The 115,343-nt window shown below is 42.6% G+C and carries 82 protein-coding genes (2 of these 82 cut by a window edge); 28 read left to right on the top strand and 54 right to left on the bottom strand.

Features of this window, described 5'->3' with window-relative positions:
* On the top strand, positions 1 to 390 hold the 3' end of the coding sequence (locus tag DSM08_RS01630; protein WP_149524513.1) for a TlpA family protein disulfide reductase. Its footprint begins 1,977 nt before the window's first position; 390 of the gene's 2,367 nt are visible here — the last part of the coding sequence; the start codon falls outside the window, past its left edge; its stop codon occupies positions 388 to 390.
* 2,209 nt (positions 391 to 2,599) lie between these two features.
* Here DSM08_RS01630 and DSM08_RS01625 read toward each other — a convergent pair.
* A complete protein-coding gene (locus tag DSM08_RS01625; protein WP_223110852.1) occupies positions 2,600 to 2,803 on the bottom strand; it encodes a hypothetical protein in 204 nt (67 codons plus the stop codon).
* A 283-nt stretch (positions 2,804 to 3,086) separates the two neighbouring features.
* On the opposite strand from DSM08_RS01625, the gene DSM08_RS01620 reads away from it, so the two are divergent.
* From DSM08_RS01620 to DSM08_RS01605, 4 genes are all read left to right on the top strand, one after another.
* Positions 3,087 to 3,938, top strand: a complete 852-nt coding sequence (locus DSM08_RS01620) for an OmpA family protein (protein WP_149524511.1) — start codon at positions 3,087 to 3,089, stop codon at positions 3,936 to 3,938.
* A 22-nt stretch (positions 3,939 to 3,960) separates the two neighbouring features.
* On the top strand, positions 3,961 to 4,650 hold the full coding sequence (locus DSM08_RS01615; RefSeq protein ID WP_149524510.1) for a hypothetical protein: 690 nt from the start codon (positions 3,961 to 3,963) through the stop codon (positions 4,648 to 4,650).
* Positions 4,651 to 5,746: 1,096 nt separating this feature from the next.
* Positions 5,747 to 5,929, top strand: a complete 183-nt coding sequence (locus DSM08_RS01610; RefSeq protein WP_149524509.1) for a hypothetical protein — start codon at positions 5,747 to 5,749, stop codon at positions 5,927 to 5,929.
* Between the two features lie 47 nt (positions 5,930 to 5,976).
* Complete coding sequence (locus DSM08_RS01605; protein WP_149524508.1) at positions 5,977 to 7,671, top strand: glycoside hydrolase family protein; 1,695 nt, start codon at positions 5,977 to 5,979, stop codon at positions 7,669 to 7,671.
* Positions 7,672 to 8,188: 517 nt separating this feature from the next.
* Here the strand turns inward: DSM08_RS01605 and DSM08_RS01600 are convergent.
* The 7 genes from DSM08_RS01600 to DSM08_RS01570 all read right to left on the bottom strand — a co-directional run bounded on the left by DSM08_RS01600 (position 8,189) and on the right by DSM08_RS01570 (position 18,124).
* A complete protein-coding gene (locus DSM08_RS01600) occupies positions 8,189 to 8,863 on the bottom strand; it encodes a DUF2490 domain-containing protein (protein ID WP_149524507.1) in 675 nt (224 codons plus the stop codon).
* A gap of 175 nt (positions 8,864 to 9,038) precedes the next feature.
* Entirely contained in the window at positions 9,039 to 10,562 is a 1,524-nt protein-coding gene (locus DSM08_RS01595) for a sulfatase family protein (RefSeq protein WP_149524506.1), read from the bottom strand.
* Between the two features lie 6 nt (positions 10,563 to 10,568).
* A complete protein-coding gene (locus DSM08_RS01590; protein WP_149524505.1) occupies positions 10,569 to 10,955 on the bottom strand; it encodes a BACON domain-containing protein in 387 nt (128 codons plus the stop codon).
* A 3-nt stretch (positions 10,956 to 10,958) separates the two neighbouring features.
* Positions 10,959 to 12,776: a RagB/SusD family nutrient uptake outer membrane protein gene (locus DSM08_RS01585; protein ID WP_149524504.1), complete on the bottom strand. Its 1,818-nt coding sequence runs from the start codon at positions 12,774 to 12,776 to the stop codon at positions 10,959 to 10,961.
* A gap of 11 nt (positions 12,777 to 12,787) precedes the next feature.
* The gene (locus DSM08_RS01580; protein ID WP_187773948.1) at positions 12,788 to 16,282 is read right to left on the bottom strand and encodes a SusC/RagA family TonB-linked outer membrane protein; all 3,495 of its coding nucleotides are present in this window, start codon (positions 16,280 to 16,282) and stop codon (positions 12,788 to 12,790) included.
* A gap of 126 nt (positions 16,283 to 16,408) precedes the next feature.
* Positions 16,409 to 17,470, bottom strand: a complete 1,062-nt coding sequence (locus tag DSM08_RS01575) for a FecR family protein (RefSeq protein ID WP_187773947.1) — start codon at positions 17,468 to 17,470, stop codon at positions 16,409 to 16,411.
* A gap of 108 nt (positions 17,471 to 17,578) precedes the next feature.
* Complete coding sequence (locus DSM08_RS01570; protein ID WP_187773946.1) at positions 17,579 to 18,124, bottom strand: RNA polymerase sigma factor; 546 nt, start codon at positions 18,122 to 18,124, stop codon at positions 17,579 to 17,581.
* 483 nt (positions 18,125 to 18,607) lie between these two features.
* On the opposite strand from DSM08_RS01570, the gene DSM08_RS01565 reads away from it, so the two are divergent.
* Positions 18,608 to 19,999, top strand: coding sequence for a Gfo/Idh/MocA family oxidoreductase (locus tag DSM08_RS01565; RefSeq protein ID WP_149524500.1), 1,392 nt, complete (start codon positions 18,608 to 18,610; stop codon positions 19,997 to 19,999).
* Positions 20,000 to 20,151: 152 nt separating this feature from the next.
* Here the strand turns inward: DSM08_RS01565 and DSM08_RS01560 are convergent, their stop codons facing one another.
* From DSM08_RS01560 to ruvX, 13 genes are all read right to left on the bottom strand, one after another.
* Positions 20,152 to 20,793, bottom strand: a complete 642-nt coding sequence (locus DSM08_RS01560) for a gluconate 2-dehydrogenase subunit 3 family protein (RefSeq protein ID WP_149524499.1) — start codon at positions 20,791 to 20,793, stop codon at positions 20,152 to 20,154.
* Positions 20,794 to 20,800: 7 nt separating this feature from the next.
* Positions 20,801 to 22,537, bottom strand: coding sequence for a GMC oxidoreductase (locus DSM08_RS01555; protein ID WP_149524498.1), 1,737 nt, complete (start codon positions 22,535 to 22,537; stop codon positions 20,801 to 20,803).
* A 61-nt stretch (positions 22,538 to 22,598) separates the two neighbouring features.
* The gene (locus DSM08_RS01550) at positions 22,599 to 25,400 is read right to left on the bottom strand and encodes an MGH1-like glycoside hydrolase domain-containing protein (protein ID WP_149524497.1); all 2,802 of its coding nucleotides are present in this window, start codon (positions 25,398 to 25,400) and stop codon (positions 22,599 to 22,601) included.
* A gap of 57 nt (positions 25,401 to 25,457) precedes the next feature.
* On the bottom strand, positions 25,458 to 26,696 hold the full coding sequence (locus tag DSM08_RS01545; protein ID WP_149524496.1) for a ComEC/Rec2 family competence protein: 1,239 nt from the start codon (positions 26,694 to 26,696) through the stop codon (positions 25,458 to 25,460).
* Positions 26,683 to 27,891 (bottom strand): ComEC/Rec2 family competence protein, encoded by a 1,209-nt coding sequence (locus DSM08_RS01540; protein ID WP_187773945.1) that lies wholly within the window; start codon positions 27,889 to 27,891, stop codon positions 26,683 to 26,685. The genes DSM08_RS01545 and DSM08_RS01540 overlap by 14 nt, the downstream gene beginning before the upstream one ends.
* A gap of 26 nt (positions 27,892 to 27,917) precedes the next feature.
* Positions 27,918 to 29,732, bottom strand: a complete 1,815-nt coding sequence (locus DSM08_RS01535; protein WP_187773944.1) for a metallophosphoesterase — start codon at positions 29,730 to 29,732, stop codon at positions 27,918 to 27,920.
* A gap of 266 nt (positions 29,733 to 29,998) precedes the next feature.
* Positions 29,999 to 31,519, bottom strand: a complete 1,521-nt coding sequence (locus DSM08_RS01530) for a RagB/SusD family nutrient uptake outer membrane protein (protein WP_149524493.1) — start codon at positions 31,517 to 31,519, stop codon at positions 29,999 to 30,001.
* Between the two features lie 4 nt (positions 31,520 to 31,523).
* Positions 31,524 to 34,988 (bottom strand): TonB-dependent receptor, encoded by a 3,465-nt coding sequence (locus DSM08_RS01525; RefSeq protein ID WP_149524492.1) that lies wholly within the window; start codon positions 34,986 to 34,988, stop codon positions 31,524 to 31,526.
* A 114-nt stretch (positions 34,989 to 35,102) separates the two neighbouring features.
* Complete coding sequence (locus tag DSM08_RS01520) at positions 35,103 to 36,278, bottom strand: FecR family protein (protein WP_149524491.1); 1,176 nt, start codon at positions 36,276 to 36,278, stop codon at positions 35,103 to 35,105.
* Positions 36,279 to 36,485: 207 nt separating this feature from the next.
* Positions 36,486 to 37,076: an RNA polymerase sigma factor gene (locus tag DSM08_RS01515; RefSeq protein WP_149524490.1), complete on the bottom strand. Its 591-nt coding sequence runs from the start codon at positions 37,074 to 37,076 to the stop codon at positions 36,486 to 36,488.
* 579 nt (positions 37,077 to 37,655) lie between these two features.
* Positions 37,656 to 38,099 carry a S24 family peptidase gene (locus tag DSM08_RS01510; RefSeq protein ID WP_149524489.1) on the bottom strand — a complete coding sequence of 148 codons (444 nt, stop codon included), beginning with the start codon at positions 38,097 to 38,099 and terminating at the stop codon, positions 37,656 to 37,658.
* Positions 38,100 to 38,137: 38 nt separating this feature from the next.
* Positions 38,138 to 38,572 carry an rRNA maturation RNase YbeY gene (gene ybeY / locus DSM08_RS01505; RefSeq protein WP_149524488.1) on the bottom strand — a complete coding sequence of 145 codons (435 nt, stop codon included), beginning with the start codon at positions 38,570 to 38,572 and terminating at the stop codon, positions 38,138 to 38,140.
* A 2-nt stretch (positions 38,573 to 38,574) separates the two neighbouring features.
* Positions 38,575 to 38,988 carry a Holliday junction resolvase RuvX gene (gene ruvX / locus DSM08_RS01500; RefSeq protein WP_149524487.1) on the bottom strand — a complete coding sequence of 138 codons (414 nt, stop codon included), beginning with the start codon at positions 38,986 to 38,988 and terminating at the stop codon, positions 38,575 to 38,577.
* Between the two features lie 98 nt (positions 38,989 to 39,086).
* Here ruvX and def point away from each other — a divergent pair, with 98 nt between their 5' ends.
* On the top strand, positions 39,087 to 40,307 hold the full coding sequence (gene def / locus DSM08_RS01495) for a peptide deformylase (protein ID WP_149524486.1): 1,221 nt from the start codon (positions 39,087 to 39,089) through the stop codon (positions 40,305 to 40,307).
* Between the two features lie 753 nt (positions 40,308 to 41,060).
* On the opposite strand, the gene DSM08_RS19405 is transcribed toward def, so the two are convergent.
* From DSM08_RS19405 to DSM08_RS01475, 5 genes are all read right to left on the bottom strand, one after another.
* Positions 41,061 to 41,207 (bottom strand): fibronectin type III-like domain-contianing protein, encoded by a 147-nt coding sequence (locus DSM08_RS19405; protein WP_149524485.1) that lies wholly within the window; start codon positions 41,205 to 41,207, stop codon positions 41,061 to 41,063.
* A 446-nt stretch (positions 41,208 to 41,653) separates the two neighbouring features.
* Entirely contained in the window at positions 41,654 to 41,815 is a 162-nt protein-coding gene (locus DSM08_RS18990) for a hypothetical protein (RefSeq protein ID WP_187773943.1), read from the bottom strand.
* A gap of 588 nt (positions 41,816 to 42,403) precedes the next feature.
* Entirely contained in the window at positions 42,404 to 43,495 is a 1,092-nt protein-coding gene (locus tag DSM08_RS01485; RefSeq protein WP_223110851.1) for a DEAD/DEAH box helicase, read from the bottom strand.
* Positions 43,496 to 43,727: 232 nt separating this feature from the next.
* The gene (locus DSM08_RS01480) at positions 43,728 to 44,813 is read right to left on the bottom strand and encodes a fatty acid desaturase family protein (protein WP_149524483.1); all 1,086 of its coding nucleotides are present in this window, start codon (positions 44,811 to 44,813) and stop codon (positions 43,728 to 43,730) included.
* Positions 44,814 to 45,168: 355 nt separating this feature from the next.
* The gene (locus tag DSM08_RS01475; RefSeq protein WP_149524482.1) at positions 45,169 to 45,360 is read right to left on the bottom strand and encodes a cold-shock protein; all 192 of its coding nucleotides are present in this window, start codon (positions 45,358 to 45,360) and stop codon (positions 45,169 to 45,171) included.
* 948 nt (positions 45,361 to 46,308) lie between these two features.
* Here DSM08_RS01475 and DSM08_RS01470 point away from each other — a divergent pair.
* From DSM08_RS01470 to DSM08_RS01450, 5 genes are read left to right on the top strand one after another with little or no spacing between them, the layout of a single operon-like run.
* On the top strand, positions 46,309 to 49,533 hold the full coding sequence (locus tag DSM08_RS01470) for a SusC/RagA family TonB-linked outer membrane protein (protein WP_149524481.1): 3,225 nt from the start codon (positions 46,309 to 46,311) through the stop codon (positions 49,531 to 49,533).
* A gap of 18 nt (positions 49,534 to 49,551) precedes the next feature.
* On the top strand, positions 49,552 to 51,435 hold the full coding sequence (locus tag DSM08_RS01465; RefSeq protein ID WP_149524480.1) for a RagB/SusD family nutrient uptake outer membrane protein: 1,884 nt from the start codon (positions 49,552 to 49,554) through the stop codon (positions 51,433 to 51,435).
* A gap of 12 nt (positions 51,436 to 51,447) precedes the next feature.
* A complete protein-coding gene (locus tag DSM08_RS01460; protein ID WP_149524479.1) occupies positions 51,448 to 52,644 on the top strand; it encodes a DUF5000 domain-containing lipoprotein in 1,197 nt (398 codons plus the stop codon).
* Positions 52,645 to 52,667: 23 nt separating this feature from the next.
* Positions 52,668 to 53,366: a DUF4998 domain-containing protein gene (locus tag DSM08_RS01455; protein WP_187773942.1), complete on the top strand. Its 699-nt coding sequence runs from the start codon at positions 52,668 to 52,670 to the stop codon at positions 53,364 to 53,366.
* Positions 53,367 to 53,389: 23 nt separating this feature from the next.
* Positions 53,390 to 56,128: a hypothetical protein gene (locus tag DSM08_RS01450; protein WP_149524477.1), complete on the top strand. Its 2,739-nt coding sequence runs from the start codon at positions 53,390 to 53,392 to the stop codon at positions 56,126 to 56,128.
* A 54-nt stretch (positions 56,129 to 56,182) separates the two neighbouring features.
* On the opposite strand, the gene DSM08_RS01445 is transcribed toward DSM08_RS01450, so the two are convergent.
* Together DSM08_RS01445 and DSM08_RS19345 are read right to left on the bottom strand one after the other, a co-directional pair.
* Positions 56,183 to 56,389 (bottom strand): hypothetical protein, encoded by a 207-nt coding sequence (locus tag DSM08_RS01445; protein ID WP_149524476.1) that lies wholly within the window; start codon positions 56,387 to 56,389, stop codon positions 56,183 to 56,185.
* Positions 56,390 to 58,021: 1,632 nt separating this feature from the next.
* Positions 58,022 to 58,150 carry a hypothetical protein gene (locus DSM08_RS19345; protein ID WP_262713912.1) on the bottom strand — a complete coding sequence of 43 codons (129 nt, stop codon included), beginning with the start codon at positions 58,148 to 58,150 and terminating at the stop codon, positions 58,022 to 58,024.
* Positions 58,151 to 58,208: 58 nt separating this feature from the next.
* Here DSM08_RS19345 and DSM08_RS01440 point away from each other — a divergent pair, with 58 nt between their 5' ends.
* Complete coding sequence (locus DSM08_RS01440) at positions 58,209 to 58,796, top strand: RNA polymerase sigma factor (protein ID WP_149524475.1); 588 nt, start codon at positions 58,209 to 58,211, stop codon at positions 58,794 to 58,796.
* A 281-nt stretch (positions 58,797 to 59,077) separates the two neighbouring features.
* Here the strand turns inward: DSM08_RS01440 and DSM08_RS01435 are convergent, their stop codons facing one another.
* The 9 genes from DSM08_RS01435 to DSM08_RS01395 form a co-directional block, all read right to left on the bottom strand.
* Positions 59,078 to 59,992, bottom strand: coding sequence for a helix-turn-helix domain-containing protein (locus DSM08_RS01435; RefSeq protein ID WP_149524474.1), 915 nt, complete (start codon positions 59,990 to 59,992; stop codon positions 59,078 to 59,080).
* Positions 59,993 to 60,002: 10 nt separating this feature from the next.
* On the bottom strand, positions 60,003 to 60,260 hold the full coding sequence (locus DSM08_RS01430; RefSeq protein WP_149524473.1) for an Atu4866 domain-containing protein: 258 nt from the start codon (positions 60,258 to 60,260) through the stop codon (positions 60,003 to 60,005).
* A 306-nt stretch (positions 60,261 to 60,566) separates the two neighbouring features.
* A complete protein-coding gene (locus DSM08_RS01425) occupies positions 60,567 to 61,412 on the bottom strand; it encodes an SDR family oxidoreductase (RefSeq protein WP_149524472.1) in 846 nt (281 codons plus the stop codon).
* Positions 61,413 to 62,406: 994 nt separating this feature from the next.
* Positions 62,407 to 64,080 carry a PepSY-associated TM helix domain-containing protein gene (locus tag DSM08_RS01420; protein WP_149524471.1) on the bottom strand — a complete coding sequence of 558 codons (1,674 nt, stop codon included), beginning with the start codon at positions 64,078 to 64,080 and terminating at the stop codon, positions 62,407 to 62,409.
* A 9-nt stretch (positions 64,081 to 64,089) separates the two neighbouring features.
* A complete protein-coding gene (locus DSM08_RS01415) occupies positions 64,090 to 64,365 on the bottom strand; it encodes a hypothetical protein (RefSeq protein ID WP_149524470.1) in 276 nt (91 codons plus the stop codon).
* Between the two features lie 4 nt (positions 64,366 to 64,369).
* On the bottom strand, positions 64,370 to 64,717 hold the full coding sequence (locus DSM08_RS01410; RefSeq protein ID WP_149524469.1) for a hypothetical protein: 348 nt from the start codon (positions 64,715 to 64,717) through the stop codon (positions 64,370 to 64,372).
* 77 nt (positions 64,718 to 64,794) lie between these two features.
* Positions 64,795 to 66,015, bottom strand: coding sequence for a DUF4374 domain-containing protein (locus DSM08_RS01405; RefSeq protein ID WP_149524468.1), 1,221 nt, complete (start codon positions 66,013 to 66,015; stop codon positions 64,795 to 64,797).
* A gap of 24 nt (positions 66,016 to 66,039) precedes the next feature.
* Positions 66,040 to 68,430 carry a TonB-dependent receptor gene (locus DSM08_RS01400; RefSeq protein WP_149524467.1) on the bottom strand — a complete coding sequence of 797 codons (2,391 nt, stop codon included), beginning with the start codon at positions 68,428 to 68,430 and terminating at the stop codon, positions 66,040 to 66,042.
* Between the two features lie 32 nt (positions 68,431 to 68,462).
* Entirely contained in the window at positions 68,463 to 69,164 is a 702-nt protein-coding gene (locus DSM08_RS01395; RefSeq protein ID WP_149524466.1) for a DUF4198 domain-containing protein, read from the bottom strand.
* 983 nt (positions 69,165 to 70,147) lie between these two features.
* On the opposite strand from DSM08_RS01395, the gene DSM08_RS01390 reads away from it, so the two are divergent.
* Genes DSM08_RS01390 through DSM08_RS01360 form a run of 7 tightly spaced genes read left to right on the top strand, consistent with a single transcriptional unit; the run spans position 70,148 to position 82,761 of the window.
* Complete coding sequence (locus tag DSM08_RS01390) at positions 70,148 to 71,374, top strand: FecR family protein (protein WP_149524465.1); 1,227 nt, start codon at positions 70,148 to 70,150, stop codon at positions 71,372 to 71,374.
* A 10-nt stretch (positions 71,375 to 71,384) separates the two neighbouring features.
* The gene (locus DSM08_RS01385) at positions 71,385 to 74,654 is read left to right on the top strand and encodes a SusC/RagA family TonB-linked outer membrane protein (RefSeq protein WP_149524464.1); all 3,270 of its coding nucleotides are present in this window, start codon (positions 71,385 to 71,387) and stop codon (positions 74,652 to 74,654) included.
* Positions 74,655 to 74,675: 21 nt separating this feature from the next.
* Positions 74,676 to 76,145: a RagB/SusD family nutrient uptake outer membrane protein gene (locus tag DSM08_RS01380; protein WP_149524463.1), complete on the top strand. Its 1,470-nt coding sequence runs from the start codon at positions 74,676 to 74,678 to the stop codon at positions 76,143 to 76,145.
* A gap of 23 nt (positions 76,146 to 76,168) precedes the next feature.
* A complete protein-coding gene (locus DSM08_RS01375) occupies positions 76,169 to 77,041 on the top strand; it encodes a DUF4843 domain-containing protein (RefSeq protein WP_149524462.1) in 873 nt (290 codons plus the stop codon).
* A 27-nt stretch (positions 77,042 to 77,068) separates the two neighbouring features.
* Positions 77,069 to 78,622, top strand: coding sequence for a PKD-like family lipoprotein (locus tag DSM08_RS01370; protein ID WP_149524461.1), 1,554 nt, complete (start codon positions 77,069 to 77,071; stop codon positions 78,620 to 78,622).
* A gap of 36 nt (positions 78,623 to 78,658) precedes the next feature.
* On the top strand, positions 78,659 to 79,873 hold the full coding sequence (locus tag DSM08_RS01365; RefSeq protein ID WP_149524460.1) for a TlpA family protein disulfide reductase: 1,215 nt from the start codon (positions 78,659 to 78,661) through the stop codon (positions 79,871 to 79,873).
* 14 nt (positions 79,874 to 79,887) lie between these two features.
* Positions 79,888 to 82,761, top strand: coding sequence for a M16 family metallopeptidase (locus DSM08_RS01360; protein ID WP_149524459.1), 2,874 nt, complete (start codon positions 79,888 to 79,890; stop codon positions 82,759 to 82,761).
* A 1,467-nt stretch (positions 82,762 to 84,228) separates the two neighbouring features.
* Here DSM08_RS01360 and DSM08_RS01355 read toward each other — a convergent pair.
* Complete coding sequence (locus DSM08_RS01355) at positions 84,229 to 85,752, bottom strand: RagB/SusD family nutrient uptake outer membrane protein (protein ID WP_149524458.1); 1,524 nt, start codon at positions 85,750 to 85,752, stop codon at positions 84,229 to 84,231.
* A 5-nt stretch (positions 85,753 to 85,757) separates the two neighbouring features.
* Complete coding sequence (locus DSM08_RS01350) at positions 85,758 to 89,048, bottom strand: SusC/RagA family TonB-linked outer membrane protein (RefSeq protein ID WP_149524457.1); 3,291 nt, start codon at positions 89,046 to 89,048, stop codon at positions 85,758 to 85,760.
* Positions 89,049 to 89,563: 515 nt separating this feature from the next.
* Between DSM08_RS01350 and DSM08_RS01345 the strand changes: the two genes are divergently transcribed.
* Positions 89,564 to 89,800 (top strand): hypothetical protein, encoded by a 237-nt coding sequence (locus tag DSM08_RS01345; RefSeq protein WP_149524456.1) that lies wholly within the window; start codon positions 89,564 to 89,566, stop codon positions 89,798 to 89,800.
* Between the two features lie 364 nt (positions 89,801 to 90,164).
* On the opposite strand, the gene DSM08_RS01340 is transcribed toward DSM08_RS01345, so the two are convergent.
* From DSM08_RS01340 to DSM08_RS01320, 5 genes are read right to left on the bottom strand one after another with little or no spacing between them, the layout of a single operon-like run.
* A complete protein-coding gene (locus DSM08_RS01340) occupies positions 90,165 to 90,548 on the bottom strand; it encodes a response regulator (RefSeq protein WP_149524455.1) in 384 nt (127 codons plus the stop codon).
* 47 nt (positions 90,549 to 90,595) lie between these two features.
* Positions 90,596 to 91,405 carry a CheR family methyltransferase gene (locus DSM08_RS01335; RefSeq protein ID WP_149524454.1) on the bottom strand — a complete coding sequence of 270 codons (810 nt, stop codon included), beginning with the start codon at positions 91,403 to 91,405 and terminating at the stop codon, positions 90,596 to 90,598.
* A 1-nt stretch (position 91,406) separates the two neighbouring features.
* The gene (locus DSM08_RS01330; RefSeq protein WP_187773939.1) at positions 91,407 to 91,775 is read right to left on the bottom strand and encodes a response regulator; all 369 of its coding nucleotides are present in this window, start codon (positions 91,773 to 91,775) and stop codon (positions 91,407 to 91,409) included.
* 15 nt (positions 91,776 to 91,790) lie between these two features.
* A complete protein-coding gene (locus DSM08_RS01325; protein WP_149524452.1) occupies positions 91,791 to 95,372 on the bottom strand; it encodes a response regulator in 3,582 nt (1,193 codons plus the stop codon).
* Positions 95,353 to 96,846 carry an ATP-binding response regulator gene (locus DSM08_RS01320; RefSeq protein WP_149524451.1) on the bottom strand — a complete coding sequence of 498 codons (1,494 nt, stop codon included), beginning with the start codon at positions 96,844 to 96,846 and terminating at the stop codon, positions 95,353 to 95,355. Before DSM08_RS01320 ends, DSM08_RS01325 begins: the two co-directional genes overlap by 20 nt.
* Before the next feature lie 889 nt (positions 96,847 to 97,735).
* Here DSM08_RS01320 and DSM08_RS18985 point away from each other — a divergent pair.
* Positions 97,736 to 97,912: a hypothetical protein gene (locus DSM08_RS18985; RefSeq protein ID WP_187773938.1), complete on the top strand. Its 177-nt coding sequence runs from the start codon at positions 97,736 to 97,738 to the stop codon at positions 97,910 to 97,912.
* A gap of 200 nt (positions 97,913 to 98,112) precedes the next feature.
* Positions 98,113 to 98,568, top strand: coding sequence for a hypothetical protein (locus tag DSM08_RS01315; RefSeq protein ID WP_149524450.1), 456 nt, complete (start codon positions 98,113 to 98,115; stop codon positions 98,566 to 98,568).
* 598 nt (positions 98,569 to 99,166) lie between these two features.
* Here the strand turns inward: DSM08_RS01315 and DSM08_RS01310 are convergent.
* From DSM08_RS01310 to DSM08_RS01300, 3 genes are all read right to left on the bottom strand, one after another.
* Positions 99,167 to 99,751 (bottom strand): DUF4142 domain-containing protein, encoded by a 585-nt coding sequence (locus DSM08_RS01310; protein ID WP_149524449.1) that lies wholly within the window; start codon positions 99,749 to 99,751, stop codon positions 99,167 to 99,169.
* Between the two features lie 693 nt (positions 99,752 to 100,444).
* The gene (locus tag DSM08_RS01305) at positions 100,445 to 100,636 is read right to left on the bottom strand and encodes a hypothetical protein (RefSeq protein WP_149524448.1); all 192 of its coding nucleotides are present in this window, start codon (positions 100,634 to 100,636) and stop codon (positions 100,445 to 100,447) included.
* 876 nt (positions 100,637 to 101,512) lie between these two features.
* Positions 101,513 to 101,866 carry a TFIIB-type zinc ribbon-containing protein gene (locus DSM08_RS01300; protein ID WP_246172388.1) on the bottom strand — a complete coding sequence of 118 codons (354 nt, stop codon included), beginning with the start codon at positions 101,864 to 101,866 and terminating at the stop codon, positions 101,513 to 101,515.
* 663 nt (positions 101,867 to 102,529) lie between these two features.
* On the opposite strand from DSM08_RS01300, the gene DSM08_RS01295 reads away from it, so the two are divergent.
* Entirely contained in the window at positions 102,530 to 102,799 is a 270-nt protein-coding gene (locus tag DSM08_RS01295) for a hypothetical protein (protein WP_149524447.1), read from the top strand.
* Between the two features lie 97 nt (positions 102,800 to 102,896).
* Here the strand turns inward: DSM08_RS01295 and DSM08_RS01290 are convergent, their stop codons facing one another.
* The 4 genes from DSM08_RS01290 to DSM08_RS18980 all read right to left on the bottom strand — a co-directional run bounded on the left by DSM08_RS01290 (position 102,897) and on the right by DSM08_RS18980 (position 107,345).
* Positions 102,897 to 104,561, bottom strand: a complete 1,665-nt coding sequence (locus DSM08_RS01290) for an AsmA family protein (protein WP_149524446.1) — start codon at positions 104,559 to 104,561, stop codon at positions 102,897 to 102,899.
* Positions 104,562 to 104,713: 152 nt separating this feature from the next.
* A complete protein-coding gene (locus tag DSM08_RS01285) occupies positions 104,714 to 105,796 on the bottom strand; it encodes a sensor histidine kinase (protein WP_149524445.1) in 1,083 nt (360 codons plus the stop codon).
* A 403-nt stretch (positions 105,797 to 106,199) separates the two neighbouring features.
* A complete protein-coding gene (locus tag DSM08_RS01280; protein WP_149524444.1) occupies positions 106,200 to 106,571 on the bottom strand; it encodes a SpoIIAA family protein in 372 nt (123 codons plus the stop codon).
* Positions 106,572 to 107,204: 633 nt separating this feature from the next.
* On the bottom strand, positions 107,205 to 107,345 hold the full coding sequence (locus tag DSM08_RS18980; RefSeq protein ID WP_187773937.1) for a hypothetical protein: 141 nt from the start codon (positions 107,343 to 107,345) through the stop codon (positions 107,205 to 107,207).
* A gap of 117 nt (positions 107,346 to 107,462) precedes the next feature.
* On the opposite strand from DSM08_RS18980, the gene DSM08_RS01275 reads away from it, so the two are divergent.
* The 4 genes from DSM08_RS01275 to DSM08_RS01260 all read left to right on the top strand — a co-directional run bounded on the left by DSM08_RS01275 (position 107,463) and on the right by DSM08_RS01260 (position 111,723).
* Entirely contained in the window at positions 107,463 to 108,428 is a 966-nt protein-coding gene (locus DSM08_RS01275; RefSeq protein ID WP_149524443.1) for an L-histidine N(alpha)-methyltransferase, read from the top strand.
* A 10-nt stretch (positions 108,429 to 108,438) separates the two neighbouring features.
* A complete protein-coding gene (gene egtB / locus DSM08_RS01270; RefSeq protein WP_149524442.1) occupies positions 108,439 to 109,623 on the top strand; it encodes an ergothioneine biosynthesis protein EgtB in 1,185 nt (394 codons plus the stop codon).
* 986 nt (positions 109,624 to 110,609) lie between these two features.
* The gene (locus DSM08_RS01265) at positions 110,610 to 111,020 is read left to right on the top strand and encodes an Rrf2 family transcriptional regulator (RefSeq protein ID WP_149524441.1); all 411 of its coding nucleotides are present in this window, start codon (positions 110,610 to 110,612) and stop codon (positions 111,018 to 111,020) included.
* Between the two features lie 55 nt (positions 111,021 to 111,075).
* Positions 111,076 to 111,723: an NAD(P)-dependent oxidoreductase gene (locus DSM08_RS01260; RefSeq protein ID WP_149524440.1), complete on the top strand. Its 648-nt coding sequence runs from the start codon at positions 111,076 to 111,078 to the stop codon at positions 111,721 to 111,723.
* An 814-nt stretch (positions 111,724 to 112,537) separates the two neighbouring features.
* Here the strand turns inward: DSM08_RS01260 and DSM08_RS01255 are convergent.
* The 3 genes from DSM08_RS01255 to DSM08_RS01245 form a co-directional block, all read right to left on the bottom strand.
* Positions 112,538 to 113,806 carry a chloride channel protein gene (locus DSM08_RS01255; protein ID WP_149524439.1) on the bottom strand — a complete coding sequence of 423 codons (1,269 nt, stop codon included), beginning with the start codon at positions 113,804 to 113,806 and terminating at the stop codon, positions 112,538 to 112,540.
* A gap of 414 nt (positions 113,807 to 114,220) precedes the next feature.
* Positions 114,221 to 114,985 carry a cation transporter gene (locus DSM08_RS01250; RefSeq protein ID WP_456242925.1) on the bottom strand — a complete coding sequence of 255 codons (765 nt, stop codon included), beginning with the start codon at positions 114,983 to 114,985 and terminating at the stop codon, positions 114,221 to 114,223.
* Positions 114,986 to 115,019: 34 nt separating this feature from the next.
* On the bottom strand, positions 115,020 to 115,343 hold the end of the coding sequence (locus DSM08_RS01245; protein WP_149524437.1) for a TonB-dependent receptor. The gene runs 1,848 nt beyond the window's last position; the window shows 324 of its 2,172 coding nt (coding positions 1,849-2,172); its start codon lies off the right edge, out of view; its stop codon occupies positions 115,020 to 115,022.

The raw sequence follows: 115,343 nt of genomic DNA, 5'->3' as shown, positions 1-115,343 counted from the left end.
CCGAGATCAACAATAGATAAGAAATATGTCCTTTTAGATTTTTGGGGTAGTTGGTGCGCCCCATGCCGTGCCGGTCACCCCCATTTAAAGCAACTATACGAAAAATACAAGGGGAAGGAATTTGAAATAGTAGCCGTCGCTTACGAAGGTCGTGGTGACTTGGATGTCCTTATCGCTAACTGGAACACGGCAGTTTCAGCCGACGGATTGCCATGGATAAACCTCCTTTCCCATGATAGAGAACATTCTGGATTCGATCCGATTAAAGACTTTGGGATTACCGCCTTCCCGACCAAAATCCTAATAGATCCCCAGGGGAAAGTAATTGGAACTTATGGGAGCGATAGTTCTGCGCTGGATGCGGAATTAGAAAAGATCTTTGGAAAGTAAATGTACTATGGCATTACGGAACTGCGCTGAATTATACAATTAGTACAGAATTAGTTCTTAAACAAACGTTTCTTATAGAACGAGTCAAATATTTTTTCAGCATTTTTAAATGCATTTTTTTATTAAGTGTAAATATAGGGGGCTCCATGCCCCTTATATTTTTTAGGGGGGGGGAGGGCGACAAAGGATCCATTGAGTAAAATATCGTTGTCGTTTAAGTTATTTCTTGCCCTAAGCTTATTTTAGATTTCTTCTGGCTAGCATAGAACAAAGACAATGTTTCATAGCAGAAAGGCCGCATGACGGCTTTCGCTGTTGATATTAGCTCGATTTGTTGAAATCTTGGGATATATTATCTTTAAAGCGTCCTGGGATTCGTGTCCATCGGTTGCACAACGGGGATAAACTTTTCAACGGTTTTACACATCTGTTTTAATCTTCATATAAGCGGTTCTGATCTGATCTTCTGCTCTTAACGCTTTGTCATAAATTCATTGGATCCTTTGCCGCTCTGGCATCCTGGTCTACTCTTGTTTATAGTGATAGGGGAAAAGAGATTCGTTTTCAATAGATGACTAAAACATAATTGCGTTATCAAATTGCGCTGTTCCTGGGCTGGCATTCGCCTCTACCTTTGCCAGAGTTAAGCCAACTCTACGCAGGTAAGGGTGGAATTATGACTTTATAACGCTGATATACTTCCCGAGTGTTTTCGTACGATTGGGAAATCCGGTTTATTTTGCAACCTGAATGAACTCATTTGGAATTGAACGAAGCCCATGTTCGTCACTACGATATTTTGTTAGCGTTGCCAACTGTGGAGCCGTATTTTGACACTTGCCTGCGGGAGGTATTGCCAATGCTGAGCAGAATAAAGAAAGTATCCAGTGGGCACTTTTCCCTGCTAACTATCGACCATTCCCTATACATGGAGCAAAGTCCAAATTCTTACTTATCTATTGACTTTCAATTTTTATTGATCAATTCCTGAATCAGTAGGTAAACACTCATTAAAATTAACATTCAGCAAAAGTCTACCCTCTATCGCGCTTTTCTCTAGACTAAGTTAGTATTCCTAGTTGTCCAAAATGAGCCCATCCCATATGTTGACTCTCAATTCGGCAGTTCGCTTACGTTATAAAGATTTGATGGAATTGTATCAACATGTTTCGCTGAGGTTCTAGAAGGTCAACCACTAAATTGGACAGGTATCGATTCTGCTAACCTTGTTATCTCTCCTAGGCAATTAAAGAACTTCATGGTTTTAGACAGCAGTTGTCATCTTGACAAGAATTTAATTTCGACGCATTAGTCACCAGCGTATAAATACGCATTTGTAGATCAAGATAAGCCTTTTCCTCCCAGCATAGTCCAACCATAAACAATCGGACAATGAAAAAATTAAGAAAACAACGTTACTCCTTCGATATAGCAAAGTTCATAGAAAGACATGCTCTGTTTATAAAGAGAACGCAGTCGCTAGGCCATGCAATGAAGTATATTGATAATACCCTCAAGGATTACCCTAGGTTAAAAAGTCAAGTAAAGATTGCCATCGAAAGTTTTTCAGAACGTCGGTGATAAATAGTTTTAAGCTCCATACCATCAGTTAGTGGTTTAAGGCCTAGATTTCTCCTAATGCCCTAACAATCTATTGGTCTTGGCATCGTTGGCAGTCAGTTCATAAATTGCGCATTTTGACGCTTTCAGCGAACAGACAACTAATAGATTCCTCTACCTGCCATTTTCTTGGCGAAAGCATGTAAACGCGAACCTCATGCATAAGGTGATAGTAAAGGATGACTGTTAAATCTTATGGAACTCAAACTACGAGAGCCATTTGGACGACAAACAGTACTACTGACCCAAAACTTCATTTACTATGTCGTATGAACACGATTACGCTATATCGTGTTGCAAATGATTGTTGACTTTTTTTATTAAGTGCAGCGTTAGTTCGAATCATTCTATTGAAGTAGAAGCATTATGGTCCAACAGCAACAAAAGATTTTTCCCTTTACGGCCGAAGATCATCGAAGAAAGAGCTCCTAACCACGTAAACGACAGAATTCAGAAATTATAAGCTCGAGTTAAGGTGATAACCCTACCGCAAAGACCATTAACAGGCCTATTCCTTGTCTAATAAATTCAAGCGTATCGTTGGAGAACAACAAGCGGAAAAGAACGAGCATATTACGGTCGCTTGTTATCAGATAGCATTCAGAACAACCGCAACACGCGTTTGGAAAAAGTTTACACGTGAATTACCTGCGAATATTCCGTGTTGGCTAGCTCCCGAGAAAATCCCCCAGAAGAATCGCGGGCAAGCCGAATCATAAACCTCCGCCGCGTTTCCTAAGTAAAAATCACGGTAAACCAGTAGAAAAAAATCACGGATTTCCATGATTGCCACACCTCTTTCTTTTGTCGATCTTTGCGATTCAACGGAAAAAAGTGGGGACCGCCCCGGTTGGGTCCGCTCAAAAAAACGTCGGGAGAACATTTGATTTCAAATTCAACCATTGCAAAAATGATCCTTATGATAAAGCGACTTCTATTGATGACAGCCTTAGCAGCAACGATGCAGGCCTGTCATCCATCCGGTTCAAAGAACCAAACTGCGACAGCAGAGCAGCAGATCCAGGAACACTGCGGTCTGGCAGCAGCCCCGTCCGAGACGAAAAACAACACTCGACATGGCTCACATTGCTACGTCTAGCGCCGACATTGGCATTTTTCCTTTTATCAATTTACCTAAGGGCCTCAAGGAAATGAATAAACCCCTTCTTAGTGAATACGAGGTTTGTTTCTTCCCCTTGGCAGGCGTAATGACGCCGGTAGAAGGACGCCTTTACAAAACCTACATCTCCGCTGAGCGCGGCCAAAATTTTTCACAGCATTATTTCGAAAAGAGTATGGCGGAGTATTTAAGCGCTATCGGCGCAATAAAAGTTTTCGACGGCGAGATCAGCAAGACAGAGTATGAGCGGTTTCACAGACAAGACCCTAACAAAGGATCGGAAGGCGACATCGGATACGCAGGACAAAATATCAAATTCTGGATATTGCGCAGTCCAGCTCAAGGAAACATCTACATCCAATACCACGCAGACAACGCCTCAGCAGCACTCAACGTCATGCAGGTGCTGGATTTCGAACAAACAATCCGCAAAGTGACCGCAGCACAAATCTCCGAAGAGTTAAATGATGCCGGTAAGGCTATTGTGTACATCAATTTTAAGCCTGATGAGTCCGAGATTACAGCTGATGGGCAACTCATTGTACAACCAATCGTCGAGGCGCTCAAACAACAAGACTCGCTCCATATTGCCATCGAGGGCCATACGGATCGCACGGGCGATCCCGAACACAACAAAAGGTTATCGGATGAACGGGCTCGCGCGGTGATGTCTGCCCTCAGCGCGCACGGCATTAATCAATCTCGCCTATCGGCGCGTGGTTTCGGGTCTGACTCCCTTCTTGTCAGGGGCACATCAGTGTCAGATCACGAGAAAAATAGACGAGTAGAATTACGTCGAATCAATTAATCATCATTATCAAAATACAACTATGAAAAACATCCTTCAATACCTTTTAGCGCTCTTCCTCATGGTCTGCAGTGCTTGCAGTAAATCAGATGATACCGGCAACCCAACAATTCCGGGAGGGGGGGCATCAAGTAGTTCATATTGGCCGCTCGCCGTTGGTAACACTTGGAACCTAGTGAACTTGAATGACCCTGAAGATAAATCGGTATACTTGCTCCATAAAACGGTCGAACACTCCGGAAAGACCTACTTCCAAATTAAACCCGTTGGAACCAATGCAAAAGTAGAATTGACCAATGGTATTCGCGAAGAAGACGGCATCTTTTACGAGCTCCATGGCGCTACTTCAGCTATGGGCGTGAACACTTCAGCTGGCGTTATTACTTCAATCAATACCAAATTGCCGGTGGGTGCCACCTGGAAAGAGGATCTGACAATCACTGTTTCAGGCATGGCCTCCGGCACCATTAAGCACAGTAATGAGGGTAAAATATTAGCCAAATCATCATCTGAATCCATTCAGGGAAAGACCTATAAAGATGTGATCAAAGTAGAAACGAAGAAAACCGTTCGCAACAGTATTTCGGGTCAAAGTTTAACCTTGGTGTACGAAACATGGTTATGCAAAAGCGTGGGCATCATTTACGAAAAAACCACCTATAACGGCACCCATGCTGATCAATACCAACTCGTTAACTATGTACTTAAATAAGTATTATTAGAGGAATTAGAGGTTAGAGACAGGCCTGTTCCTTAGATAAGAGGAGCAGGCTTTTTTTGATATTTCCCCAAAAAGAGCTAACATAACTACCTCGGTTGGATGCAAAAACGCGCTTGATTACTTTGGGAAATCCCGCCAAAGGTGACGATAATAAAACGTGCCAGTCCCGAAGAACTTCTAGTCGGCTCCGGCGCCCAGAAATTGCGCACCTAGTTTTCAAAGCACAATAATTAAGCCCGCAGGCCGACTTGCGTATGCGCTCAGTCGGCATCAGATTTCCATCAGGGGCGAGATACAAGTTCCCACGCCTTTTATTAAGTACACGCTGCAAAATTCAGTTTACGCTTCAGCTGGCGATTACCACATCCGCTATTCAGGTGTCTTCAAATCCTCACTAAGGACAACCAAGGAAGCATTTGGAAGAAAACCTCCATGCTAGTTTTTTATTGTCCTATTAGCCGCACAAGGGCAAAGCATCGTGAATACACTTTCAATACAACTCTTGGTGTACCTCAGACCAAATTTCGCAGCCTTCTAGCATATCGATCCAAGCGAAATAGAAGTAACGCCGGCTATAGCCACTTCTGATCTTGAAGAATCGAAAGGCACCCTATGGGAATACCTATCGTGATTTAAGTCCCGCTTGTTGATCTTTTGTAAATACGCCTCCGAGTAGAGGCAAAAATTTCTTTTCATGCCCACAAGAAGCCTTCGTCTTGAAACTCCAATTAAAGTACGGTACCATCCCCAACAACAGATCATCGCTGGTGCATTTGACGCTAGAATGTAGTTCAACATTGACAAGCTCAAACATAACTTTTCATTAATTAGATAATTTCTAATGAAATAGTTCACGTTCTGAGAAATTATAATTCTTATAACGCTTTTTATGTAGAGATTTCTTTACACATTAATAATTATCTTCTTACACCCGTGAAAATCCACGTGATGACATAAATTTTATTAAATCGAAATAGCCCGTATTTTTGTGCTTCAATCCACTCCATTGGATGGATGATACGCTGCTTTTGGTCATTCATTCAATATTGAAATCCAAATGGAGACGCACACTAAAAACTATAATAAAATGAAACGTAACATTAAAAACTATGTACCGCCTACCATATGTTGCAGAACGGTGATCATGGAAGATGGTATTGCAGCAGGATCCGCTACGCTAAAGCCAGGTAAATCGACCTCTCCCTATGTTCCAGAGGTTGAAGATTGGACGGATGGCGGGAATCAAAGCAACGATTTCGATGTCCTTTAAACGGGGCCAGCAAATTAACTCAACAAACAACAATTAATACAACCAACATGAAATTAGCATCAGGAAACGTGCATTCTTATGCAATAAAACTTTTGTCGACAGCCTTCGTTTTTTTTCTGATTACCAGCTGTGACAAGTCAAACGTTGAGCAGGAAACAGCGCAAGATGGCACCACCTTAAAAATTTACGTCGGTGGCATTGAAGATGAATCGATGGTGACGCAGATGAGCAGCAATGCGCGTAATCAACTCACAGCAAAAGCCACTTCAGCTAGGCAGGAGACTATGATGACATCGGGTGTTGTCGACGCCCTAGTTAGCGTAGAGGAAAACGTGGCAAACGCTGGTCTAGAAAAACTCAGATTAAGTTCTACAGATATTCAACGTGGTGGAGCCGGGACAAAAGCTGCGAATTCGCCGATGGGAAGTGAGGTCAAATACCGCATCTTAATCTATGATCAAAACAACAACCTGATTTACAACAAAGTTGGTAACACGGGAGCGGATCCACTGATCGATGTATACAAGGGCTGGACATACAAATGGTATGCCTTTTCAATTAACGAAACAGCTGGAGTCCCAGATGTGGGGCCCTACGGGAAGGTTGCCAAAGCCAGTTTAACAAACAAAGATGTACTATACGCCTCCGGGACGATAACGACGGCAGCAGGAGCCAATTTCTTAAACATTGTTTTTAAACGCAAAACCGCTAATATCCAAGCGAAAATTAATGTGCGTGGAATGTTTGGCACCATCATCGATGGAACAGCAGTATCGCTGGCGGATGGATCCTCGACCGGGAATGCACTGATGACTATGGGGGACTTCGATCCGTTGACGGGTAATTTCTCAAACATCACCGCAGTTACTGCCTCTGTTTCGGGAGCAAATATGAAAATTGACAATAGCACGGAAGGTACCGCAGTTAAAATTGCGAATTTTTACACGCTTAATACCGCAACTATCGCTGCTAATTCGATGAAAGTGCGATTAAGCCCTTTAAAAATACGATTAGACGATAATCGTGAAAGAAGTTTTACCTCACTCTCTTACACCGTATCAAAAGCCGTCACACCGGCCATTGGTGCCAGACATGCAGCAACATTACGACTAATTGAATCCCCTATTTTGGTAAAGGGTATTTACTGGGCTAGAACCAATTTGATTTACAACGCGAGCAAATTAGACAAATACCGCTTAAAATCTATGCCGGGGGGAACGAACGTCGATACGAAAGATCAGGACTTTTGGAACTGGATGTCTGAAACGCCGACAAGTCCTTCCTCCAATGTCGATGCCTGTGCACGTTTATATCCCGAAGGTACTTGGAAGATGCCGGACTTAGCCACTTGGCAGTCGATTGGACAACCCGATGGAAAAGAAGAGCGCATGGGGTTATTTGTTGGTGCCGATTACGGCTTTTACTGGAATAAAACAGCGAGCTACCCGTCCAATACCGCCTATGATGATAACCGCCTTTACATCTCTTTTGGTGGATATAGAACTACCTCTGGTAGCATCTCAAATAGTCCTGCAGGAGTGCTCTTAGGTGCCCTAGCCTCGGGGCAATGCCACTATTGGACATCCACAGCACCGAATTCAACCCAAGGCAGTTCAGTACACTCTTCGATGTCGAAGATTGCCTGGATCTTTTCTTGGGGTAGTGTAACATACCCTAACGCCAATAAAAACGAAGGAAGAAACGTACGCTGTATACGAGCCAAAAACAACCCTACGTCTTAGCCAGCGCTTACATTTGTCATAAAACAACACTTTAACAACAAAAGTCTATCCACTGCGATAGACTTTTGTTCTTTCGGTCATTTTGCCTCCTACTGTACCCATAACACAGGGGGCAAGACATTACAAATCAATGGTATCTTATCGTTCCCGGCTTTAAGCGATCAGATGGCTTGCTTTACCCCATAAATCTTGCTTCTTGCCTTTAATGTCAGCATTAGCTTACACCAATTCGTTTACACCATAATCACTGCAACACATCGCTGTACGGCTATTTCATGTGATGTATCAGCTTGAGAAATTGCGAACAGAATTTACTTCTCACGATTGGCGGTTTTTGGTATTATGGCGTTCCAGAGAAGGGCACTACTTTTTTAGCGCCAATCATGCGCTCTGATCAATATATTGCTGCATGTCAGAAGTAAAACGTACTGGGACATTGAGAGTTTCTCTTGAATTGAATGTAATTATTCGATATTTTTTCAGGGAAAAGAATGACTTTATCCTCAATTGAGATTCCTTAATTCACGTTTACCACGTGGTGAAAAGAAAGTTGCATCTGAAAGGTTCCTTTATTCGAGCCCACATGCTGCAACATACTTCCCAGCTGAATTCCTAAATTATCCTTCACTTTATAACCTACTCCGGCGTAAATACGATTCCTATCAAACGTTTTTTGAGTTGAGGGCTGCAAGACGTTGATAAATGCCTCCTCGTATAAAGCAAGATAAGTACCGCCTGCGTTGAAATTCTTCTCGCTGAGCGGGATGTCCGCAAATAGACAATAACGGGCTCGCCCATAAACATCTCGATCTTCTATAAAACGTTCTTCTAAGCGCAGGCGATGGCGGATTCGAGTGGATTTCAAAACATGCGTTAGGACAAAATCTTGAAAGATGCGATGTTCGTTGAAAGGGGCATTCGGATCACCTTTCAATTCTGAATAAATAAAGCCATAACCAAATATTGCGGTTAGAAAGGGTTTAATTTGGTATCGTCCTCCTACCCTGATTAAAGTTTGATTATGATCTCCACCGAATTGAAAATCTCGAAGTTGTGCCTCATGATAAATTCCAAATCGGCTATTGTCGAACTTTGTTTGACCGTAATATAAGAGGGCGGATTCTAACTGTTGCGCATAAGAAAAGCCTATGCCGGTGATAGCAAGTACTAAAAAAAGGAAGGTAGATTTCATTTCAGCAAGATAAATAATACCATTAAAAGCTGAAATATTACGGTAAGTAAAAATCTTGATAGACTTCTTGAAAAAATTAAACAAAGGCAAAATAAAAATCCCCCCATTGCGCTCCCGTTTGACGGTTGCGCAATGGGGGATTGCTAGCTTTAAGCTTTCCGAAAACTTCTCTGCCCTATTTCAGTTTCTGGTGAAAGATCTCTTCTGCTTGAGCATCATCAAATGCTTTTATTTGCTTCAATAGCCTTTTCTTCATTTTCTTAAAAGTGCTTTGATAGGAAGGATCTGATACCAGATTCTTTAGCTCCTTCGGATCTTTTTCTAAATCGAAAAGTTCCCATGCCTCTACACGCTTATAGAATCGAATCAGTTTATACCGTCCTGATTTCACACCGAAGTGCGGCGACACCGCATGTTCTCCATTTTCAAAATAATGGTAGAAGACATCCTCACGATGTTGTTTATCCGACCTTGGGAGCACCCCAGCGAATGATTTCCCCTGCATATCTGCAGGTTTGGCAACACCCGCTAGTTCTAAAAGGGTCGGTGCAATATCGGCATTCACTACGTTAGCTTCAATCTTTGAAGTTGCGGGAATAAGCCCCGGCATACGCATAATCATTGGCGTTTTGAAAGACTCTTCATACATGAAACGCTTATCGAACCATCCATGTTCACCCATATAAAATCCTTGATCGGAAAGATAGATGACGACCGTATTCTCTTCTAATTTGTTCGTCTTCAGATAATCTAAAACACGACCAATATTGCGATCCATAGACTGCGCTGTGTTCAGATAATCGATCATATAGCGTTTATATTTCCACTCTGCGAGCTCCTTACCCTGCAAATTACGGTTTTTGTAATCCTCAAAGATAGGACGATAATACTTGATGTAGGCCTCTCGCTGTGCAGCATTCATCCTTTTGAAATTACCATCAGCCATCATCTCCTCCACCGAGTTGAACATCTTGAGGTCGTATCCCATGCGCATATCCTTGTCAATCGACATTTCCTGAACAGCCGCAGCTTTTCGGCTCTCATAGTTATCATAGAAGGTTGAAGGAATCGGGATATTTTGATTGTCATAAGTCCCGAAATCTTTCGGATCCGGCATCCAGGTTCTATGTGTCGCTTTATGGCCAATGATCAAACAGAACGGATTTTGTTGATCGATCGTGTCTAACCAATTCAACGCTTTATCAGTTACTAGATCAGACACATAGCCTACCTCCCGTTTTTTACCCTGTTTTGAAACAAAGTCAGGATTGAAATAATGTCCTTGACCGATAAGTACATCATAATAATCAAAACCTTGAAGCTCCTCACCTAGATGGATCTTCCCAATCCAGGAAGTATGATAGCCAACCTGTTGCAGTTCCTTCACAAAAAGGTTTTGTGAGAAATCAAATACCGAGGTTTCATTATCCTTAAAACCATTTTTATGGCTGTATTTTCCGGTCAATAATGTGGCCCTAGAAGGACCACATATCGAATTATTGACATATGCGTTCGTAAATACCGCACCATCTTTCGCTAGCCTGTCGATTTGAGGCGTTTTCGCGTGCTGTGAACCGTAGGCTCCGATGGTTTGATAGGAATGGTCATCAGAAATGATAATGACTATATTGGGCTTCTTTTGCTGTCCTAAAGCAGCTATTGCACAAGCCATACACATGATAAAGAACACTATCCTCATATCGACTTATTTTTGTTGTTTAAAAACTAAATTAACGGTTCCTCCGTTGGTTGATTTGATAAGCACCGTTGCTTCGCGCGCAGCGGAAGTCGTATTGCTAGCAACCACTACTTGCTGCGTTACTTTTGCAGAACCATATTTGCGATTGATACTGACCCAGGAAGCATCTGCTCCTGCTTCAATCCACCATCCATTTGTTGTTGCATCGATGGTAAGCGTATAAGAGCCGCCATTTGCGGGAATACTTGCCGGAATTTCATGAGTAACATCAAATGGTCCGGGTTGAGGTTTCACATGCTGATCCTTCTCACAAGAAGAGAAGATGGTGGCAAAAAGCAATACCATCAGAAAATAAGATGTATGTCGAATAAATTGCATTATATTATTTTTCATCGTTTACCAATTAGGGTTCTGTTTCCACTTTCCATTTGTCAACTCCAACATTCTTTGTTGAATTGGCAATAGATAATCTCTATTCACTTTAAATCCGTAGCCATTCGGCATCACTTGCTTATACGGGTCTATATATCGCTTAGCGTCATTAGGCTGCCCATTCAGGAAGAAGTTTACGCTTTTACCGGCAGGAGCCGTATCAAAGTAAAGCAAGGCATCATTGTAGAAACCGGCTGCTGTGTTTTGTGAAGCCAGGTCGCTACCTACGAAAAGCGCCCCTAATGGTCTTTTTCCAACTAGTAGCACATCTGCAGCAGCCCAGCGCATTATATCATCTAAACGCGTACCTTCAGCGACCATCTCTACTCGGCGTTCGCGACGTACAGCCTGCAACGCTTTCGACAAGGTGCGGAATGCATATTCAGCTTGCGCGTTATACTCTAGTTCGATGTCCATTGCCGGCATACCGACACGTGTTCTCAAAGGAGTCAATGCCTGGGTCGCTAAACTAACATCACCATCTAACTCTACCACCGCTTCTGCATAATTTAGAAGCACCTCGGCGTAGCGGAAATAAATAACGGGTGCAGCACTCATACCATCATCAGTAGTTGCAGCGATATTATCGTATTCGATATACTTATACATCGGATATCCTGTGGTATTTCTGTTGAAGCCACTTTGATTGATAGGAGGGAAAGGTGGCACCACGCCGCCCGGGCGCAAAGGCTGTCCAGCGACACCTGCTGTCTGAAATAACCGCGGATCGCGGATCGTAGGTTGCAATTCTTGCCCGTAATTCTTTTGGGCTTGCTCGCGAACAGCACCAACAAAAGGTTTACCATCGCGTGTTAGATAATCATCGACTAAGCTTAATGTTAAGCCAATATCGCCACCTCCGGAGGATAAATATTTAGAAACTCCGTGACCGATATTCTCTGCCGGATTGTACCGGCGAAATAACAACACTTCTTTGTTTCCTCGCAGATCTGTATTGTTGAACATGTTCTTGTAATCTGCCAGCGGGTTTCCTGTCGATGAAATCTGCCAACGCCCAGCATCTATTACTTTTTTTGCAGCATCGCGTGCTTGCGTTAGATAGGCATTAATTTTCTGTGCGGTGACCGCGCTTGAAGCGAAACCAGTCCCTTTTGCTTGATGATATTTTTGCCATGTTCCTTCGTACAAAGCAACACGAGAAGTCATTGCGAAGGCCACATCGCGGTGAACGCGCATGCTATTGTTATTGGTTTGAATAGCAAGGAGTTCGCTTGCGCGATCAAGATCTTGCAAAATAGAGTCCACGACCACTAAACGGCTATCGCGCTGTAAAAAGGTCGATTCATCTTCGGAATTTAATAAGGTATTGACCCAGCTTACATCACCATATTTTTTAACTAAAGAAAAATAAAACCAGGCTCTAAAAAAGTAGGCTTCCCCCAAATATTGGTTGATTTCTGTCTGATTCCCCTTAGCGTCTTTGGCTTGATTCAAAAAGAAGTTCAATCCGCGGATCTGATTATACTCGGTTAATGCTATTGCGTTAGAAATGGTCAGCTGTCCGTTTAATCGTGGGTTCACGGTGGTAAAGATCATGTTGTCCGTACGCGCATCGTCAAAAGCAATCCCCTCACCTCCCGTAAAATTGGGATGATTTGGAAGTTGCTCATAAAACTGATTCATATACAGTCTCAATTCATTGACTGTTGCCAAGCTTCCGCTCGTTGAAAGTTGATCTTGTGGCAGTCGATTTAAGAAATCTTTACCACAACTAGTCGTAAAGAATACTAATAAAATATATAAATAATGATGTTTTTTCATAAGAAATAGTCTTAAAATGTGATATTTACACCGAAAGAATAGACCTTGCTCAACGGATATAGTTTTCCTGTTCCTTGTCCGCCAACTAATGTTTCAGGATCGAACATTCCAGCGAGCTTGGTGAAGGTCAGCAAGTTGTCGCCTGTGCCGAACACAGTTAATCGATTGATCTTCATACGCTGTGTCCATTCTCTGTTGAACGTATATTGCAGCGTCAAGTTCTTCAGACGGATGTAAGAAGCATTTTGGATATATCGGCTAGCAGGGGATTGTGTTTTATTGGTATAAGAAGCTATAGCACCGACAGGGGAAGCATAAGGGTTCGGATAGTATGCGTCCGGATTGCTTTCGCTGAAGTAATCTAAATGCGCTTTAAATACAGTAACCTGTGCCAAGGAACCAGCCCCCCAGAAGTAAGCATCTAAGGCAGCAGGCAGGAAGTCTTGTTTTCCAACACCTTGCCATAACATGTTCAGGCTCCAATTCTTCCAATTAACTCCTCCAGAAAGACTAAAGTTATATCGTGCGCTGCTGTTTCCGATAATGCTGTAATCACCCGAGTCTCCTACTCTATTTGCACCGATATCGATCTTGCCGTCACCGTTGATGTCTTCATATTTTACATCACCAGCCACCCAATCACGTGCTGAAAGATAAGATCTATTCAATGTTGCGTTGTAGTTAGCGGCTTCTTCCGCGGTTTTCAACAAGCTATTTGCTGTAAATCCCCATATTTCGCCTACATTCTTACCCTCATACCAAGCTCCCGCAGGATTAAATCGCGTCGGATTTTGGTAGCGTGTTACAACTGAACGGTAGTCGGTCAACATGACACCGAGATCATAGCTTAAGTCTTCCGATATATTGTCTTTCCATTTGATGGAGAGTTCCCATCCGCGGGTTCTTAAGTCTGCATTATTCGACTGTGGAGGTGTAGCACCATACATATCTGCTACATCGCGAGATGGCCCTAACATATCTTTGGTATTGCGTTGATACCATTCTAATGTTCCCGAGAGACGGTTTTCTAACATGGCGTAATCTATTCCGACATTCGTGCTTTGAACCTTCTCCCAAGTGATAAGCGGATTAAAAGCACCTGGCGCTTGAATATAGCTTTCGCGCTCGTCGCCAAAATAGTAGCGACCGCCAGTTCCCAATCCAGGAACAACGATATTCATATTCTCCAGGTACGCGTACATATTTGCGCCCGCTTGATTTCCTAGATTACCATAGGATCCGCGTAGCTTTAACTGATTCAGCCAAGGCAAGCTGTTCTTCACAAATTGTTCCTCGCTGATGTTATACGCCGCAGAAACAGATGGGAAAAATCCCCATCGCTGGTCGCTCGCAAAGCGAGAAGACCCGTCGTAACGTCCGTTAAGTTCTAAAAGGAACTTGCTGTTGAAATTATAGTTGATACGCGCGAAGAAACCTCTTGTTGCCCAGTGGTTCCTTACTTCGGAAGAGGCTTTGGTGCCTGTCGCCAGGTCTGTTCCCGGACGGTCGAAACTGATCAACTCCGTCGCTGAAGCGCCAAGCTCTTTGTATTGATTGTATTCTTGTTGGAAACCTGCCGTTAAATCAAATTGATGTTTGTCTACAGCGACTTTATAATTGGTATAGATATTCGGTGTGATGTAGGTTTGCTCATACATGGTACGAGCAAAGCTACCCGCTAGCGGAATATTAAATTCCGAACGGTTCATGGTAATCGGCGTACCATCAATGCCATAAATTGTACCAGGAACTTTAAGGGTCGAGCCTTCAAAATTTCGCTTGCTGAAGTTCAAATCCGCGAATATTTTCCAGTCCTTTGCAGGTGTTATCTCTAAGCCACCAAGGATAACAAGGGCCGCATTATTGCTTTTATCTTGTGAACCTGATTGCAGATAAGGGACGAACGATTGCTCTGTAAAATTACCATAGAAATCATAGGGTGATACATTCGGACGCATACGGGCAAGGTTGTGAAAGAATAAGCCTTCATAGCCTGCTAACGGCGATTGATTCTGATTGTGCGTGTACTTCACATTGCTTTTTAGCTTGATAAAATCGGCTAATTGTGAATTTACAGACACATTTACGTTATAGCGTTTGTAGTCTATATCCGCATAACGCAATGCACCATCCTCTTGGTAAACACCTCCGGAAACGTAGAATTGTGTTCCATCATTTCCACCACTTAGGTTCATGGTATAGTTCTGGCGAAGCGCATAGGGTTTATAATGAAAATTAAACCAATCTGTATTCGCTACCCCATTTGCACTGTTCTCCCAGCTGCCGTAATTGTTGGAATTTACTTCCGGGAATATGGAAACCGAGCCAGGGTTATCGATATATTGCTGCAAAAGGGCAATCTTCTCTTCGGAATATTGCTTCGTGCCCAATGCGTTGAAAGTTGCTGCGTTAAAATAATTTGCAAAGTCTACAGAATTGACCATATCCGGTAGATTTACCGGGGAAGTGAAGCCTGTATTCGAGCTGAAGTTAATTTGTTTTCTACCTGATGCTCCTTTTTTTGTTGTTACTAAGATAACACCATATGCCGCGCGAGAACCATAGATTGCTGAAGCAGATGCATCTTTGAGTACGGAAATATTTTCAATATCGTTAGGATTGACATCAGCAAGTGACATCTCCATCCCATCTACCAAAACATAAGGTTGATCGGAACCACTTAAGTTACCTGTACCACGAACGTTCAGTTTAAAAGATTGTCCGGGCTTTGTTGCACCATTAACACTTACATTTAGGCCAGGCATGGTTCCCTGCAAACTTTGTGTCGCATTGACCACTGGTCGATTTGCAATCTGGTCGCCAGATATCGTCGCCACCGAACCGGTTAAATTAACTCGCTTTTGCGTACCATAACCTACCACAACAACCTCTTCTAACTGCGCAAGGTCCTCAGCGAGGGTGACCTGCATCGGTTGTCCGGTAAATGGTATTTCTTGGCTCAGAAAACTAACGTAGCTAAAGATCAAGACCGGGTTATTCCCTTCTGTTTCTAACGAGAACTGACCATCGCTATTTGTACTCGTGGAACGTTCTTTTCCTTTTTGTTTTACGGATACTGCCGCAAGTGGGTTTCCATGTTGATCTTTAACAGTCCCTGAAGCTATATTGGATTGTTCATTATTTTTTTCAATCAAGACGCGGTTCGTTCCTAACAGCGTCATTTGGAAGTTCTGCGCTTTCAATATTGGAAGCAAAAGTTCGCGCCAATCTTTATTTTCAACTCGTATATCTGCGATGCGGATATCACGAATCGCATTGTCGTTGTAGATGAATGATACAGCGGTCTGCTCTTCGATTGAATTGAGCAGATTTTTGAGTTTCACATCTTTAAATTGCATGGAAACTTTGTTTTGTGCTTTGGATTCGCTAGCCATGCTGTGGGCAGCAAAAGCCAACGTAAAAATCAGGATAAATTTGACCATCAAGAGCCACTTTACGTAATTAGGAATGGGCACACGATTTAGTTCATGTGATTTTTTTTTCATAAATTTAGTTTTTAAATAATCAGATGTGAGCATCCAACTTTCCTAGGGCGAGATGCTCATGGTTTAAATCATTTGGGTATTCCTTTTCCAAAGGGATACCCTTTTTTTGTGTTTGTCTTCTATCTTTTATTTGATAATTATGGTCTCTCCTTTCATCGTATAATTAAGGTTTTTATTAGTTTTTTGAAGTATTGACAAGACTTGCTGACAGGTTGGTTCCTCAAAAACTCCTGTGAAGGCTTGTTCTTTTAATTGATCATTTTCTACGATAATGGTCACGTCGTACCAGCGTTCAAGCCTCTTTACAACTTCCACCAAGCGGTCTGCTTTGAACACCAATTTATTCTCAGTCCAAAGCGCATCTAAGGCTTTGTTGTCTTTTTTCTCGACGTTCCGAAAAGCGACGGTATGTTGAATAGCGGTTGTATCTGCCAGAGCCAAACTCACCTTTCCATTGACTTCCTTACGAGCAATCTCTATCCTATCGCCGGGTTTCATTACGAAGTCCTTGCTGCCTTTGCTTTCGTTCAAGGTTAGTTTTACTTTTCCTTCTATCAAGGAAGTCACAACTTGTCCTTGATCCGGATAGGCCTGTAGGTTGAAAATAGTTCCTACGACATTCACATCGACTTCGCCCACTTTTACTCTCATCGGCAGCGCCGTATTCTTCGCCACCGAGAAGTAACCCTCACCCAACAGCTGTAAGTTGCGATGTTCTTTCCCATAGCCCTGCTTCAACATCAACTTACTATCGCTATTGAGCCAAACCTCTGTTCCGTCGACTAACTTAAAGTATTTACGTTCGCCTTTTTGAGTCGTCAGTTCCATCCAATCGCCTTCGACTGCTGGAGTTTCTTTTGTCTTATATAGATAGAACAGTGAAAAAATCAGCAATACCGCAGCTGCCGCCTGAAAGAACTTCTTCCAAGGGAAAATTTGCGCTGTAGGCTTTGTTGGATTTGACGTTACGCTATCGGGAATATCATTAGGTCGGGACTTCTCATAAAGCACTTCTAACTCCAATCTGTCCTGCTCTGTCTCTTCTTCCGATAGTAGGTACTCGTACAGTGTCACGCGGTCCGGATCTTGCAATAGCAACTCTTGCAACCTGATCTCCTGATCGGCTGACAGTTCGTTAGCAAGTGCTAAATTCAATAAGCTAAGAAATTCTTCGTCCGTGTGATTCATACTTTTGGTCTTCATTCACATAGACACGTGTGGTTGAGAAAATCACCAATCGATTATTGGAAATCCTGAAAAATGGAGCGTAAAATACTGATAATGAGTAATAAAAAATTATCTATTTTTCAGCGAATGCCAGATTTTTGCGAGTGCGATCTGAATATGTCGATCAACCGTATTCTTGGAGATGTTCATTATTTCCGCTGCTTCTTGGTAGCTACGGGACTCTTCTTTAACGAGAAGAAAAGCTTGCTTTGTTTTCTGAGGCAGTGCGTCAATGGCCTGTTGTATTTCTTTAACCCCTTCACTTTCCATCATTAGGCGCTCGGGATCCGGGAACTCTATGTTCATTTCCGCGAAATCGTCGGGAACAAGATAAACAGGTTGATTTAATCGTAATAAATTGAGGCATCTGTTTTTTACCATCCGTAGGAGATAGCCTTCCACGGAAGAGACATGCATGAGGTCACTTCCTAAATGCCACATCTTCCACATCACTTCCGAACAGACGTCTTGAGCGAGTGCGTAGTCTTTTAGAAAACCAAAGGCATACCGCTCAAGAACTTTGTAGTTCCTAAGGAAATAAGATTTAAAAACCATCTCATCTCTATATTGCGCAATGCGTTCCTTTTCCAGGGAAGTTAGTGGTTTAAACGGCATTTTTTTCACAGTGACTTGGCAAGATAAGAATTTTAATACAAACAGCATTGTAAAAGCAATGAAGCGGAATCCTTCGCTAGCAGATTGGAAATTGGCTTAATCAGGTTAGTTTTTTACCAGCACAGGCTTTCATAGTTTTGAATATCCAGATTGCAACAACTCGCGATTTAAAATCGAATTACATGGATTTATTCCAACATTCCTTGAAAAAATACCGGCATCGTTTGCGTAGATTTTTAATCTTAGTAACCCTTGATTTTCGTAGATTGTTATAAAAGAGCGAGGCTTATCCTTGCTCGTATAAAATTATAAACTTGTCAATTTTTTCTTGGTCGAACATGGGCTATGATTTGTATCTGTAGCTCCGTAGGAATTTTAATTTCGATAGATTCCGTCGATTGTTTTGCCTTCGAAAAACCAACTAAACCAACGTAAAATCGCTTCTGTGTTTTTACAGCATTTACTAATGAAAAACAATTTATTATGGATAGTATTTCAAGAAAGACATTTTTAAAGACCTTATCGCTATTGAGCATAGGGACGATGGTCAACCTTCCTACTGATGCTTTTGGATTAAATCGTAAGCTTCGCGTCGTACTCGTTGGTACCGGGATTCGAGGAATTACATTCTGGGGACGTCGATTGGTTGAGCAGTTTCCTGACACACTCGAATTTGTCGGTTTAAGCGACATCAATCCAGGGCGCCTAAAGTATGCGAAGGAGTATATTGGGGTATCTTGTCCGACCTTCGTAAATTATGACGAGATGCTACGTAAAACAAAGCCAGATTTAATCATGGTCTGTACGACCGATGCTTCTCATCATGAACTTATTATCAAAGGTTTGGCTTATTGTGATGTTTTAACGGAAAAACCATTAACTATCGATGAAGTAAAGGCACAAGCAATCATTGATGCGGAGAAAAAATATGGGAAGAATGTGATTGTTGGTTTCAATTACCGTTGGAGCCCTTACATGACTAAGATTAAACAGCTTATTTCAGAAGGCGCGATTGGCGAGGTTACTTCTGTGGATTTTAACTGGTACTTGAATACTCATCATGGCGCTTCTTATTTCCGTCGCTGGCACGGATTGATGAATAAAGGTGGCTCCTTATGGATTCACAAAGCAACACACCACTTTGATTTGCTGAACTGGTGGTTATCGGCAGAACCGGAAGAGGTTTTTGCATATGGTGCCTTAGAGCATTATGGTAAAAATGGTCCATTCCGCGGAAAGAACTGTCGCTCGTGTGATCATAAGAAAGATTGCGCTTATTACTGGGACATTACGAAGGATAAACAAGCAATGAATCTATATGTAGCGAACGAAAACTATGATGGCTATCTTCGAGATGGCTGCGTTTATCGAAATGAAATCGACATTTACGATAAGATGTCCGCACAGATCAAATACAAAAATGGCGTAATCGCTAATTACTCTTTAACCACCTATTCTCCATATGAAGGTTGGCGAATTGCATTCAACGGGCAAAAAGGTAGAATTGATGCTTGGCTAGATATTCCTTTTATCAATGGAGAAAATTTAAGCCAAGAGGAATTGCACGCTGCAGAGATGCAACAAGCGAAAAGTGATACTACGGAATCACAGCTTATTTTGTTCAGAAACTGGGAAAAATATGAGGTCGTTACGGTTTCTAGCGAGCGTAGTGGCCATGGTGGTGGCGATCGCCGCTTGCAGGAAGATTTGTTTTTAAAGAAGTCGGCTGAAGATCCTTACGACCACAGAGCCAATCTGAGGGATGGCGTTTTGTCGGTGCTGATCGGTGTGGCTGCTAGAAAAAGTATAGAAGCAGGAAAACCGATTCAAATTGGGTCGCTGACAGACTTGAAGCCGGAGATAAAGAAGAGTTAGGGTTTGAAGGGGGGGATCCCCATATTCAGCTTTAAATTATGATTTACCCAAAGTTGAGTGTTGACTATTTTGTATTCGGAGCTGTTGAATTATATCAGCTCCGAATACAAATTTGGATATTACATATTTTGCAAAATTACCGAATGTCTGTTCTAACTTTGTTTTAAGTTGTCGGACTCAAAACCGTGAGCACGAAGCACATCAGGCGGCACGCCTTGCCAAATGCCTGGAATATTCCCCACGTATCCCAAATCATTGATTCCCATTTTCGTCGTAAAAAAACCAGAAGTTGTAAAATTCCGTAGGATTGAGAAAAAAGCAACGCCCTGCATCATCTCTGGTTTTGCTTTTTCAGGATAAGCAATATCGTCGACGAAGGCCAGTTGTTCTTCTTTTTTGCATTTGATAAATGGGTTGGAAAAACGCTTCTGCGACTGTATATCCAACCAGCGTAATCCGCCACGCATCGGTACCTGATTGCTTGGAATATCTTTTACCATAAATTCGATGAAAGCCGGTACGCCCGCCTCAGAGGCAGATCCGGAGATTTCATCCTTTGGAATGATAATATCGGCAAGCACGGTGATGGTCGCCATTTCATGTTCTGTAAAGAAGGTCTCGTCCAAGAGTTCCTGCGTGCGCTCATGTTCGAAGTCCTGCACACCCGGAAGTTTATCGCCTGCATTTACCGTAGCTTTCTTCGCATTTGTTTTATCGGCTTTACATGCTCCTGCGATTACGCTAGAGCCTGCAGCAATAAGCCCTAAGGCTTTTAATGAATCTCTTCTGTTCATCGTTCGATTAGCTGTTTAATTTGCTTTTTTGTTCTAAGATGTATTCTGCCGTACGCATGGATAACGCTAGGATTGTCCAGGTCAGGTTCTTATCGCCTTGTTGCACGAAAGGTCCAGCATCAACTACGTAAAGGTTTTTGCAGTCATGCGCCTGTCCCCACTTATTGAGCACCGATGTTTTCGGGTCGTTGCCCATCCGTGTCGTTCCGCCCTCATGAATAATTTTTCCAGGCGCTTCTAAACCATATAAGGTATCCAACCCTTTTCGATCGGAAGTAATAATTGCGCCCATCTCGTGCATGATAGACTCAAATGTTTCTTGCATATGTTTTGCCTGCATCACTTCTTCGTTCGCCCATTTATAATGGAATCGCAGTGTGGGGATACCAAACTTGTCAACTTGTAGCGGATCAATTTCACAGTAATTTTCCTTCCTAGCCAATGCAGTGCCGCGCCCAGACATGCGTACGGATGCACCATAGATTCGTCTAATATCTTGTTTCAAGGATTCACCGTATCCGCCAGAAACCTTTACTTCTCCAATGCTACTAAAGATCTTTCCGTTAATATTTGGCACTCCATGAAAGGAACCATAAGAAGGCATTCCCATACCTCCACCATACTCAATATGGTAGCCTCTGGGAAAACTAAGATTCCCATGATCTCCCCACCATGGCGAATAAATATGTACACTTCCAGTACCGTCTTCATTATAACGTTTTCTATCCAAAAGGCTTGGCACAATCCCTACCATGCTAGCTCCTGTGGAGTCGTGTAGGTATTTACCAATTAATCCACTACTATTACCAAGACCAGCCGGATGTGCGGAAGACTTAGAATTTAGCAAGAGACGAGCAGACTCGCATGCGCTAGCACCCAATATGATTACCTTAGCCTTCGCTGAATACTCTTGATACGTCTGAGTTTGCACATATGAAACTCCCGTAGCAACACCCTCATCATTGGTCAATACCTCGCGTACCATAGCATTGTCTATTACTTCTAAATTACCTGTTTTGATTGCAGGAATAACCAAACAAGAAGAAGACGAAAAATCGCCGTAAACTTTACAGGAGCGCCCACATTGTCCACAATAAAAGCAGGTTCCACGGCCTTTGATTTCAGAAGACGCTTCCGTCAATACCGCCCCTCTCCCAGCGATAACCGGCACTCCTACTTTATTAGCAGCTCGCGCTATGTAAAGTTCATGTAACCTGGGTTTGGGAGGTTTCATAAAAATACCATCTGGTTCATTTTTTATGCCCTCTACTGTTCCATATATTCCAATCATGCGATCTACACGATCATAGAAAGGTTTGATATCGTCATAAGTAATCGGCCATGCATCTGTGATACCGTCAGTCGGCTGAAAATCATCAGGTCCCATACGTAAGGATATGCGGCCCCAATGATTTGTTCTTCCGCCGAGCATCCTCGCTCTGAACCACTCAAACTGAGTCCCATCTAATTTACTATACGGTTCACCTTCAATCTGCCATCCTCCATATGCAGCATCAAAATCGCCAAATGGTCGGGTTGTTGGTGCTCCACGACGTGGAGACTCCCATGGCCAACGCATTTGTAAAGCATCTTTGGCAGGGTCGAAAAACGGTCCTGCCTCCAACATCAATACTTTCAGTCCCGCATTGGCAAGAATATATCCAGCCATACCTCCACCAGCCCCCGATCCAACTACAATTGCATCATAGATCCTTGGATTCTCTTTGATTTGAAATGTGCTCATTTGGGTATATATTTGGTTTAATTAAATACTTGAAATAAATTGAAGTGCCACTCAGGCTCTCTTAGGCTTGTCTTTTCTTAATTTCTAGACGATGTTTCCCACTACCTTCCGGTAAACGGATAGTTAATAAACCAGGCTCAATTTGTTCAAAAAAGCAAGGTTTTCCATCTAACAATACCTGATAAAGGTGAGATGGATTAAGACATACCAATAGCTGCGGTTTATGTCGATCAGATGATGCGACAAATAGTTGAGCGTTCAAACTGTCAAAAGTTGGTGAGAATTCCTGCTGTTCCACCCAAATATCAAATCCAGTAGTAAGTGTTCCTTTCTGAAAATATGCGTGAAACCAAGACAGAATGGGCATCGATAAACCAGAGAAATGGTGCCATCCTGCTCCTCGTCCGTTTTCGGCAAGAAAATGTTCAAACGTGTGATTGGATCGCGAAGTTTCCAAATGATAAATTTGCAACGCTTTGTCAGCGATCTTTTTTGCTAAATCTGCTCGTCCCAAATCTAGCATCGTTTTCCAAACGAAATATTGATGTGGCATCCACACAGCACCATTCCAATACCCATCATTTTTGTAATACGGATTTTTTTGGTCTACCACGCTCATTCCACTTGCTGTCCACATTCTATCGGATGAAAACATCTTCTCTAAAAGAATTTCCTCTTGCTCTGGAGTACATATGCCTGCGATTAGTGGATATGCACCATCCAATCCCATATTGTAATCAGCTCCAGTTGAATCTGTGAAGTGTCTCAAAGGCTGACCCATTTTATCATGGACAACATAGCTAAAATAACCAGATGACGAATTCCATGCATATTTTTGAACTGCATTGGCAAATTCATTTATTTGTCGCTGATATGTGGATACATCTTCGTTAAAACCTAATTCCAAAGCGGCAAAACGCAAAATTTTCGCCATACGAATGCAATGTGCTGTACTAATTACGGGCGTCACGGTATCTGCAAGTTTATATTTATGCACTGCAACCTGAGCAGGATAGTCATCCCAACCGCCAGAATTATAAAAGTAATCCCAAGTACGTATCAGGTTGGACGGCATGAGGGTATTACTTTTCGAATTTTCACCAGAAATAAAATCATATATCCTTTTCAGACGAGGATATAAGTATCGAAGCATGGTTTTATCTTGTGACTTGTTCCAAAGATCAAAAAACGCATATAGTTGTATTGCTAATGGAGAGCCATGATGCAAAAATGGAGATTGCTCCTCTGAGTTCGTTGTATAGGCGTTAATATTCTCAAGAGCAAGTTCTGGATTAACTTCATTGAGCCCAAGGGCAATGAAACCTGAATCCCATGTGTATAGACTATTCCAATTCTTCCCTGGCGTGAAATGCTTAATAAAACGATTACTCGTGTAAATAGGGAATACAATATTACTATATAGTGTCGCTGTCAAACGCTCTATCGTTGGGAGATAGTCTTGTCCAGCCTCTAGAATCCGTTCATGGCTCCGCTGTCGCTCGAACTCCTGAATTTCATTTATGTGTTTTGAAAATTCCAGCGGCCACCCCTTCTTAGGCTTAGAGGACTCATCCGTCGAAATTATCATATGTATTGTGCTGTCTGTTTGGGGCGTTAGTAAAATTGGTCCAAGATGGACATTCGTGTAATGTCCTTTTTGGTCTCCTATAAAATCGAAGTCAACGTGCTTGTGAATCTTTTCTCTAAAAAAGAGGTCGAGTTCGTGATGTTGATAGGTTCTAATTTTTGTGCGCTCAAAGTCCCAGTTAATATTATACGTCTTTTCAACATAAGGGTATTTTAATTCCAAACGTTTTTCGGACGAGTGTAATTTGCTCAAGGGGATATAGTTTGCTATGCTATCTACTATTATGGGATGGGATGGGTCTTGCCTTGATAAGAAGAATCCATTAATTACGAACGGTTCTCCACCCTTACTCCGAATTTCTAATTCTTGCCTGCCTTTTTTGCTAATAGGCAAATAGATTACCTGAAGTCCTTCCCCTCCCTTTAATGCTACATCTCCTTGCACAAAGCCTGAAATTTGCACTTCTCCAGAAGTGTTAGCATGCTCCATCTGATAAACTAAACCCAAATATTGATACTCGTCTCTTACATCGAACTTGTATATTAAAAAATCGTCCGCATTTTTTCCGAAACCTTTCCCAATTGCTTTCGCATCTAAAAAGTCGCCTGAATATATCTCACCTCGACGATATCCCATATGAACTAAATAGTCTGTAGGACGCGGATGACTGAACTGCATTTCATGATAGTCTGTTGCGTTCACCCATTGAAAATCTTTTAGATTTTCGATTTTCCATTTAGGCAGCTGATCAGGAAAGCACAGGTGTGATATAAAATCAAGAGTCATAGTTTGTGGATCCGTGCTTTTATTGACTAGCTTTAGATTGAGATACACGCTGGATTCATCATTCCTCAAATAGGTAGTGTCGGCATAAACTTCTTCGTTAACACCCATATGATATCTATACGTAATTAGTCGCCCATCGATTGATACATACCAAGGAGTATAATCCGATTCGAAAAGCACATTTGGGATGTAAACTTTATTACGATAATATCCCGGTATGATCGAGAAGTCAATGCGCAGTCCCTTTTCCTTGGATGCAATGTGCGATATGCCAACGTAGCGCTTAGAGAAAGGTCCCCAATCGCTATCCCAAACGTCATGGCTTGACTCGAGATTTTTATAGTTAATAGAGCTAGGCAATTTCGTTTGTGCAAATATTCCTATTGTAAGGATTTTCAAAAAAAGAGCTATAAAAAAAACACGGAAAACTTGTTTCATATTGACGTATAATAAAAATTCTACGAATAATTCTTCATTGGAAAATTTCATATGGCTGCCCTTAGGAAATTGGGAAGCGGTTTATCTCCACAAGAATACATCCTTTTACTAACTACAATTATATGGACCAAAGGAAGACTGAAGGTTGTAATTTTGATCGAGAACATGAATGTGATAAATTTCACCATTGGGGTCGACACGGATAATTACATGACCTGCTGTACTTTTCATCTGATTAATTCTGGACTCGCGTATAATCGACTTAGTTTCTTCATATATTTTAGTGCTGAATATTCCGCGTGGTCCGGGATAGGCTTGAGAAGGCTCCAATAATCGAATAAAAGTTGTGCTGTTTGGCTGTCCAGCATTCCAAGGCTGGATAATCACATTCTGAGGTCGTACAGATTGGAGAAAATCTAGTCCCATAGCGTCATGAAATCCATGATTATTTGCAACACAAACTTCTACGGGACCGACGACTAACCCTACTGCAGCTTCTATGTTTTTCCAACTTCCAGGTGGAACATGGTCATGCCCCAAATCTCCTCCATAGAAATAATCAAATCTACCATAGGAAATACGTATCGCTGCACTATATTGATTTTCTGTAGGAAGATTCTCTTTAGATAAAGTTTTCAGCGGAGGAAAATGTTCATGAACCTGTTGGTTAATCCCCGTCCAAATTCGACCATTGGCTGCTAAGTTTTGTACTTCAAAAGTAGGATACTCCGCAGGGTTATTGAGTAGTATAAATTGTTCATTTGAACCTATATCAAATTGATCGATTGTCCCTCCATTGTTGACATATTTTTTCGCAAAACGAATATAATTTCCAAGCCTTCTATTATCTCGATCATTAGCGTACAATTCATAGTTTGGCCAGCCACGATCAACAATTTTTTTAACGGCGATCTTCTCAACCAGCTCAGCAATCCCCGATGGATAATCATTACCGGACTTATTACTATTTAAACCTAGACCGGTGTTGCCAATGTGATCGGGATTGAAATTTGTCAGTAATGCATAATCGATATTTGGCTCAAGGAGTTTTGGCGTCATCTTATTAATATACTTCGCTATAGTCTGTGCAGCAGACGGCTCTTTTTCGACAGAGCCGCCTTCATTGGAAGTATTACCGACATCTCCGGCGTCGATTAACATGGTCGTACCGTCTGGAAGAATGATAAAAGTGGAAGAGCCCTTTCCAGTGCTGACGTGGTGGATTTCTAAATACCCTTGCTTCCATTCAGGCATTTCTAGCAATTTATTCTGCCCATATACACAGAAGAAAATGAGAATTTCCGTGAATACAATAATCGCTCGCCAAAGTGTTTTATTTACTTTCATAAGGCCCGTGTATAGATTTAATGGTATAATTTTCATTGCTATCGTCTAGAATAATAACTTGGTATTTTTCACCGCCAGGGTGAACTCTTACCACCATATGGCCCTGTGTACTCTTTATTTGATCGACCAACTCACTACCCAAAACCTTTCTATTGGCGTCAAATAAGTTGCTGCAAAAAACATCTCGTTCGCCAGGATATACTTTTTGGGATAGCATATTTTCTAGCGCTACAGCGTCTGGGTGACTCAGTGCGAACCCTTGAATCAGGAATACTCGGGGCGATAAGGCTGATACAAATTCCTTGCTCATCGCATCTTTCCCATGATGATTAACTTCACAAACTTCCACAGGTCCTGTAACCAAACCTACAGGTAACTCAATTTGTTTCCAGTGGCCTGGCTTCTCTTTGGAGACTAGGTCGGCACCGTTGAAATAGTCGAACTTGCCGTAGCTGATTTTGAAAACAGTACTTATCGCATTTTCTTCTGGATAATCATTTTCGTTTAAATATTCAATAGGTGGAAAATAATTACGATGAACCTGTTCGACACCGGTCCATACAATACCATTGGCTGCTATATTTCTCACTTTGAAGGACGGATAGTTATCGGAGTTATAGTACAATTTAAACTGCTTTTCCGATCCGACCATAAACTTTTCGATTGGCACCTGCTTCGCTCGAAGCTTTTCAACAAACTTTAGATAGTTCCCTATTGTCTTATCTTCTGATAGTGGAGTGGGCCAAGAATAATCTGGCCAAGCTCGATCAACAAGTCTGTCAAACGGGATGAGCTCCCCGACCTCGGTGATACCAGTTAAAATGAACTCTTCATGAGCAGATTTTCGATCGCTCAGTTCTACATTTCCCATGTGATCATCGTGAAAATGAGTCAGCAGTACTTGGTCGATTTTATCACGCTGCAACGGCTTCATCATCTGTTTAATATAACGAGCAATCCATTGACCTGCACTTTGACTAGCATTTGGTCGAAAGTTACGTTGGTCAGTTCCCGTTTCTCCTGCATCAACCAACATCGTCGTACCATCAGGAAAAATCGCAAAAAGACACTCCCCACGTCCCGTGTTAATATGATGCAAATCCAAATAGCCCTGTTGCCATTGCGGGAACACTTTGCCGATTTGCTGCTGCGCCTTAAGCAAGAAGGGAGAGCATATTAACAATAATATTATCATCAAGAAATTTTTCATCTAAAAATTATTTAATATCTCTCCCCAACTTGCCACGAGCGTGTTATTGCTATGTTTTTATCGCAATCTACTTCTCCAACATTCCCTGAAATATAAATCTTCTTCGATCTATCAAGCGTTTGTGTGGCCAGACTTGCGAACAGATCATTCAGACTTCTCGAAGTGAATTGATTATCATTTACAAGTACCCAATACAAAGCCCTATTATGGCTTAAATCGAGGTTTGACAGTCGATTTCGATAACAGTCTATACGACTTAGCTTGCTGTTATGGCTTAAATCGAGGTTTGACAGTCGATTTTGATAACAGTTCAACCAAACAAGTTCACTTTGCTTGTGGAGTTTTAATTCATGTAAATTGTTCTGATAGCAGAACAATTGAGTCAACAAGGGATTATGTTCAAGATTTAGAAAAGAAAGTTGATTGTTGTTACACCACAGTACCTTGAGTGCTGAATTATTATTGATATCTAAATCCCAGATACGGTTATTACTGCAATCTAATTCAGTCAGTTCAGGAGCATTCGCTAGAAATATCTGAGTAAGCTGCATTCCCTGACAATTTAGTTTCGTTATTTCTTGAGATACTATTCTTATCTTACGGGGTCCTTGATCATTGTATTCGTGCGTTAGTTCCTTCATCTGGTCTCCATTCATTTCGAAGTGATCAATGACTGTTCCATCGCCCCAATCGATAGTTGCTTTTCCTTTTCCCATGAGTCGCATACTAACTCTTCCATTTGCCATGCTTATCAATTGAATCTTACTATTATCCACCCCATCGTTAAAAGTATGCGGATATTGCACATGGTATAGAGCATCATAATTATAAGTTGGGTACCAGAAATCCGCTTCTCGATTATTATCGTAATATTTTATTAGCCAAGAGTCAAATTCGCGTTTTCCCTCATACAGCTGTATGACACGTGCCCCTGCTCCAAGATTGCCATACACTTGTCGTCCACTGGTTTGTCCATATCCTAAAGCGATTCCGTCGGGACAAACAATATAGTTATTGTTATGTTCATGCCCCGCAAAAACCCCCATCACATCCTTGGATTCTAGGAACGCTTGGTAGATATTGCTATGCCGAGCGCGTTTCGTCTTTTCAATATTTTCGCCAACATCTTGTCCTATTCCGTATTTTAAGCTCGAGTTAGTTATTTTCTTAAATTCCGGAAGTGGGATGTGAATGAATGCTAACGATGGATATGGTTTATTGTTATTTTTAGAGGTGAATGACTCACTCTGCTGCCGGTACCAATTTAATATACTGGGATCAAGCCAGGAATTCATAGCTTTATTATGGCCAGGCTCTCCCTCGACAACTGAATCGAAGAAATAACACAAGGCAGAAATCGCATTGGAACTTGACGATTGAATAGGTAAAACATAGTTCCCAGCACCAGGTAATTCATGAGGCCCATATTGTGTCATATTGTAAGGAAGGCCGATAATAGCTTCCATTGTTTGCTTTTTATCGATTTCGAATTCTGCATCGTGATTCCCCAGAATTGCAGACCAAGGGGTTTTCGCATCGATCATCACTTGAGCGACTTTTAGCCAAGCCTTTTTTCTGTTGGATGAGCCTACGACGTCTCCAGTAAGCACAACTAAATCGGGACTTTCCTTCTTCACAATTTCCCTCATCATGTTGATTACACTATCTGAGCGAAAGGAGTCATATTGAATATGGAGATCTGTAAACTGAACTATCTTAAATCTGTTTTTCTTATCGAACTCCAACACAGGATGCTCCTGTGCATAACAATAAAGGTTTAAAAACAATGTAAGACTAAGACAAAGCGTAAATAACGAGTGTTTCATTATAATTCTTATTGACGTATCGAGAAATGAATTCCAGCCCCCCATTTATCAGGGGAGTAATTCGTCTATATAAACAGCTTTTATACTCAACTACGGTTATCCGTTCGAAAATCCTCACCGTCCTCGCTGCTTGCTGGTGAGGACGATTCAATAGGATATCGGATTTTGATATTGATCTTCAGTTGCTGAGAACATTCCTGATCGTTAAAGCTTGAATATTTGCAGCTCTACTCTTTAAAACATAAACCGCAGCGAGCAAAAATCGCCTAGTAATCCGGATTCTGAGACAGCAAACTGTTTAAAGAACGCTGAACTTCAGGAATAGGATAAAGAACATATCCAGGTTTAATCGTGATATTTCTGTGTTCTTTTATAGTTGAAGCCAATAAATCGTGTCGATTGAGTTCATTGCGGCGCTCGCCTTCTGCAATAAACTCTCGAGCTCGCTCTATTAAAATTGCCTGACGGAACTGTTCTTTGGACAGAGCCAATGATAAATCTGGATAGATGCTTTCTGACTGTTCGTTTACTGTTCCTTCGCCGCGCGCACGTCTTCTCACTTGGTTTAATGCCGCTATAGCTTCGCTATTGGGGCCCAACTGTTCATTTAATGCTTCAGCATATGTCAATAGCATATCAGAATAACGGAGGATTGGCGTATTGACGCTACTTCTTAACTCCTTTGTCGCTAGGTTAGGATGAAAAAATTTCACTAATCGAACCCGATCTAAGGGCACTCTAGCGTTTATTTTATCAAAAGAACCTAAGGCAAAATAGTAGGGCATAAAATCTCTGTAAGAGTAATACTGTCTATTGGTCTTTGGCTCATTTGCATAAAACGATTCCTCAATTTGTATTCTCGCGCCTCCACCAGAAGCAGAAAACTCTACTTGCTTTCCTTCAAAACTGATAGCGGGAATCGTAAAGTAGTTAAAATTACCATCCGATGAAGTTGGTAAATTGTCCTTTCCTCCGTTCTGAATGGAAAAAATATGCTCTTTTGAATTTTTAAATGCAGGGTCGTTTACTTGGTTATAATCTGATAATAATTGATACACCCCCAGATCGATTACAGCTTTGGCGGTCAATGCTGCTTCCCCCCATTTCCTCTGCTGTAGATAAACTTTTGCTAACAAAGATCTGGCTGCTGCTGAAGTTACCCTTCCCGCCGTGTGGTCTGCTGACGAAAAACTGCCTAAGAGCTCAGTCGACTCAATTAAGTCCTTTACGATGAAATCATAAACATCTTGTTGGCTAGCACGTTCTTTCGCTGCATCGTTACTGCTCATTGTCGCGGTTGAATGCAACGGGACTCCACCAAATACTTTTACCAAGTTAAAATAATACAGTGCTCGAAGAAACTTTGCCTGACCAATAATTCGATTCTGATCTTTGGCTTCGACACTGGATTTCACTAAATTATCAATCAACGTATTAGCACGATTGATTCCCGTATAAGCTGCAACCCAATAATTATTCAATTCCGAAGAGCTACTTGTCCATGCAAACAAATCGAATTCATTTGGATTGTTATTCGCTTGTGCAACTTCGCCCGGGATGTCTCCAAGAATGACATGATAACCGTCTTTATACATGTAATCCCATAAGCTACTATATACACCATTTAGGGCTATCTCTGCTTGAGAAGCAGTACTGTAAAAGCTTTCAATATTTTGACTGTTGTAAATTTTTTCGTCTAACAATTTTTCGCAAGACTGCAACGAAAAAAACAGTGGAGCTAGTAGTAATATTCCTTTTACGTGGTAAGTAAATTTCTTAATTTTCATGACGTTAGAATGAAAGGTTAATGCCAAACGAATAAAATTTAGAAGATGGGTATCCGTATTTATCCATCCCCTTGATTACGTTGTTATTCCCGTAAGCATTTACTTCTGGATCATACCCGGGATAATTGGTGATGATAAATGGGTTGTCTGCAGCGAGAGTCAATCGAATACTTTCCACACCATTCCATCCCAACTGTTCCTTGTTAAGGAGATAGGACAAGCTTACGTTGCTAATTCGCAAGAATGAAGCATCATAGGTGTTATCCGTGCTGAGCGCACTTGGATAAATTTGATTTGCAGCTAAAGTTACGCCTTCTCTGTTAGGATTCTCTGGGGTCCAACGACGTTCACGATCTTCCTTAACGGGTGAAATTCCGCCCGCCAAGCGCTTTTTTGTCAGCCAAATTACATCCTGACCATACTCGCCATACATCATTACGTTTAAAGTAAATTGTCGATAGTTGAACGTATTGGTTAATCCAAAATTAAACTTGGGATTAGGATTCCCGATATAGCTGTCATCGTGTGCATTGTAGACGCCATCTCCGTTTGTGTCTTTAAAGCGCATTGACCCAGGTCGTGCCGATGGCATTGTACCTACGCTAGCAATCTCCTCCGCACTGTGCCAAATACCTTCGTATATAGAACCATAAAAAGCCCCGACCGGCATCCCTGGCGCTAAGCGAACTACATTTGTTCCATTATTAGAATGAAGGTTTCCACCGACCCATCCCGTGAACAAATAATCGGAACCACCTAGATCTAAGATTTTGTTTCGGTTAAAGGCTATGTTAAAATTCGATGTCCAATTAAAATTCCCTTTAAAGTTCTGACTTTGCACGGCCACCTCAATTCCTTTATTTTCCATAGAGCCCAGATTTTGCAGGATAAAATCGTAGCCGCTTTCGCCAGGTAGTGGCACTTCCAATAATAAATCATTCGTCTTTTTGTGATAAGCATCAATACTTGCGGTGATTCTATTATTTAAGATTCCAAAATCTAACCCGATATTAATATCGCGTGCCTTTTCCCATGTTAAATCAGGGTTCGGAATATTTTTAGGATATGCGATCGTTACAGGTTGATCCCCGAAAATATAGCTAAGAGCGGCAACACGTGAAGCAGCCATAGTCCCTATGGAATTATACATACCAATAGATTCATTTCCTGTATTTCCATACCCCACACGTAATTTAAGATCGTTGAAAAAATTAAGATTTTGAATAAATGACTCATCAATCAAACGCCATGCGAAAGAAGCAGAAGGGAAAAAACCAAACTTATTATTCTTTCCAAACTTGGATGAACCATCTATACGAGCGGTACCACTTAAAATAAAACGTTCATTAAAATTATAATTAACGCGTCCTAAATAAGATAGTAGTGTCCATTGCGTGCGATTTGAATTTCCAGGCAACGGAGTAGTTGCGATACCTAAATTGTTGTATTTATAATAATCGACGGGAAAACCATATGCCGAAGCTGAAAGATATTCAGAATTTTCCCGCTGATAGGTCATTCCTAATAAGACATTCAACTTATGTTCCTGACTGAATTCCTTATTGTATTCAATTAGGTTTTCGTTCAACAAATTAGTGGTCCTATCTGTATACTGTCCCGCCTCACCTAGGGTCGCGCGTGCGGAACGAGAATTAATCGGATAGTAGTATTTATGGCGCCAGTCCCTATAATCTAAACCTAAACGCGAACGGATTGTAATTTCTTTGGTCAATTCGTAGCTCGCGAAAAAAGAACCTAACATACGTACTGTATTAGAATTAATATCGTATTCTTCGGCCATATACAGTGGGTTTTCCTCACTGCTGCCCCCAGCAAAATTGGAGAAGTTAGTCGGTACGCCATTTGCATCCCTTGCAGGTATGTGTATTGGTGCTCGGAAAATGTTCATAATCATACTCGGCCAATTGCTGCTACCTTTGGTATCATTCCGCACCTGTTGTTCTGAGGTATTTGCAACATTCAAAGAAGTTCCAAATTTCAATTTAGGTGTTAAATTAGCGTCAAGATTAAGAGTGTTAGCAAACTTTTTAAAGCCTGTTCCCAAAATTATACCATCTTGATTATCGTAAGTTGAATTAACAGCATAACGCACTCCTTCTGTCCCTCCAGAGACATTGACGCGATATCGCTGGCTCACAGCATTTCTAAACATTACTTCCTGCCAGTCCGTCCCTGCGCCAAAACCATCAATTTCCGCCTGAGTGAAAATCAACTTTGCATTATTTAAAGCTTGTTCCTCATTAAGAAGCTGAGCATATTCGCTTCCACTAATCAGATCATATCTTTTTGATACCTGCCGAATTCCCACAACAGATTCTGCATCGATTTTCGGTTTACCAAGTTTTCCGCGCTTAGTTGTGATAATCACCACTCCATTAGCTCCTCGAGACCCATAAATCGCTGTCGCTGAAGCGTCTTTTAGTACGTCGATAGACTCAATGTTCGACGCGTCGATTGCCGCCAAAGGATTTCCATCAGCATCCCCCCCTTCGATCGCATTATTTGGTCTGAAAAAGTTTGTCGAAATTGGGTAGCCGTCCACGACATATAAAGGCTGTCCACTAGCTGTAATGGAGGATGCTCCACGTACATTTACTGAGATTCCTCCACCCGGTGCGTGCGAGGCTGTACGTACGGATACGCCTGCCGCACGTCCTTGTAAGGCTTTATCAGGAGATGTAAGTACAACCTTTTCAAGGTCTTTCCCTGAAACGGTGGAGATGGAGCCCGTTAAATCTGTTTTTTTAGCCTGTCCGTATCCCACGGAAACCACAGTTTCTTCGATCATTACTTGCGATTCAATCAATGTAATGTTGTTTACATTAAGGTTTTGGACGGTATGTTCTGCCCTTTTAAATCCAATCGAGCTAACTTGTAGAACTTGTCCAATTTGTCCAGCGATAGTAAAGGAGCCGTTTTGTTCGGTAGGTACCTGAGATGATGTCCCCTTTAATTTCACAACCGCTCCGAGTATACCTTCGCCATTGCTAGATACAACTCGACCGGTAATCGTTTCTTGATCAACAACCTCATCGATAGCAGCATTTCTAGACGCATCGGCAGTTTTAGGCATCAATGCAATTGACTTACCTTTAATTGAATATTCAATTGGCTGATCTTTAAGGATTTCATCAATTGCGTTTTCTAACGGCAGGTCTTTGACATTTGAGGTTATGGTAATCGACCTGTTTTGAAGATTAGGATGAAGCACAAAATTATATCCGGTCTGTTTCCGAATCGAACGCATCACCTCATTCAGAGAAACATTCTTGACGTTCAGACTGACACGTTGAGCATTCACGTTTGCAAATGCTGAGGCGAAAGATAATAAAACAAAGACGATGATCAGTTTCATTTTGATGATGCTGCTTGTTAGGTTTACATCTTCGTAAAATCTTGATAGCGGAAATTTCACCCTCAAGAAATTGATGGGATGCTTTTTATTCATAACTTTGAAGAAATTTGGTTGTTTTAAGTTTATTATTTAACCGTAGAGCTTAGAGCGCTGAATGACAGCTGGAAGGTTTGCAAGCCCTTCTGGCTGTTCTATAATTAGTAATAATTAATTGCTTATCTGTAGCCTCCTCCCTCTTAAATTGAACTTTAGTTCTGTCACCAATGTTAATAACTCCAGTACCTCTCCAATAGGTGTAGTACGAGCGATCTCGCCGTAGACTGGTACATTCGGAATGCCTTGTTTTGGAATCTCGATATCATACCATCGTTCTATCTGCCCAAGTACTTCAGGTAAGTTTAATCCATGAAAATAGAATACTCCCTCTTTCCAACCTACATACGACATAACATCAACCTTCTCTACGCTACGAACATTATTTTCTAACTTAAATTGAAATCCTGGCCGTAGCACGATATTTTTTCTGCCATCGGTTGACTGAACTTCCACTTTGCCTCTAACTAAGGTGGTTTCAAAAGATCCATTGCCGTAGTTTTTTAGATTAAATTCAGTTCCTAATACTCGTACAATATGGTCCCCCTGCTTAACCAAGAAGGGAGAGTGGCTCTTGTGTACAACATCGAAGTATGCTTCCCCGGTTAACTCTACCAATCGAATTGTATCCCGAAACGTCGATTCAAAGCGAATGCTGCTTTCTGAGTTCAACCATACTGTTGTTCCATCGGGAAGATTTATTTTATAATTGCCACCACGCGGCGTGCTTACCGTTACATATTTAGATTTATTGTTTTTGACAATTGTTTCTCCATCACCATAAAGGATATTTCCATCCTGACCAGTCGTTAGTTCCCCTGTTAAGGAGTTCAATTCCATTTCGCTCCCATCGGAGAGTTTAATAAATGCCTTCGCACTTCCCGGAACGATTTCCTCTACCATTTCATGGCTAAGATTTCGGCCCGTCATGTCTTTTTCTGGCCAATTGCGGCCAAGAATTCCGGCAACTACAATCAGAAAAAAGCTTGCTGCTATACCAATATACCTAACGTACCTTCTTCTTTTTAAAGACTGAACCTTAATTGACTGTGCAATATGCTGAAAAACAATCCGATCTGAGCCTGAAACAATTGATTCAACACTTGCGGACTGCAATAGATCGTTTTCATTTTTTAATTCTTGCGTTTTCAATACGCTTTCAATTTCTGCTAGGATTCCTGCATCGATTTCCTTCTCACGGAAGTGTTCGAAAAGCAGTTCTAACTCTTCTGATGTGATTGAAGAGTTCAAAAACTTTTGATATAAATGGACAAAATAGGATTGATCCATAAGTCAATTGAATGGTTAGTTTATAAAGGTATTACGAATGAAAAGTAAAATGTATCCAGTGGAATATTATTTTTTTTAAAAAATTGGTTGTAAAAGGGTAATAAGTAAAATTATAAACTGCCAATTCCCTTTGCTAAGGAATTGAATCTATCTGATAGTTAGTTCAATTTTGGGGACGAGAGATCGCTTTCAAATAAATTTTTAAAATCAGATTGCAATATTTTGAAAGAGATTACAAATTATTACAATCGTATATAGCGACATCGATTCTGACAACTCTTTTCTTAGAGTTTGATTGGCATAAAAAATATGTTTGTTCACGGTCGAGCGACCGATCTTCATGATTTCGGATATTTCCTGATGACTTTTTCCTTCAATTTTATGCAAAGTGAAGGCAAGCCTTTGTTGGGGGGGAAGTTTATCGATGAGTCGTTGAATATGCTGCCTCTGTTCCTTACGTTCTAGATGATTAAATTCAGATTGAAGATTACCTTCAATCATTATTGCATTTTGCAAATTCCTGTCCTTAGCGATCTTTCTATAGTAATCGATGACGAGGTTTTGGGCGATTTTATATAAGTAGGCAGTGAATGGCTGACGATCATCTATTTTCGCTCTCGAAGTCCAAATCCGGATAAATAACTCTTGAAGCGCATCCTGTGCTAAAATTTCGCTTTTCAATAATTTATGTAACCTTTGGGCCATTGGTCGCTTGTAGAAATTATACAGTTCTTCAAAGGCAGAGACATCGTCCTGCTTTAACCGATATAATAGCTCAATTATCCTCTGATTCTCCATATCAAATAACAATCCTTAAACATCTATTAAACCTCGCATCAAACGAACATTTTGTTGTTCCGTAGCCAATAAAAATAATTTTAGAAGTCAGCGTGTGATCTTTCTTCATAGCAATTTGGTCAAAAATAGGAATTCACTTTAGCCTTCCAATTATCAACTAATTTGATAACAATACGTTAATCATCGCTTAACAAAGCTTACTCCGCTTCACGGATCATCTGCAAATTTTTAACAATTCCGAAAAAAGCTTGTGATTTGGTTGATTTACACAAAGCCACCTTAGGTTTATAACAGCAATATTACACTTTTTTTTTACTATTCAAAATTATGATTGAGTCAGTTGGGAAAAGGGGTATCTAATTTTATAGGAGAAATAATGCATTAATACCGGTTATCAAAAAAATAGTATCTGAACTGAGATGCAAAGTATTGAGTAATGGAAGGGGTACATATCAATTTTGAAACTTAAACTATAACTGCTGATCTCCCAATTAAGCTAGTGAATTGTATTAGGACTTAGATTGACAGTGCAAGAGGGAGGGCAAAAGTTTAAATTCTATCGCCGCACTGAACTGGAAATCAACGAAATGTTGTGGACTTCAATTTATGAAAAAGGCGTCGAAACGGGCGAAATGCGAACCATCCGGCAGAGAGGAACTTAGATGTGGTCGTGACTTTATATGCTATGCCATCCTTGCCTTCATAGGAAGTCAGAATGGCGATTAAATCATCTTTGTTCACTTTTTCAATCTGTGCGAGATTTCCATCGCCCACGAGAAATAGGTAATTCTTATTTTTAAATAGAACACGATGTAATATCCAGCCCGTCCGCCAACGCGCAAGAACGACGTCGCCCATCGTCGCGTCTTCGAATTTTATGGGGGCGACGGTTATTTTACATCCATCCAGAATAAAAGGTTGCATGCTACGTCCTTTCAATCGGAACTGCACCGACTTCCCTTGGGCAATTAAATCCTCTAAGCCCTCGAAAAAGCTTTGATTATTAAAGGTAATATTGGTCATCGATGCTAATCATACTTACTTATGGACAAAAGGTAATCTTAAAACGCTCTAGCTTTCAGATATTGATCTTCTTTTTGAGTCATTAGTGCTTTATCTTCTTTTTTCTTATCGTAGTATCCACACAAGTGCAAAACGCCGTGGATAATAACACGATGAAGTTCGTCGCGTTCTGGAACAGCAAACTTCTCCGCATTTTCACGAATACGATCGATAGAGATAAAGATATCGCCGGCGATGATGTCTTCCTCTTCAGAAGAATCGAAGGTCACGATATCGGTATAGGTATCATGACCCAAATATTGCTTATTGATTGTCAATAAATATTCGTCAGAACAGAAAATGAAATTGAGTTCTGCTACGCGAATAAAATCTTCATTTTTGATCGTTTGGTTGATCCATTCACGCACCTTCTGTTTTTCTTTTAAGGTGAAAGCGATGTCTTCTGCAAAAAAATGTATATCCTTAAGAGCCATTGTTAGAATGCTTTGCTGTCCATATAAGTTTGAAGAATAAGCGTGGCAGATACCGTATCGACAAAACTTTTCTCCTGGCGTTTTTGTTTTTTCAGTCCCGATTGTGCGATGGCTTGAGAGGCAATCTTCGAGGTGAAGCGTTCATCGACTTCCACCACGGGAATGCTTGGATATGTCTTCTTTAACTTACGCATAAATCCAACGACATGCTGTGCTGATTGCGAAGGGCTTCCGTCTAGTCGCATAGGTTTTCCTACTACAAATGTTTCCACTTGTTCGGTTGCTAAGTATTTTTGAAGGAAGTTCCAGATTTCCTCAGGATGCACTGTATCGAGTGCTGTAGCGATAATCTGTAAAGAATCAGAAACGGCGATGCCGATACGTTTCGTCCCGTAATCGAAAGCCATCAATCTCATAGGCATTGTTTTCCACAAAAGTACGATTAAAGTTTGTAAGTATTCTTATTCAATGTTTCTTAAAAATCTATACTTTTGATAGAGATAAATAATAAGCTATGCAAAGAATCGTTTTCCTGCTACTCATCTTCGTTCCTTCGTTAATTTTTGCACAAAATCATGCGCAAGAAATAGCAACATATAGGAAGGAAAAAGACGCAGCCTATTTAAAAAATGAATATGGACCGTTGAAAGCAGATCAGCTATCTTATTTAGATTACTTCCCTGCGAACCAACAGTACCTTGTTAAGGCAAAGGTTGAATTACTGCCCGATGAACCGACATTCCGAATGCCAACCTATGACGGCACATCGAATGAGTATAAGCGCTATGCTTTATTACATTTTGATTTATCAGGAGCAAAACATACACTAACTGCCTATCAAAGTGTTGCATTATTTCAGACCGAAGCTTACAGGGATCATTTATTTGTTCCTTTTATGGACAACACGAATGGTGTTAGCAGCTATGAAGGAGGCCGATACTTGGATTTAAGTATCAAAGAGATTAAAAATAACGAATTAACAATAGATTTCAACAAGGCCTATAATCCGTATTGCGCATATAGTAATGGTTATAGATGCCCACAGCCACCTAAGGATAATATCTTATCCTTGGCTATCGAAGCTGGCGAGAAAAAATACAAAGGTCCTAAAAACGAGCGAAAAGTGAATATATCAGCGGCAAAAAACTTTAACGACACGGAGCGAAAGATCATCAATTCTGCTGATGATACTACGCTCATGCATGTTTATCTGATTACCGACGAGAAGGAATTGGCGGTATTGAGAAAACCATCGGAAGATTTGAAATTTGATGATCCTCTCGTCGATAAATTGGCTTCACGAATGTTTAAAACGGTGCAAGATGCGCGGCATAGAGGGGTGGGAATCGCTGGTCCACAGGTAGGAATCAATAAGAACGTTATTTGGGTGCAGCGCTTCGATAAAGCCGATGAACCTTTTGAGTTTTATATCAATCCAAAGATTATCTGGCGTTCGAAACTGATCCGCATCGGTGCTGAGGGCTGCCTCTCTATTCCGGATCGCAAAGAGGATGTTCAACGTAGCTATGCCATTCGTTTACAATATGTGGATAGGAAGGGCAATGTTGTTGAAGAAAATATTGAAGGATTTACTGCTGTTATTTTTCAACATGAAGTTGACCACCTCTATGGTATCTTATACCCAGACCGATTGGAACAGCAACTAGAAAGCCCGAGCGTACCTTTAGATCATAAAATGAAGTTTCGCCTAGAGATAGGCCATATCATCCCTTGATTTTACTGTTTTGACACATACTTCATAGTAGAACGAGTGCGCTTTTATACTGGGCCTTATCAGATTTGTGGAGTTATCGAACTGACCTGGTAGCTAAGCGTATTCAAATATGCATTTACCATAACAGCAATACGGCCACCGGTATCAACTGCAAGTAAATGGCATCTCAGTCGGATAGATGGGTTGCTGTGAGAGCTGCGGAGAAAAAATAATAACATGTTCCGCAGGCGTATACGTACGTAGACATTGAACAGGTTAAGCCAAAAATCGAGATCAGCAAAATAACAGTTGAACTCCGACCGATCGATCCGAGCAATATAGCAAATAGACCTTGGGCGAGGGTGCGAGATTCCAGTTGCTAGCCAGCGCAATCGTCCATTTCTACAAGAAAAAATATCCACCCGAAGTGATGAAAAAGTTTCCACGACGAGCATGCCTGATAAAGCGTCAAGCATCTTGTCATAAATTTTTAAAAGAGATCGAAGAAAAGCATTGATTTCGATCACACGAGCGACTCAAAGCTCCCCTATCCATCGGGTGTTTGTTTCCAGTGCGAGGGGCTTTGCTATCCGGGAAACGATTAACTCGTTAAAAAAATAGCCAACCCATTGTGGTGCAACGCTTAGAGCAGGCTGTTTTGAACTATAGATTATTTAAAAAAAGTTTCTGGAAATGTATCCACTCCTGATCGAACATGCATTGGGAATCGTTCTCAAGGAGGAAAGTCATATTTCCAGGGTTGATTTGCCGGCCCTATTTATCCCAATGATAACCTGCTAGCAGCCTTTGGTCAATTTCCAAGAAATTCTGTTTTGTTGCCCCCGCCTCGAGCTCTACGCGTTGGAATCCTACTAATCTTTTATTGGGCGATTTACCCTCAGCCAGAACGCAAGGCGGCATTACTTTACGATTTTAAGTGTTGGAAACGTTAAACGATGTAATGAGCCTTTTCCGTACGTTAGCTTCAGCTCACTCAAGGCAAAGTTAGTGTAACTCAAACCGAATCCGAAGGGATATGTTAATTTCTTATCATGTTTCCAGTACCAGCGACCAATTGACCACGAAGCAAGTTCTGGAGTAAGTAGGTATTACTACTGGCTTATTCCTCATCGATTTTATTGAAGCCCCAATAATACTCCCAGAATTTGACTCTTCATGCCCGACCTTCAAAGCCCAAAGGTCAGACTTCATATAAGCCTCCGGTTCGATCACCGCGTTAAGCCAATGTCTGTTGGTTTCATTTGTATTCAATGAGTAACGTTTGAGCGATGAGATAACCTGTTGCACTGAATACTATGTACAGCAGCTCCTCCGAAGAAGCCAGAATGGGTTGGATTATCCGAGTATTACTCATAGTTGTGTCCGTTACTCGAGTCACAAATCAAGTTGATACCAACCGCTAGAAGCACGTTGAATCCGCGCATTCGAGCCTCCTTTCCTATGGCACGACCCGCGAAATACTTTTGGTGCGGATCGAATTTAGAGATGACGAGAATCGATGAAGGCATTGCGGTAGCCTCAGGATTGACCGGCAGGTAACTTGGGTTTGTGACACTCCTGCTAGCATAGATACTTTGGTTGTTCGGGAGATCGACCTTGGCACTTCTTCAAGCGGCGCTCATCGAGATGTCATCATGAATCCCAGGCTCCGTGGGAATTCTCAACGTCGGCATATCGTCTACCAGACTGATTTCTAACTCGAAACACACCGTGTCAGTCATTTGATGTTGATGACCTTGCCTAGTTTTTCTGGTGACTACTGCTGGTGTCCGAAGCCTAGGAAAGGGAGGAGGCAACCTATCAAAATGGCAGCAATCTAAGAACGGAGGCTAAGCCCATTAATAACAGAGATTTACCTAGACGTATGGTTAAAGGTTTGCTTAAAAAGGGGGGGCTCGTGGCTCTCCCGATTATGTTGTTAATATAACAAAATTTTCATCATGTCGCAGAGAAACTGCCTATTTTCGATATCGGATGTGATCATTTTCACCTATATTACTTTTGAAGCTAAACAGGCAAGGAACGGTCTGCCTACCGAATTTCGGTCCAGTAGAGAGAAGCGTTCAAAATATGTCTGCGAATAAGATTGGAGTGCTTTATTTGCAGGTCAGTTGACGTCCGATCAGCTTTTGAATCTTCAGTAACAATGACTTTTCCTCATTGCTACAAAAAGAGACCGCCTCTCCTGTCTTTCCCGCTCGGCCTGTTCTACCTATGCGGTGCACGTACGTTTCGGCGTCTTCCGGTAAATCGTAATTGATAACCATGGGAAGTTCCTTGATATCGATCCCTCTTGCTGCTATATCTGTCGCCAACATCACATCTACTTTACCTTCTTTAAAGGAATTTAACGATTTCTGACGAGCGCTCTGCGTTTTGTTTCCGTGAATACAGGCCGCAGTGATGCCGTACTTCGACAAATTCTTTGACAAGCGATCAGCACCATGTTTTGTACGCAGAAACACAAGTGTTTGCTGCCCGGCCCTTCCAGAGAGAAATTGCTTAAGTAGCGATAATTTCTCCGTTTTATCCACTAGGTAGACCGACTGGTTTATTGTGGGTACAGTTGAGGAAACAGGGGAAATAGCAACTTCCTTTGGATGCTGCATCATCTCTTTGGCCAGTTTGCGAATTCCAAGGGGCATCGTCGCTGAAAACAATAGCGTCTGACGCTTTTTCGCAAGAGCGGACATTATTTTTTTAATATCATGCAGAAATCCCATATCGAGCATATTATCTGCCTCATCCAAGACTAAGCAAGCAACCTTTGAAATATTTAGATGCGCTTGAGCGTGCAAATCGAGCAGTCTTCCAGGAGTCGCTACGATTAGATCGACTCCTTCTTTCAACTTGGCAACCTGTTGCTGCTGAGATACACCGCCAAAGAGCACCACATGTCGCAACGCCAGGGCATTGGCGAAGCTTGATAGACTTTCTGAGACTTGCACAGCAAGTTCGCGCGTAGGAACAATGACCAGCGCTCTAGGATGGCTGCGATCGACTTTTGCAGTATGCAAAAGCTGCAATATAGGAAGTGCGAATGCGGCCGTTTTACCCGTACCGGTCTGGGCGCAGGCAATGATATCGTGTCCTTTCAATATCAGCGGAACTGCCCGACTCTGAATTTCCGTAGGTTCCTGATAGCCTGTCTTCTGAATAGCTTTCAATAAGGGCGCTATGATTCCCATGTTTTTAAACGTCATTAAAATATTTTTTTAGTTAGGTCGCTATTGGGATCAATTTGAGTTGTGGCTTAGGCAAGGCTCCGTCGCTAGCGTTTGCTTTTGTTCTACACTGTTTCTAGAATCACTAAGACATCTGTCCCGAGCGACTGGAAAAGATATGCTTTCCCTCTTTGGGTGAATACCAGCCCTACTGTTTTGTTCATGAACCGATTCTTTCGAGCGTACGGGCAGAGCTTTAGCTGTCCACATGCGACATCCTTCTCAAAGTTTCTAAATGAGATGCAAAGGCCCCGCGCAGCGTTTTAAATTCGGTATATGGAATATTGAATTCTTGACAGGTTGCTATAACGATGCGATTGATCGCCGGATAATGGGTATGACTCACTTTTGGAAAAAGGTGATGCTCGACTTGAAAGTTCAATCCTCCGAGCAACCACGTTAAGTATTTATTGTCAGTAGCAAAGTTAGCAGTGGATTGAATCTGATGAACCATCCAGTCTTCCGGCACCCTCCTAGTCGTCAAGGTCTTAAACTCGGTTTCCGTCACTACGTGAGCCAACTGAAATATCGTGGCAAGACTGATTCCGCAGGCCATACCTGCTACAATCAACCCAATCAGCGTGGGAATTATACCTAAAAGGCAACAAGGAACGATTAAGAAAAGGAAGAAATGAATACCCTTGCTTAACCAGAAAATACGTTTTTCTTTCAGGGGAAAGTCAAATTTATTGGCGCTCACTCCCATTCGTTGCCTGAAATATTTTTCATAATCCTGATAAAAGATCCATGCCAAATAAGAAATACTATACAATAATGGGAAATACCATCTCTGGTATCGATGATGCTTTTTGAGGGGCTGGTCGGGATGGATTCGCATGAACTTGATCTCTATATCATGGTCCTCTCCATCGATATTCGTATAGGTGTGGTGGGCAATGTTGTGTTTTAATTTCCAAAAGTAGATATTTCCACCAAGTAGATTCAGTGAATAGGAAAGCAAGGTATTCAGCTTTTTATTACTACTAAATGTATCATGACCGGCGTCGTGCATGATGTTGAATCCGATAGCCGCGAGATTTAGCCCCAAGAGCATGCACAATAGCAGTTGGAGTGACCAATGAGCAATGTTGAACAGCAGTAGCGCATATAGGCCGATTAGCGTGATCAGTAAGATAGCGGCCTTTAAGAAGAGGCGGCGGTTGCCCGTTTTTTTCTTATGGTGATCCGTAAAATAACGGTGTATCCTAGCTTTCAAAGTCTGCGAAAACGAAGAACTGTCTTTACAAAATTTAACGGAAGGTTTATTGAGGGTTGATTTCATTCAAGAGTGGTATTAAGCTGAGATCGAAGATGGGGCGACAGGGACGCTCACTGGAGCATGGGTTGCTGCGCTCGCCACAATAGGCTTGTTAAGTATCAATTGACTACACATTTTGTATTCCAAAACGATAAAAACACGAACGGCAAGTGGAGTAGGCACGGATAAATCCTAACGAACAAAAATTGCTCGTTAATTTAGATGCGCGGAAAAAACTGGGAAATGGGATGGTAAAGATGATTAAAGGTATAATTGATCGTTCAGGATCGGTTCAATAGTTTCGTAACGTTATCAAATAAGACTGCAGCAGAAGCAATATTGCTAATGCCGCAGCCCTAACATCGCAAGATGGAGTTTCCTATGCGATACGGACGTTAACTGCATTGAGCCCTTTTTGCCCTCTTTCCACGTCGTATGTAACCAAATCGTTTTCTCTAATATCGTCTCTTAGTCCGGTCGAGTGTACGAAAATTTCCTGACTACCGTCTTCTGGGCTAATAAATCCAAAACCTTTCGTGTTGTTAAAGAACTTAACTTTTCCTTGTGCCATTGTATTGTGTTTAAAATAAAAAAAATCATGCTTGACTACCGTGAATCAACGGTAACAAAATTAATCGACTTGTTTAAAAAGAAAGGGGAGCGAATCAGTGAATCCGAATAATTTGGATCGGTGCTACATCTTTTAGATTGAAACAAACTTAGCAGCTGAAAATCGCGAAACTAAAAGGGAAAAGTAAACTGATCGCATTCAGAAAAGCATTGGCAGAGCCTGATTATTCACAATGATAACTAAAACTTTTGATTATACAACATTTTTTTCTTTTTATTTCAACTAATCTATCAGCATGATGCTCTTTTTAGGCCTGTCCCCTGCTCGTAGATTTGTTGAATAATGCTAGGCTCCCCGGATCGATAAAACACGCTAAGGGGCGTCTAACGCACCAAAAATGCAACCATCCTAGCAATCCTATCATCGGTTTGGAGAACTGCCCTGCTGCAAAATTTCCCCTTCGCGCCGGCTGGTTTTTATTATCCTGCTCTAGGCGTTATCGCGAATTACCCCGCTGAATGTAACATTGACGTAAATCTTAATACGCGGTGGTTGAAAGCTCGATTTCCCAGACGAGAGCTCATTCTACCGCTCCAACAATAATTGAAATATCGAAGGGATCAACCGTCCTATAGCTTAAAAGTTGGACCTTTTATGCGTCACAAACCAAAAGAATTATAAAAAAAATTGTTAGTTACTAAAATGCTTCCTATCTTCGAATGTGGCATTTTACTAATAACCAACCGGTGACGTAACCGGAATAGCTTAAACCAAGTTGATAAATTTTCTATAGACATTGCCACAGCCGTCTTACGTGTGAGGCTCCAGATATACGAGCTGTTAATCCACTTTCGGGAATAGGTTGGCGGGGTTTACCTGAACAGAATCAACTTCAAAAACACTTCGGTTACGTAACCGGAAAATATTAATAACCAATTTATACAAATTATGAGCAACAAACCAGCATGCTCTAAATCCTATTTCTACAGAGGATTTAGAACATTAAAAATCGCAACACGACAGCGGCTTGTCCTGCTATCATTTCCTTTAGTATTTCTGGGAATCCCTCCGAGCGTCCTTTACGCACACTCAAGCATTCGTTTAATCAGCCTACAAACAGCACAGGGTATTGTGAAGGACAAAGATGGAAAGCCCATTGAAGGAGCGACAGTTACAATTAGGGGTACTTCAGTCGGAACCCAAACAGATCGCAACGGACATTTTATGTTTCCCAATTTAGAGAAGGGCAGTGTTTTAGTGTTCAGTTTTACCGGATACTTGACTCAGGAAGTCACTCTCCAGAATCAAAAAAGCATCGATATTGTGCTTGTTGAAGATCCTGAAGCACTGGAGGAGGTTGTTGTTGTTGCTTTTGGAACTCAGAAAAAGACGGATATGGTGGGCTCTGTAACACAAATTAAGCCTAACAACCTACGGGTCCCCAGTAGTAATTTGACCACGGCTCTGGCAGGACAAGCCGCAGGTATCATTGCCTTTCAAAGAAGTGGTGAACCGGGGATGGATAATGCTGATTTCTTTATTCGCGGTGTGACTTCCTTTGGTACGGGCAAAGTGGATCCATTGATTTTAATTGATGGGGTTGAATTGAGTGTTACGGAACTTGCCCGACTACGTCCCGATGATATCGAGAGCTTTTCTATCATGAAAGATGCGACTTCCACCGCTTTATATGGCGCTCGCGGAGCCAACGGTGTAATATTCGTAACAACAAAGCAGGGTAAGGAGGGAAAAGCTAACATTTCTTTGCGCGCAGAAGGATCTGTATCTGCTCCAACAAGTAATGTTGAATTAGCCGATCCAGTAACATACATGGAACTTTATAACAATGCTTTGGTTTCACGTGACCCTTTCGCCGAACCCCTCTATACACAAGAAAAAATCGAATCGACACGCGAGGGTTTACACCCCATTATATTTCCAGCGGTTGATTGGCGTTCTGCTCTCTTTAAAGATCAAACGTTTAATCATCGATACAACTTGAACGTGACGGGTGGCGGAAAAGTTGCTCGTTACTATGTTGCCGGGTCGTTTGCGCAAGATAACGGTATGCTACGAGTTGACGGAAAAAACAACTTCAATAACAACGTCGATTTAAAGAGCTATACCCTACGCGCCAATGTCAATATAGATTTGACAAAAAGCACAGAATTAATTGTCCGCCTAAATGGAAACTTTGATAATTATACAGGTCCCATTGAAGGTGGTGGTGCCATGTATAACAAAGTAGTTCGCGCAAATCCTGTAGATTTCGTCCCTTTCTATCCGGTGGATGATTTACATAGCCATATCGAACACATCATGTTTGGCGGCTTGCGAGAACGCGCATTCTTAAATCCATATGCCGACATGGTTAAAGGCTACAAAGATTACGATCGTTCGCTGATGATGGCGCAGATGGAGATAAAGCAGAACTTATCGTTTTTAACAGAAGGATTACGCTTTCGCTCCATGTTCAATACCAACAGAATCTCCCGATACGATATCGAACGCGCATATAAACCTTTCTTCTATGAATTAGCCTATTACGATCGTCGAACCTTAGATTATGTGGTTTCTATCACGAATGAAAACTCAGGGGAGGAATTTTTAAGCTTCGGTCTTGACAACGAGCTTCGTGCTCAAAACTCCGTTTTTTACATGGAGAATGCGATTGATTACTCACGAACATTCAATGAGAAACATAGCATTAGTGCTTTATTGGTAAATATCCTCCGTTCTAGCACCAATGCCGTTGCAGGTAGTCTACAACTTTCATTACCGTCAAGAAATTTTGGACTATCAGGCCGCACAACTTATTCTTATGATAATCGCTACTATGCCGAAGTGAACTTCGGTTACAACGGTTCAGAACGCTTTCATGAAAGTCATCGATACGGATTTTTCCCTTCATTTGGATTAGCTTGGAGCATTTCTAACGAGAAATTTTGGGAACCTTTAAAAGGCAAAATTAACAATCTTCGCCTACGTGGTACCTACGGACTAGTAGGAAATGACGCTATCGGCTCGGCTACAGATCGTTTCTTTTATTTATCCAACGTGGTAATGAATGATGCCGCCAAAGGGTTTACTTTTGGAAGAGAATATGGTACTACTCAACCAGGAATCAATGTAACACGGTATTCAAATCCTGACATTACTTGGGAAACGTCCTATAAGACGAATCTGGCTCTTGAATTAGGCTTATTTAATAAGGTTAATATTCAAGCGGACTTCTTCAAAGAAGAAAGAAAAGATATATTGATGAACCGCTCGGCTATCCCAACGACGATGGGTCTGTCGGCTGCTGTTCGCGCGAATGTTGGTCGTGCCTCCGGTCAGGGAATGGATATATCAGTTGACTATTCAGAAAACTTTTCTAACGGTTTTTGGATGCAGCTTCGTGGAAACTTCACTTATGCAAAGAGCAAATACTTGGCTTACGAAGAGCCTATTTATGAAAAAGAATGGTGGAAGTCGCGCTTAGGATATTCGATTCATCAGCCTTGGGGATATATTGCTGAACGCCTATTCGTTGATGACAGTGAAGTTGCGAATTCACCGAGTCAACAATTTGGCTCCACCAATGTTGCGGGTGATATCAAATATAAAGATGTCAATGGCGATGGTTTAATAACCACATTGGATCAGGTTCCAATCGGATTCCCTACTATCCCAGAGATTATTTATGGAGGCGGATTCTCTATTGGCTATAAAAACTTTGATATTTCGGCATTCTTCCAAGGTTCTGCACGTTCGTCCTTTTGGACAGGAGGCGTAGTCGACGGTGTTACTGGGCCAGCCAATGTACAACCTTTCGTTGGAGGTAAACAAATTCTAAAAGCATTTTCCGACAGCCATTTCTCTATGGAAAATCAAGATCTATATGCGCTATGGCCACGCTTAAGCACACAAAATCAAGCAAACAATACTCAACTTAGCACTTGGTGGTTGAATAATGGCGCATTCCTTAGATTGAAACAAGCAGAAATCGGCTATTCTCTACCAGATAGATTAGCAAAAAGACTTTACACAGATAAGCTAAGAATTTATGCAAGTGGTACGAACCTGTTTTTAATAAGTGGTTTTAAATTATGGGATATCGAAATGGGCGGAAACGGTCTTGGCTACCCGTTGCAAAGAGTTGTCAATTTTGGAATCAACCTATCCTTTTAACCTATTAATTCTTTAATTATGAAAAAATACATTTTTCTCCTCATACTATTTCTGGCGACTTCCTGTAACAAATACTTGGATATCGTTCCGGATAATATCGCCACGATCGAATATGCATTTCGATTACGTGCGACTACTGAACGTTATCTATTTACCTGCTATTCATACCTCCCTCAGCTTGGAAATAGAAACACAAGTCCAGCACTATTTGGAGGTGATGAGTTATGGTGGGTACGTGAGAGTATCTCTTCTAATCCTTGGCACATCGCGAGAGGAAATCAAAACGTCACTAATCCCTATTTAAACTTTTGGAATGACACTTACCCCCTTTGGCGCGCTATACGTGAATGTAATATTTTCTTAGAAAACATAATGAACGTCAAGGATGTAGAAGATTTTGAAAAAAGGAAATGGGCGGCCGAAGTAAAGTTCTTAAAGGCCTATTATCATTTTTTCCTTTTGCGAATGTATGGGCCAATTCCAATTATGAAGGAAAACATCCCAATTTCTGCATCCGAAGAGGAAGTTCGCGTTTCGCGCCAACCTGTCGACGAGGTGTTCAATTATATTGTCGAATTAATTGATGAAGCTTGCCTAGACTTGCCAGATCTTGTTGACGACGAGAATTCGGAATTAGGAAGAATCACATTGCCTATTGCGATGGGTATGAAAGCAAAAATATTGGTCTATGCAGCAAGTCCCCTATTTAATGGAAACCCAGATTACTCTGGTTATTCAAATAAAGACGGTACGCTACTGTTTAGCCAATCTGCGAGTCCTGAAAAATGGGCGAAAGCCGTAGCTGCGTGTAAAGAGGCAATTGATAAGTGCCATTCATTGGGAATGGAATTGTACTATTTTGAGGAAACCAATATTGCGAGAAATTTATCGGATTCTCTGAAGACACAAATGAATACGCGGAATTCGTTTGTAGAACGTTGGAACTCAGAAATCATTTGGGCACATACGAAGAATAATGCGCGCGATTTGCAAGTCAATGCCATGCCTAAAAGTTTGCCGGCCGCAGCCATAGGCAATGGCGCAGTGGAAGGACATTTTGCAGTTCCGATGCGAATTGCCGATTTATTTTACAGCGAACATGGTATACCCATCGATGAGGATATCAGCTGGCCATATGACAATCGGTTTTCTTTGCGAACGGCCGTTGATAAAGATCGCTTTTTTATTCGGAAAGGATATACGACAGCGGAATACAATTTTGACAGAGAATCAAGGTTTTATTCGACGCTTGGCTTCGATGGAGGAGTTTGGTTTGGCCAAGGTAACTTTGATCAGGAAAACGCATATTGGCTAGAATTAAAACTTGGACAAAGCGGCGGCAAAAGAGGAAATCTAAATCACACAGTAACGGGATATTACCCGAAGAAATACATTTACTATACGAATGTTTTATCAACGACGGCAAACACCTATACATCTGTAGACTACCCTTGGACTATGCTTCGATTAACAGACCTCTACATGTTATACGCAGAAGCATTAAATGAGTTGCAGGGTCCAAATGATGAAAGCTTCATCTATTTAGACCTCGTACGCAAGCGAGCAGGTTTAGCCGGTGTCAAGGAATCGTGGACAACCTATTCGAGAAATCCAACAAAGTTCAACACTCAACAAGGGCTTAGAGAGATTATCCAGCAGGAGCGTAATATTGAATTTTGCTTAGAAGGGCAGCGATTTTGGGATGTCCGTCGTTGGAAAACCGCCATTGAAGTTTATAATGATGTAATTAGCGGTTGGGATATGGACCAAGCTCGGGCTGAGGATTACTATCGTGAAAAAACCATATTTCGTCAATCGTTCGCCCTGAAAGATTATTTCTGGCCGATTCGCGAATACGACTTAATCGTCAACAAAAACTTAGTTCAAAGTCCAGGATGGTAAAATGATAAAATCATGAAAAGAATAACCACATATATCGCAATTGCTGTTATCATGGTATTAGCAGCTTGCCAAGAAATGATTCATAGCCCTTTAGAAGAAGTCTCTTCAACGCCCGGGCAACCGACCGTAACGAAAATTGAGAATATAAACGGCGGGGCAAAAGTAACTTATTCAATACCCAACGACCCAAGTATATTATATGTTGTTGCTGTTTATAATACTGGGAAGGGCGAGGAACGGGAGATTAAATCGTCAGTTTATAAGAATTACATTGAGCTTGAAGGATTTGGCGATACCAATCCTTATCAAATTAAACTGTATAGTGTTAATAAAGCTGAAGTTCGTTCAAGTCCTGCCGAATTCACAATTAATCCATTAAATCCTCCAATCGACGAAGTCTTTAAAACGTTGGTTGTTAACCGAGATTTTGGAGGACTAAATGCTAAGTTTAGCAACGAGAAGGAAAAGGGCATTGTTTTTTATACCCTTTATAAAGATGAAGAAGGGAACTGGGTACAGTACGATCGCCTCTTCACCTCCGCGAAGTTTCGTGACTATTCCGTTCGAGGATTACTTCCGAATCCGACCGATTTTGCTTTTTTCTTCCGTGATGAATGGGGGAATCATTCGGACACTTTAAAGACGAATATCACTCCGCTGTATGAAGAAATGTTGGAGAAAAAGTTGTGGAAAGCTTATCCACTACCAAGTGACAATTATACGGTGCAGGGAAGTTGGGGACCTATTAGCAATATATGGGACGGAGATTATGTTCGTCTTTCCAAGTTATATTATCAAGCTACTGCCGGTGCGTCTATGCCCAATTGGTTCACAATTGATTTAGGCAAAAAATCTAAATTTAGCCGAATGGTTGTTTTTCAAGCACCTACGGAACGTCCGACCTATGCATATAACTATGGAACACCTCGAACCTATGAAGTTTGGGGGTCAAATAATCCGAATCCAGACGGCTCATTTGACGGCTGGACTCTGCTAATTCATTGTGAGTCTATAAAGCCTTCGGGCAGCCCTGTAGGTGAGCGGACTCCTGAGGATAGCGCGTATGCACTTGCAGGAGAGAACTATAATTTCCCCACAGAAACCGAAGCATATCGTTACATCCGATTCAAAACGATCCGTTCTTGGACTGGTGCACAAAACTTGATGCTTACTCAACTAGATTTATATGGTCAACCAATGGATCAATAGTTATGAACTTAAAAACAAAGTGTATGAAAAAGCAAATTAATTCTCCCTTTGTACTATTTACCATCTTGTTCGCTTTCGTTTGCTCTGCAGGCTCATGCGGACGTATGGATGATACTTATGTGCAATTTTTGGAGGGTGGAGAAAAAATATACGTAGCAAAAGCAGACTCGCTAAAGCTAAAATCAGGACGAAATCGGATTGAACTATCGTGGTTACTTTTATCAGATCCGAAGGTGAAGAAATATAAGATATATTGGAATCAGCGGCGTGATTCTTTAGAAAACGTTGTTAATAAATCAGAAGAAGTCGACACCGTACGAGTCATCATTAACAATCTTCCAGAAGGCAATCAGACTTTTCAAATTTTCACTTATGATGATGCAGGAAATAGCTCTGTTAAAGCAGAAATCTCCGGACGCGTTTATGGGACGCTCTATGAAAAATCTCTACTGAATGCTACTATTTCGAAAGTTCTTAGAAAATCTGATGATCTGAAAATCATTTGGAATGTCAATCAACCGGCAGGATTGAGTGTAACTGAGATTAAGTATTTGGATATGACAAATAATCAGAGGCTGATCCTTAACAAGAATTTTAAGGATACTACGACTTTAGCTCAATTTCCATTGAAAGGCAACTTTGAGTTTCGTTCTGGGTTTTTGCCAGACTCATTGGCGATAGATACCTTTTATGTAGATTTTGCAGAAGTCAAAACCAATTAAATCAACATTAATAAACCAACATTATGATTTTACACCAAAAGAACCGACGATATAAACCTCATTTGTTTCTATTTCTTTTATCGATTTTTTGCCTAAACATCGTTCTAGGTCAGGAAAAAAAGCTAACAATCATTCCGGCAACCGAGGCAATCAAAATCAATAGCGATGCAATGCTTATTAACGAGAAAAGCAGCGAACGAATTATCGATTCTAGGTTAACAACTAAATCAGGAATTACCTTGAAAGCAGGTGTTGCTCAGGCGATAAATTCTGAGCGAGAGGAATCGGATATAGCCTTCCGCATTCGTATTCCTACTGCCGGCCATTATACGATTTATACGAACGCGGTGACCGACGCAGAGGGAGCTCAATTGATGAAAAAAGCGAAATCGAAGTTCGAGTCATTGTTTATGCGGATACAATTTGGCGACAAACGAGGGACCAAACGAGTTGTCTATGTCCCTTGGGACCGACCTGTCCAGCATACCGGAATTTTTGACCTTCCTGCGGGCGAGCAGGATGTCAAAATCTGGTTGCCTCGAGGAGTGCGATTTGAATACGTACAGATTCAAAACTATGTCGCTCCTAAAGTCCCTACGGCTGCCGCTTCCTATCAGCCATCAGTCAGCCCTCCGAGCAGTCGGCCACGGCTTTGGGTGAATCAGGAAACACTACCTATGGTCAAAAAGAATCTGTCTGATCCAGAACATGCGCCCATTTGGAACAAACTTAAGGACGATGCATTAAAGCCATTTCCGCTTGTTTTCGACCCCAACGAAGAGATGTCTTATAATGTTGACCTGGAGAAGGCGATGGAGCTAAAAGCGTTCTATTATTTAATGTCTGGTGACAGAAAGATAGGTCGGGAGGCTATTGACCTGACAAAGGCGTATCTTTCTCATGTGGAGTTCGGTAATATTTTGGACATCACGCGGGAGCTGGGCCGTGCAATTTATACGGCGGCTTTGGTGTACGATTGGACATATGATCTTCTATCGAAGGAGGAGAAGAAAAATTTGGTCAAAGATTTTATGCGCCTCTCGATGGATATGGAAATCGGCTGGCCTCCGTTTCGTACGAATATATTGAATGGCCACGGAAACGAAGCAATGGTCAACCGTGACTTCTTAGCAATGAGCATTGCGATTTATGACGAAGATCCTGTACCCTATCAATATGTATCCTATCAAATATTAGAAGATTTAGTACCGATGCGCCGTTTTGAGTATCAATCACCACGTCACAACCAAGGTATTGGTTATGCGGCTTATCGTTTTGCTTGGGAAATGCATGCGGCATGGTTGTATTATCGAATGTCGGGACAGAAGGTCTTTGATGATAATATCACTTCGATGCCTTCCTATTTTATGTATATGCGTTCTCCTGCAGGCGAGATGTTACGAGATGGAGATGGTTTTGCATCAGGGAAAGCTGGTGAGCCTTTCTATTGGAAATCGCCACAAGTGATGTTTTTAATGTCCACTTACGGGCGAGATCCTATTGTGAAGGGAGAATTCCTTCGGCATGGCCAGCTCAATAACCCGACGATGTTTCTATTGCTGAACGACCCAACTTTGAAAGCCGAACCTAGCTTGAATAGTTTAGCTCTTACAAAGGACTTTGGACCAATTTTAGGATCCATGGTAGCCAGGACCGGTTGGAATATCGGTCCTGATAGCGACGATGTGGTGGCAGAGATCAAAGGTGGTGGTTATCATTTCGGGAACCATCAGCACGCGGACGCTGGCGCCATTCAATTATATTACAGAGGCTTTCAATTTGGTGATATCGGACTCTATCGATTCTACGGAACTCCCTATGATATGGGATTCAACAAGCGCTCGGTTTCCCACAGCGTGATGCTTGCTGTCGATCCGAATGAAAAGTATTACCGTAGCGAAGTAAATGATGGTGGTACTCGCTTCAACCAGCGTGCGCCACGCTCTCAAAAAGAAGTTGAAAGCGATCCATGGTTCCACAATGGAAAGGTAATGGCGACTGCTGTAGGTCCCGATCCAAAGCAACCGTATTTCAGTTATTTTGCCGCGGACTTAAGCAGTGCCTATTCGGAAAAAATGCTGAATTACACACGGCAGTTTTGCTTTATTAATACTGGCCGGAAAGATATACCTGCGGTGATTGTATTAACCGATCAGATGGAAACCAGGACCCCAGATATCGATAAATATTGGCAGATTGCATCGCTTAATAAACCAGAACTTACTCCTAATGGATTTGTATTGCACAATTCTTTGAATGGACGCGTGGGGAAAACGCATGTTTCTATCTTAAGCCCTTCGGGTGGTTATGATGTTAAAGTGCTTTCGGACGCTATGACGACAAACGTTTTCGGAAAACAGTTAGAAGTTCCTGAAACGCCTTTAGCAGAGGGAAAAGGACATAGAACACTGATTTCTCACCAAGCAAAGGATAAGTCGAATCATTACCTTACGGTATTCCAGGTGTGTGAAGGAAACAGTACTCCCCTTGTTCTTTCGCAAGAAAAGAGCGGAAATGTTGATTTGATATATATTGGAGATGACTTAGTCGTAGCCAGTTCTGGAAAAGAGATCGATGAAAAATTCGGATTTAAAAATAATCGGAAGAAGAATAGCAAGGCTATTTTAACTGGGTTGAAACCCGGAAAATGGGTTTTGCGTCGCGGTAAGCGTGTTGTGGCGGAGAAAGAAGTTAGTGCGAAAGAAAGGACGGCATACTTTGAACTGGATCGTGCGGGAGAGTATAGTGTTGAAATGAGGTAGAAGAAAAAATTTCTCGTGTAGCTCTTTTAGAGAGTGCTACACGAGAATTTAGAATTATTTATGGTTACTATTAATTTCAATTTTTGCAGGAAATATCCTTCCTGGATCTGCAAAGAGCGCTGTACTTTCAACCAAAGCAGCCTCAGACAATTTTAATTTCTTATTAAATACCTGTTTGCCATTATAAGTTACAGAAATTCTTTTCTTTAAATCGACATAGCGATCAGATATGTAGAAAGAGGAATTTAATTCATCGTACATATACTTCTCTTTAGGCGCAGCATCATCAAGGTGGGCTTCAATTTTTATGTTAAAGCCCTTGAATTCTAAATTAAGCAGCCCGTAACTCCACAACGATCAGCTTTCCTTTAAAATTATCCGAACAAACTTTCCTTATCAAAAATCCGGACTGCAAAATTTAAGGCTGGGCAACCAAGCTCTGTCGCTATCCTTTCCGCTTCCTTAGCGGAAGTACGCTCATGCTATTCTTCAAGCACGAAGTATGCTTATAAATTCCGAGTCTATCTTTTGGAAATCATCATATGATTTCATGCTTTCAACCTGCAATAACATACTGACCTGTTAGTACATCCATTGGGAGGGATTATATCTGCTGTTCGAATGTTGGCTTAATGACTTAACCCTGCTCCGGTTGACCAAAAATTCAAAAAACCGATTCCCCTACGGCAAGCTTAGGATGCGTTCAGTAAATACTTCTCGGGCTTGAAGTGAGGGTGAATTCTCCAAAGCATCACAGAATAAAAAAGCAGAGGCCACTGGACGACTGTGGTTAGGAAATCTGGCGCCCACGGAGTTCCATTATCAAATCCAGAAGCAGGATATCTCTGAAACGACTAAAGAAATCTGCAGTCAAAGGCAACTATAAGGGGCGATCAGATACGAATTCCAGTGTCAGGAGACAACCGCGGAATCATCGGAGACTCCCGGTCAGGAACTTCCATCAATAAATAGTATTCATCGGGATCCCTATTCGGCTTTAGCGGACTTCCTTCCGAATCTGGCAGCAACTTAGTGCCATGCCAGCAATTAGCATAAATAATAGCTAGTGGGCCCTTAAAAACGTCATGAAATCAATTAAGTCGAAATGCCTAGTGAATCTACATGACATTTCTTTAAGGAAACCCACCAATTGGGCGGAGTACAAACAAGCGTATAGTAAGGCACATGCCAAATACAAAGATACGTGTAAGATCAACAGTACAGCTTTTTAGAACTTCAACATTGGAGTTAGTGCATCCCGTGGCGGGTATTGAAACCCCCAATCATTGTTTTTCGACATATACATTGGGATCGTTTCGCTCCTAGTCTAATTAATGAAACAGGCATGGAAGTTGTTACAATAAATAATGAATTGCTTAATCGTCTTTTCGACAGAATTCTAGATCATCATGAAACTTAAATCCGCTACTTTATCTAGGATCAGAGCTATCTTGGCTACATTGTTAGTGGCCCTGATCACATTTTTATCCGTTTGGTGTCTACTCGAACAATCACTAGGTTAGTCTAAACTAAGATCCCCCACATCCCGCGCAGATGCCTTCATTAATTATTTTTGCGCAGCAGGATGTCATCCAATTGCCTTGTTCAATCCCTTAACGGGGGTGAAAACCTTAGCGCGTCGAACCCCGCACCTAAGGAGGTTTTGTTGGCCTTTCTTTGCCTTAAGTTATCACCGAGCGATGAAACTTCGCTGGAGGAGGAAGCAAATAATTCCGATTATAAGCGGTAATAGCCCATCACTATTGCACCAAAATATAAAAGGTATGTTCTTTCTAAGCTTCGATAGCTCTTTTCAAACGGGAGTACTCCATTAGTGAAAACAGTTGAAAAATAATATCTGTATGCTGGCTTAAAAAGATCACTGAGGAAATTCTAGCCTGCGTGCCACGCTACCTCCGCTTGAACCGAAGCGTCTACTCCGCCACGGGATAATATCCACCTCGAAGAAATTGGATTAAGCTCGGCATCGATCGCCGCTCTGAGGTCATTATCGCTAAACATTAGATTTAATTATTTAATTTTTTACTTTTGTATCCCTATACCTAATACATAAATCTTGATGTCTGATACTAAGCACATTCTTAGGGAAGTAGCCAAAGGAAGTGAAGTCGCTTTTAGGGCGCTGTACCGTGCCTATAAAGATAACATTTACTATACTGCCTTTCGTTTGTCAAATGACGAATACGTCGCCGAAGAAGTCCTTCAAGAAACTTTTATTTTGATATGGAAAAATAGAGAAAAGCTCACCGAGGTGATGAATTTTGATGCATGGGCATATCGAATCGCTAAAAATGTTTTTCTTAGTCAACTTCGCCAACGTGTGATTCCGACGGAAACCTTAGACGCCTATGTACATGATTTACGAGACGGTCAACTTTCCCGCGACAGTGCTGAATACAAAGAGTTGGAAAATCATTTTGAAAAGGCAATAGCGGCGTTACCGGAAAAGCAGCGATTGACCTATCAATTCATCAAAAATGAAGGCCTATCCCGAAAACAGGTCGCCGTCATGCTCCAAGTGTCTCCTGAAACCGTCAAGTACAACTATGAACAAGCTAACGAGAAGGTTAGAAATTACCTGATTAAATATTTAAATGACATTCCGTTAGCAGTGATTCTTCTTTTCTTATTAAAGAGGTTACTATAACCTAACCTGCTTAAAGACGATCAGTGTTCACGAACTGAAAACATGATCAACAGTGCTTTTGTCATGGCGTTTATAGCATTTGCTCACCTATGATTACCTTGAAAATTATTATTTCACATCTATGGGAAAGATGTCGATAGGCAATTTGCTTCGCTTTAACCGTCTATGTCGCAATCCCGTCCACGAACGACGCTAATAAACGTAATCCTTTATCTATTTCTAATGTGTTACTCTTGCTTCTGAATTCGATGGTTATCTATCTATCGATTTAAGAGGCTCCATTAATCATGTAGTTTTCGGAATGCCAATGGCGTTAATTTCGTTTTTTGTTTAAACAGTTTGTTAAACGACTGTGGATGTTCAAATCCAAGCTCATATGCAATTTCGCTTACCGATAATTGGGTGGTAGTCAATTTTTCTTTTGCGAAATCAATCAATTTATTTTGAATATGTTGTTGCGTTGTTTGCGCTGTATGTAAGCGTAATAACGTTCCTAGATAATTAGGAGATATATTCATTTCCTCTGCAATTGCTGCCACGGTGGGTGTGCCACTGCGCAATGAGCGGCTATTTTTGAAGTGCTCTAAAAGTACTTTCTCAAACCTTTCCAACAACTCATAATTTGATTTTCTTCTAGTAACGAACTGACGTTCATAAAATCGCTCAGAATAGATGAATAGCAACTCTAATTGTGAAATGATGATTTCCTGGCTGAACTTGTCGATGTTGGATTGATATTCTTTTTCGATATTATGAAGGACTTCTATAATTACTTTTTCTTCCTTATCGGACAAGAAAAGAGCTTCGTTTACGGCGTATTTAAAAAAGTCATAGTTCTTTATTTTTTTCACTAAGGGAGTGTTCCAAATAAAATCTGGATGAATGAGCAATAACCATCCCGAGGGCTCTACCATCACTTTGGGATTGACCTCCAGCCTGAGGAACTGTAGTGGTGAAACAAACGTTAGCACACCAGAATTAAAGTCATACTCTTGTTGTCCATAATTGAATTTTGCGTTAACATCCCGTTTTAGACCAATAGAATAAAAATTCTGAATCCATTTCAGTTCATTTTCCTCGGTGGGATAGGAAACCTGGCTATAGTCTATCAAGCTAATCAGGGGATGGTCTGGTTTTCGCAGATTACAGAAATCATGAAATTCTGCTATTGAATTAAAACGATAAGTTCTTTTCATTGGCGTGGATTTATTTGACCTGTTTGTACAAAATCATGCCAGCATGGTACAGAACACCATCTCTAAATTCCCCATCCGCGGTAAACCCTGTATCATCTTTATAGTCAATATAGTTCCCTCTTATCTTATAACTTCCTTGGTAAGCATGATTCTTATTGCCTCTTGCCTCGTCATACCGGTAATTGGATAAGAGTTCATGCCGAATGTAACCGTCTTTAGTAACCCACAAACCTATATATTCGAGATTTTCTTCCATACTGTTATTCATCACTGCTTTTTTGATTTTTTAATATTTTTTTTCAACGTTAATTCCTTCTTGATCTCATATATGAAGATCTATTCGAGACTATTGACTTGGCTGAATCTGTTGGTTAGACATATCAGTAACGGTAATATCACTTGCGATCGCATCTTGTCGTAAATAGCTCTTACGAAGATTCGGAGCGGGCATAACGGCTCCGAACCATATTTTTTCAACCTAAGTCAATTTTTTGAGCCATCCTTAGAACCATCCCGGAGCTGTTTCGGCTGTAAGGATAGTCAATTGATCTTGTATTTACAATGCCTAAGATCTTTATGTGATTAGATCTGTCGATGTGGCCATAATCTCGTATTGCGCCATTGTCTGTTGAATAAGTTTGTTCTTCTGCTCAGCGACGGCATAAGCATCTTTTCCCAAGAAAAGGTGTACGGGCGGTTTTGATAATTCACTCACTTCTATTAATATCTCTGCTGCACGTTCAGGATCATTAGGCTGATTGCCATCGATATCGCTGAGGTGCGCCTGTTCCGATTCCCTGGCACTTTTATATGCTAAAATAGGTTCGGTAGCGGTCTTCACCGATCCGCTGGAAAGAAACGTTGTTCTGAAATATCCTGGATAAATGACCGAAACATTTACTCCAAACTCTTTCATTTCTTCTGCTAGACCTTCAGTAAATCCAGCAACAGCAAATTTAGTAGAACAATAAATGCCAAACCCAGCGAATCCGCCAGAATAACCTCCGATAGAAGCTATGTTAAAAATATGGCCAAAGCGTTGTTTACGTAAGTAAGGAGCGGCATTTCTGATTACATTAAGCGATCCAAATACATTCACTTCGAAATTCTCGCGGACCTCTAAATCACTAAGTTCTTCCAGCGTACCGATCAATCCAAACCCCGCATTATTGACTACAACATCAATTTTCCCAAAATACTCCACGCAACGTTGAATCGCGGCCTTGACATTTTCATTATTGGTAAGGTCCATGGTAATCGGTAGAAATTGGAACGACGAGGGACCTACTTGCTCTTCTAAAGATTTAAGGTTTCTTGAGGTTGCGGCAACCCGATATCCGTTTGCTAATAGTTTTTTTACCAGTGTAAGGCCTAATCCCTTAGATGCTCCAGTAACAAACCATACTTTTTTTGTATCCATTGACTTAATTTTAAATGTTATGCAAAGATTATATATTTCGTATAATAAAAAGTAGCTAAATCACTCTATAATGTAGGCAGATCGTGGTTACGACATTATTCCTTCGTATCGCAGTTTCAACCATTTACGAAATTTTGGCGCCGCTTGTGAAAAAGTTGAGAGGTATATTCTCAACAGTTTCCATGATCGATAAATAGCGATCGATAATCTCAGGTCCGGTCTACAAAGCCTGGAATCTTTTATGTTTCCAGTAGCGGGCGGCGGTGATCAGGGCATTTAATCCGAGTATATTCGCCGTATGATTGTGCAACCTAGTTACCCGAACTGACATACATTCAGCATACGACGCTGTAGGTCTGGACAATGCTTGAAAAGGAGTGCTCCTGCATCATCAGAACTCTAGTAGAACGTGTCCAATATCCTAATAAAAAGCCTTGTCATACTCGTAGACGATTCTCAGGAAAGCTGCTACTTCCCTAAGTATAAAACCTTTCCAGATGCATCAATATATAGACAATAAGATACCACATAGCAGCAAGATGAACCCAAACAAAAAAACCGATAATTGCGTAAAGTGCCTAGGATGCACATCGGGGAGCTCTATAGATTTCACCTCATGAAAAACTTTATCCTAGGCTGACCTTAGCTGACTTTATGGGAGATAATAATTGATACCTACTGGGAAGCCCTGTAGTATAAGACATGGATGATTTTATTCTACGAGCTTGCATAACGGAAAAGGCCGCAGCAAGAGACATTGATGCCGCACCATTCGAAAGACTGGAGCGAAACATTTAGGTAAGGTAGGGAAAAGTCAACAACAATGAGGCTATCAAAAAAATTGGATGGCCCCGTCCATGCTGAATTTTCAACGTAACGCTAAACGAGGAGTTATCAGTATTCCAACGTAGAGGCTTTGACTTTACTTTTTTAGAGTCCCTTTTAAATTATTCTCGGAAATGCGACAACTTAACCAATTATGATAAAACATCACTTATTTTATCTGAGCACCAACCGATTTGCCTAAACCTAAATTAAAAGATCTTACTTTCATAAATGCCACCGAAGATAGAACGCCTAATACTAACCATAGAAAATCAATAATAAACAAATCCATTTTACCGTTGATAAAATTATTCCAAAGCCAGCTGCCGGTTTTTATACCATTGACGATCGGCACAAGCGATGAAGTTATAGCTCCCAAAAACAGGGTTTCGCGATTCGTGCGATTTAAGTTTCTACGAATAATATAGTAAGCCGTGCATATTAACCAGACCCGGAAATAAAAAGCGTAAATAAACTCCTGCGTAACGGTAGAGGTCAATTTTATGGCAATAAACGATATAGCAGTTACAGGCAGCATGCTTAAACATATCGCCAAAAACACATTTGCTGTCCAAAAGTTAAACTTTCTTTTAATTGGAATGACATTATTTTTATCGCGAGCTACCAACCAGATCAAAATACCAGAAATAATAACTAGACAGCCCATTGCCCCTAATACGAAGTAAATAACTTTAACGGGATATCCGCCAAAGTCAGCCAGGTGCAAGCGATAGATTATACTGCGTACGCGATCAACATAAGAAACATCGGTATAAGGCGATTTCTCTGCCAATATCGTATCATTTACAACTTGGACCGCTAGGACCCCAGCTCCAGCGAAACTCCTATTAAAATGAGGTTCGACTTCGACGACAACATACATATTCCAGTCCCCATAGTTCTTGATGGTGATCCGTTTAAATGTGCTCTGCGGCCACTTCTCTTTAGCTTGCCTCAAGTAAGCTTCCAAACTAAAATTTTTGTTCAATTCTTGATAAGCGTAGGTCAAAGGGAAATTTTGCGTAGTTTCTAAATCTTCATACAATTTCTCCGTATCACCATCGTACAACCGATTTGCAAAAGGCGTGATTAACACGGTGTTTATGATCAATACTACACCAGTAACGGCAAACATAAACTGGTAAGGAAAACCGATAACACCCAGGGCAGTATGCATATCCGTCCATACCGTTTTCCATCTATTAAAGGGGCGGAAGGTAAAAAAATTAGACACTATTTTATCCCAATGCAATAGTAACCCAGTGATTAGCGCAAATAAGAATAAGAACGCAGTTATACCGGCGATCAGGTAGCCAAATGGAGCAATGCCGATTCGAATAGGTACTTCATTTAATTGTGCTAAGAAATGCAGGCGATATAGAAATTCCCCCATATCATAGTTCGTCGAATAATCGCCAGTTTTGTTGTGTACGAAATCATGGGTGATGTATCTTCCGTCACCCTGGCCCCCACGCCCACGCCGTCCATTTGCTGGCTTAGCTCCTTGCGAGGTTTTCGCGAGTTCCGCTAAATTCTCTTTGTTGACAATGGTATCCTTTGATCCGCTAAAGCTGACATACCCTTTTGCCCCATTTTGTTGTAGATAAAAAATAATATCTCTGCCCTTCAAATTGTAGCCCTTTGATAGGGAATCTAAAAATTCAGCATATTGCTTGGGGTCAACTTGCTGATTGTGATAGCTGCGATTATTCTGCCATGCCGAGATTTCCTTTTTGAAGAAAGAAAAAGAGCCCGCGAAAAAGATAATATACAAAAGGACGCAAATGATAATCCCAGAAATGGTATGCGTATTAAAATAAATATTGTAATTTCTAATATTCATATTTAGTGTTTACTTGAGTAAAAATGGCAAATAAAAAAGCGTTGCCAATAGCAGATAAATAATCCATATTTTCCAGGCGTTCTTCGCTAAAAAAGCTAATAATAGCAAAGTTGCCCACAGTATATAACCTGTGATGCCCGCCGTTACAATGACATTCTTCTTCTGAAAAAGAAGAGTCATTAGCAAGTGAAAACTAAACATGACAAGATATCCTCCGATAAAACCGGCGGTAATTTTTAGAAACCGTTGAAAGGGGCTGCTTAGATATTTTTTATTTGCTGGCATGGCTTTATCGAGAAGAGATATAGGTAAACGTTAATTCAAACACAAGGCAAAAAGCAAAGAGAATAAGCACATGTTTATACGTGAGATACTGGTAAGGAAAAAGTAACACAATTAAACTCAGAAAGCCCATACCATAAATTAACCAGGCGAAAATACCCGCTCCCAAGCCTTGAAGATAGACCGTAGCCAACAGGCTGCTGATCGCTAATACTGCGCTTATTACTTGGGCTTTCGTTCGCTTTGCTACAACCTTCTCTAGCCAAATCGCTCGCTTAGGAAACCTGACCTTCTTACTGGTATTGAACCAAATAAAAGCGGCGACTAGAATCATTCCTAAAATAAGGGTATACATAGTTGATTGGGGTTATTATGGTCTACCGGCTCATTCCACGGTCGTCTACCTTGGTAGACCATAAGCGGTTATATAAGCTAGTTTAAATATTCTATAGCAGTTAAAGTCCCACCCTCAATTCTTAAGCCTCGCGTAGCGACCGCTGTGGAGGCATCAATTTTATAAACATAACCTATTCCTGTCGTTAGGTTCAATCCGATATATCCGAAACGACCAGCCTTATCGGAATAGTTATTACTGGTGAATCCCTTAATGTCCGCTATTTTAGGTAAGCCGGATACTGCTTTCCAGGTCTTTGACGCAACATCCAACACACCGATTATATTTCCAACCGAATAAGCGCCTTTGGCTTCTTTGCTGTTTGAAAAAGTAATGAACTTATTATTTCCGACGTATAGCCAGTTAGTAATATTTAAGCCTCCCGAAATCTCTTCGAAGTTGATATAAAAAGATTTGTCAAACTCGGTAGTTCCAGCATTAATTCGGGTCACTGCAGAGGGCTTTGTACTGTTCATGCTCGTATTGGTCCCCATAGAGGTCGCTACGGAAGAGGAAAAAGCATAAACGTCTCCATTTTCCACAAGCTCTAATCCATCTGTAAAATAGCGACCGATGAAGCTTGTACGGTCGTCTTTGATGATCTTTTCGAGTGTCATACTTGGATATGCGTAGACAGCGATCCAAGCTTGATCAGGGAAGGCAGTTCCGAAAGCGGCATCACAACACGCTTTGACAGAAAAGTAAGGTGCGTACACCTTTGACCCCACCTGCTTGATCCAGCTGAAGAACGCTAACTCGCCGTTATTATTTAGCTCTGCAGTATTAATATTACCCTGACTGGTGATGTTCAGCGAATTTGTATTAAATTGATACCAGGACGTTACCGGATTGGTGATACTTCTGGAAATCTTCATCATCAATATATCATCATTCACCGGCGCAAAAGCTTGTACGGTTTCCGTCACCGAGTTTGCTAGCTTGTTCAAATTACTGTCTAGGATATTATACACGGTTATCGCACCAGGATTTCCCTGTCCATACAACATGCTGAAAAACTTGTTGTTATGAGTTACATAGTATCTATAAGTTCCATCTTGTTCGACCCCTCTCCCTGCTGTTGACACTTTCCCCGTATCTAAGCTACTGGCTGTTAGCAAATAATCTGCAACGCCAGTGGCTGCCACAGGTGTAACAGCAACAATAAAATTGCCCTTTTCGCCGGGTTCTGTATCGTCCTTTGTACAAGCAGCCAAGGTGCTCAAGGTAAGTGCTGTGATTAGTAAATTTTTGATTTTCATGAGGAATATTATTAATTTAAAAGATTATTTTTTAGTGATAAAATAGCGTAGATTCAGGTAAAATGCTCGACCTGGTTTTTGCATACTGAAATTGTCGTACAGGCGCTCGTTGGTGATATTTCTAGCTTCCATACCGATATTATAGCGACCATTTCTCATACTATAAACGAGGCTTAGATCATGACTCAATTGTTGAGGAATGGTGTTTTTAGTAGCTCCCCGACTTGGCCAATACAGGTAAAAATCATGCACATACTGTAGGTTGTAACCCACATTAAGCTTATGACCCGATCCTGTAAATTCTGGGAAATATACGTTCAAATCAAAGTTTCCGAATAGATAGGGAATATTCGGCATCTGATCTTTATAGACCGGACTTACTTCGGTATACCCCTCTTCATATTGCTGCATATTCTGCAGGTATTGGTAGGTCCAGCTGGTAGCCGCAGACAACCACTTTTTATGGAAATATCGCAGCTCCAAATCGGCTCCTATGGTTCGTACGCCATCTCGATTATCAGCCATGTATTTACTTTGATTTTGGTTTAACCGTTGATAGATAAAATCTTTCGCATTTCTGTACAATGCGCCTGCAGTTAATGCAAATTGGTTGTTCTGGTTCATATCGAATTGATACAGCACACCCAGGTTGAAATTGTTGCTACTCTCGGGCTTCAGATTTGTATTTGCATCCTGGTTTTCCACGTCGCCAAACAATTCATAGGGCGTGGCCATTCTGTTGGTCAGCTCATAACTTGCTTTTAGTTGTAAATCAGCATTTAAGAAATAGGATACTGCCGTTCCATAGCCGAAACGACTTGAGTTAACGGAACTTGTATTTCCGTTTTTATTTCTTTGAGATAAGAATTTCCCGAAAATATGAGCACTCCAAAGCCTCTCTTCCTTGATTTGATAACCAACGCCTAATACGTTCTTCTGAGATAGCTTCGCGTATTCATAGGCACTGTTCTGGGGATTTATCTCGTCTGAACCACTTCTATTGAACGTATTAAAAACATTGTTGAGGGTAAAAACATGCTTATTCCCCAAATTGTAGTTTACATTCGCAGTCACAATACCGTCGCGATTTTTGTATTTGTACATCGTTCTGGAACGTTCGCCTGAGCTTGGTGGTAAATCCGCATGGGTATCACCAAACCAATCAAACCGCTTGGCAACCGTGTCTATGGTTTGTTCTGTACCCAGATTAATATTTGCGTTTAGCATGACATCTAATCCGTTGATTAGATTATTTTTGCTATACTTCAAACTCGGCATAACAATATTACCTCTTCGGTGCCAGGCCCCAAATACGGATTCCATCCTCGCTCCGGTTTGTATTTCCTTATAGTTTTGACCGAGTGTTATGCCAAATAGTAGCCGGTCAGCATATGATTTATTGACTACCCCAACATTCGCAATAATGGATTCGTTGTGAAACTGATCGTGAAAACGCGCCACTTCTGTAGCATGCGCGTAGTTATCTTTTCTATTGTTATGCTTTTCTATAAACACTTTGTAGTTATTGTCAGAGTAATTTTGGAAGGCGTTTAGTTCAAGGGTTAATCCGCTTCTATGAGTTAGCGCGGTATTGATAGTCGTTCTATGTGTATTAAAAGATCCATACGAATACGAAGCGTCGATATAGTTCCTGTTGGATTTATTGGTTACAATATTAATGGCACCGCCGAGCGCATCTGAACCTAACCAAATTGGAACTACTCCTTTGAATACCTCTATATTTTCGGCTAAGTTTATTGGAATCGTGTTCATTTGAAACGTGGAACCCATATTATCCATGGGCACGCCGTCGATAAAGAATCGAATATGATTCCCTGAGAAACCATTGATTGCTAAATTGATATTTGATCCCAAACCACCTTGCTCTCGAACACGGACACCAGGTACCTGATCGAGCGCATCCGCCAGATTGATGGTGCTATTATAATATTTTGTAGCATCTATGGAGGTAACGTTGAAGGCCGTTCGATTGGTCATCTGTGACTTCGTCAAACCGGTTACAGCGATTTCTTCAATACGTTGATCTTTTTCGACAAGAATGATGTCAAAACTATTGCTCCCCTCTTTCAGTACAAGCTTCTGTTTAAAAGCCTGATACCCGACAGCTTGTGCGGTAATTTCAAGATTTTTATTCTTGATGTTGATGAACTTAAACTTGCCCTGGTCATCGGTCCACATGGACTGTCCATCCAGCCGAACGGTGACACCAGGGATTGCTTGATGCTGGTTATCTTTTACCTTTCCCGATAAGCTGACCTTCTGTTGTGCAAGGGAGAGATTGCTGATGAGCGTGCACAACAACAGAGTGAGAAGCTTCACACCTCGACGATTAACTTGTTGATCGATATGCGTATAAACCTTACTTAATAACGGCTTTGAAACAAAAAAATACATTTTTTTATCTTTTGATAAAGTGACCAGGCGAGTTAGTTAACAAAAAGAGCAGAAGTGTTCGCTCTGTAAATCTTTTCAATTGATTTGCCGAACCAATCCGTTTTTTTGTCCTCCGTGTCCGTTACTTCCAGTAAGTATTTGCCTTTCACCGGCGTTTTGAAGCTTATTGATCCCTTCTCATCGGTCTTTAAGGATTTTACCCAACCATCCGGCATAACCACTTCCACTTCTGCCTGTGGCAACGCTAAGTCATTTCGTTCAACCTCTGCGTGGATCATATCGCCGACCTGGTAGTCCCTAGGTTCTAGATGGATGGCTAATGGTAAAGCTGCTTTAGTTTCCGATTGTTTCCCCACCTGGACTTTCGCGAGCGCAGTGAATTCAAAAGCTGTAGTTTGGTAGGCTTCTTTTGCGGGATGTTCAATTGTAAGGATATAAGTTCCCAGCTGTGTAGGATTGAAGGTGGCGCTGAAGTAGTTTGAATGGGGCGTTGTCTTGACTTCAGTTTTTTGTTGATCCGGAGAAATCAAAAAAAGTTTAAAAGCTTTCACATCCGAGTACCATTTCTCTACAGGTTCGATCAGATTATGGCTGTATTCGCCATAGTATATTTTCACTTCCTGTGCTTTATTTTTCACACCTATGGCCGCTGTTTCTATCCACAAGGCATGCGCACTCACCATTTTAGAGGTAAAAATGGCAACGAGGGTAATCATTAATTTTAAGGTTTTCATGTGTTAATAAGAATTTGTCGATCTGTCATTTTGGCTCAAAAAAATGGCTGTGCACTTTTCAAAGCATTTTTGTTACTATGCTATTCCTGATACTTCCTTCCATACGATCCCCTAGAATCGCATTAAAAAATAGGAAAGGACAGCTTCGACAAAATCCCAAACAAGTGTAAAATTGTTTGATTTTTCTTATCTTGCATGCCCTTCCATAATTGCTTGTAGAGGGGTCTTCATACAATTTTATGTATGAATTTCTTAAATCAGTTACCGCTGATTTAGGATAGCGTCATGCGAAGATTACCGTCTTGCGCATGGCGCTCTTTTGTTTTATAAATCATGTCTTTTTTCTGATTCCTGCTTACAGCATGTTAAACATTCCTGCAGTTTTTATTTAGACTCATTATAAACAAATGCAAATATAAATTATAATTTTAATTTTCAAATTATTTTTATTCGCAAATTTCCTCATAAAAACATGCACCTTTCTCTTATGATTCTTCCAGACTGCTGTCGCTAAAAGTCATTTTATGATAGAATCTTAAAAAGATTTTTATTGGCTAGATAAAAAAAACTATGGACAGGGCAGTGCATATTGATTTTATCAACTTTCAATTGCATGATAAAATTTATTTGTTGCGTGGGTGGGAGGTGCTATTAGGTTACACAATAACCCTTTTTCAAACAGAAAACTAGTGTGATTTTCAATTTTCTCCCTACTCCATAGCTTAGGTCAAACGCTAAAATAGCTTACACGGAGTAACAAGGTCATTACACGCTAAACCCTAAACGAGCTCGCCTTGTGAGCGAAGACAGCAATATTTATTAAAACGTATCGCAACCGATTTATCCAATTTGTTTAATTTTGCCACTTATTAATCTTTTTTTAGAAAAAAAATAAGTCTGCCCCCCCCCCAAAGATCCTTTTTTTTCATCTATACAAGAAAGGCCGACATACTAAAGCGGTCGGTCGAGCATTATACACATTCATGAGCCAAAATTTTGACCAGAACTATTTAGAAGAACTTATCGAAAAAAGCCTAGCGGGCACCATCGATCCTAATGAGCAAAAACTCCTCACCTTATTTTTAAAATATGGGAAGGGACCCGGCGTGGACCGCCTCGTAGAGCGTGCATTTCTCCAAGAAAAGACCAATCTACCCGCCTCGCAGGATCGCTTCGACATCTTATGGGACAAGCTGCATCCTGTTCAACCGCTTCATAGCAAGCCGCAAATCGTTTCCATTCTTCGGTATGCTGCTGCCATCCTGCTTTTCCTTTCCATTCCGATGCTACTTTTTCGAACAGAAATGAAGCAGGCTTTGCAACTCCTCCCCACACAGCGGCAACCTGTTGCCAATGAGGCCTCGATACACGTAATCCCCAAATCCAACTCAAAATACGAGGACGTGCTATTGACTTTGAGCCCAGACAATGCAAAGACCTTAAACACCGATTCAAACAGGGAAGAGCTTCAGCTTTCGCACGCCGGCGTTGAAATCACGCAAAAAGCGCATTCGATTACATACGAAAAAATAGCTGGCGCATCGCTTGGTGCGAACATCTACCATCAGGTTCAAGTACCTGCGGGAAAAACCCTGGATGTGCAAATGACAGACGGCACGAAAATCACGCTGAACGCGGGGTCTTCCCTACGCTATCCGATTGCCATGGAGCGATCCGAGGTACGCGTAAGCTTGCAAGGAGAAGCCTATTTTGACGTGGCCCACCTTCCCAACCGACGTTTTATTGTAGCGGTTAGCGGGAATAAATTGCTTAAGAAACACCAGATTGAGGTGTTGGGCACACAATTCAACATCAAAGCAAATCCGAACGACCCCTCCATAAAAACGACTTTAATTCAAGGCAAAATCCAAGCTCGCGGCCTGGGTAAAGATCTGTTAGTCCTCCAACCTAACCAAGAGTTGACGGTAGATCATGGCGTCGCTATCAGGCCGGCCGATCTAACTTCCGCCACGGCTTGGAGGAACCGTACGTTCTACTTGAAAAATGTGGGGCTTGACGAACTCTGCCGCGAATTAAGCCGCTGGTACAACGTCGAGATTGCTTACGATAAATCCTTAGAAAACCTTCGATTCCATATCGACTTTTCCAGAGATAAACCCCTGGAAGAACTCTTAGCAATTTTAGCCATGGACCCGCAAGTGTCGATTGTCAGAACAAACAGCCAAATCCAAATAACAAATAAAAATTAACCTTAATCGAATGAATAACATTTTCAAATTTAAACATGTCCTCACCTTTTTGATGTTGGTCATCAGCAGTTATGGCTATGCGCAACAAATTAATCTTCGAAAAGATGTCATGAGCTTGGAAGAAGCCTTCCAGCAAATCAAAAAACAAACCGGAATGGACATTGTTCTGAGCGGCACCAACTTAAACGTATCTACCCAAATCGACCTTGATCACTCAGTTCGTACGGATCTACAAAGCTTCCTAAATTTCTATTTTAACAAGCTCAGTGGTTACCGCTATGTGATTAATAAAAACGTCATCGTGGTGCAAGAACTACCCAACAGAGTGAATAGTATTCGGGGAAAAGTGATCAATCGGTCTACTAGAGAAAGTATTGCCGGAGCAACCATCCGAATGAACGAGATGAACTCAATCAAAACCGATACCGGAGGTAATTTTATAATCCCATTTTACAGCATCCTCAATAAACTGACCATTAGTTATTTAGGTTACAAGAACATTGAGTTGACTGAATTTAATAAATTCTACTACCTCTTGGAACTCGAAGAAGAAGGGGAAAACATCGATGAGGTGGTGATCAACGGTATATTCGACCGAAAAAAAGAAAGTTTTACCGGTTCTTCGACCACCTTCTCTGGAAAGGAACTGAAAATGATTGGTAACCAAAACATCCTCCAAAGTTTAAAAACCTTGGATCCTTCCTTTCAAATTAAAGAAAACAACGCTTACGGCTCCGATCCGAACCGCCTACCCGACATCGAGGTAAACGGCAAGACCAGTGTGATAGGATTAACCGACGCCTATGGGGTCAACCCCAATCAACCGTTATTTATTTTGGACGGATTCGAAAGCAGCTTAGCAGTGATTAATGATTACAGTATGGACCGCGTGGAATCCATCACGATCTTAAAAGACGCGGCCGCCGCAGCGATCTACGGTTCCAAGGCTGCTAATGGCGTGGTCGTTGTGGTGTCCAAAAGACCAAAACCTGGAAAATTAAAATTCAGCTACAATGCCAATAGCAGCGTCAGTACGGCGGATTTATCGGATTACAATTTAATGAACGCCGAAGAGAAGCTTGAGTACGAAAAACTGGCATTGGTTTACGGAAATTTTACGGGAGACGGGGATACCAATCCCGAAGAAGAAATCAATTACTTCGCCTATTTACAAGACATCCGTAGCGGGGTAGAATCCTATTGGTTGGCCCAGCCACTACGCGTAGGTTTCAACTTAGACCAAAACATCAGCGCCACAGGGGGTGATAAGCATCTCCTGTATACGCTGACCGCCCGCCATTCCACCAAAGAAGGTGTCATGAAGGGATCTGACCGTCAAAACAGTGGCGGTAGTATCCGCTTAATCTACGAAAATGACTGGTATACTTTTGCCAATAACTTAAGCATCGACTACGTCAAATCCAACACCCAACCCGTTCCCTTTTCACAGTTCGCCAATGCCAGCCCCTACCGCCGGATGTACAATGAGCAAGGCGGTGTGGATCCAGGATGGTATAGTTTGACCCAAGTGGCCAGCTATATCGCTTTGAATCCATTATACGATTTTAACAACCACAACATCAACACCAACGAAGTCAATAGCTTCATCAATAATTTCGAGTTCCGCGGAAGATTACGCCCAGATTTAAATTTTGAACTGCGATTTGGCCTTCAAAAATCAACCGGACAAACCGAGATCTTTCGATCACCTTTCAATTCTGAATTCATGAAGACGGATGTCGATCAAAGAGGCTCTTTTCAAGAAAGCAATAGCCGCAATTTCCGGTACGATGCAACAGCTACGCTGAAATACTTCCGCGTACTGCAGGAAAAGCATGCGCTAAATGCAGTGCTCGGGGGTACCCTCGATGAAACTACCGATCGAAGCAGTACCTACAGTACCGTCGGATTCATTGATGATCAATACGCTAATCCGGCGTTTTCCTTCGGTTATCCCGACGGTGGAAATAGTCAGTATTTGCAGTCCACCAGACGTAGTGCCAGCGCATTTTTAAGCTTTAGCTACGCCTACGATCAAAAGTATCTGTTCGATGCAACGGTACGTTCGGACGGCTCCTCGGTTTTTGGAGCAGGGAAACAGTTTACGACCATTTGGTCTGCAGGATTAGGATATAACCTACATCGAGAATCGTTTTTGCCTTTTTATGAATGGGAATGGGTCAATTCCCTACGCTTACGTGCTTCAATGGGAAACCCTGGAAACCAAAACTTCAATGATTATATTTCGAGCCGAATCTATATTTTCAATCAGGAAAACCGTAATCCTTTTGGGGCCAGTTTGTACACCTCAGGCGCTGCAAACCCTGCCCTGCGTTGGCAAAAAACTATTAATAAAACGTTTGGCCTTGACTTTAAAGGATTCGCTAACGCGATAAGCATCACCGCTGAATATTTTGAAAAAATAACGGACCCCTTATTGGTTTATATTGGATTACCTTCCTCTGTAGGCGTCACCCAATACCCCCAGAATATGGGTTCCCAAAGAGGCAAAGGCTTCTCATTGATCAGTAATCTACAATTGCTAAACCATAAAGATTTTCGCTGGCTTGCGAATCTGAGCGCCATTCATATGACAACGACCTACGGAGATTTGGGCAACAAAATGGACGTCTACAACAACCAAAATCAAAGCCTGAATTTAACACGATATTACGATGGGGCAAGTCCAAACGATCTTTGGGCCGTCCGTTCATTAGGCATTAACCCAACGACAGGGGATGAGATGTTCCTCACCAAAGAGAATGAACAGACCTATAAACACAGTTATCAGGATGAAGTAATCGTGGGTAACTCCGAACCTACCTTAACGGGTAACCTGGGGATGACCTTCTATTACAAGGCCTTCTCCTTCAACTATAGCATACGGTATCGTTATGGGGGTCAGGAATTCATGAATACCCTCTACAATAAAGTCGAAAATATCAGTCAGGCAAAGCAATATAATAATCTGGATAAACGGGCTTTGTACGATCGTTGGAAAGCGCCTGGAGATGAAGCTAAATTTAAGGCAATTTCACGGACGATTAGCACGCCAATTTCCTCGCGTTTTGTCCAGGACAAAAACGAGCTGGTGGGGGAAAGCTTTTCCTTCGGCTACGATACCTACTCGGGGGCCCTACTTAGACGTGTTGGACTTGCGCACGTGATGGCACGCTTTTACGCTAACGATCTGTTCCATTTATCCACTATCCGCAACGAACGTGGCATTGAAAACCCGTTCGCCCACAGCGTTTCATTTTCACTCACTTTAGGTTTTTAAGATCCTACAATATTTCAAACCATGAAAAAACACTTAATCTATATCCTCCTGCTGAGTCTGACGATGACTTCCTGCAACAAGTGGATTGATGTACATCCGACCGACCGGATTTCGGAAAACGAACTCTTTACAAAAAAAGAAGGTTTTTTGAAAGCATTAAACGGGATTTACATTGCGATTTCTGACCCTGAACTATATGGCAGATTTTTGACCGCCGGGGAACTGGACGTCATGGGGCAATACTATATGAAAGCCAGCACTTACCATAATTACAGTATGTTTATGGCCTACCAACATAGCGACGCGGTGAGCAAAGCGGCCTTCGATGCTACCTGGAAGAAAGCGTTCAGTAGCATTATGAATATCAATATTCTGCTCGAAAAATGTGGAGACGAGCCGTCTTCTAACTTACCCGAGCCTTATTTCAGTTTGGTTAAAGGCGAGGCATTAGCCTTACGGGCTTTTCTACATTTCGATATGCTTCGCGTGTTTGGACCGATTTACGCATCGGATTCCCAAAAAGAAGCGATTCCCTATTACACCCTTCCGAATTTCGAGATAGAACCGTTATATTCTTCACAAGTTATTTGTGAGAAAGTTCTGGCTGACTTTCAACTGGCCAAGCAACTGTTAAAAAATGTTGATCCGATTCAAACTGACGGCGTAAGAATTCCAACAGCAGAAACGCTTGACAATAGCCTGAACTATCGGCAATACCGCCTCAATTATTTCGCCATCGATGCACTGCAGGCACGTGTACATTTGTGGATGGGTAATCTGGAGCAGGCCGGCAGTATTGCCAAAGCAACCATTGCGGCAGTGCAGCAAGAGGCCAAACCTATTTTTCCTTTCGTCAAGGCAGCAGACGCTACCAACAATCTTCTACCCGACCGTCTGTTCTCCTCAGAGGTCATGTTTGCGGTGTATACGGTAAACCGGGCCCACCTGTACAACACACTGTTTTCTGCCAATTTGGATTTAGTAACACGTCTATACGCAAATACAGGTAATGCGGTCATGACACGGGTCGATGCCATGTATTCGGATAAAAACGATTATCGCTATAAGATTTGGGAAGTGGTCAATAACAATGGCAACTTGGTGCTTGTCAATCAAAAATTCCAAGACGCCGTTGATTTACCCGCGCGTTACATGTTGCCCTTGGTGCGGATCAGCGAACTGTACCTGATCGCCGCAGAATGTGAGTCTGATCTGGCAACTGCAACAAATTTTGTCAACAAGCTCCGCCTGAACCGCAATGCGATTTCCCTTCAGCCAGCGACAGCCGCAGCCCTGAAGCAATTGATTTACGAAGAATACCGCCGGGAATTTATTGGTGAGGGACAACAATTTTACTATTACAAACGTCATGCTTTTACAACCCGTCCGAGTGAGACCCACTTGACGAGTAATACAACAATGGACGTGGCGAATTACCAAGTACCACTACCCGATAGTGAGACCAGTATGCGCTCACCGAAAAACAACTAGTGACCATAAAATTGACACACAAAATGAGAAATAATAGCAAATATTTGTACATCCTTGCCTTGGTAAGCAGCCTAATCGCGAGTGTTTCGCTGGTTTCTTGTGAAAAGGAACTGATGGGCTACCAGGGGGAGGAAGGGGTATACTTCGCCGTACGCCGCGGCCAAAATGCTATCTATATGCAGCAATGGCCCTACCATCCCACCACTAGTATCAACCTCTTCAGCCTAACGAAAAACGATACGATTGTCGGGATAACCGTAGCTCTTGCTGGGCCCCAAAAAGATTACGAACGTAGCTTCCATGTGGAAATTAATCCGGATTCTACCAGTGCCCTGGTTGATCAGCATTTCCAAATAGTGAATCCCACGCCAATCATTCCTGCCCATAGCTCGAGCACCGAAGTGCTCGTGAAGCTCTTTAAATCGGTAGATCTTAAAAAAGCGCGAAAAAGCATTGGGCTCCGTTTAAAAGAAGGTTCGGAATTGGGGTTATCTTTTCCTAAATTTCAAGCTATCCCCGGATATACGAATACCCAAGAACCCATTATCCAGCAGTTTAACGCCAGTCTGCATACGCTGTATATACAAGACTTCCTTCCCAAGCCTGCGGTTTGGTCAGGCTCGGTATCTGCGGTCAACCAAGAAACGTTAACCTGGGGTGCCTACACGGAGAAAAAAATTCTGCTGATGTGCGAGCTCATGCAACTTAGTTACGCAGATTTTGAATCGACCCAAACCATGCCTACTGTTCGACAGCTATTGATCGCTCGACAAACAGCCGAATATCTAATTGCGCAGTTTAACGCTGGAACTCCAGTCCTGGAAGACGATGGACGTTTGATGTATGTCACGGGTGTTCCTTGGACATCCATTGTCGGTACGCCTTGGAAGAAATAAAATTACTAAACCATTAATGAATTAACGATGACCACCATCAATTATAAACACTGTTACTGGATCCTATTATTTGTACTGTTTTCCTGTGCGAAGGATCTAGGCAACTATGAATATACAACGCAATACGACCTGAAGATCGAAGGCGTAAAAAGCGAATATAACGTGCTCACCCAAATCGACACGCTCCAGATTAGCCCACAGTTGAGCAGTGAACATTACCAAGAAAACAGTGAACAGTACCGCTATACCTGGTTGCTCTTCCGAGATTTATTCAATACGGATACGGTAGGAACGAGCAAAAACCTCATCCTCCCAGTGCGTCAAGCACCGGGTGGTTATAACTTGTTTCTCCATGTTTATGACCCTGAATCTGGAATACGATGGACTACCAAGAGCAAATTGACTATTGGGACGAAGTTATCACGCGGGATGCTCCTGATTGGCGAAAATGAGCAGAAGCTCGCGGATATCAACATGCTGGCTATGTCCAGCGACACGGTCGTCATCAAAGAACTTTTAGCTGGTAACGGACTCCCGAGCCTAACCGGACCAATTCATGTGCAGCACTCCGGGGGCGCCCTAGCGTCCCGAAATCGACTATGGGCTTTTACAAGTTCGGGATCCTACTATTTGGACCTGTCAACCTTAAAGGGTTCTGCAAACAATAACTTCGCATCGCTGAATTACAACTCCTTTGGTCTCACCTCGGATCAGATGACCCCTGTCCTGCTGGCGCCGCAAATCAACTCCATTAGCGGTTCCACTGGCGATTCATTCGGTAGATTGATGGTCACCAAAGAGGGGCATATCTTTGGCGGCAATATATTAGAAAGTGGGGGGGATATGTATGCCGACCCACTCAATCGCGATGCTGACCAACCTAGAGTTCTACTTCCTGCTGCACCGTACTTGTTTTATCCCTTGCGCTCGACCTCTTCGATGATTTGGTTCGATACCCAGCATAAGCGTTTTATGCGTATCCCAAGTTTTTTTTCGACCTATACCTCAAACCGGATCGCTGAAAATACAGGGAACTTATTTTCATGGGATCAAAGTAGTGTAGGGCGCAGCTTGGTCTACGGAGAAAACTCTTTCAATTCAGATGGTGGGGCAACCAATGGCAACTCTTTCGCCATCATGCGTGACGGGCAGAATAAACATTTCATCTATAAGTTCTATGCCAACAGTGCTGTTCCTACGCAAAATGGATTATATGAAATCAAGCCCATCGCCATAGATTTTGATAAAGCGAGCAGCTACGCTTTTGCTTCCTATAGAACCCTCGTTTTGTATGTGGTAGAGGGCAAGTTATACGCTTACGATTACAGTCCCGGCAATGAGCGATTTTATGCACTAAACCTAAGCGAAAATAACGAAGTCACGATGATCCGCTTTGACACACAGATCCATCCCCTAGAGAATGATTTATACTTGGCCAGCTACAATGCTACCGACAAGGGAACCTTACAACGGTTTAAACTTGTGGCCAATCCGAACACGGTCGAATTTCAAGCGGTGGCAGGGTCGAAATGGTCTAATCTGATTAAAATTAAAAGTATGGCATGGCGGGCGGTCAACTAAGTGACGCAGCATCATGTTAATTAAACCCAAAAAACTATGAAAAACCTAATTTTACTTTTGTCACTGATATACTTCAGCGTAAATCTAAAGGCACAACAAATTGTGGATACTGCTCAGGTGCGCAAGCTTCAACAGCAGGTGACGAAGTTTACTGATAGTCTCCGGCAAGAAACTGATATTGAACAGAAGAAAGCGTTGCTTAAAAGTCCAGATTATCAACAACTTTCACAGGACGACCTGTCAGCTGCCATACAATTCAGCAAAGCCATGCTGGATCATTTTCTAGCCACGGGGGATAAAGGGAACGCCCTGGTCTGGCTGCGTAAAATGGAAAATTTCGGAATGTTCTACCGCTTCGCCTATAGTTCCTGGTTTGTCACCTTCGCTAAAAGAGGGGAGTATAACTATATCGATTCTTATCTTGCCCCTAAGATGGACAGCCTCTATCAGGTTATGGTATCGGATAAAAGGCTCGATAGCCGTGGTCATGCGGAATACCAGATGTGGTTAAACGGCTTCGTGGAAACGAAGTTGCAGCTTCAAGCGTATCAAACAGTCTATCAACATTTGGATTATTTATATCGAGAAAATAAGGTCCTCCCCGATGCGCAGCAATACTTACAATACACCAAAGTGTTAATCGCACTGGGCAAAGAAGCGCAAGGCATTGAGGTGTTAGCCACAGTCTACTTAAACGAAATTAACGTGAACCCGGCCATGGAGCAAGACAAAAACGCGCTCTTAGCCGGAATTGACCAAGGTCAGTCGAAGTTTCAAGCGGAAATTGCTCGACGCAAAACGATTGAAAAAGAGAATTTGAATTTCCTGGTCAAAAACCTACCCGAACTGTATGGACGGGGTGTAAAGGAACGCTTAGGGACCAGCAAATATCTATTGTTAAGTTTTTGGGGTACCTGGTGTGTCCCGTGTATCCAGTCCCATCCCAAGCTAAAATCAATCTACGATAAATATCATGATCAAGGTCTGGAAATATGGAGTATTGCCCGTGAAAACGGCACCGATAAACAAGCCGTAGAGCAAAAACTAAAGAAGTCAATCGCAGATCAAGAACTTCCTTGGCTTCATTCGATGTTGGTGCGCGGCACAGAACGGGTATTGACCGATTACGATGTCACGGGCTATCCCACTAAAATTTTGCTTGACCGACAGGGCAATATTTTAGGAAAATTTACAGGAAATGAAGGAGATAAAATTGAAGCTTTCGTTTCTAAACTACTCACACAAAATTAAAATTAATTCCGTTTATGAAAATGCATTTATTTACCATCCCCGATAAAGGCTTCACTTGTCTACGCTTAGCCTGTCTCTTGGCGTTTGCTACTCCCGTTGCTCTTTACGGTCAGCGGCCCTCAGCGAGTGTAATTAGCGAGCAAAAAGCCGTACAGGAACTCAAAGATTCCACATTACCGATTGACAAAGATGTGCGTATCGGGAAACTTTCAAACGGTTTGACCTACTACCTACGGGCGAACCAGACCAAAAAGGCTAGCGCAAATTTTATCTTAGTCAACAAAGTAGGTTCCGTATATGAACAGGAACACGAAAGAGGATTAGCGCACTTTACGGAGCACATGGCATTTAATGGCACGAAAAATTTTCCTGGAAATAGCCTCATCGATTACTTAGAAAAGCAAGGTGTAAAGTTTGGCAGTGACTTAAATGCCTACACCAGCTTTGATGAGACGGTGTACCATTTCACCATGTCCACGGCCGACCAGCAAGTGGTGCACAATGGTTTAAAAGTCATGCGCGATTGGGCCGGTGAGCTAAGCTTCGATCAAACGGAAATCGATCAGGAGCGGGGCGTCATCATTGAAGAAAAGCGAACTTTAAATACCACCGATCGACGCTTGGGTCAAAAGCGACTAGATATGAAGCTCCGAAATTCGCTCTATACCGAGCGTAGCCCAATTGGCCTTGAGGAAGTGATCAAAAATTTCAAACGCGAGGACATTGTTCAATTCTACCGCCGATGGTACCGCCCTGACCGCCAGGCCATCATTATCGTTGGCGACATTGACGTGGACCAGATGGAGCAAGAACTGACAAAACAGTTTGCCAGCTTACCCAAAGCAAGTGAAACCCCTAGCCTTCCCAACAGAAATATTCCCTTAAAGGGGGAGCCGCAATTCGAAGTCTTCAAAAACCCGGAATCTGCCGAGAGCAGTTTGGCCATCTCCCTAAAAAGAACCGTGGGTAAAGTCATCAATCAAGCTGATTTCAAGAACCAAATGGTGGAAATGCTATGGCATAACCTAATCTCCAGCCGGTTGATGGACATCAGTCAGGCTGACAAAAGCAAAGGCTATAAGCTCTACGGTAGTTCTGGCGAAATATACAACGGTATTGCGGCGACCAATATTTCGATGAGCATGCCGCTGGAAAAAATTCAGCCGGTATTTACTAAGTATTGGACAGAAGTAGAGCGCATCAAAAGGCATGGATTTACTCAGGAAGAGTTCGATCGTGCCCGCTCAAGAATTCTGCAGCAAACGAAGAATTTGTTGCAGGAAAAGGATAAGCTCACCTCGGATAAATATACCAGCAAATATCAAAGGCACTTCCTGGACGGAACCATTCCCCTGGATATCGAAACGGAGTATGCCTTGTTAACTGAAAACTTCAAAACATTGACCCTCGACAGCCTGCACAAGGCTACGGCTACTTGGCTAAACAGCCCGGATCTTGACATCTTCTTAACGGTTCCGGAGAACAGTCAGGCTACAATTCCCAGCCAAGATCAGCTTCAGCAGTGGATGCAGCAAGCTGCTAAAGGGAAGCTTGAACCTTTCATCGCCAACTCTATTCCAACGAGTTATATAAAAACACCGTTGACAACGCGCGGGAAAATTATAAGCAAAGAGTACATCCCTGAATTGGATGTCACCAAGCTAAAGCTCGCTAATGGGGTTCAAGTTATTTTAAAACCAACCAGCTTTAAAAACAATGAAATCATTCTTCAGGGCTTCAGTCCGGGCGGAACTACGCGCTATAAACAAGGCGACTACCGAGCAGCTAGTTATGCTACCGGCTTAATTAGCGCTTCTGGCCTAAACGGCATCGATGCCAACACCTTACTGAAAATGCACATGGATCGCCAGCTTTTAATAGGACCAAACATCGACAATTACTCGGAGGGTATTGGCGCGACAACCACGAGTACAAACTTAGTAGACGCTTTGCAGCTGACGTATCTATATTTTACCTCGCCGCAAGCAGATGATGCCGCTTTTGAGCAATTGCTGACTCATCTCCACAAATCCATAGAGCAGCCCAAGTCACCTATCAAGGTCTTTCAGGATTCTATCGTTCAACTCCTGTTCAAGGGGCATTACCTCTATAAGGCGATAGAAAAGAAAGAAATTTCTGCGTTAAATAAAGACAAGATGCTTGAAATTTATAAAGAGCGCTTTGCCAATGCCGCTGACTTCAAATTTTTACTCGTAGGCAGCTTTGACATCGATTCGATCAGTCCGCTTCTGGAAACCTACTTGGGCTCACTTCCGGCTTCCGGAAAAAAAGAACAAATCCAACCGATCAAAGTCGACCGTTTAGAAGGAAAATTTTCTAGCAAAATATACAAAGAGGAGGAAAACCGGGCTACCGTCATCCTTTATTTCTCGGATGTCTTTAAGCAGAGCGCAAAATCCACGTATGAACTGCAGGCACTCCGCGACGTGTTGGAAAAACGTATCATGGCACGCTTACGGGAAAAAGAAAGTGGCATTTACACGCCGCAAATTTCATTGAACACGTCCTCCATCTGGGAGCCTCGCTATACCATGCAAATTATATTTGCCTGCAACCCCGAACAATCGGACCGCCTAACCGAGGCGACCTTGGAAGAGATCAGACTGATGCAGACACAAGGTGTCCAAGCCGATGACTTGGCCAAGTTTAAGAGTGAGACACTTTTAAACCACGAGAAAGCACTACACATGAATAGATTCTGGTTGACCTACCTGAAAGACAGCTATATTAAAGGACAAGACCCGACGGAAATACTAAGTTACCCGAAACTCATTCAAGAGATCAACGAAGCTGCTGTCACGCAGGCTGCGCAGAAATACTTGAATCTTTCGGAACTAAAAACCTTTACCTTATTACCGAAGCAATAACATCCTGACTGACTTTCCCTCATTCCGCTCAACTATCGCTGTTAACTTTAACAGCCGAGCGGAATGAAGGGGTTGGTTACCCCAGCGATCCCTGTAAATGATTCTAAGTCATCGCTACGTACATTTTCCAACCGACAAGCCTCAGCTCCTTTATTCGGGCTACCCTAACACTGTCCAGCGTTGACCTGATACATGATGTTTAATAAAGTAAGAATCTTTATGATTCGATTATTTAAGTATGGATTGAAGTATTGAATAGCATTAACTATTTATTTCGTCCAGTTCTTTTTAGAAAACACTCGACTTTTACTTAATTTTGAATAAAATTAAACCGTTTTGAAAGTATCTGAATTAGTGTTATATAAATTTGATAGACTCCCAGTTGGTTACGTTTTACTTATAATGATTTTGATGTTTCGGTGAGCAATAAGGACGCCGTTATCAAAGCATTGAAGAGACTTGGCTGTCCATCTTTGTAAATACGCTAGCTCTCCTGTTTTCGCCAAATCTCAACTTAAAGGCCTTTTTTGCTTTGTGCAGATTTGACACGTCATATCCTATTGAATGCAAACAAAGTTTGACGTCGAAGAACGAATTTTTACAGCATTTGGCATTATTATTCACTAATATCCAAACCCCTTCGCCTGTAGAAATTCCAAGGAAAGAAAACACCAGGATCTTTCTTGCGGCAAGAATTATCAGAATGAGCAAGGATATTTACATTTGGTATTTTATTCTGGTTTTAGGTCTAAAATTCTTTTAGACAATTTGGTCATTTCATTTATACGGATATCGTTGCTAATATTTTTAATTAAAATTTTAGATGGTCTATATTCAAGAGAGCCCATTCCACGAACACCGACGTAGGCAAGTTGCTCAGTTGGGTTAATACTTTATTATTAGCATTCATCCACTCTTTGAATACCATGTTTCCGAATAGATCGGGCAAAGAGTCCGCACAAAAGGGAGGGATACTATAACCTGTAAAATAAAAATATGGTAAGAAGATGTACTGAATCGTATGATATGGTATCTTATATCGGACCGCTTAAAGGATCAGCACAATACGGATAGCATATCGATTCAAGACCGGCTCAAGCTTCGTCTAGAAAAAGGCAATATCCTCCCTTAATACGGTAGATTATAGCGGCCTTTCCTGGCCGCTCCATATATGAAACACTGCCTCAATGTTGGCTGTCTGGCAAAAAAAGAGTCTATTTGGGGAAAGGGTTGTAACGAAGGCTGTTTGAATTGTGCAACAGTTCCGGACTTCCCATCGCATATCGATTAGCAAGGGTCATTATATAGCTGGGCCAAACAGCGTCAGCTGTACGCTTTGGCACTTCTGATCGTCCCATCACAAGCCCTGCGAACCAGATTTTATCTTAAAATAAAGTACCCGCAAAGCAAAAGCCATGCGGGTACTAAACGAATCTTTCTTGGTACTTATGAGGTAGCAGTCAGGGATTAAGGATTCTGTTCCTGGATCTGGTCGTTATAGTTCAATTCGGTGTTCAATGGAATCTGCAACGTAAAATCTTTACCTGCGGGAACCACCTTCTTTTCGCTATGGTTCGCCGAAGTCGTACGATCCACTCCGATATGCCAACGTTTGTTGTCTAAAAATTCATGTGCACCTTCACCCCATAATTCGATGCGGCGTTGCAATTGAATTTCTGTCAACAAAGCATCTCCAGTTTTGCTGCTCTTTTGGTAAGCGGCATCACGTTTAGACACCAGCTGAAAAAGCGCATCCTGTGCTTCCGCATTTTTATTCGCGCGCGCTAGGGCCTCCGCCTTGGCAAGAATGATCTCCGAGCTACGAATGTATATCTCGTTTTGGTTATATTCCGGAATCGCTGAGGATATACGAACAGCATCGAATTTTAGGCTCGTATACTTCGGAAAAGTCACCTTAGCTCCCGAAACCTGGTAGGTGTAATCCATTGCTTGCGCTGCAAAGTTTTCTTTCCGGTAATCCGTGTTTGGAATGGCATCATAAAGGCGTTGATCAATTGCTAACCAATGGCCTTGCGAACCGCCGTAGCCACCTTCAGACTTGGGATTCATCCAGCCAGGGAAGGAGGACGTTCCTTTACCGTTCACGCTAGAAAATTCGTAACCGAAGATGGTCTCTTTGTTCAGCAGGGTCATGCCGGAGCTGGTATAGTCGTTTTGGTTGAACAACTCGGGATAAACGGCTAAAATTTCATTTGCTGAAGCAACCACGGTCTCCCAGTCACCGACTGTCAAGGCAGCACGCACCAAAAAAGCGGCTGCCACGCTACCATCTACATCGGTTCGCGATGGCGTAAAGTATGCCTCCCCTTTCTTAAATAACGCAACGGCTTCTTTCAGTCCATCGATGATTAGCGCCCAGTTATCTGCGGACGTAGCACGCGGTTTTGGCGTTCCACTTGCATCTACGATGGGCACACCTAATTTATCTTTCCCACCATGCATGTAATCATCTTGGTAGAGCCACATCAAATTGGTATAAGCGAAGGCGCGTATGGCCAGCGCAGTGGCTTTATAATTCATCAACTTTTTATTCGCTACACTTAAATCTGTTTGATCCACTTCAGGTATCAACGATAGAATTTGGTTGGCAATATAGATGTAACGATAAAAGGTCCCCCAATAAATCTGCACGCGGGGTGATCCCTCTTCCCGGTAAGAGCGCATTTCGTAGTCGGTTTTTAACCAGCTGGAAGAAGCCGCCAGGACCATATCATTCCCTTTCAAGCTCAATAACAAGCCGTTAACCGAATAATTTTTGGAATCAACCGAGTTGATCTCTGAATAACCATTGATTTGAGAAATCAGATTGGTCACCAAAGGAGATAATACTTTATCAGGGTCGCGTTTGACGACCTCCTGAATATCCTCTTGGGTCAAGCTATTCTCCGGATCAATATTCAACAGCTTTTGACAAGATCCCAGCATCAAACTGCAGATTGCCAAACCTAAATATATTTTTTTCTTACTCATGATTTTTACAGCGTTAAATTTATGGCAAATGATACGACTCTGGCTTGTGGATAACCGAATGCGGCAACGCCTGAACCATCGTCAAACGCTACGCGCGGATCCACTCCTTTTTTAGCCGAGATAAAGAACAAGTTTTCTGCTGCTAGGGACAAGCGAAGTTGTTCGAAGTTTAACTGCGTTAGCAGCTGTTTGGGCACAGTATAACCTAGGGTAATCGACTTCATGTTCAGGTAACTTGCATCGAATAAAGCGAAGTCAGAATACTGACCCACACCTCCCCCGTTCGGTGTGCTACCCAGATTGGTTCCACCTAACATCCGCATTGGAATATTCGAATTGGTATTTTCCGGAGTCCAGGCATCCAATAAGTCGGCGTGGATACCACGCCCGATACTATTTCCTGTTAACCCTTGATAAGAAAGCGATACCGTCTTTCCGCCCAATTGATAACTTGCGAATACCGAGAAATCAAAGTTCTTATAGCTCACACTCGTGTTGAATCCACCAATCAGATCCGGTGTAGTCGTACCCAGTTCGTAACGCGTTCCATCGTTAGCGGTTGTCGTCACGATATCACCGACCTGGCTACCTGGATACTTCGATAAATCATCAGAAGCCTTCAACGTTTTGTAGGTCATCCCTAAACCGGTATTTTGATCAACACCGGCGTAGCGGTAGATGTACAGGTTGTAATAGTCGCGCCCTGGACCGCGCAAGTAGTTTCCTTGAACAAAACCACCGTCGTAATCTGCGCTACCCACACCCTCGGGCATCGAAACTAGGGTCGTGCGGTACCGAGAAGCGTTCGCTCCGACCGACCATCGCACGCGATCATTGCGTAGAATCGCGTAGTTTAATTCCAGTTCAACCCCTTTGTTATTGAGTTCACCCGCATTTTCCATTCTTGAGCTCCTACCCGTTGATTTGGGTAAAGGCTTGCTGAACAACAAATTCCTGGTGTCTCTATTAAAATAATCGAAAGATCCCGAAAGGCGATTGAAGAGATTAAAGTCAATTCCCACACCCGTGGTATGATTGGTTTCCCAAGTCAGGTCTAAGTTGCCCCAGCCTGTCTGGCTAATGGAAGGCGCTGGTGACACTAAGCTTCCTGCGTTGGAAAGTGCCCAGATATCCGTCCAGTTGGTAGCTCCTACAGCGTTATTCCCCTGCACACCGTAACTCCCGCGGAGCTTCAGATCATTGATCCAATCGGCTTGTGACAGAAAGCGCTCCTGCGAGATTCGGTAAGCCCCACCCAGCGACCAGAACGTTCCCCATTGGTTGGCTCTGAAATACGAAGAACCATCGGCACGGAGGCTACCTGAAAGGTAATACTTTTCTGCAAAATTATAGTTCACGCGACTTAAGTACCCTTCCAGAGTCGAGGAACTGGCACCACCACTTAGCGATTGAATGCCCACTGTGTTACCAAAACTTGGTTTATCGTAGGCCAACATCAGGTAGCGTGTCCCACTCTGATCGTCCGATCGTTGCCAGCGGAATTCGTGACCAGCCAACACATCGATATGATGCTGATCAAAGTCTCTTGTCCAAGATAAGATTTGTGTACTGTTTAATTGCGTACCTTTTGCCCAATATCCCGAAACGGTACCCTGATAGTCGCGTGCTCCAGCACCACTTTCATTATTGGTGTAGGTCTTGTTGTATACATAATTGTTGTCTAAGGCAAAGTCTACCTTAAACTTGAAATCCTTTAAAAAACTGGCTTCCAAATAACCACGTCCTGAAAACACATCGCGTTTCTGGTTGGTTAAATCTTTTTGGAAGTAGATCCCTGGCGAATAGCCATTAAAAGCAAGACGCGCCGTGGAACCATAAGGTGAGTAGGTCTCCCCTGTTCCTAGGTCGAATATCACTTCACCGTATTGGTCATGACGGATGGCGCCGGTCTCATCGTGCGCAAAAAGCGCATTGATCGGGCTGAAATAGTTTAACCAGGTAAACAAGTTGGTGTTCACTGTACCTCCGCTATAATTCGGAATATCCGAATTGCTGCGGGAATAGTACATCGAGGCTCCACCTTTCAACCAGTCATTGATTTGTGTATTGATATTCATGCGGCCGTTGAAACGGTCGAACTTCGAACCCATCACGTAAGCGGGCTCATTCAGGTAACCTAGAGAGACAAAGAAATCCGTTTTTTCTGAACCACCATTCATTTGCACATTATATTCTTGGCGAATAGGCTTTTTAAAGAAATAATCTTCCCAGTCATCGTGGTAAAGTAGCTCTGCCCCCGCCTGAATTTTTCCAGTGGATGGATCGATTAAAGTCGTTCCATCGGGAATCTTATAGAGCATGTAGTTACCCAAGCCGTTGCGCGCCGTCAGATTATTACCATTTGCAGTAAATAGGTTGGTGGCAGCATACTGACGTAATTCAGCATCACTCATACTTTTAAATTTGTCCGCGCGATCTGGTGAATACTTCGAGAAGTTATAAATTCCCTGCCAGGTATACTCGTAATAGGTTGCCGGGTCTGTCACCTTATCAAAATCGGCTTGCCCTTTACTCAACACCCCGACACGGGAATCGAAAGCGATCTTTGTTTTACCCGAGCGGCCACTTTTCGTGGTCACCAAGATAAGTCCGTTTGCCGCACGAGAACCGTATAGGGCATTGGCCGCCGCATCTTTAGAAACCACAATGGATTCGATATCAGCAGGATTTAAGGAGTTCAGGCCATTGCTATAGGGGGCACCATCCACAACAATTAATGGATCGTTACTCGCATTGATAGAACCTTGACCGCGGATTCGCAGGGCGGCATCAGCCCCTGGTTGTCCCGAGTTAGTCGAGAACTGGATTCCGGGTACCGCGCCTTCAAAAGCGCGGGAAATCGTCGAAATCTGACTTTTTTCTAGGGTTTCCGATCCGATGGAAGATACCGATCCGGTCAGATCCTTCTTCTTGGCGGAGCCGAAGGCGATGACCACCACTTCTTCTAAATCGGATTGTTCAGGAACAAGCGATACCTGTAAATTGGTTTGATCTGCCACCGGGACAGTCATCTGTTGATAGCCCACATAACGAAAAGACAGGCTGCCGTTTGCCTGGGTAGCAATTTCGAAAGTTCCCATTTCGTTTGTCGCCGTCGTGTTCTTGCTTTGTTGGTCCGCAACGGAGACCCCGACCAGTGGCGCTCCACTTGATGCGTCCTTTACCAGTCCCCGAACAACGAGGTTTCGTTGCCCGTAGAGCGTTTCCTGAGCCCCCAAAGTGAGCAACAGGCACAGTAAGAGAGAGAGCCACAAGCTCTTCTTAGGTTTGTTCATGTTAAAAAATAGGTTATAAGATGTGACAAAATTTATTGCATAATACGTGTAACCGACCGGGCTTAAATCGCGCGAGCGTACTCACACTTATCAGTTCCCTACTAGCGGTATACTGATCGTAAAGATTAAGCTCTATACGTGGGAGCCTCGCTGGCAAACAATAACTCGAGAAAAACAGGGGAATAAACAATTTTATTGGGTTTAGCGTGCCGCCGGGTTGCTGGAAAGCAAAATATGTATTTCATTTCGGTAATAGGTGTCGATTATCCGGGCAAATATCGCATTTTACAGGACAATACTATCCTGCACTCTCCTGAAAAAATAACAACGATCACTTTTTTAACCTCCGAGGGGCCTCGTATGCACTTCATCTGGAAGTTCAGTGCTTGGTATCGCACGTTGAGCGCGTTGCTACGCCATGTATAGCTTTCCTTTTGCCTGTCTAATTGACATTTATTCAAACGAAATAATCAGCGAGGTGTCCTTTGCTTACATACACTTTAAATTTTTATAATATGGCATTCACTACAGCAAACGAAGACAAGTTAACTAAGACGATCGAAACGCAAACGGCAAAAGTACCTTCAGTGGTATTCCTTGGTGCCGCATTAATTTCTATGGGTGTTTCTGCTGCCCTTAAATGTTGCAACTGGAAGGACGACAAAGACGCATTGTTCATCGGCCAATGGGCCGCACCATTTTTGCTACTGGGCATTTATAACAAAATAGTAAAAACGGAAGGGCATGATTAACAACAGCCCCCAAGGGGGCTTTTTTGTTTTGACACCACTGATCAGCCGCTGACGCGCGGGCACTTTTAATGCGCTAAGCTACACCCAGTATCTCACCCAAAAATGTCGCGGTGAAGGCTGCATACCACCCTACCATTTTACAGTAGTTCGAATAGTTTAAGAAGAATCTTGAACGGACGACCAATTAATAAAGGATTAACTTGAAGGTCCCTCGCATCCCCTATGGAGCTTTTTCTGGAATTGCGCCTTGCAGGCACCGCTGATGAGCTTAAAAAGCTCGAAGCACAGACGTTCGAGCAGGAAGTACGTTCGCTGGATTAACTAAGGATCGCCCCACGCGGTATGAGGAGGCTTCCCCAGGCCACTATGGGAAGTCTGAACCCTCCGATTGGAGAAATTTGCTGACGCATTCCTCGAGTTTATCCAAATCAAAAGGCTTGGGTAGGTAGCTGTTCGCTCCAGCCTGCTTTGCTAGCTTGGCGATATCACTATTGGCGGAGACTAGTATCACCGGAATCTTGCTGTACTCTTGGTGCGCCTTGAGCATTTGCGTAGCGAGGATGCCTCCGATCTCAGGGATCCAGTTATCCATCAAAATCAGATCAGGCTCGAATTGCCCAACTTTTTCCAGCACATCGTGTGACGTCGCGGATTGTCTTACCTGGTACCCCAAATCTTCCAGCACGATCTTAAAGACCTCCAGAACGTTCGGATCATCGTCAAATATTAATATGGTTTTCTTAATCATTTCTTGTTATTAGGTTTAATGTTATCCGCAGCTGCGGCAGATATTGTTTATCCATTTTTCTTCCAAATCTTCTGCGTCCCCCAACGTTGGAAATGGTCCGTATCGGCAGAGAATGCTAGCGTTTCCTTCGACCCTAGTCCAATAAAACCCGAATTCTCCAGACTTTCATTGAACAGGCTAATCACTTTGTTTTGTAGCGAGCGGTTGAAGTAGATCAGCACATTTCTACAGAGAATCAGTTGAAAACTGTTAAAAGAAGCGTCCGAGACGAGATTGTGCGTAGAAAACACCATTCTAGATCGAAGCTCTTCGCTAAATTGGATATAGCCATGGTTGGCGCAGTAATAAGTCGAAAGACCTTTGTCCCCGCCTGCACTTAGATAGTTGTTTGCATATTCAGGAACGCTTTCCATGGGGAAAACGCCCTTTCGAGCACGTTCGACCGCCATCGCATTTAAATCTGTAGCGTAGATCAATGTCCGTTCAAGCAATCCGCATTCTTTGAACAGAACCGCAGCACTATAGGCCTCCTCACCCGTAGCGCAGCCAGCAACCCACAAACGAATTAACGGGAAAGTACTTAAATAGGGGAGCACGGTACGCCGCAGCTCTAAAAAGAAGTCAGGATCCCGAAACATGGTGGTAAACGTGACCGTTACCTGCTGAATAAAGGGTGTCACTAAGGCGGGATCCAGACGTATCATCTCCAGCAACTGCTGAACGTCGTTCAGCCGCCAGACTGTGAGGATACGTTGAATGCGTCGAGTCAGCGAACTCCGGCTATAGTCCCTTAAATCAAAACCAAACTCGTTGAGAAAGGCCTGCGTGAACCACTCTAGGTCTTGTCCCTCAATCATTTTAACCGTGTCTTAAAACCTGTTTAATCTCCGCGATCAGCAGATCAATATCGACGGGTTTGGATACATACCCCTTCGCCCCTGCGAGCAAACATCGCTCTCGGTCGCCCTTCATGGCTTTCGCTGTTACCGCAATAACGGCAGGAAGCTTAACCTGGCTTAAGCTCTGCATCTCCTCGAGCACTTCAAAGCCATCAAACTCTGGCATCATCATATCCAAAAGCACCACGTCTACACTTGGATCGTTCCTGAGGATCTCCAGTCCTTCCTTCCCGTTCAAAATTCCATTGGCAGTTATGCCTCGAGATTTCAATGCAGTCTTGAGCGCAAAGATGTTTCGATGATCATCATCAATTATTAAAACGTTCATTTTTTCAATTTTCATTTATCGATCAAATAACCATACTCGCAGGAGTGATATCAACTGGTCTGTATCAACCGGCTTGGAAATATAGTCCGAAGCACCGGCACGGATGCACCGTTCCCGATCCCCAACCATTGCTTTGGCAGTCACTGCAATAATTGGCAGGCTCTTGAATCTGCTCTGCTCTCGAATCTTGGTAATTGCTTGAAAGCCGTCCATATTAGGCATCATAATGTCCATTAGCACGATTTCAATGTCTGGATTGCTCTCCAGCATTTGACAAGCCTCTTGTCCGTCCATGGCCGAAAATACTTCAACATGGTATTTTTCCAGTGCCCTGGAGAGGGAAAAGATATTGCGAATGTCATCATCGGCGATCAAGATCTTTCTATGCTGTAAGATATCGCCCAGGGTGCCCGTTGAAGGTGTCGAAGTGAGGCTCTTTTTCTGGATAGGGTGGTCGACCAAATGAAGGAACAAGCTTACTTCGTCCAGGATGCGCTGATAAGAATGCACGGTCTTCAGGACAATCGAGTCGGCGTATTCTTTGATCTTCATTTCCTCATGCCCCGAAAGGCTCTTGCCTGTAAAAACGATGATAGGGAGCTCTTCCAGTCCATTGTTACTTTTTATGGCCTCGAGCGTTTCGTATCCGACATTATCTGGAATTCCCATATCTAGGATGACACAGTCCACCACCCCTCGTGTTAACGCGTGTACGCTGTCCTCTAAGGAACTTTTTATTTCCGTCGAAATCTCGAAGCTTTCTAAATAGGTCGAGAGGGCCGCTGCGTGCTTTGGATTTTCCTCCACGATGAGGACTTTTTTTGGATCTTTCTTTAGCGCCTCATCGATTTTTGTAAAAATCCCCTGTAAACCCTCGATCTCAAAAGGTTTACGAATAAAATCGATGGCCCCTCTGCGGATACTTTCGTTTTTCTTCGCCTGTTCGGATGACATCATATGCACAGGAATATGCCTGGTCTGCAGATTGGCCTTCAAGGCGTCAAGGACCTGCCAGCCGTCCATTATCGGAAGCACGATATCCAATAGGATGGCCTTTGGCTTATACGCGATGGCTGCGGCAAGCGCCTTGTCGCCCCGCACAATTACGATACCTTTGTAGCCAGCGTCCTGTGCATAATTAAGCAAGATTCTAGCAAACACGGTATCATCTTCCACAATCAAAATGGTGTTTTCGCCTGGCTCAACATGCTTGCGATCATCGGGGATCTCCTCGGGGATCGTTGTGGCGAGCATCAACGACGGACCTTCCTCCACATGTGAAGGTTCTTCCCTGCCATCAAGGACCTTGTCTTCCAATTCGGATAGTTCGATCTGCTGTCCCTCGATGGGCAATACGAGTTTAAAGCAACTCCCTTTTCCCGGCTCGCTTTCCACGCTTATCTCACCCTGCAACATGCGGGCAATTTCTCTGCTAATGGAAAGTCCAAGTCCCGTTCCGCCAAACCGACGACGAGTAGATCCGTCTGCCTGTTGGAAGGCTTCGAAGACCAATTGCTGTTTCTCTGGTGAAATACCGATTCCCGTGTCGCAGACACTTAAGACAATGGCATCTTGGCGGTCCCCCGCATAGTCAAGACGCATGGTCACGCCCCCTTCTTCCGTAAATTTGATCGCGTTGGAAAGCAAATTGCGGACAATTTGTTCCAAGCGCATGCGGTCACTGGACAATTGCATATCCGCGGGCAACAAATTCTCTATATGGAAATAAAGTTCCTTTTCTTTGGTGAGCGGTCTGAACATCTGTTGTACATCGCGCAACAGGTCAGTGAGTAAAAACTGCTCCTTTTCAAGGGACATTTTGCCCGCTTCGATTTTAGACAGGTCGAGAATTTCGTCGATCAAGTTGAGTAGCCCGTTACCTGAGCTCCATATGACTTGTGAAGATTCAACTTGTTCGCTATTCAAGTTGCCTTCAATGTTTTCGCTCAGCACCTTGGAAAGTAAGAGAATGGAGTTTAACGGCGTTCGTAGCTCATGCGACATATTGGCCAGGAATTCCGATTTGTATTTGGTACTCAATGCGAGTGCTTCGGCTTTTTCCTGAATTTCCATATTGCGTACCGCGATCATTTGATTACGTTCCTCGAGCACCTGTGAGCGATTTTCAAGCTCCCGATTCGAAACGAGTAATTCCTCTTGTTGCGATCGAAGCTCTTCTTCAGATACGCGGAGCTTATTGGCCTGAGCTTCGAGCTCAGAATTCAGATTTTCTAACTCGGCATGTTGTACCTGCAGTTCCTCGGTCTGGGTTTGTGTTTCCTCCAGAAGCTGCTGTACTCGCGCGCGGCTTTGGGCCGCAGAAAGTGCCACCCCGATCGTTTCGCAGAAGTCCTGTACTAATTCGATTCGGTCTCCATCTAGGGGATTCCGGTTTCCCAATTCGATGACTCCGATACATTCCTTTTGATAAAGGACAGGCATCAGCACTATTTGTTTCACCAATAATTCACCATGGGTCAGAGAAAGTTGGAATTCCTGTGGAAAAAGATCATCCAGGACTTTGGGTGTCTTGCTGGTGTAGATTTCTCCAAGCAGGCCCTTAGAAAAGGGAACCTCCATCTCCGGCGCACATTTCAAGCCTACGCTGTACATCAATTTGAACATGCCCCTATCCACGATATAGAGGGCCCCGTTATCGCACTGCAAATATTGTCTAATAAATTGCAGGCTAAAACGGCTTACTTCTGCTACATTCTGGTTCCCCATAAGCCCCGCATTAAGCTCGGCAAGTCCGTCTTTACGCCACTGGTTCCAATGAAGTTGATGGAAATTTTGACGCAGGGATTCCGTCATTAGCTGCAAGCTATAGGCAATCGTTCCCAAATCATCTTGCTGCGTATCATCAATGGAGACTTCGTAGTTCCCTTGGGTGATTTGTTGTGCGATGCCTCGGATCAAGTTCAATCGCCGCTTCATCTCCGCATCTTTGTCGATGAGTTCTTGTTGCAATCTGCCGCGTTGGTTATAGTCGGCGCGAAGTTTCCAAAAAAACAAGGAGGTAATCAACAGGGAAAGAAATGAGGCTACGGCGATTAAGAGCGAGGTGGTCCATGCCGCATCGTCTAACTGCTGCGAGCGCTTCTCCACGCGACGTTCTTCTTGTTGTCGGATTGTACTGATCAGCGCACGACAGGAATCCATGATTTCCTTCCCCTCATCAAGCAGATTTGCTGACAAATCAGCTCGTGCACGGCGTTGCTGAATCAGCTCATCTAACACATCGATGCGCCGGCTGGCCAAGGTGGCCAACCTTTCGGCGCGTGTATGCTGTTCGGCCGGTAGCTCACCATTGAGGAGTTTGTCGATTCGCTGAGGTAAAAACGTCCGACTGTCCCGATAGGGGTCTAAAAATTTATCTTTTCCGGTAAGCAGGAAGCCGCGCTGACCGGTTTCTGCATTCTGAAGGTCGATGAGGATCAATTGTGCATTCGTAATATTTGCTTGCGACTGATCCATCAATTTTTTATTTGCTCGTTGTTGCTGTAAGGACAGGAACATGACGACCGAGGATGCCAACAGCACCAGCATCGAGAATCCAAATCCCAATTGCAGGTTTTTAATTACTTTCTGTGCCATTTGAATTTATTAAAGGAAGCGTGAAATAAAATGTGGAACCTTTTCCTAGCTCACTCTGAGCGCCACAGGTTCCGCCATGCTGACGGATAATCTCTTGACAAATATGCAACCCCAGACCCAAGCCTTGGAACTGAGCGGACGCTTCCTGAACGCGGTAAAATTTATCAAACACGTAGGGGATTTTGTGCCTCGGGATGCCGATTCCCTGGTCATGGACTTCCACTTGCAAAAAACCATCAGAAATGGCGGTATGTAAAGTGATCAGATCCGAGTGAGGCGCATATTTAACAGCATTAGACAAGTAATTACTTAAGACCTGTTCCACCCTGAGCGCATCGGCAATCAGCGGTTCATTAAGACGCTCACCCGTACGTTCAATGTGGAGGCGGCGGTGTTGATGGGTCATTAGTATCGATTCGATCACTTGATCGATCAAGGCGTCAATATTTACTTGATCCAAATTGACTACCAGGCCGCCTGATTCCAGGCGGGATATATCCAATAAATCCTGCACCAAGGAATGGAGTTTGCGAGACTGGTCTTGTACCTTAGCAAGATATCCGTAGGCTTTGTGATCAGCCATGTCTTTCATTGCTCGAAGGGCAATTTCCGCGAATGCTTTGATACTGGTCAAAGGCGTTTTTAGTTCATGGCTTGCCACGCTCAAAAACTCATCTTTTTTCTTTTCGAGTTGTTTCTGGACATCGATATCGGTCATTGTGCCCACCCAGCGGACTTGATCCTGATTTTGTACAATCGGCACTATTTTCAACAGGTGGTAACGGAACGTATTAGAGTGGCGTTCTTGAATCCTCACCTCTTTCTCCAGCGATTCCAGCAGGGACATACTCAGGCGCCACTGTTCAAAGATATGTGCATCTGTTGGATGAAGAACAGGCCAGCTGTCTTTATCCTCCGCATAGCGATACCATTGTTGATTAACGAAATCGACGTTGCCCTGAGCGTCGGTCGTAAAGGCGATCTGGGGCAACGCTTCCAAGGTAGCATTTAACTCTTCTAATTTGAGGGACAGTCCTTCCTGAGCTAATTGACGCTGCCGAACCTCGATTTGCAGAACCGCCTGCATCTTCTGCAGGGCATAAGTCTGTTCATACAGGCGATAAAAGGTCTTGACCTTCAGTAGCAAAATATCCGGATCAACCGGCTTGGTGATATAATCGATTCCGCCGGAATCGTATCCTTTAGTAATGTAATGCTTTTCGCGGTTGACAGCAGATAGGAAAAGAATAGGGATATCCTTGGTTTTCTTGGTTCCCGAGAGCGTCTCGGCAACCTCATAACCGTCCATTCCCGGCATTTGTACGTCCAAAATAATTAAGGCGTAATCGTGTTTTAAACATTTCTTCAATGCTTCCTCTCCAGAAAGCGCAGAATCCACCTGAAAACCTTTTGCATGCAAGGTCTTTTCAAGGGAGTAAATGTTCTCTTGCTTGTCGTCAACAATTAGAATCATTCAAAAAATAAATTTCGTTTAGGTACGGCGAGCAAAGGCTCTTTGCTTGGGCGTTCCCTAGATAGATGAATGCACTAAATTATCAAAAATAAACGAAAAATACCCGCCGGTGCCTCGAAAGCTCCCCATAAGGTTACTAATACAAAATTTCACGTATAAATACGTTTTTTTTGTGACGATATACGCATTCCTAGCCGCGCCTAGAAGACCGGAAGATACCATGGAAGGATTCCTGGCTGCATCTAGTAAAGCAGATGTTCACCTTTTTTTGACTTCTTCATGTGTGAGTTCAGGGCTTTTCAATCCATTCTCCCAGTGCTGTTCGGAGCGTATTGTTGGAACCGGGGGGCAGCACAGTCGCTACGATACTATTTTCTGAGCATCTGCCCAGGAGTCCTTCCAAGGCCATAGCGTTCCTCTGTACGCCACTTGAAAACAGTTAGCTATCATTTTTTCTTATTTGTTGATTAAAGAACTGACTGATCAATAAGTAGCCAATTAGATTTCATATCGCCAGCTATAAGTGTGTTGCGCATTTCGTTCATCAGGCCGTGCATGTTTGGTGAAATAGGTCCGAATAGTAGAAGCTTTCTCCGAGCAGACCCTACGCGATTTGTAAAAATCATGCAACTCTAACTAGTCATCTGCTGCGCGCGGCGCGCATAGCTATTGATGACCATCCATCGCTCGTATCCTAGATACAAAAAGCAATGCAGGACAATTTAGCTCAAGCCGATTATCCCAGCGACCATGCTGCATACGTCAAATCTTTAAATCTGTGGGAATTTGGTCCCGTGGCTTTGGCACTCCAAACCTCCGTACTTATACCCGTTCTCACATTTAAAACAAGCCTTTACAGAATTTCGCTGTCCAACTCAAAACTAAGACAATGAAAAAGAAAACAATAAAGATGCCCGAGATCGATGTCGAGCTCTTCATCCAACGACATGCTCTATATATCAAACACTCCCAATCGACAGAACGCGCAATAGCCTACGTGGAGGAAACACTTAAAGCCTTCCCCACCGTAAAAAATCGCGTCAAGGTAGTTATCATGAATGATTAAGATACACCTAACTATAGGATCTCGGCCTTATCATAGAAAAACATTTAGGGATCGAACTGGTCGATAACTCGCCGCCCTATAGCAGGCCTTAGGGGTTGGTGGACCAAGCCATTTTCATAGCGTAATGAACATTATTTCCGTTCAGCGGTTCTCCTTAGAAGGGACGAGTTTCCCACGGATACGAATGATAAGCAGAATCTATGAAAAAGAATAATAGTAAGGACAGCAAAAGTAAAAAGAACTTAAACGAAACCCTTGTCGAGCTCATCGAGTGCAATTTACAGCGCATCGAGCAATACAGCTTTTTAATCGAGCACATCGATCAACAGCGCGAACCAGAACTACAGGAGACACTCGAATCGGCGATGCAAGACTCTCAACGCTTCAAAACCCAGCTACAGCAACTCTTAGAGAGCGGAGAACCAGGATGTGAGCCTGATGCGGTCTTACAAGAGATTGCCAACCAAACAGGCGTGGAAATTGCAGTTATTCCACAAGCGCTGGAAACCGAATCTATGCTCATAAAATCCTATCAGAAGGCCCTCCCTTTGTATACGGAACAAGAGCAAATTGAATTTTTGTTGAAGGGACACCTGCTTTGCATCCAGCAAACGCTTGATAAGCTGGAATATCGAAGTCCCTTTTCAGGGGATTGAGCCTGTGACAATTAGCACATTAACGAAATACGAAGGCTTCTCTGGTAGATCGAGCAGATCATCACACCCAGGTTGAAGCCCTACCTTTAAGTAAGAATTCTACTGCTGGAAATTATGGAATACCGACCGTATGATGTATGGTAGGTCGCCGCCGGAATCAAGGAAGGATCGAAATCTCGTCGACGTTGGAAACGAGGCGCTAGCGCTAATCGCGTCATTTAAATCACAACTGGGGGAACAACACGGTTCTGATAGTACTGGTTGGTTGCGCCAAATGAATACCTGATTCCGAGGATTCAGGAAGCAGAAAATCTCGAGAGATCATCTATCCGGGCGACTGCGTGCGCGTTATAGCTAATAGCTCCGAATTGGCGTGGAATGCATATGCATCGGTAAAAGCGGATTTGGAAAGCTTATTTCCACGGTTCCGCGTATCATGTAGATGCTGCCGCCTAGAAGATGAGATAGGAAAAATAACGCCAAGGGCCCACGGCCCATAACCCGATGGAAGGCAGCGGGCAAACGACTACTCATAAAGGCTTAACAAGAATGTTCTGAGCGATCACTAGCCCAGAACATCTCTTCAAAAACATCGGCGCTATCGAACCGACCTTTGGAGCTCCTGCGCATGTTCCAGATGCTTGGATATGACGGGAGTGGTTTGTTTCGCATATTGTTTCAAATCCTCATGCTCTAGCGACTCTGCGCCCGTTTTCATTAGCGCAAGTGCTTCTCGATGGCTTTCCACCATAACATTTGCATATGCTAAATCAAATTCCGCAGCCTTCCTGCTGGACAGGTCATCGTATATCTTTTTGTGTTTTTCCGCTAAGCTTTCCGGCAGGACAATCTGATGATGTGCTGCCAGCTGCTGCAGCTTTTTGTTGGCCGCGCCATGGTCGGCAATCATTTTCTCAGCAAAGGCCTTCACCTCAGCGTTTGCAGATTGTCGTAAAGCCAGATTTGCCAGATTGACCTCTGCCATCCCGCTGGAGGCGGCGTGCAGAACAAAGCTGGTATCGCCCTTTTCCCGATCAAGTGCAACGGGATCCACAGTCCCTGCATCACTCAAAACGCTATCGGTAGTATCTTTCTGCTCATCGTTGCGAGTCGCACTGTTTCCGCAGCTACTCAGCGCGGCGCACAGGAAAATAGAACCGGCCATTATCATTAATCTCGTCATAACTATAATGTTTAAAGTTAAAAAAATAGCAAAGCCATTTGCTCTGCATCTTACCAATGAACCACTGGGAGATTATTTCGTTTTTTTGAATGTGATAAAGGGAGTACCGCCTAAGGACCCTATCGAGCGGGCCAAAGAAGATAATGGTGCCGATAACATTACTTTCAGCCTATAATGGCTATGGATAGGTATGGATACGGCTGGAATAATTGGAGACTACTCGCGATTTTTAAGTAGGATTTTCTTTCGTGCCGGGAAAATGACTACGCTGACATTCCACGCTTATTCATAAAAAAATATCCATCATTGAGGATAGCATAGCGAACAAAACTTTCATGTTTCCATTAAAACACCTATAGGCATGAACGTTTTTGATAGCCTTTGCAAACAGACATATCCAGAAAAAAAGCTTTATAACATGCTAATCCTTCGATGCTAAAGATCGCCTCTTTTCTCACCAGCTGGGCGAGCGCGAAGCGCTAAGAAGGGTTTGAATAACAATGATTAATACGCTACATACGGAGCGGCGAGCAGACCATTCCTTCCGCATTGCACTTAAACGTTCGATCAAAGGAAAGTCTTCATGAGGATCCAGCAAAACGGGCAAGCATTTAACTGCGTGGCTGGTATACATCGGGGTATTCTCCAAGAAAAATCGCCCGATCGTTTGCTCGCAGGTACCACTCTCTACCATCAATGGTATAGACCGTGTGAAGCTCTCGGAGCTCGCTGTTCCTCAAGATAGAACAAGGAACCCAAAGAAAGCTGTTCGAAATCCTGTGGGAGCATAACGGGAAAAGTCATTGATTTATCGACCGTCGTAATACCGGACGTTAACAGATCTTTCGCTGTCTTAACGATGGAGAACAGTGGAATTGGAAGCATAGCTGTTTTTATTAGTAGGACAAATGGCTACGCCATCGGTTCGTTTTTTTTTACGATCAGACAAAAAAGCGCGCCCCAAGGTAAGGCAAAGGTACTATGCAACGGCTTAAATGCCGTATAACTCAGCGGGTCAATGGATAAGAAAATTCAACTAGTGAAACGATCTCGAGGCTGGGCAGCTTTGCTGGATGGGTCAACGGAAACCCCGCTTAATTTTCAAAAAGTGGTGGAACTTTTGGAGCCGGACGCGCTTGGTGTACATCTTCTCAAGATTATGTTTCGTTGTTTTACGCGGCAATGCGGCTATTCCGCTTTGCAAGGTTCTCAGCGAGTGATCCAAAAACTCTCGATAGGTCCCCTGTCCGGTTGTAGGTAATGCTCCAGGTGGTGAAAAAAGAATAAGTCATACTCACTAGGGCTGAGCTTTATGACAGCCGTACGAAAAAACTCACTTTCATTATATCGCCAAGTAAACCACCCAGTTTTTAAGTCATACGGATGATGAAAAATGGCAAAATTAGCCCTTGTTTTATAGTACTTGCCGCGTATTCTCGACATCTAGTTTACTATTTTTCCGATGGCCTCATCCCGCTGACTTTACCCCTACCCTTCTTCCACAGCTGTTCTAATCGCATGTTCAAAAATTTCTGCCCACCCAAAGAACGTTTCTGAGATTCAGTTTTTTTCATATTCGAGAACTCCATTCCGTGCTAAACGCTTCTAAGACTCTTGCGAATGTGAGCACAACCCGGCTGTCGGGCTTAGACAATTTCACCAAACAGGCAGCCCGTAGCGACTGGCCAGACTACAAGGGTAGCTTTGGCGGAGTTCCATTCTATTTCGCAGATATAGATAGACCAACCATCTTTTTATATACTAATCAAAATCGAAGAAGTCGGAAAGAAAAGATTTCTTTTTTTTCTGGTAGTTCCGCTGGCCATAGTGGTCATTATGCCTATCATGATTCCGGTTTTCCGAATAATCATGTTGCCTGCGGTCGTAATCATACCGGTCATTATCCTTCGGCCGACTTCTTTCCTCAGCAACCGGGGCTTGTGAACTTAAATTTTGATTTCCAGCATAATCTAACAGTTTATCCAGTTCGCCTTTATCAAGCCAAACCCCTCTGCAGTTCGGGCAGTAATCTATTTCTACCCTGTGTCTTTCAGCTATTAATAGCGTCTGGTTACAATTCGGACATTTCATACCATCGTAGTTGATTCGCTTCAAAATAGCTTTTTTTGAAACAAACACCTAGAAATAGTTTCATTTTTTTACACTACCTAGCACAAAACCTTAACATTTTCCATCTATTGGACCTCTTTTACAGGAAGCTAACTAACAGGCTTCCTGACTCAGGATAGGCCCAACCACCTGGATATATTTGTTTAAGCCAGCGTCCTATCGTCTCAAAGATCAAATTGACCAAGCAGCAGGATGGATTGGGAAATGAGCGACTATGGAACACCCTAGATCGCAGAAGCTCTGTGACTAGAATCAATGCAAGGATAAAATTTTAACTCCTTACCTCAAGGATCGCATGCCAATCAACTGGCTGCAAAAATTGAGGGCAGAAACCCGCTCAAAATCACGATCTGAGGGATAACGTTTTGAACTAGCGTATGGCATCCGTTTCAGATGGAATATCCACGCTTCCATAAAAGCCACTTCCCTTAAATCAATTCTAAATAAGGAATTTAGGAAGATGAAAACCCTAAATGGAACGAATATTGCCTAATATCATTCACTTAATATTTGAACTCACTATAGAGCTTCAAACAGAATTATCCCTAGGAAAATGAAATGCACTCGTGAGACTCACACTAAAACAATCTTTAAGTTAAAAAAGACTTTACAGCTTTTGCTCATCGCGGCATCCAGTTTTCTTGCAGTATGGTACTTCCTGGAGTTCTCCCTCCGCTAAGCTCGATTGCTCAACCTTATCGAGCGAACCCCGAAGCATGGGGCACCAAGCGAGCGTGCCGAGTGAGTCCCGCCAATTCTCTTGCCTGCGAACGACGTAAACCACGTTTGGAAACAACCGCCGAGGGTATCGCTACCGACGATCGAAACTCCGTTTTGCGCTTGACAACCCTAGGCGTTATGATCGTTTCGCTATCAGGCGGGACGCTCCAAATGGAAAGGCACTACACCTGGGCATAGACATCGGCAATGCTTGGAGTCGTCCGGTCAAAAAGTCCCTTTTCTCCTTAACAAGCTTTAACCAAAACGTCCCCATATCCTGTGGAGGCGACGGAACTTAATCGGGAACGAACTTGGGATTAACGCCAGTGGAATACATAATGCCTTCCAAAAGCGTTTTCCAAATAGATTTGAAAAAAGGGTGCTCCGCTACGCGTTGCTGCGCTATTTCTGCGCGACGATATCGCTCATTCGCATCGGGATTACTATCGTTGATGATAAACTTGTTCGCGAAAAAAGAAACAATAGCTTTCTTTCCCCCGCCCTTGCTTGGTTTGTTAAGTATCTCCAAACCAAAACCGTGATATTTAAAATCCATTGTTCCTCTGCTGTTCCACTCGTCCGCCTGTATATCAAAGGCGGCATGGCGCAAGCTCCCAGAAGCGACTCGAATATTGAGCAGTGGAGTCAGAATACTGTTGAAGTGCAGCATCGACATGAGGCTCAGGGAACCGCGGTAGGAATATGCTCCTTTGGGGCTCAGGAGATTGAACTTGAATAATGCTTGGAGTTCTCCCTGACCATAAATGCGACCCCTCAAATCTGCCACCAGTAACGGCTTCTTGCGTAAAACTGTCGTGTCGTTGGTCACGTTGGCGAGACTGCCATGAATGGCATTGAAGTCTATCCTACCCTGTCTTCCATATTTTTCGCCGATCTCCTGATAGGAAAGATCGAAATCGCTGATTTTTATGTGCGGTATGCTAAAGCATATCGGAATCTGCATCAGTTGCTGGGCAGGGGATTGCCCTATTTTTGATACCGTTTCTTTCTGGAAGCGTTTATCCTTGAACAGCTCCAGGGTTCCTTTATCGATATTGGCCGTTTCTGCGATAAGCTTCCCGGATTTGCTCAGCTGTAAAAAGTCAACACCGGATATCGTGAAGCTCCTCAGGACCAAATCGATTAACGCTTTATTCTGGCGGTCCTGCCTGACATAATCTGCTCTAGAGATGCGCGGTGTAAGCTTAAGTTGACCAATCGACACCTCTTTGTGGCGAGAATTCACTGCCAGTTCCTCCAAATGGAGCTGGTAAGGCGTCTGGGGGAGATCAATTTTCCATTTAGGAATGGTTAGCTGAAAATCAGTAAATAGAAAAATCCGGTCGTTGTCGTCCCGGGTGCTGCTATCGATTAAAAATCCTTTGGCTGAAAACTGAAGTTCCTCAATACGCCACAGGGGCCTCAGGGGACGTGCAGCATTTTTATAAGAAAGGTTCAAAGAAGCTATCGAAAACTCATCTACCGCTAGGGAATTTATCTTCTGGCGAACTGACACCAAGATCTTCTGGTAGCCCGACTCACTATTCCCATCGCTAGAAGTCCTGGAAATATCAAGCATAAGGGTATCGATCGTTATAGTTTTGATCGAAATCTTTTTGCTGAAAACGGCAGGCCATACCGAAAGCCCGTTGATCGACACCCCTTCTGCCTGAAACTCCCAGGGCTGAAACGCGTCCTTTTCCCGCAGGGCTACAGCGCTGTCGGAAGATGCACGTAGATGTTCTATGTGCAGGCGAAGAGGAAAGAGTTCCAGTCGGGCACCTTCGAGCGTTAGGTTGAATTTGCCCTGTGCACTTTCCTGCAATTTTCTCGTCAGTGTGCGCTCTAAAACAGGGCGCAGCGAGAGGCCGAGTACCACGATGGTCAGCACGAAAGCAGCGACCAGCAGCACTGTTCTGCCAGGTACCTGATAAAGGAAGTGACCTTTTCTTTCAATCATCACTATAAAGAACAGCTACTAGGACAGATAGTTCAGCTGGCACTACAAATTGACCCAAACCATTCAGCTGAAATCTGAGGTAGCGAGCGATCAGCAGCGCTAGCCCCGGGGAAAGCCGTTCCTTGCTTAAGAACAGGGTAATGAAAAGGTAGCTACGTCAATTTATCCCCCACTTTGCTTGTACCCTTAAAAAAGGTGACCAAAAAATTCGTGCCCTTGTTTTCCTGGCTTTCGAAATGGATGTTACCTCCTAACCACTCTACCATAATTTTGATTACCCATAGTCCTATCCCATGGGAATCTTCTCCGTTTAAAGCTTCTCGTTTTGCCAGACTAAATTTGGTAAAAATATCCTCTTTCAGATGGTCGGGAATCCCAATTCCGTTGTCTTGTACCGATAGCTCGATTACAGTCTCCTTTTCTGTAGCGCAGAGCGTTACCGTGCCCCCTTTGGGCGTAAACTTGAGGGCATTAGAAATCAAATTATTGAATACCTGGATGAGCTTGTCGCGGTCAGTCTCCATATATATATGTTCTTTATTGGACCGGAACAAAACTTCGATGCCCAACTCGCTTTGCATAACCTTATATTGATCGCTCAGGTTCCGCAGGCTATGCACGATATCGTGGCGATCTGTATTCAAAGGCACGCTCAGGGTCGCGAGGAACTCCTTCTTCAAAAATGTACGAATCATCGAAATATTGCTTTTGCAGATGTCTTTCGCCGCTGTAAGCGCCTCCTGTACCATTTGCACCTCCCCTAGCTGAGCCTTGCGTTGTGCAAGGTCTATCAAATTGACGGCAGTCGATAGCGCACCAGCCACATCGTGACTCAATATGGTAAGAATCGCATTCTTTTTCGCATTATGTTTTAATAAATTATCGTTGTACTCCACGTTTTGGGTAATGTCTTCAATTAATGCGAATACCTGTCCCCCCTGCTTGATTGGGTAGAAGTTGCACTTTAGATGACGAATGTCCTCGCCGAGGAAAAATCGCAGGATAAGCCCTTGGATTGCCTTATGTTCGCTAAACGGTAACAAAGACAGTAGCCGATCACGGTCTTGGGCATGTAAATGCTTAAGAAAATCTTCAAACGTGCCCTTTATGGACAAAAACTTGAATCGCTGGCGGAATAGCTGATTTGTATCGGTAATGCGTCCACTGTCCAAATCGAAAGAAAACATCAGGAAATGGGTGTTGTCCGTAAGCGGAGGGATTGGCTGCGTATCCATTTTTTAGGTTTTGGTACAATTTAATCAATTATTTCGCTTTATCCATCATGTGTTGTTGCGATCTCCGTTTATATTCCTTCGCGGACGTGTTTATTCTCTTTAAACATCCATCTCCGTCCGAGACATAACCAGGTCAGCTCAGCCCATACCTTTACGCTTTGCTGAGGCAGGAGTCTTATCGGAAAAACAAAAAAAGTGAATAGTAATATATGATGTTGCTATCGCGCGGTATATGGAACGTCATGCCTTATTGCTTAAATGCTCGCCCTGCTTTGGCGGGGTTGTGCGCCGAGTAGAGGGACCTTTAAAAAAAGGATCGCATCTTAAAAAGCTAGTCAAAGCCACGCTTTAAACTAACTCGCTAGAAGCTGGAGGGCAAACATCAGCTGGCCCCGCAATTTTCTCATGATGTCCCACTGCTCACCCAGTTGATGGCTTCATTCATCTGCGTATGGGAATACGTTTTGAAAGTCCCAATCATGAGCGCCGAAAAAACAGGCGTTATTTTTTCTACCATCTCATTCCCGGTTACGATCGCAGCACGGTTCCACTTTGTCAAATCACGAATCCCTGCCCAAGCATCCTGCAGCCAGGCTCCAATAGTGAAATCTGCGGGGGAGGTGTCTAAAATTAAAATAAAATTAATTTCATCAATCTTGCTCACTAGATCTGCTATGGCTGGTAAGACGACTTCTTTAAAATCCTGTGCTGTCACTTCGCCCCAAGCGCGGAAGGCAACTATATTCTGGGGCATCCCTGTTTCTTGTTTGATCATGATCTTTTTCTTCAAGAACACCTGCGCTCCGAATTAGTTGTCAAAGGGCTTCGCAATATCCAAATATCATAGGCTGTGGTATCGAGCAATCGCTCACATTTGTGGTTTCCTACCCTCCTGAAAGAACGTCTCAAACAGCGAAGAAGGAGCCGCTTTATGCAGCGGAATCAAACCATACCTGTTCCTTTGAGAAGAAGGGCGTCTATTCAATGACCATTGCGGCAATCCTCCAGCGGCCGAACGGAGCTACTGGCTCCGTAGGTAACACTCGATGAAAGCCACCAAAATGGAAGGACACAGCTGTAGAAAGACGCCTCTTTTCTCTCCAAGGAGATTAAGGGCAAGCAGGCTGGATTCCATGCTCCACAGCAGACCCGTCGTCAATAGCCAGATAAAGCACTCCCTTTCACGGAATAAAATTGAAACAGCAAGAGCAGCACTCGCCAGCACGCTATGGAAGGCAAGCCCCCATCGAAAAAGGAGGGCTCTGCGATCCAGCGGCAGACGCTTTTGGGCTCCTCGTGCCCGGCCAACTTGCGAAACATTCATGTAGAAGTTGCAAAGGACTAAGAGTGCTAGCAAATAATCTCTAAAACTCTCTGTAGCAGGAGATGGAAAAAGCATACGCATGTATTACATTTGGTCGTTGAATAAATTCTTCATGTTCTCGATAACATTAATGGATCGTTGGCCGCCAGCCACTTCATTTGCGGAAAGATGACGCAACGCTAGCGTGAAAAAGAACGTGAAAATATAGATTAATAAAAATTGCATGGCAACATCCTTGAAAACAAGTGCAGTCGTAGTTTGTTCCCTTAGTATGGCGACTCAATTTAATGAAATTATACAAGAAATGCCAGCTCGAAATGAATCAAACCAAACCCGAAAAAGATGAGTAATATCCGTGACACCATTTCTGCCAGTAACATTTATAAAGAAACGCTAGCAGGCTTACGAAGCTTCCCGAAACACTTGAACGCTAAATATTTTTATGATAAGCGGGGCGACGAACTATTTCAGCAGATCATGGTGATGCCCGAATATTACCCTTTCGACTGTGAATTAGAAATCTTTCAGCAACATAGCCCGAGAATCGCGAAATTATGTGGAGCCGAGGATCAGCCGTTGGACATTATCGAACTGGGGGCCGGGGATGGGCAGAAAACGCGGTATCTCCTTCGTGCTATCCATGAGACTTCGCCTGCTTCACGCTATCACCCGGTCGATTTCTCCGAAAACATTCTCGCGCAGCTTAAAAGCCGGATAGCGGAGTATTTACCTGCCATGGAAGTGCGGCCTTTGTCAGGGGATAATCTGGAGACCCTCCCGCAGATTAGCCGAGCTGCCGGTTTTCGAAAGCTCGTACTTTTCCTTGGCGGAAATATCGGTAACATGGAATCTTCGGAGATCAAACATTTCTGCACTGCGCTCCGGCAGTCCTTACGTGCGGGCGACCTCGCACTGATTGGCTTCGATTTGAGGAAAGACCCAGAGACTATACTCCGTGCCTATAACGATTCCAGCGGATTAACAGCGGCTTTCAATAAAAATTTGCTGCTGCGGCTCAACCGGGAGTTGCAGACGAATTTTGACATCGATCGGTTCAAACATTATCAAACTTATGATCCTATTACAGGCGCTTGCAAGAGTTATCTGATCAGCCTAGCGAATCAAACCATAGCACTTCTGGAAGAACAAATTGTTTTTAAAGAATTTGAACCTATTTATATGGAGATCTCGCAAAAGTTTACGGTAGAGCAGCTTGAGGAACTGAGCAGTGCGTGTGGATTTAAGATGGTAGCGGAGTTTACCGACCACCGTCATTGGTTCTTAGATGTTTTATGGGAAGTACAATAAGCTTAAAGATATGATCAGACAACAAAACACACAGCAACAGGGTTTGTGGGAGCGCTACAGAACCACGCGTACGCAGACCGAGAGGATTTGCCAGCCCCTTGCCACGGAAGACTTTGTCGTACAGCCAGTTGAATTCGTGAGCCCTCCCAAATGGCATCTGGGGCATACGACTTGGTTTTTCGAGACCTTCATTCTTCGGCCCCACCATAAAAAATATCGACCATTCAACGAAAATTTCGACTTCGTATTCAATAGTTATTATGAGTCCCTGGGCGCCCGTGTCATCCGAACAGATCGAGGCAATCTAAGTCGCCCCACAGTAAACCAAATATATGACTATCGCCACTACGTTGACCAGCAGATGCAGGCTTTCTTGCAAAGCAGCATGCTCAGCAGGGAACTTTTCCATCTGATTGAGCTTGGGTTGAACCATGAACAGCAGCACCAAGAACTGCTATGGACTGATATAAAATACATTTTGGGACATAATCCGCTTTTTCCAGCTTACAGTACCCAGAATCCGATAGAGCGACCCTGCCATTCGGGAACAGACAAGAAGATCGTGAATCTACCGGCGGGGCTCTATGATATTGGCTATACTGGCGAGGGTTTTTGCTTCGACAACGAACTGGGCAGACACACGGTGTTTCTGGAGGACTTTGGCATTGCCAATGAATTGGTGAGCAATGGCGAGTACCTGGATTTTATTTTGGACGATGGCTACGTTAATTTTAAACATTGGCATGCCCAGGGATGGGACTGGGTCCGGGAGCACAGAATAGGAGCGCCCCTCTATTGGCATCGGATCGATGGCGAGTGGTTTCACTATACCCTTTCAGGCCTGAAAAAACTGGACCTCACATGCCCTGTAGCACACGTTAGTTACTACGAAGCTGCAGCCTATGCTTTGTGGAAGAGTGCCAGGCTGGCAAGCGAAGCTGAATGGGAAGTTGCGGCCGAGCACCTGAATTGGGGGCAGCGTTGGGAATGGACAGCCAGCGCCTATCAGGCCTATCCGCGTTTTAAAAAATCAGCGGGAGCCATTGGCGAATATAATGGCAAGTTCATGGTCAATCAACAGGTCCTCCGTGGATCTTCAGTGGCCACGCCCACCGGACATAGCAGGACAAGCTATCGAAATTTCTTTCACGCGCCCCTGCGCTGGCAGTTTACTGGGATCAGACTCGCCTTTTAATCCAATCAATAGACAGATTGATAGCCAGGTGAATGCGCATATTAGTGCATAAAAAATCGAGAACCGTCGGTCCGCCGTCGCGATGAGTATAACCATTCTTTTATTAAGCTGCCTAAACATTCCTAGTGGTAACGAAAAGCGAAACTAGGATTGCCTCGCGCCTTTCTCCCTGCCTAGCGTGTTGATTGGATCATCTCCAAGGCTTCCTTCTGCTCATACCCTTGTGAAGCCCACAAGCCTCACGTATCGGTAGTTGCGAAACTTAAATAGTAGAAATTCTCAATTAATCCATCATGTTGCTTTTTGTAATTACTTTCAAAATCCCGCTCGAAAGTGCATACAGTGATAGCATTTCATTCAACTTTTAAAGAGATTTAAAATGGTGAGTCAAGAACAAAGTGCTAAACGATTTCTAGTTATATTATTGCCGCCTTTCTTATATTTCACTTCCGAAGTGATATTATTTAGATTCGACTATTTTCCTTTCATTTTTTTATCATGTACCTAACGCAGGCTGATTTCTGAAAACAGTTCCATGGTTTTGTTTCTCTTCATGCGATCACCGAATAGGTTTAAGCCATTTATAAACTTGTTTAGCTGTATATCGTTCGTCAATAAGTCCTTTAATCCTAATTTTTCCCAGGTATTATCCACATCGTCGTGATGCTGAGAAATACACTTAATAGTTCCCTATCCAGCGTTTAGCCCTTCTTATTTTATATTTTAACATTTACTCCATACTCCTAGAATCATGCTTTCCTACTCTTATTTTATTTTTTACACATAAATATCTAAAAGGGCTATGATGGCTACAAATCACCTTGCCTAGCGTTGTCTTTGAGGCACAAAGGTAGATACCTGTGAATAGAATTTGATCTTTGAGAGATCCTTTCCAGATTTATTAAAAGCCGCCGCATTCAATAAATGAAAAGATAATTGTAATATAATTTGTTACATTTAAAATTTCTACTTAGCTTTGTATCATAATGAACAACACAAGATTTGCAACCATCATCCATATTTTGACCTTGCTCGCGAAATTTCCCGGCCAATGGATGAGTTCAGAATGGATTGCAGAAAGCATCAATATCAATCCTGTCATTGTTCGAAAAGAGCTTGCTGTTTTACATCAATTGGGCTGGGTGCAAAGTAAAAAAGGAAAAGAAGGAGGCACCATGCTGCAAGTGTCAAGTTGCGAAATTACGATGGCAGATATTTTTAATGCGGTGAAAAATCCCCATGTATTGGGAAAGAAAAATAATGGCACCAATCCTAAATGTCCAATCGGCAAAGAGATTAACACAGAACTGGAAAAACTGTTCGACAGCACAGACGATGTGGTGGTTAGTTTTTTAAAAAATAAATCTTTAAAAGATTTCGTAGATCAGTTCAATTAAATTTTTTTTTCACAAATTGTAACAAAAAGTATTACATATAAAAACAAATAATATTATGAAAGTAGCTATTATCGGAGCCAGTGGATTTGTAGGTTCAAAGTTAGTTAACGAAGCCCTTAACAGAGGTTTGGAAGTAACCGGTATTGCCAGGAAAGCAGAAAATATTTCTGCAGAAAACATTAGCAAAATCGCGGTAGACGTGAATGACGTAGAGGAGCTAACAAAAGCATTGAAAAATCAGGATGTGGTCATTAGCGCATTCAATGCAGGCTGGACCAACCCTAATTTATACCAGGATTTCCTTGCCGGTTCCAAATCCATTCAGCAAGCCGTTAAAACTTCTGGCGTAAAGAGACTAATTGTGATTGGTGGCGCAGGTAGCTTGTATGGCAATGACAATGAGCAACTGGTGGATTCGGCAGATTTTCCTGCAGAGATTAAGCCCGGAGCAATCGCTGCAAGGGATTACCTGAATATTCTAAAGGAAGAAAAAGAGCTCGATTGGGTATTTTTCAGCCCCGCCATTGAAATGCACCCCGGCGTAACCGATGGGAGAACCGGCCAATACCGCTTAGGAAAAGACCATCCTGTTGTGGACCAAAACAACATTTCGAGGCTATCACCGGAAGATCTAGCGGTGGTTTTATTGGATGAAGTGCAACAACCAAAACACCATCAGGAACGTTTCACTGCAGCATATTAAATTGCAAAACACAAATATAGATGCAGGATGATTGACTGTTCGATCGACGTTGGGGATAGGCATGTTGAAGCATGGTATCTGCAAATAATTAACGGGTTGAAAGGCATCAAAGGTACGGGGGCAGCGGTTGGATTACCTGGCTCTCTGGCACACGGTGTGCAGCTGGCTGGGCCCCTTGCCCTTTACTGATGATTGTAGGTTTCAGAACCCGTCTGGTATTTTTGCTATACACTTCGGTTATGATAGTCCCCTTTCTCATGACCATACGGATCCCTCGTTTGCCCAGAGAAAATCAGACACGAGGCTACACGGAGGAAATGCGCGATCTGGTTTGCAGGATCGGGATTACGCTCTACGGGCGTACAGAAATAGGCTATATCAATGAAAAATCAGTGAGATTGATTCAAAAACACCTTTAATCGAAGTCCAAAAAATACGGGTGAAAATACGAGCTAAACTTTAATATAGAACTTGGCCGGTTCATGTGCTAGTTCCTCGGTGGTATCTTCCTCTATGTAAACCAATTCTGATAATCATGCTGTGGCTGAATCAACATTTCTATAACCGGAGGAAGTGAGGGATGTTTCGTCGTCTTTTGTGTTTGAACGCTTGCGGGTTACATTTAATTTACTTTGATATCTTCTTGTTACTACGCAATCAGCAGGTCCAGCTCCACACGGCAGAAAAGTCTGACAGAGGGCACCCTCGCGTTCACGCCTTTGACTGAATAGCACGCGTTTAAGCATTTCAAGCTGTACCTTTGAGCAGTCACGTTCCTGAGATAGCGATGTCAGAAAGCTACTCTAAACGTATTTTATGTTTCATTTTTAGCAAGATAGAAATCATAAGTGTAAACATTGTAAGGGATAATGAGCTTTGCAAAATAATAAGCAACAAAACTACCTAACAAGATGGGTATAAATAATTGGAACCCCTGAGGAACCATACAGCACACCAAAACCAGTGCCGTAAAAGGCGCATAAATGGACGCAGATAAAGTTGCTGCTGCCCCTACCAGCGCAAAGTTTAACGGTATTAAATCCATTCCTAAATAAGTGTTGCACACCTGTGCAAACAGAATGCCTAACAAGGCACCCGCTACGATACTCGGAGCAAAAACACCACCATCGCCACCTGCTCCCAGTGTAAGAGCGGCTGCCAAAGGTTTTAGCAATACCAATACGAATAGGCTTAGTAGTGCGATACTTCCAGGTTCATTTAAGATTTCTTTTAATCCATGGTAACTATCTCCATACAATTGAGGGAAAATAAAAATGAAGATGCCGACAGAAACCGCGCCTAAGTTTACCCGCAGGAAATTATTATTGATGTTTCCAAAGAGCTTTTTGATCCGTGTTAACAATAATGTGAAATAAATAGACAGTAAGCCACCCAACAGGCTTAATATTACAAACAGGGGAATCGCATATCCATGCCAGTCTTTAACAGTGGTAGATAGTAGGGAGGTGCCCTCGGTCTGCCAAATAAAAGTCCAGGAGATCAGCGCAGATACACCACAACTGATGAATAAAGGTTTGCTGGTTTTTCTAGCAGTAACTTCCAGGGCAAATAGCAAGCCCGCTACGGGACTTGCAAAAAGCACTGCTAGGGCTGCTGTGACTCCAGCACATATTAATTCTCGTTTATACAAATTTGCTGAGAAATGTTGTTTATGTAACATATTCCCTGCCGTGGCTGTAGCGACTACTGAGGAGACTTCTATACCGGTAGAGCCACCAGAAATAACCGTTAGAAAACCGTTAAGCAGATGCGAGGGTACCTTAAAAGCGGGAAGATGCTCTTTGCGTTGGTCTAATGTTTTATAAATTTCAGTAATTCCTTTGTTTTTACGTCCCTTAAATAGAAACTTTCGCAAAAAGTAAATCGCAGTGATACCGACTGTGGGTAAAAATATTAAACCTATTTTATTCGTCGTTGACACGGTTTCAAAAATGTGGTGTTCGGTCCATTCCGTCATCCTTTGAAGAGCGAAAACCAGTAAAACACTACAAATACTTACTATGGAAGACGCTAAAGCAAGCTTGAACAAATGATGATAGACAACTCTTTTTTTCTTTTCCATTCACTTAAAAATTCCAGAGGATTTTAACAGATGTCAAAATTAGATAAATATATTTTAAAGTTTTCAGGAAAAAGCTGTATCGGTTGAATACTAAGCTTTTATAAAGATTATCAAAAAAGTCAGGTAACGATTTGGTAACGGTGCTTATTGCTTTGTATTTCAACGTGTTTCCGTTAGCTCAAAGCAAATATACGAATTTTTTGTTTCTCAAAAACAAATAAACATTTTATTCCCTATCGGGATTACAGGACAAGAGAAAAGGGCTTGCAAAGCCCTTTTCACATAATACTGATAGAATAAACTCTGTCTTTCGTCCTTGTTCTTCCGTTTTATTCAAATACGTTCACAACAGCTTAATACCTGTATTTTCATTATCCTGTCTGTTTCTATTAGTTAAAATAGGGAACTTAACGACTACTTTGCCAATTTCAATATTCTATATGCCCCTCTTGCCACTACTACAAATACAATAGCTCCGATAATCAAATCGGGATAGCTCGAGTTTAACCAATTGACCAAAATTCCTGCAACGATAACCCCCGAATTGATTATAACATCGTTTGACGTGAAAATCATCGAAGCCTGCATATGGGCTTCTTTACTCTTGTTCTTTTGCAATAGGTAAAGACAAAGTACGTTTGCTATCAATGCCAAAACAGAAACAATAATCATTGTTTTGAAATCGGGCATCGCTTCTATTCCGATAAAACGTCTGATAACTTCAACAAAACCGATAACGGCTAACAGGATTTGAAAGTAACCTGCAAATTTGGCGATATTGTTTTTTCTTGCAATCGTACCCCCAACAGCAAACAAAGCCAATGCGTAAACGATGCTATCGGCAAGCATATCCAAGCTATCCGCTACCAATGCCATTGAGTTGGAAAAAATACCGAACAACATTTCCAATCCAAAGAAAACGAAATTGATAATCAATACCGTCCATAGTAGTTTCCGTTGGCTATTGCTTGTATCTGTTTCAACAACTGCGTTAGTTTCTTCGGTTGAAATCAGCGTTGTATTTAGGTTCAAGGTTTCCAAAGCTGAAAAAATCGGCTCTGGGTTTCCACTATGGTAAACATTTAGTTTTCTATTGGGAATATCAAATTCCAATGACTTTACCGTATCAAAGTTTTGCAGTTTCATACGGATTAATTGCTCCTCACTTGGGCAATCCATTTTTGTTATATTAAATATGGTTTTATTCATCTTCTTAAAGTCTAAATTTTATTCCTCCGTTAATTACAAATCCGTCTAATGGTGCATAGATGTCTTTAAAAACAGGGTTGGTTATTGTACCTGTATAAATGTTGTCGAAACGTGTCTGTCTTGTATCAAAGAAATTTTCAAAGTTGATGTACAAAGAAAACCGTTCCCAAATTTTTTCAGCCATAAAGCCACATATAACATAGTCTTTTCCTGTTGTTCCGTCATTGAGCTTTTGCGGACTAAAATAATAGGCTTCCAAACCGATTTTCCATTTATCCTCTATTTCATACATAAGTACAGAGTTAATGCGGTGTTTTGGTGTTAGTGG

This window comes from Sphingobacterium hotanense, assembly GCF_008274825.1.
GTDB lineage: Bacteria > Bacteroidota > Bacteroidia > Sphingobacteriales > Sphingobacteriaceae > Sphingobacterium > Sphingobacterium hotanense.
Note: the sequence above shows the minus strand (reverse complement) of the source record. Positions and strands in the feature narration are given on the sequence as shown.

Bases quoted from the DNA above. Each gene is read 5' to 3' on its own strand.
- DSM08_RS01620 (WP_149524511.1), top strand. From the start codon at position 3,087: ATGGCTCACATTGCTACGTCTAGCGCCGACATTGGCATTTTTCCTTTT.
- DSM08_RS01615 (WP_149524510.1), top strand. From the start codon at position 3,961: ATGAAAAACATCCTTCAATACCTTTTAGCGCTCTTCCTCATGGTCTGC.
- DSM08_RS01610 (WP_149524509.1), top strand. From the start codon at position 5,747: ATGAAACGTAACATTAAAAACTATGTACCGCCTACCATATGTTGCAGA.
- DSM08_RS01605 (WP_149524508.1), top strand. From the start codon at position 5,977: ATGAAATTAGCATCAGGAAACGTGCATTCTTATGCAATAAAACTTTTG.
- DSM08_RS01600 (WP_149524507.1), bottom strand. From the start codon at position 8,863: ATGAAATCTACCTTCCTTTTTTTAGTACTTGCTATCACCGGCATAGGC.
- DSM08_RS01595 (WP_149524506.1), bottom strand. From the start codon at position 10,562: ATGAGGATAGTGTTCTTTATCATGTGTATGGCTTGTGCAATAGCTGCT.
- DSM08_RS01590 (WP_149524505.1), bottom strand. From the start codon at position 10,955: ATGAAAAATAATATAATGCAATTTATTCGACATACATCTTATTTTCTG.
- DSM08_RS01585 (WP_149524504.1), bottom strand. From the start codon at position 12,776: ATGAAAAAACATCATTATTTATATATTTTATTAGTATTCTTTACGACT.
- DSM08_RS01580 (WP_187773948.1), bottom strand. From the start codon at position 16,282: ATGAAAAAAAAATCACATGAACTAAATCGTGTGCCCATTCCTAATTAC.
- DSM08_RS01575 (WP_187773947.1), bottom strand. From the start codon at position 17,470: ATGAATCACACGGACGAAGAATTTCTTAGCTTATTGAATTTAGCACTT.
- DSM08_RS01570 (WP_187773946.1), bottom strand. From the start codon at position 18,124: ATGCCGTTTAAACCACTAACTTCCCTGGAAAAGGAACGCATTGCGCAA.
- DSM08_RS01565 (WP_149524500.1), top strand. From the start codon at position 18,608: ATGGATAGTATTTCAAGAAAGACATTTTTAAAGACCTTATCGCTATTG.
- DSM08_RS01560 (WP_149524499.1), bottom strand. From the start codon at position 20,793: ATGAACAGAAGAGATTCATTAAAAGCCTTAGGGCTTATTGCTGCAGGC.
- DSM08_RS01555 (WP_149524498.1), bottom strand. From the start codon at position 22,537: ATGAGCACATTTCAAATCAAAGAGAATCCAAGGATCTATGATGCAATT.
- DSM08_RS01550 (WP_149524497.1), bottom strand. From the start codon at position 25,400: ATGAAATTTTCCAATGAAGAATTATTCGTAGAATTTTTATTATACGTC.
- DSM08_RS01545 (WP_149524496.1), bottom strand. From the start codon at position 26,696: ATGAAAGTAAATAAAACACTTTGGCGAGCGATTATTGTATTCACGGAA.
- DSM08_RS01540 (WP_187773945.1), bottom strand. From the start codon at position 27,891: ATGATAATATTATTGTTAATATGCTCTCCCTTCTTGCTTAAGGCGCAG.
- DSM08_RS01535 (WP_187773944.1), bottom strand. From the start codon at position 29,732: ATGAAACACTCGTTATTTACGCTTTGTCTTAGTCTTACATTGTTTTTA.
- DSM08_RS01530 (WP_149524493.1), bottom strand. From the start codon at position 31,519: ATGAAAATTAAGAAATTTACTTACCACGTAAAAGGAATATTACTACTA.
- DSM08_RS01525 (WP_149524492.1), bottom strand. From the start codon at position 34,988: ATGAATAAAAAGCATCCCATCAATTTCTTGAGGGTGAAATTTCCGCTA.
- DSM08_RS01520 (WP_149524491.1), bottom strand. From the start codon at position 36,278: ATGGATCAATCCTATTTTGTCCATTTATATCAAAAGTTTTTGAACTCT.
- DSM08_RS01515 (WP_149524490.1), bottom strand. From the start codon at position 37,076: ATGGAGAATCAGAGGATAATTGAGCTATTATATCGGTTAAAGCAGGAC.
- DSM08_RS01510 (WP_149524489.1), bottom strand. From the start codon at position 38,099: ATGACCAATATTACCTTTAATAATCAAAGCTTTTTCGAGGGCTTAGAG.
- ybeY (WP_149524488.1), bottom strand. From the start codon at position 38,572: ATGGCTCTTAAGGATATACATTTTTTTGCAGAAGACATCGCTTTCACC.
- ruvX (WP_149524487.1), bottom strand. From the start codon at position 38,988: ATGAGATTGATGGCTTTCGATTACGGGACGAAACGTATCGGCATCGCC.
- def (WP_149524486.1), top strand. From the start codon at position 39,087: ATGCAAAGAATCGTTTTCCTGCTACTCATCTTCGTTCCTTCGTTAATT.
- DSM08_RS19405 (WP_149524485.1), bottom strand. From the start codon at position 41,207: ATGCCGCCTTGCGTTCTGGCTGAGGGTAAATCGCCCAATAAAAGATTA.
- DSM08_RS18990 (WP_187773943.1), bottom strand. From the start codon at position 41,815: ATGCCTTCATCGATTCTCGTCATCTCTAAATTCGATCCGCACCAAAAG.
- DSM08_RS01485 (WP_223110851.1), bottom strand. From the start codon at position 43,495: ATGGGAATCATAGCGCCCTTATTGAAAGCTATTCAGAAGACAGGCTAT.
- DSM08_RS01480 (WP_149524483.1), bottom strand. From the start codon at position 44,813: ATGAAATCAACCCTCAATAAACCTTCCGTTAAATTTTGTAAAGACAGT.
- DSM08_RS01475 (WP_149524482.1), bottom strand. From the start codon at position 45,360: ATGGCACAAGGAAAAGTTAAGTTCTTTAACAACACGAAAGGTTTTGGA.
- DSM08_RS01470 (WP_149524481.1), top strand. From the start codon at position 46,309: ATGAGCAACAAACCAGCATGCTCTAAATCCTATTTCTACAGAGGATTT.
- DSM08_RS01465 (WP_149524480.1), top strand. From the start codon at position 49,552: ATGAAAAAATACATTTTTCTCCTCATACTATTTCTGGCGACTTCCTGT.
- DSM08_RS01460 (WP_149524479.1), top strand. From the start codon at position 51,448: ATGAAAAGAATAACCACATATATCGCAATTGCTGTTATCATGGTATTA.
- DSM08_RS01455 (WP_187773942.1), top strand. From the start codon at position 52,668: ATGAAAAAGCAAATTAATTCTCCCTTTGTACTATTTACCATCTTGTTC.
- DSM08_RS01450 (WP_149524477.1), top strand. From the start codon at position 53,390: ATGATTTTACACCAAAAGAACCGACGATATAAACCTCATTTGTTTCTA.
- DSM08_RS01445 (WP_149524476.1), bottom strand. From the start codon at position 56,389: ATGTACGATGAATTAAATTCCTCTTTCTACATATCTGATCGCTATGTC.
- DSM08_RS19345 (WP_262713912.1), bottom strand. From the start codon at position 58,150: ATGTTTAGCGATAATGACCTCAGAGCGGCGATCGATGCCGAGCTTAAT.
- DSM08_RS01440 (WP_149524475.1), top strand. From the start codon at position 58,209: ATGTCTGATACTAAGCACATTCTTAGGGAAGTAGCCAAAGGAAGTGAA.
- DSM08_RS01435 (WP_149524474.1), bottom strand. From the start codon at position 59,992: ATGAAAAGAACTTATCGTTTTAATTCAATAGCAGAATTTCATGATTTC.
- DSM08_RS01430 (WP_149524473.1), bottom strand. From the start codon at position 60,260: ATGAATAACAGTATGGAAGAAAATCTCGAATATATAGGTTTGTGGGTT.
- DSM08_RS01425 (WP_149524472.1), bottom strand. From the start codon at position 61,412: ATGGATACAAAAAAAGTATGGTTTGTTACTGGAGCATCTAAGGGATTA.
- DSM08_RS01420 (WP_149524471.1), bottom strand. From the start codon at position 64,080: ATGAATATTAGAAATTACAATATTTATTTTAATACGCATACCATTTCT.
- DSM08_RS01415 (WP_149524470.1), bottom strand. From the start codon at position 64,365: ATGCCAGCAAATAAAAAATATCTAAGCAGCCCCTTTCAACGGTTTCTA.
- DSM08_RS01410 (WP_149524469.1), bottom strand. From the start codon at position 64,717: ATGTATACCCTTATTTTAGGAATGATTCTAGTCGCCGCTTTTATTTGG.
- DSM08_RS01405 (WP_149524468.1), bottom strand. From the start codon at position 66,015: ATGAAAATCAAAAATTTACTAATCACAGCACTTACCTTGAGCACCTTG.
- DSM08_RS01400 (WP_149524467.1), bottom strand. From the start codon at position 68,430: ATGTATTTTTTTGTTTCAAAGCCGTTATTAAGTAAGGTTTATACGCAT.
- DSM08_RS01395 (WP_149524466.1), bottom strand. From the start codon at position 69,164: ATGAAAACCTTAAAATTAATGATTACCCTCGTTGCCATTTTTACCTCT.
- DSM08_RS01390 (WP_149524465.1), top strand. From the start codon at position 70,148: ATGAGCCAAAATTTTGACCAGAACTATTTAGAAGAACTTATCGAAAAA.
- DSM08_RS01385 (WP_149524464.1), top strand. From the start codon at position 71,385: ATGAATAACATTTTCAAATTTAAACATGTCCTCACCTTTTTGATGTTG.
- DSM08_RS01380 (WP_149524463.1), top strand. From the start codon at position 74,676: ATGAAAAAACACTTAATCTATATCCTCCTGCTGAGTCTGACGATGACT.
- DSM08_RS01375 (WP_149524462.1), top strand. From the start codon at position 76,169: ATGAGAAATAATAGCAAATATTTGTACATCCTTGCCTTGGTAAGCAGC.
- DSM08_RS01370 (WP_149524461.1), top strand. From the start codon at position 77,069: ATGACCACCATCAATTATAAACACTGTTACTGGATCCTATTATTTGTA.
- DSM08_RS01365 (WP_149524460.1), top strand. From the start codon at position 78,659: ATGAAAAACCTAATTTTACTTTTGTCACTGATATACTTCAGCGTAAAT.
- DSM08_RS01360 (WP_149524459.1), top strand. From the start codon at position 79,888: ATGAAAATGCATTTATTTACCATCCCCGATAAAGGCTTCACTTGTCTA.
- DSM08_RS01355 (WP_149524458.1), bottom strand. From the start codon at position 85,752: ATGAGTAAGAAAAAAATATATTTAGGTTTGGCAATCTGCAGTTTGATG.
- DSM08_RS01350 (WP_149524457.1), bottom strand. From the start codon at position 89,048: ATGAACAAACCTAAGAAGAGCTTGTGGCTCTCTCTCTTACTGTGCCTG.
- DSM08_RS01345 (WP_149524456.1), top strand. From the start codon at position 89,564: ATGGCATTCACTACAGCAAACGAAGACAAGTTAACTAAGACGATCGAA.
- DSM08_RS01340 (WP_149524455.1), bottom strand. From the start codon at position 90,548: ATGATTAAGAAAACCATATTAATATTTGACGATGATCCGAACGTTCTG.
- DSM08_RS01335 (WP_149524454.1), bottom strand. From the start codon at position 91,405: ATGATTGAGGGACAAGACCTAGAGTGGTTCACGCAGGCCTTTCTCAAC.
- DSM08_RS01330 (WP_187773939.1), bottom strand. From the start codon at position 91,775: ATGAACGTTTTAATAATTGATGATGATCATCGAAACATCTTTGCGCTC.
- DSM08_RS01325 (WP_149524452.1), bottom strand. From the start codon at position 95,372: ATGGCACAGAAAGTAATTAAAAACCTGCAATTGGGATTTGGATTCTCG.
- DSM08_RS01320 (WP_149524451.1), bottom strand. From the start codon at position 96,846: ATGATTCTAATTGTTGACGACAAGCAAGAGAACATTTACTCCCTTGAA.
- DSM08_RS18985 (WP_187773938.1), top strand. From the start codon at position 97,736: ATGAAAAAGAAAACAATAAAGATGCCCGAGATCGATGTCGAGCTCTTC.
- DSM08_RS01315 (WP_149524450.1), top strand. From the start codon at position 98,113: ATGAAAAAGAATAATAGTAAGGACAGCAAAAGTAAAAAGAACTTAAAC.
- DSM08_RS01310 (WP_149524449.1), bottom strand. From the start codon at position 99,751: ATGACGAGATTAATGATAATGGCCGGTTCTATTTTCCTGTGCGCCGCG.
- DSM08_RS01305 (WP_149524448.1), bottom strand. From the start codon at position 100,636: ATGCTTCCAATTCCACTGTTCTCCATCGTTAAGACAGCGAAAGATCTG.
- DSM08_RS01295 (WP_149524447.1), top strand. From the start codon at position 102,530: ATGGTACTTCCTGGAGTTCTCCCTCCGCTAAGCTCGATTGCTCAACCT.
- DSM08_RS01290 (WP_149524446.1), bottom strand. From the start codon at position 104,561: ATGATTGAAAGAAAAGGTCACTTCCTTTATCAGGTACCTGGCAGAACA.
- DSM08_RS01285 (WP_149524445.1), bottom strand. From the start codon at position 105,796: ATGGATACGCAGCCAATCCCTCCGCTTACGGACAACACCCATTTCCTG.
- DSM08_RS01280 (WP_149524444.1), bottom strand. From the start codon at position 106,571: ATGATCAAACAAGAAACAGGGATGCCCCAGAATATAGTTGCCTTCCGC.
- DSM08_RS18980 (WP_187773937.1), bottom strand. From the start codon at position 107,345: ATGCAATTTTTATTAATCTATATTTTCACGTTCTTTTTCACGCTAGCG.
- DSM08_RS01275 (WP_149524443.1), top strand. From the start codon at position 107,463: ATGAGTAATATCCGTGACACCATTTCTGCCAGTAACATTTATAAAGAA.
- egtB (WP_149524442.1), top strand. From the start codon at position 108,439: ATGATCAGACAACAAAACACACAGCAACAGGGTTTGTGGGAGCGCTAC.
- DSM08_RS01265 (WP_149524441.1), top strand. From the start codon at position 110,610: ATGAACAACACAAGATTTGCAACCATCATCCATATTTTGACCTTGCTC.
- DSM08_RS01260 (WP_149524440.1), top strand. From the start codon at position 111,076: ATGAAAGTAGCTATTATCGGAGCCAGTGGATTTGTAGGTTCAAAGTTA.
- DSM08_RS01255 (WP_149524439.1), bottom strand. From the start codon at position 113,806: ATGGAAAAGAAAAAAAGAGTTGTCTATCATCATTTGTTCAAGCTTGCT.
- DSM08_RS01250 (WP_456242925.1), bottom strand. From the start codon at position 114,985: ATGGATTGCCCAAGTGAGGAGCAATTAATCCGTATGAAACTGCAAAAC.